Source organism: Saccharopolyspora sp. ASAGF58, assembly GCF_012277335.1.
Classification (GTDB): Bacteria; Actinomycetota; Actinomycetes; order Mycobacteriales; family Pseudonocardiaceae; genus Saccharopolyspora; species Saccharopolyspora hattusasensis.
The window spans coordinates 1,792,184-1,905,495 of sequence record NZ_CP040605.1 but is presented as its reverse complement, the minus strand read 5'-3'; the positions used below and the strand labels follow the sequence as shown (position 1 = coordinate 1,905,495).

General features: G+C 68.7%; 111 protein-coding genes and 2 pseudogenes (2 of these 113 running past the window's edge). 63 read left to right on the top strand and 50 right to left on the bottom strand.

Annotation, left to right across the window (positions count from 1 at the left end; genetic code table 11):
• The 3 genes from FDZ84_RS08765 to eccD form a co-directional block, all read right to left on the bottom strand.
• A protein-coding gene (locus FDZ84_RS08765; RefSeq protein ID WP_210435488.1) for a hypothetical protein crosses the window boundary here: on the bottom strand, nt 1-305 show its 5' portion. 22 nt of this gene lie to the left of the window's left edge; only the first 305 of its 327 coding nucleotides appear in the window; its start codon is at nt 303-305; its stop codon lies off the left edge, out of view.
• 332 nt (nt 306-637) lie between these two features.
• On the bottom strand, nt 638-2,059 hold the full coding sequence (gene mycP, locus FDZ84_RS08760; protein WP_168585482.1) for a type VII secretion-associated serine protease mycosin: 1,422 nt from the start codon (nt 2,057-2,059) through the stop codon (nt 638-640).
• 11 nt (nt 2,060-2,070) lie between these two features.
• Nucleotides 2,071-3,510, bottom strand: a complete 1,440-nt coding sequence (gene eccD / locus FDZ84_RS08755; RefSeq protein ID WP_168585481.1) for a type VII secretion integral membrane protein EccD — start codon at nt 3,508-3,510, stop codon at nt 2,071-2,073.
• Nucleotides 3,511-3,800: 290 nt separating this feature from the next.
• Between eccD and eccCa the strand changes: the two genes are divergently transcribed.
• The 15 genes from eccCa to FDZ84_RS08680 all read left to right on the top strand — a co-directional run bounded on the left by eccCa (nt 3,801) and on the right by FDZ84_RS08680 (nt 19,308).
• A complete protein-coding gene (gene eccCa / locus FDZ84_RS08750; RefSeq protein WP_210435487.1) occupies nt 3,801-7,904 on the top strand; it encodes a type VII secretion protein EccCa in 4,104 nt (1,367 codons plus the stop codon).
• A gap of 695 nt (nt 7,905-8,599) precedes the next feature.
• Nucleotides 8,600-10,447 (top strand): type VII secretion-associated protein, encoded by a 1,848-nt coding sequence (locus FDZ84_RS08745; RefSeq protein ID WP_210435486.1) that lies wholly within the window; start codon nt 8,600-8,602, stop codon nt 10,445-10,447.
• A 64-nt stretch (nt 10,448-10,511) separates the two neighbouring features.
• Entirely contained in the window at nt 10,512-10,865 is a 354-nt protein-coding gene (locus FDZ84_RS08740) for a hypothetical protein (RefSeq protein WP_168585478.1), read from the top strand.
• Between the two features lie 138 nt (nt 10,866-11,003).
• Nucleotides 11,004-11,315: a WXG100 family type VII secretion target gene (locus FDZ84_RS08735; protein WP_168585477.1), complete on the top strand. Its 312-nt coding sequence runs from the start codon at nt 11,004-11,006 to the stop codon at nt 11,313-11,315.
• A gap of 62 nt (nt 11,316-11,377) precedes the next feature.
• A complete protein-coding gene (locus FDZ84_RS08730; protein ID WP_168585476.1) occupies nt 11,378-11,668 on the top strand; it encodes a WXG100 family type VII secretion target in 291 nt (96 codons plus the stop codon).
• Between the two features lie 368 nt (nt 11,669-12,036).
• Nucleotides 12,037-12,483, top strand: a complete 447-nt coding sequence (gene rplM, locus FDZ84_RS08725) for a 50S ribosomal protein L13 (protein WP_010316190.1) — start codon at nt 12,037-12,039, stop codon at nt 12,481-12,483.
• A complete protein-coding gene (rpsI, locus tag FDZ84_RS08720) occupies nt 12,480-13,013 on the top strand; it encodes a 30S ribosomal protein S9 (RefSeq protein ID WP_371812815.1) in 534 nt (177 codons plus the stop codon). The genes rplM and rpsI overlap by 4 nt, the downstream gene beginning before the upstream one ends.
• A gap of 251 nt (nt 13,014-13,264) precedes the next feature.
• Nucleotides 13,265-14,599, top strand: a complete 1,335-nt coding sequence (gene glmM, locus FDZ84_RS08715; protein WP_168589911.1) for a phosphoglucosamine mutase — start codon at nt 13,265-13,267, stop codon at nt 14,597-14,599.
• Nucleotides 14,600-14,650: 51 nt separating this feature from the next.
• Nucleotides 14,651-14,809: a hypothetical protein gene (locus FDZ84_RS08710; protein WP_168585475.1), complete on the top strand. Its 159-nt coding sequence runs from the start codon at nt 14,651-14,653 to the stop codon at nt 14,807-14,809.
• 9 nt (nt 14,810-14,818) lie between these two features.
• The gene (locus FDZ84_RS08705) at nt 14,819-14,962 is read left to right on the top strand and encodes a hypothetical protein (protein ID WP_168585474.1); all 144 of its coding nucleotides are present in this window, start codon (nt 14,819-14,821) and stop codon (nt 14,960-14,962) included.
• Nucleotides 14,963-15,176: 214 nt separating this feature from the next.
• Complete coding sequence (locus tag FDZ84_RS08700) at nt 15,177-15,374, top strand: hypothetical protein (RefSeq protein WP_168585473.1); 198 nt, start codon at nt 15,177-15,179, stop codon at nt 15,372-15,374.
• Nucleotides 15,375-15,426: 52 nt separating this feature from the next.
• Nucleotides 15,427-15,630 (top strand): hypothetical protein, encoded by a 204-nt coding sequence (locus FDZ84_RS08695; RefSeq protein ID WP_168585472.1) that lies wholly within the window; start codon nt 15,427-15,429, stop codon nt 15,628-15,630.
• Between the two features lie 218 nt (nt 15,631-15,848).
• Nucleotides 15,849-16,154, top strand: a complete 306-nt coding sequence (locus FDZ84_RS08690; RefSeq protein WP_168585471.1) for a type VII secretion target — start codon at nt 15,849-15,851, stop codon at nt 16,152-16,154.
• Nucleotides 16,154-18,877, top strand: coding sequence for a WXG100 family type VII secretion target (locus tag FDZ84_RS08685; protein ID WP_168585470.1), 2,724 nt, complete (start codon nt 16,154-16,156; stop codon nt 18,875-18,877). Before FDZ84_RS08690 ends, FDZ84_RS08685 begins: the two co-directional genes overlap by 1 nt.
• Complete coding sequence (locus tag FDZ84_RS08680) at nt 18,874-19,308, top strand: hypothetical protein (protein WP_168584085.1); 435 nt, start codon at nt 18,874-18,876, stop codon at nt 19,306-19,308. Before FDZ84_RS08685 ends, FDZ84_RS08680 begins: the two co-directional genes overlap by 4 nt.
• A 187-nt stretch (nt 19,309-19,495) precedes the next feature.
• Here the strand turns inward: FDZ84_RS08680 and FDZ84_RS08675 are convergent, their stop codons facing one another.
• Nucleotides 19,496-20,332 carry a dienelactone hydrolase family protein gene (locus tag FDZ84_RS08675; RefSeq protein ID WP_168585469.1) on the bottom strand — a complete coding sequence of 279 codons (837 nt, stop codon included), beginning with the start codon at nt 20,330-20,332 and terminating at the stop codon, nt 19,496-19,498.
• A gap of 116 nt (nt 20,333-20,448) precedes the next feature.
• Between FDZ84_RS08675 and glmS the strand changes: the two genes are divergently transcribed.
• Complete coding sequence (gene glmS, locus FDZ84_RS08670; protein WP_168585468.1) at nt 20,449-22,311, top strand: glutamine--fructose-6-phosphate transaminase (isomerizing); 1,863 nt, start codon at nt 20,449-20,451, stop codon at nt 22,309-22,311.
• A gap of 646 nt (nt 22,312-22,957) precedes the next feature.
• On the opposite strand, the gene FDZ84_RS08665 is transcribed toward glmS, so the two are convergent.
• Nucleotides 22,958-24,241 (bottom strand): helix-turn-helix transcriptional regulator, encoded by a 1,284-nt coding sequence (locus tag FDZ84_RS08665; protein WP_168585467.1) that lies wholly within the window; start codon nt 24,239-24,241, stop codon nt 22,958-22,960.
• Nucleotides 24,242-24,513: 272 nt separating this feature from the next.
• On the opposite strand from FDZ84_RS08665, the gene hemC reads away from it, so the two are divergent.
• From hemC to FDZ84_RS08630, 7 genes are all read left to right on the top strand, one after another.
• Nucleotides 24,514-25,491 carry a hydroxymethylbilane synthase gene (hemC, locus tag FDZ84_RS08660; protein ID WP_168585466.1) on the top strand — a complete coding sequence of 326 codons (978 nt, stop codon included), beginning with the start codon at nt 24,514-24,516 and terminating at the stop codon, nt 25,489-25,491.
• Nucleotides 25,488-25,976 (top strand): NUDIX hydrolase, encoded by a 489-nt coding sequence (locus FDZ84_RS08655; RefSeq protein WP_168585465.1) that lies wholly within the window; start codon nt 25,488-25,490, stop codon nt 25,974-25,976. Before hemC ends, FDZ84_RS08655 begins: the two co-directional genes overlap by 4 nt.
• A gap of 337 nt (nt 25,977-26,313) precedes the next feature.
• On the top strand, nt 26,314-27,831 hold the full coding sequence (locus FDZ84_RS08650; protein ID WP_168585464.1) for an NAD(P)H-hydrate dehydratase: 1,518 nt from the start codon (nt 26,314-26,316) through the stop codon (nt 27,829-27,831).
• A gap of 320 nt (nt 27,832-28,151) precedes the next feature.
• Nucleotides 28,152-29,297: an alanine racemase gene (alr, locus tag FDZ84_RS08645; RefSeq protein WP_168585463.1), complete on the top strand. Its 1,146-nt coding sequence runs from the start codon at nt 28,152-28,154 to the stop codon at nt 29,295-29,297.
• Between the two features lie 106 nt (nt 29,298-29,403).
• Nucleotides 29,404-30,492: an alpha/beta fold hydrolase gene (locus tag FDZ84_RS08640; RefSeq protein ID WP_210435484.1), complete on the top strand. Its 1,089-nt coding sequence runs from the start codon at nt 29,404-29,406 to the stop codon at nt 30,490-30,492.
• Nucleotides 30,489-30,968 (top strand): tRNA (adenosine(37)-N6)-threonylcarbamoyltransferase complex ATPase subunit type 1 TsaE, encoded by a 480-nt coding sequence (gene tsaE / locus FDZ84_RS08635; RefSeq protein WP_210435483.1) that lies wholly within the window; start codon nt 30,489-30,491, stop codon nt 30,966-30,968. The genes FDZ84_RS08640 and tsaE overlap by 4 nt, the downstream gene beginning before the upstream one ends.
• Nucleotides 30,965-31,567, top strand: coding sequence for a DedA family protein (locus tag FDZ84_RS08630; protein WP_168585462.1), 603 nt, complete (start codon nt 30,965-30,967; stop codon nt 31,565-31,567). The genes tsaE and FDZ84_RS08630 overlap by 4 nt, the downstream gene beginning before the upstream one ends.
• Nucleotides 31,568-31,673: 106 nt before the next feature.
• Here FDZ84_RS08630 and FDZ84_RS08625 read toward each other — a convergent pair whose 3' ends face one another.
• The gene (locus tag FDZ84_RS08625) at nt 31,674-32,453 is read right to left on the bottom strand and encodes an IclR family transcriptional regulator (protein ID WP_168585461.1); all 780 of its coding nucleotides are present in this window, start codon (nt 32,451-32,453) and stop codon (nt 31,674-31,676) included.
• 241 nt (nt 32,454-32,694) lie between these two features.
• On the opposite strand from FDZ84_RS08625, the gene aceB reads away from it, so the two are divergent.
• Nucleotides 32,695-34,287 (top strand): malate synthase A, encoded by a 1,593-nt coding sequence (gene aceB, locus FDZ84_RS08620; RefSeq protein ID WP_168585460.1) that lies wholly within the window; start codon nt 32,695-32,697, stop codon nt 34,285-34,287.
• Nucleotides 34,288-34,454: 167 nt separating this feature from the next.
• Nucleotides 34,455-35,708 carry an aldolase/citrate lyase family protein gene (locus tag FDZ84_RS08615; RefSeq protein WP_168585459.1) on the top strand — a complete coding sequence of 418 codons (1,254 nt, stop codon included), beginning with the start codon at nt 34,455-34,457 and terminating at the stop codon, nt 35,706-35,708.
• A gap of 6 nt (nt 35,709-35,714) precedes the next feature.
• Here the strand turns inward: FDZ84_RS08615 and FDZ84_RS08610 are convergent, their stop codons facing one another.
• Nucleotides 35,715-36,005 (bottom strand): hypothetical protein, encoded by a 291-nt coding sequence (locus tag FDZ84_RS08610; protein WP_168584084.1) that lies wholly within the window; start codon nt 36,003-36,005, stop codon nt 35,715-35,717.
• Nucleotides 36,006-36,327: 322 nt separating this feature from the next.
• Between FDZ84_RS08610 and FDZ84_RS08600 the strand changes: the two genes are divergently transcribed.
• The gene (locus FDZ84_RS08600) at nt 36,328-36,660 is read left to right on the top strand and encodes a hypothetical protein (RefSeq protein ID WP_168585458.1); all 333 of its coding nucleotides are present in this window, start codon (nt 36,328-36,330) and stop codon (nt 36,658-36,660) included.
• 254 nt (nt 36,661-36,914) lie between these two features.
• Here the strand turns inward: FDZ84_RS08600 and FDZ84_RS08595 are convergent, their stop codons facing one another.
• From FDZ84_RS08595 to FDZ84_RS08570, 6 genes are all read right to left on the bottom strand, one after another.
• Nucleotides 36,915-37,826, bottom strand: coding sequence for a serine/threonine-protein kinase (locus FDZ84_RS08595; protein ID WP_168585457.1), 912 nt, complete (start codon nt 37,824-37,826; stop codon nt 36,915-36,917).
• Between the two features lie 508 nt (nt 37,827-38,334).
• Nucleotides 38,335-39,225, bottom strand: coding sequence for a factor-independent urate hydroxylase (pucL, locus tag FDZ84_RS08590; protein ID WP_168585456.1), 891 nt, complete (start codon nt 39,223-39,225; stop codon nt 38,335-38,337).
• Between the two features lie 7 nt (nt 39,226-39,232).
• Entirely contained in the window at nt 39,233-39,601 is a 369-nt protein-coding gene (gene uraH / locus FDZ84_RS08585; protein ID WP_168585455.1) for a hydroxyisourate hydrolase, read from the bottom strand.
• Nucleotides 39,598-40,107 carry a 2-oxo-4-hydroxy-4-carboxy-5-ureidoimidazoline decarboxylase gene (gene uraD, locus FDZ84_RS08580; RefSeq protein WP_168585454.1) on the bottom strand — a complete coding sequence of 170 codons (510 nt, stop codon included), beginning with the start codon at nt 40,105-40,107 and terminating at the stop codon, nt 39,598-39,600. Before uraD ends, uraH begins: the two co-directional genes overlap by 4 nt.
• Nucleotides 40,108-40,505: 398 nt before the next feature.
• Complete coding sequence (locus FDZ84_RS08575) at nt 40,506-40,904, bottom strand: helix-turn-helix domain-containing protein (protein WP_246869142.1); 399 nt, start codon at nt 40,902-40,904, stop codon at nt 40,506-40,508.
• A complete protein-coding gene (locus FDZ84_RS08570) occupies nt 40,882-41,139 on the bottom strand; it encodes a thiamine-binding protein (RefSeq protein WP_168585452.1) in 258 nt (85 codons plus the stop codon). The genes FDZ84_RS08575 and FDZ84_RS08570 overlap by 23 nt, the downstream gene beginning before the upstream one ends.
• A gap of 209 nt (nt 41,140-41,348) precedes the next feature.
• On the opposite strand from FDZ84_RS08570, the gene FDZ84_RS08565 reads away from it, so the two are divergent.
• The 8 genes from FDZ84_RS08565 to tsaD all read left to right on the top strand — a co-directional run bounded on the left by FDZ84_RS08565 (nt 41,349) and on the right by tsaD (nt 51,280).
• A complete protein-coding gene (locus tag FDZ84_RS08565) occupies nt 41,349-42,149 on the top strand; it encodes a hydroxypyruvate isomerase family protein (RefSeq protein ID WP_168585451.1) in 801 nt (266 codons plus the stop codon).
• The gene (locus tag FDZ84_RS08560) at nt 42,134-43,123 is read left to right on the top strand and encodes a 2-hydroxy-3-oxopropionate reductase (RefSeq protein WP_371812880.1); all 990 of its coding nucleotides are present in this window, start codon (nt 42,134-42,136) and stop codon (nt 43,121-43,123) included. Before FDZ84_RS08565 ends, FDZ84_RS08560 begins: the two co-directional genes overlap by 16 nt.
• 495 nt (nt 43,124-43,618) lie before the next feature.
• A complete protein-coding gene (gcl, locus tag FDZ84_RS08555) occupies nt 43,619-45,322 on the top strand; it encodes a glyoxylate carboligase (RefSeq protein ID WP_168585449.1) in 1,704 nt (567 codons plus the stop codon).
• A gap of 252 nt (nt 45,323-45,574) precedes the next feature.
• On the top strand, nt 45,575-46,723 hold the full coding sequence (locus FDZ84_RS08550) for a glycerate kinase (protein WP_168585448.1): 1,149 nt from the start codon (nt 45,575-45,577) through the stop codon (nt 46,721-46,723).
• A 457-nt stretch (nt 46,724-47,180) separates the two neighbouring features.
• Complete coding sequence (allB, locus tag FDZ84_RS08545; protein ID WP_210435482.1) at nt 47,181-48,548, top strand: allantoinase AllB; 1,368 nt, start codon at nt 47,181-47,183, stop codon at nt 48,546-48,548.
• Nucleotides 48,549-49,059: 511 nt separating this feature from the next.
• A complete protein-coding gene (gene tsaB / locus FDZ84_RS08540; protein ID WP_168585447.1) occupies nt 49,060-49,716 on the top strand; it encodes a tRNA (adenosine(37)-N6)-threonylcarbamoyltransferase complex dimerization subunit type 1 TsaB in 657 nt (218 codons plus the stop codon).
• A 20-nt stretch (nt 49,717-49,736) separates the two neighbouring features.
• Nucleotides 49,737-50,228 carry a ribosomal protein S18-alanine N-acetyltransferase gene (gene rimI / locus FDZ84_RS08535; protein WP_168589907.1) on the top strand — a complete coding sequence of 164 codons (492 nt, stop codon included), beginning with the start codon at nt 49,737-49,739 and terminating at the stop codon, nt 50,226-50,228.
• Nucleotides 50,225-51,280: a tRNA (adenosine(37)-N6)-threonylcarbamoyltransferase complex transferase subunit TsaD gene (gene tsaD / locus FDZ84_RS08530; protein ID WP_168585446.1), complete on the top strand. Its 1,056-nt coding sequence runs from the start codon at nt 50,225-50,227 to the stop codon at nt 51,278-51,280. The genes rimI and tsaD overlap by 4 nt, the downstream gene beginning before the upstream one ends.
• Nucleotides 51,281-51,405: 125 nt before the next feature.
• Here tsaD and FDZ84_RS40590 read toward each other — a convergent pair whose 3' ends face one another.
• The 6 genes and pseudogenes from FDZ84_RS40590 to FDZ84_RS08515 all read right to left on the bottom strand — a co-directional run bounded on the left by FDZ84_RS40590 (nt 51,406) and on the right by FDZ84_RS08515 (nt 53,416).
• Nucleotides 51,406-51,519 carry a hypothetical protein gene (locus FDZ84_RS40590; RefSeq protein ID WP_371812879.1) on the bottom strand — a complete coding sequence of 38 codons (114 nt, stop codon included), beginning with the start codon at nt 51,517-51,519 and terminating at the stop codon, nt 51,406-51,408.
• A gap of 25 nt (nt 51,520-51,544) precedes the next feature.
• Nucleotides 51,545-51,628 (bottom strand): hypothetical protein, encoded by an 84-nt coding sequence (locus FDZ84_RS40585; protein WP_371812878.1) that lies wholly within the window; start codon nt 51,626-51,628, stop codon nt 51,545-51,547.
• A 5-nt stretch (nt 51,629-51,633) separates the two neighbouring features.
• Entirely contained in the window at nt 51,634-51,912 is a 279-nt protein-coding gene (locus FDZ84_RS40580; protein ID WP_371812814.1) for a hypothetical protein, read from the bottom strand.
• The gene (locus tag FDZ84_RS08520; protein ID WP_246868890.1) at nt 51,860-52,396 is read right to left on the bottom strand and encodes a vancomycin high temperature exclusion protein; all 537 of its coding nucleotides are present in this window, start codon (nt 52,394-52,396) and stop codon (nt 51,860-51,862) included. Before FDZ84_RS08520 ends, FDZ84_RS40580 begins: the two co-directional genes overlap by 53 nt.
• 323 nt (nt 52,397-52,719) lie before the next feature.
• A pseudogene (locus tag FDZ84_RS40575) lies at nt 52,720-52,944 on the bottom strand (alkaline phosphatase D family protein); the annotation flags it as partial.
• Between the two features lie 10 nt (nt 52,945-52,954).
• Nucleotides 52,955-53,416 (bottom strand): MarR family winged helix-turn-helix transcriptional regulator, encoded by a 462-nt coding sequence (locus tag FDZ84_RS08515; RefSeq protein WP_168585444.1) that lies wholly within the window; start codon nt 53,414-53,416, stop codon nt 52,955-52,957.
• Nucleotides 53,417-53,519: 103 nt separating this feature from the next.
• Between FDZ84_RS08515 and FDZ84_RS08510 the strand changes: the two genes are divergently transcribed.
• From FDZ84_RS08510 to groL, 4 genes are all read left to right on the top strand, one after another.
• Nucleotides 53,520-53,924, top strand: coding sequence for a DUF5313 family protein (locus FDZ84_RS08510; protein WP_168585443.1), 405 nt, complete (start codon nt 53,520-53,522; stop codon nt 53,922-53,924).
• Nucleotides 53,925-54,240: 316 nt separating this feature from the next.
• Nucleotides 54,241-54,822 (top strand): Uma2 family endonuclease, encoded by a 582-nt coding sequence (locus FDZ84_RS08505; protein ID WP_168585442.1) that lies wholly within the window; start codon nt 54,241-54,243, stop codon nt 54,820-54,822.
• 188 nt (nt 54,823-55,010) lie between these two features.
• Nucleotides 55,011-55,301, top strand: a complete 291-nt coding sequence (gene groES / locus FDZ84_RS08500; RefSeq protein ID WP_010316109.1) for a co-chaperone GroES — start codon at nt 55,011-55,013, stop codon at nt 55,299-55,301.
• 145 nt (nt 55,302-55,446) lie between these two features.
• On the top strand, nt 55,447-57,063 hold the full coding sequence (groL, locus tag FDZ84_RS08495) for a chaperonin GroEL (RefSeq protein WP_168585441.1): 1,617 nt from the start codon (nt 55,447-55,449) through the stop codon (nt 57,061-57,063).
• Between the two features lie 178 nt (nt 57,064-57,241).
• Here groL and FDZ84_RS08490 read toward each other — a convergent pair whose 3' ends face one another.
• Nucleotides 57,242-57,547 carry a WhiB family transcriptional regulator gene (locus FDZ84_RS08490; protein WP_029536210.1) on the bottom strand — a complete coding sequence of 102 codons (306 nt, stop codon included), beginning with the start codon at nt 57,545-57,547 and terminating at the stop codon, nt 57,242-57,244.
• Between the two features lie 194 nt (nt 57,548-57,741).
• On the opposite strand from FDZ84_RS08490, the gene FDZ84_RS08485 reads away from it, so the two are divergent.
• The 4 genes from FDZ84_RS08485 (at nt 57,742) to FDZ84_RS08470 (ending at nt 61,940) form a co-directional block, all read left to right on the top strand.
• Nucleotides 57,742-58,845 carry a MerR family transcriptional regulator gene (locus tag FDZ84_RS08485; protein ID WP_246868889.1) on the top strand — a complete coding sequence of 368 codons (1,104 nt, stop codon included), beginning with the start codon at nt 57,742-57,744 and terminating at the stop codon, nt 58,843-58,845.
• A gap of 309 nt (nt 58,846-59,154) precedes the next feature.
• On the top strand, nt 59,155-59,751 hold the full coding sequence (locus FDZ84_RS08480; protein ID WP_029536209.1) for a response regulator transcription factor: 597 nt from the start codon (nt 59,155-59,157) through the stop codon (nt 59,749-59,751).
• Between the two features lie 524 nt (nt 59,752-60,275).
• Complete coding sequence (locus FDZ84_RS08475) at nt 60,276-60,848, top strand: sigma-70 family RNA polymerase sigma factor (protein ID WP_168585440.1); 573 nt, start codon at nt 60,276-60,278, stop codon at nt 60,846-60,848.
• Nucleotides 60,849-61,940 carry an anti-sigma-D factor RsdA gene (locus FDZ84_RS08470; RefSeq protein WP_168585439.1) on the top strand — a complete coding sequence of 364 codons (1,092 nt, stop codon included), beginning with the start codon at nt 60,849-60,851 and terminating at the stop codon, nt 61,938-61,940. It abuts the gene before it with no gap.
• An 85-nt stretch (nt 61,941-62,025) separates the two neighbouring features.
• Here FDZ84_RS08470 and FDZ84_RS08465 read toward each other — a convergent pair whose 3' ends face one another.
• Entirely contained in the window at nt 62,026-62,397 is a 372-nt protein-coding gene (locus FDZ84_RS08465; RefSeq protein WP_168589905.1) for a DUF5319 domain-containing protein, read from the bottom strand.
• Nucleotides 62,398-62,657: 260 nt separating this feature from the next.
• On the opposite strand from FDZ84_RS08465, the gene guaB reads away from it, so the two are divergent.
• The 5 genes and pseudogenes from guaB to guaA all read left to right on the top strand — a co-directional run bounded on the left by guaB (nt 62,658) and on the right by guaA (nt 69,318).
• Nucleotides 62,658-64,169, top strand: coding sequence for an IMP dehydrogenase (guaB, locus tag FDZ84_RS08460; protein WP_168589904.1), 1,512 nt, complete (start codon nt 62,658-62,660; stop codon nt 64,167-64,169).
• Nucleotides 64,170-64,426: 257 nt separating this feature from the next.
• Nucleotides 64,427-65,557 (top strand): GuaB3 family IMP dehydrogenase-related protein, encoded by a 1,131-nt coding sequence (locus FDZ84_RS08455; RefSeq protein WP_168585438.1) that lies wholly within the window; start codon nt 64,427-64,429, stop codon nt 65,555-65,557.
• 240 nt (nt 65,558-65,797) lie between these two features.
• Nucleotides 65,798-66,238: a WYL domain-containing protein gene (locus FDZ84_RS08450; RefSeq protein WP_168585437.1), complete on the top strand. Its 441-nt coding sequence runs from the start codon at nt 65,798-65,800 to the stop codon at nt 66,236-66,238.
• 229 nt (nt 66,239-66,467) lie between these two features.
• Nucleotides 66,468-67,296: pseudogene (locus FDZ84_RS08445) on the top strand (GMC oxidoreductase).
• A gap of 420 nt (nt 67,297-67,716) precedes the next feature.
• Nucleotides 67,717-69,318, top strand: coding sequence for a glutamine-hydrolyzing GMP synthase (gene guaA / locus FDZ84_RS08440; protein ID WP_168585436.1), 1,602 nt, complete (start codon nt 67,717-67,719; stop codon nt 69,316-69,318).
• Between the two features lie 126 nt (nt 69,319-69,444).
• Here the strand turns inward: guaA and FDZ84_RS08435 are convergent, their stop codons facing one another.
• From FDZ84_RS08435 to FDZ84_RS08420, 4 genes are all read right to left on the bottom strand, one after another.
• Nucleotides 69,445-69,687, bottom strand: coding sequence for a hypothetical protein (locus tag FDZ84_RS08435; protein ID WP_168585435.1), 243 nt, complete (start codon nt 69,685-69,687; stop codon nt 69,445-69,447).
• Nucleotides 69,688-70,023: 336 nt separating this feature from the next.
• A complete protein-coding gene (locus FDZ84_RS08430) occupies nt 70,024-70,302 on the bottom strand; it encodes a hypothetical protein (protein ID WP_168585434.1) in 279 nt (92 codons plus the stop codon).
• Complete coding sequence (locus tag FDZ84_RS08425) at nt 70,299-70,514, bottom strand: hypothetical protein (RefSeq protein WP_168585433.1); 216 nt, start codon at nt 70,512-70,514, stop codon at nt 70,299-70,301. The genes FDZ84_RS08430 and FDZ84_RS08425 overlap by 4 nt, the downstream gene beginning before the upstream one ends.
• On the bottom strand, nt 70,511-70,744 hold the full coding sequence (locus tag FDZ84_RS08420) for a zinc finger protein (RefSeq protein ID WP_168589903.1): 234 nt from the start codon (nt 70,742-70,744) through the stop codon (nt 70,511-70,513). Before FDZ84_RS08420 ends, FDZ84_RS08425 begins: the two co-directional genes overlap by 4 nt.
• A gap of 189 nt (nt 70,745-70,933) precedes the next feature.
• Here FDZ84_RS08420 and FDZ84_RS08415 point away from each other — a divergent pair, with 189 nt between their 5' ends.
• Both FDZ84_RS08415 and FDZ84_RS08410 read left to right on the top strand, forming a co-directional pair.
• A complete protein-coding gene (locus tag FDZ84_RS08415) occupies nt 70,934-71,785 on the top strand; it encodes a helix-turn-helix transcriptional regulator (RefSeq protein ID WP_168585432.1) in 852 nt (283 codons plus the stop codon).
• Nucleotides 71,782-71,976 carry a DUF397 domain-containing protein gene (locus FDZ84_RS08410; protein WP_168585431.1) on the top strand — a complete coding sequence of 65 codons (195 nt, stop codon included), beginning with the start codon at nt 71,782-71,784 and terminating at the stop codon, nt 71,974-71,976. Before FDZ84_RS08415 ends, FDZ84_RS08410 begins: the two co-directional genes overlap by 4 nt.
• Before the next feature lie 92 nt (nt 71,977-72,068).
• Here FDZ84_RS08410 and FDZ84_RS08405 read toward each other — a convergent pair whose 3' ends face one another.
• The 5 genes from FDZ84_RS08405 to FDZ84_RS08385 all read right to left on the bottom strand — a co-directional run bounded on the left by FDZ84_RS08405 (nt 72,069) and on the right by FDZ84_RS08385 (nt 76,415).
• Nucleotides 72,069-73,358, bottom strand: coding sequence for a hypothetical protein (locus FDZ84_RS08405; protein ID WP_168585430.1), 1,290 nt, complete (start codon nt 73,356-73,358; stop codon nt 72,069-72,071).
• Between the two features lie 33 nt (nt 73,359-73,391).
• Nucleotides 73,392-73,967: a DUF3558 domain-containing protein gene (locus FDZ84_RS08400; protein ID WP_168585429.1), complete on the bottom strand. Its 576-nt coding sequence runs from the start codon at nt 73,965-73,967 to the stop codon at nt 73,392-73,394.
• A 2-nt stretch (nt 73,968-73,969) separates the two neighbouring features.
• Nucleotides 73,970-74,389 carry a hypothetical protein gene (locus FDZ84_RS08395; protein WP_168585428.1) on the bottom strand — a complete coding sequence of 140 codons (420 nt, stop codon included), beginning with the start codon at nt 74,387-74,389 and terminating at the stop codon, nt 73,970-73,972.
• A 130-nt stretch (nt 74,390-74,519) separates the two neighbouring features.
• Nucleotides 74,520-75,362, bottom strand: a complete 843-nt coding sequence (locus tag FDZ84_RS08390) for an ESX secretion-associated protein EspG (RefSeq protein WP_168585427.1) — start codon at nt 75,360-75,362, stop codon at nt 74,520-74,522.
• A gap of 144 nt (nt 75,363-75,506) precedes the next feature.
• On the bottom strand, nt 75,507-76,415 hold the full coding sequence (locus FDZ84_RS08385) for a family 16 glycosylhydrolase (RefSeq protein ID WP_168585426.1): 909 nt from the start codon (nt 76,413-76,415) through the stop codon (nt 75,507-75,509).
• 341 nt (nt 76,416-76,756) lie between these two features.
• Here FDZ84_RS08385 and FDZ84_RS08380 point away from each other — a divergent pair, with 341 nt between their 5' ends.
• A complete protein-coding gene (locus tag FDZ84_RS08380) occupies nt 76,757-77,536 on the top strand; it encodes an E3 ubiquitin ligase family protein (protein WP_210435480.1) in 780 nt (259 codons plus the stop codon).
• A 101-nt stretch (nt 77,537-77,637) separates the two neighbouring features.
• Here the strand turns inward: FDZ84_RS08380 and FDZ84_RS08375 are convergent, their stop codons facing one another.
• Together FDZ84_RS08375 and FDZ84_RS08370 are read right to left on the bottom strand one after the other, a co-directional pair.
• On the bottom strand, nt 77,638-77,841 hold the full coding sequence (locus FDZ84_RS08375; protein ID WP_168585425.1) for a hypothetical protein: 204 nt from the start codon (nt 77,839-77,841) through the stop codon (nt 77,638-77,640).
• On the bottom strand, nt 77,834-79,084 hold the full coding sequence (locus FDZ84_RS08370; protein ID WP_168585424.1) for a PspC domain-containing protein: 1,251 nt from the start codon (nt 79,082-79,084) through the stop codon (nt 77,834-77,836). Before FDZ84_RS08370 ends, FDZ84_RS08375 begins: the two co-directional genes overlap by 8 nt.
• A 118-nt stretch (nt 79,085-79,202) precedes the next feature.
• Between FDZ84_RS08370 and FDZ84_RS08365 the strand changes: the two genes are divergently transcribed.
• Both FDZ84_RS08365 and FDZ84_RS08360 read left to right on the top strand, forming a co-directional pair.
• Nucleotides 79,203-80,525, top strand: coding sequence for an ATP-binding protein (locus FDZ84_RS08365; protein ID WP_168589901.1), 1,323 nt, complete (start codon nt 79,203-79,205; stop codon nt 80,523-80,525).
• Between the two features lie 37 nt (nt 80,526-80,562).
• Nucleotides 80,563-81,258 (top strand): response regulator transcription factor, encoded by a 696-nt coding sequence (locus FDZ84_RS08360; RefSeq protein ID WP_168585423.1) that lies wholly within the window; start codon nt 80,563-80,565, stop codon nt 81,256-81,258.
• Nucleotides 81,259-81,368: 110 nt separating this feature from the next.
• On the opposite strand, the gene FDZ84_RS08355 is transcribed toward FDZ84_RS08360, so the two are convergent.
• On the bottom strand, nt 81,369-82,487 hold the full coding sequence (locus FDZ84_RS08355; RefSeq protein ID WP_168585422.1) for a DMT family transporter: 1,119 nt from the start codon (nt 82,485-82,487) through the stop codon (nt 81,369-81,371).
• A gap of 173 nt (nt 82,488-82,660) precedes the next feature.
• Here FDZ84_RS08355 and FDZ84_RS08350 point away from each other — a divergent pair, with 173 nt between their 5' ends.
• Nucleotides 82,661-83,557: a LysR family transcriptional regulator gene (locus FDZ84_RS08350; RefSeq protein WP_168585421.1), complete on the top strand. Its 897-nt coding sequence runs from the start codon at nt 82,661-82,663 to the stop codon at nt 83,555-83,557.
• A gap of 120 nt (nt 83,558-83,677) precedes the next feature.
• On the opposite strand, the gene FDZ84_RS08345 is transcribed toward FDZ84_RS08350, so the two are convergent.
• Complete coding sequence (locus FDZ84_RS08345; protein ID WP_256413670.1) at nt 83,678-84,211, bottom strand: IS5 family transposase; 534 nt, start codon at nt 84,209-84,211, stop codon at nt 83,678-83,680.
• Nucleotides 84,212-84,689: 478 nt separating this feature from the next.
• Between FDZ84_RS08345 and FDZ84_RS08340 the strand changes: the two genes are divergently transcribed.
• The 5 genes from FDZ84_RS08340 to FDZ84_RS08320 all read left to right on the top strand — a co-directional run bounded on the left by FDZ84_RS08340 (nt 84,690) and on the right by FDZ84_RS08320 (nt 90,368).
• Nucleotides 84,690-85,238 (top strand): YceI family protein, encoded by a 549-nt coding sequence (locus FDZ84_RS08340; RefSeq protein ID WP_168585420.1) that lies wholly within the window; start codon nt 84,690-84,692, stop codon nt 85,236-85,238.
• Between the two features lie 3 nt (nt 85,239-85,241).
• Nucleotides 85,242-85,805, top strand: coding sequence for an NADPH-dependent FMN reductase (locus tag FDZ84_RS08335; RefSeq protein WP_168585419.1), 564 nt, complete (start codon nt 85,242-85,244; stop codon nt 85,803-85,805).
• Nucleotides 85,806-86,122: 317 nt separating this feature from the next.
• Nucleotides 86,123-87,574: an NAD(P)/FAD-dependent oxidoreductase gene (locus FDZ84_RS08330; RefSeq protein WP_168585418.1), complete on the top strand. Its 1,452-nt coding sequence runs from the start codon at nt 86,123-86,125 to the stop codon at nt 87,572-87,574.
• A gap of 5 nt (nt 87,575-87,579) precedes the next feature.
• The gene (locus FDZ84_RS08325; RefSeq protein WP_246869139.1) at nt 87,580-89,052 is read left to right on the top strand and encodes an aminotransferase class V-fold PLP-dependent enzyme; all 1,473 of its coding nucleotides are present in this window, start codon (nt 87,580-87,582) and stop codon (nt 89,050-89,052) included.
• 2 nt (nt 89,053-89,054) lie between these two features.
• Nucleotides 89,055-90,368 (top strand): cytochrome P450, encoded by a 1,314-nt coding sequence (locus FDZ84_RS08320; RefSeq protein WP_168585416.1) that lies wholly within the window; start codon nt 89,055-89,057, stop codon nt 90,366-90,368.
• Nucleotides 90,369-90,379: 11 nt separating this feature from the next.
• Here FDZ84_RS08320 and FDZ84_RS08315 read toward each other — a convergent pair whose 3' ends face one another.
• The 7 genes from FDZ84_RS08315 to FDZ84_RS08285 all read right to left on the bottom strand — a co-directional run bounded on the left by FDZ84_RS08315 (nt 90,380) and on the right by FDZ84_RS08285 (nt 99,285).
• Nucleotides 90,380-91,387 (bottom strand): glutathione S-transferase family protein, encoded by a 1,008-nt coding sequence (locus FDZ84_RS08315; protein ID WP_168585415.1) that lies wholly within the window; start codon nt 91,385-91,387, stop codon nt 90,380-90,382.
• 1,193 nt (nt 91,388-92,580) lie between these two features.
• Nucleotides 92,581-94,104: a serine/threonine-protein kinase gene (locus FDZ84_RS08310; RefSeq protein ID WP_168585414.1), complete on the bottom strand. Its 1,524-nt coding sequence runs from the start codon at nt 94,102-94,104 to the stop codon at nt 92,581-92,583.
• 202 nt (nt 94,105-94,306) lie between these two features.
• Nucleotides 94,307-95,725, bottom strand: a complete 1,419-nt coding sequence (locus FDZ84_RS08305) for a serine/threonine-protein kinase (RefSeq protein ID WP_168585413.1) — start codon at nt 95,723-95,725, stop codon at nt 94,307-94,309.
• A gap of 470 nt (nt 95,726-96,195) precedes the next feature.
• The gene (locus FDZ84_RS08300; RefSeq protein WP_168585412.1) at nt 96,196-96,954 is read right to left on the bottom strand and encodes a hypothetical protein; all 759 of its coding nucleotides are present in this window, start codon (nt 96,952-96,954) and stop codon (nt 96,196-96,198) included.
• A 136-nt stretch (nt 96,955-97,090) separates the two neighbouring features.
• On the bottom strand, nt 97,091-98,029 hold the full coding sequence (locus FDZ84_RS08295) for a hypothetical protein (RefSeq protein ID WP_168585411.1): 939 nt from the start codon (nt 98,027-98,029) through the stop codon (nt 97,091-97,093).
• Between the two features lie 34 nt (nt 98,030-98,063).
• Nucleotides 98,064-98,792 (bottom strand): PIG-L deacetylase family protein, encoded by a 729-nt coding sequence (locus FDZ84_RS08290; RefSeq protein WP_168585410.1) that lies wholly within the window; start codon nt 98,790-98,792, stop codon nt 98,064-98,066.
• A 181-nt stretch (nt 98,793-98,973) separates the two neighbouring features.
• On the bottom strand, nt 98,974-99,285 hold the full coding sequence (locus tag FDZ84_RS08285; RefSeq protein WP_168589900.1) for a hypothetical protein: 312 nt from the start codon (nt 99,283-99,285) through the stop codon (nt 98,974-98,976).
• A 232-nt stretch (nt 99,286-99,517) separates the two neighbouring features.
• On the opposite strand from FDZ84_RS08285, the gene FDZ84_RS08280 reads away from it, so the two are divergent.
• Complete coding sequence (locus FDZ84_RS08280; RefSeq protein ID WP_210435478.1) at nt 99,518-100,312, top strand: 3-hydroxybutyrate dehydrogenase; 795 nt, start codon at nt 99,518-99,520, stop codon at nt 100,310-100,312.
• A gap of 120 nt (nt 100,313-100,432) precedes the next feature.
• Here the strand turns inward: FDZ84_RS08280 and FDZ84_RS08275 are convergent, their stop codons facing one another.
• Together FDZ84_RS08275 and FDZ84_RS08270 are read right to left on the bottom strand one after the other, a co-directional pair.
• Complete coding sequence (locus FDZ84_RS08275; RefSeq protein WP_168585409.1) at nt 100,433-100,738, bottom strand: chorismate mutase; 306 nt, start codon at nt 100,736-100,738, stop codon at nt 100,433-100,435.
• A 302-nt stretch (nt 100,739-101,040) separates the two neighbouring features.
• The gene (locus FDZ84_RS08270) at nt 101,041-101,610 is read right to left on the bottom strand and encodes a DedA family protein (protein WP_246868887.1); all 570 of its coding nucleotides are present in this window, start codon (nt 101,608-101,610) and stop codon (nt 101,041-101,043) included.
• Between the two features lie 635 nt (nt 101,611-102,245).
• Here FDZ84_RS08270 and FDZ84_RS08265 point away from each other — a divergent pair.
• Nucleotides 102,246-104,729 carry a UvrD-helicase domain-containing protein gene (locus FDZ84_RS08265; RefSeq protein WP_168585408.1) on the top strand — a complete coding sequence of 828 codons (2,484 nt, stop codon included), beginning with the start codon at nt 102,246-102,248 and terminating at the stop codon, nt 104,727-104,729.
• 707 nt (nt 104,730-105,436) lie between these two features.
• On the opposite strand, the gene FDZ84_RS08260 is transcribed toward FDZ84_RS08265, so the two are convergent.
• From FDZ84_RS08260 to FDZ84_RS08245, 5 genes are all read right to left on the bottom strand, one after another.
• Complete coding sequence (locus FDZ84_RS08260; protein ID WP_168585407.1) at nt 105,437-105,787, bottom strand: VOC family protein; 351 nt, start codon at nt 105,785-105,787, stop codon at nt 105,437-105,439.
• 83 nt (nt 105,788-105,870) lie between these two features.
• Nucleotides 105,871-106,008 (bottom strand): hypothetical protein, encoded by a 138-nt coding sequence (locus FDZ84_RS08255; RefSeq protein WP_168585406.1) that lies wholly within the window; start codon nt 106,006-106,008, stop codon nt 105,871-105,873.
• 56 nt (nt 106,009-106,064) lie between these two features.
• Nucleotides 106,065-106,730 carry a hypothetical protein gene (locus FDZ84_RS38715; protein WP_246868886.1) on the bottom strand — a complete coding sequence of 222 codons (666 nt, stop codon included), beginning with the start codon at nt 106,728-106,730 and terminating at the stop codon, nt 106,065-106,067.
• Entirely contained in the window at nt 106,727-107,116 is a 390-nt protein-coding gene (locus FDZ84_RS38710) for a class I SAM-dependent methyltransferase (RefSeq protein WP_246868885.1), read from the bottom strand. The genes FDZ84_RS38715 and FDZ84_RS38710 overlap by 4 nt, the downstream gene beginning before the upstream one ends.
• Nucleotides 107,117-107,158: 42 nt before the next feature.
• The gene (locus tag FDZ84_RS08245; protein ID WP_168585405.1) at nt 107,159-107,986 is read right to left on the bottom strand and encodes a class I SAM-dependent methyltransferase; all 828 of its coding nucleotides are present in this window, start codon (nt 107,984-107,986) and stop codon (nt 107,159-107,161) included.
• A gap of 90 nt (nt 107,987-108,076) precedes the next feature.
• Here FDZ84_RS08245 and FDZ84_RS08240 point away from each other — a divergent pair, with 90 nt between their 5' ends.
• Nucleotides 108,077-108,544 (top strand): GbsR/MarR family transcriptional regulator, encoded by a 468-nt coding sequence (locus FDZ84_RS08240; protein WP_168585404.1) that lies wholly within the window; start codon nt 108,077-108,079, stop codon nt 108,542-108,544.
• Between the two features lie 68 nt (nt 108,545-108,612).
• On the opposite strand, the gene FDZ84_RS08235 is transcribed toward FDZ84_RS08240, so the two are convergent.
• Together FDZ84_RS08235 and FDZ84_RS08230 are read right to left on the bottom strand one after the other, a co-directional pair.
• Nucleotides 108,613-108,753, bottom strand: a complete 141-nt coding sequence (locus tag FDZ84_RS08235) for a hypothetical protein (RefSeq protein ID WP_168585403.1) — start codon at nt 108,751-108,753, stop codon at nt 108,613-108,615.
• 146 nt (nt 108,754-108,899) lie between these two features.
• Nucleotides 108,900-109,721: a M23 family metallopeptidase gene (locus FDZ84_RS08230; RefSeq protein WP_246868884.1), complete on the bottom strand. Its 822-nt coding sequence runs from the start codon at nt 109,719-109,721 to the stop codon at nt 108,900-108,902.
• A gap of 478 nt (nt 109,722-110,199) precedes the next feature.
• Here FDZ84_RS08230 and FDZ84_RS08225 point away from each other — a divergent pair, with 478 nt between their 5' ends.
• Entirely contained in the window at nt 110,200-111,915 is a 1,716-nt protein-coding gene (locus FDZ84_RS08225) for a hypothetical protein (protein WP_168585402.1), read from the top strand.
• A 374-nt stretch (nt 111,916-112,289) separates the two neighbouring features.
• Nucleotides 112,290-113,312, top strand: partial view of an ADP-forming succinate--CoA ligase subunit beta gene (sucC, locus tag FDZ84_RS08220; protein WP_168585401.1) — the 5' portion only. The gene runs 144 nt beyond the window's last position; the window shows 1,023 of its 1,167 coding nt (coding positions 1-1,023); its start codon is at nt 112,290-112,292; the stop codon falls past the right edge of the window.

Genomic DNA, 113,312 nt, shown 5'->3' with positions numbered 1-113,312 from the left:
GAGCGGGTAACGGGCTGGCAGGTGCGGAAGTTGTGCCAGATCGCGGCGGCCAGTGCAAGTACGCGCTGGGCGACGCGCACGGCGACGCCCTCGACGCTGTGTGCGCTGTGTTGTTCCAGGTCAAGCTGACCTTTGAGGGTGTCGTTGACGGACTCGATGAGCTGGCGGACCTTCTTGAGCATCGGCTCGCCCGCCTGCATGACCTCCTTCTTACGGGACGGTCGGAGCAAGGAGGCGAAATTCTTGTCACTGATCAGCAGCAACCCGACCCGGTCTTTGATCATTTCCGCGTCGACCTCCAGCACGTTTCGGTAAGCAGAGAACACCCGTGAGTGTTTTTGGGTGCCATGGCACCCAAAAACGCTCACGGGTGTTCTTCCGCCAGCTCACCCTGGAGCACCCAGGCACCGCAGGGACAATCGGTAACGGATCATGGACGCCGTCGCCTCATGCCCGCAGGAATTTGGACTTACTCGTCTAGGGCAGCCAGCGGGATCTCCAGGCAGTCTCGCAAAGCGATGACACAGATAGATGCTGAAGAAGTTCGTTCGGCAGGTAGATCGAGCGAGGAGCCTGGTGGGTTTAACGAGACGGCCCGGCGTCCGCATGGGACACCGGGCCGTCTCGTCGAACGTCTTCAGCCGCCGCTGTTTTCGCGGGCTCGGGCTCGGACGTTGCGGACCGCGTTGACCAGGAACGCCGTGAAGATGATCGCCGCGATTCCCGCTCCTGCACCGCCCAGGGCGATGATCAGGGCCGGGAAGTCCTTCTGCGGGATGACATCCACGTCCAGCTTCGTCGGCTTCGGCGGCGGCGCCGCCTTGTCGTACTCGGATGGGAGGACGTCGCTCAGCGCCGCCATTGGGTCGACCATGCCGTAGCCGACGATGTCGTTGCGTCCGTTGATGCCACCCGGGTGCAGGGCCGTCTGCTTGATCCGGTCCATCACCTGCTTTGCGGACTCGGCCGTGTTCATCGGCTTGCCTTCGCGCGCGAACTTCTCCTTGATCAGTGCCGCCAGGCCGGACACGTACGGCGCGGCGAAGCTGGTGCCCTGGATCGGGCCCATCTGGCCGTCCTTGCCCCCGGCGATTTGGCTGGCCAGGCCCTTGCCTTGGGCGCCCGGGTCAAGGGTGATCAGGTTCTCGCCCGGCGCGGCCACGTCCACCCACGGACCCGGCACGGTGAACTCCGACGGCGCACCCGCCTGGTTCACCGAGGCGACGGTGAGCACGTAGTCGTCGAACCAGGCGGGCAGCACCGCGGTCGTCGGGCTGCCGGCCGGGTTCTTCTGGCAGGCTTCGCCGACGTTTCCGGCTGCGGCGACCACAACGACCCCCGCTTCGTAGGCCTGCTTGACCGCGTTGTGCAGTTCCTGGTTACCAACGTCGAGGGGGTTGCTGCCCTGCGCGATCGGCTGGCACGACGACTGCGAGATGTTGATGATCGCTGCGCCCTGATCGACCGCGCCGTTGATGGCCTGCGCCATCGTCTTGGTGTTGCCGATCGTCGAGTTGTCCGACTGACGTATCCACACCTGGGAGGACTGCCGGATCGACAGGATCGTGGCTTCTGGTGCGATCCCGACATACCCTGTCTGGCCGGTCTCGTCCGGGGCCGCCCCGATGATGCCCGCCACTATCGTGCCATGCCCGTCGCAGTCGAAGGTGGCGCCGCCGCCCGGGACGGTGTTGTCACCGCCCTGCAGGTGGTGCAGTCGCGGATGTGGGTTCACCCCGGTGTCGATGACGGCCACCTTCTGGCCTTCACCCTTCAAGCCCTGCTCGTGGGCTCGTTCGTAGCCGAGCACCAGCTGGCTCCACGGCTTCTCCTCGATCATGGAGTTGCCGGTGTTGCCGCGCATGCAGCCCTGCTTTTGTTCGTAGCCGGGCGAGGCGTCCATTTTGGACCCGGTCTGCCACGCCTCGTTCAGCTGTGGCGGACCGACGGTCTGCGCGACCGCGGGTGCCGTGGGGCCGCCCAGCGCGAACGTGCCCACCGCGGCGAGCAGCGCGAATCCGCGCAGCCCGCCCCGGGAGCGGGAGATCCTAGAGCGCATCACGCCGCCCCTCAGAAGAAGTTCAGGTTGAGGTCGCGGATGTACATGTAGAGGTTCATGGCGGCCAGCGCCAGCGGCAGCACCAGCGCGATCAGGACCGCTTCCAGGATGTCCACCGTGCGGCGCTGCACCGGCGAGAACCGCCGGTTCGGGAACACCACGCCGAAGATGATCGCCAGGATGCCGAGCAGCAGCAGCGGCGGGAACACCCAGGCCACCGCCAGCGACCACTGCGCGACCTGCACCAGCAGGCCGATGGTGACGCCCAGGGACGACAGCAGACCGCTCAGCAGCAGCGCGATCGCCTGGCTGCCGTTGGCGTAGTTGCGGCCGCGCAGCAGCAGGACCGCCGAGACGACGATCGCGAACACCGCGCCCCAGATGCTGGCCGCTGCCGCGAGGATCGAGCCGAGCGCCGCGACCACGCCGCAGCCGATGATCAGGCCCGTCATGTACTGGTGCGCCAGACCAGTCTGCCGCTCGATCATGCGGTAGTCCGGGAAGCCGGTGTCTTCCTTGAGGTCCTCGGCGCTGCCCGGCACGTGCGGCAGCGGCAGCTTCGCGAGCTGGATGGTGATGCGCGGCAGCAGCGAGATGCCGGCCAGGCCGACGGCCGCGGCGCCCGCGGCGATGCCCGCGATGCTGGCGGTTGGCACCAGCGTCGCGACGAGGAAGGCGATGGTGCCGAACGCCGCCGCCGTGGCGGCCGCGATGAACGTCACGATGCCCGCGCCGATCACCATGATCGATACCGAGGCGAAGATCAGCGTCAACGCGCAGGCCAGCAACAGCCTGGGTTCGAGGGCGTTGCCCGGCACGATGTTGAAGCCCGCGACGAACGCCATCGGCAGCCCGCCCGCGGCGGCGATAACCGTGCCGGTGGTGGGCGCCGCGTAGGCGCGGGTCACGATCGAGCCGACACCGGTCGCGAAGATCGCCACCACGACCGCCGTTACGGCGGCCACGATCTGGTAGACGATCGGCGCCGTGCCCTCCAGTTCGGGGTGCAGCAGCCCGGCCGGGCCCGCCAACCCCAATGCGACGGCCGCACCGATGAGCGCCAGCGCGCCGGCCGCGTGCCCGATCTTGGCCGCGGTTTCCTTCGTCCACGGCCGATAGCTGCCCGGTTCCGCTTCCGCGAGCGCGTCGACGACGTCGTCGTACAGCGGCGGCGGCGGGTCGTCCGACCGGCGCCGCAGCTGCAACATGTCGCCGTCGACGATTCCCTGCGAGGACAGCGTCTGGCTCGGGTCGAGGGGCTGGCTCTCCCCGAGCTTGGCCAGGCACCAGCCGCCGTGCCGCGAACCGCCGTCCGAGGTGATCCCGCGGGCCATGTCCAGCACCATCGGCAAAAGGTCTGCCACCGCCACGTCTGCGGGAAGCGCCAGGTCGATACGAGTTGTAGGCGCCACCACCGTCACGCGGCTGAACACCGTGGTCCCGGTCGCCACTTGGGCCCCCTACTCCCTGAGGTTGATTGCCTTGCATTCATTTGTGTCGTTGGGCTCGATCCAACCAAGGCCGGTTTTTCTCGTGAAACCGGCCCGCCCGGTCGAAGAGCGCCCCTAGTATGGCCACACCGACCGTCGGCGGGGGCAGGTTTGGTGCAACTCGTGCCAACTACTCCATATCTAGTTGGTCACGCCCGAGTCCCACCCCGCCGCAGGCGGTGCCGCACCGGTACAGAATGCTGGCTGCGACATTCGAGAGCACGTTTGACACGGAAAGGTTGTTGCGTCCGGTGAGCACGCTGCAGTTCAAGCGAACGCCACGCCTGGCCGCTCCCAGGCCACCGGGCGGGGAGGTGCACCTCGAACCACCGCCGGAGATTCCGCGGACCATACCGGGCAACATCGTCCAGAAGGTCCTGCCGGGCATCATGATCGTCGCATCGCTGGGAATGATGGTCTTCATGCTCCAGCGGGCCAAGGACAACCCGATGATGATGATGATGCCGATGATGATGCTCATCTCAACTTTCGGGATGATGGCCGGCGGCGGCAAGGAAGGCAGCCAGAAGAAGGCTGAGATGAACGAGGACCGCAAGGACTATCTGCGGTACCTCGGGCAAATGCGCGACCGCGCGCGGGAGGCCGCCGACGAGCAGCGGCTAGCCCGGGAGTGGGTGCACCCCGACCCGCAGACCCTGTGGTCCCTGGCCGCCGGCAGCCGGCGCATGTGGGAGCGACGTCCCAACGACAACGATTTCTGCCAGGTCCGGGTAGGTCGCGGTTCGCAGCGGCTGGAAACCCGCCTGGTGCCACCGCAAACCGGCCCGGTCGACGAGCTTGAGCCGATCACCACGCTGGCGCTCCGCCGCTTCGTGCGCGCGCACTCGCTGGTGCCGGACCTGCCGATCGCCACCTCGCTGCGCGGTTTCGCCGCGGTCGGCCTGCAGGGCGACCGGGACGTGGTGCGCGGCTTGACCCGCGCGATCGTGTGCCAGCTGGCCACCTTCCACACCCCCGACGACGTGATGATCGCGGTCGCCAGCAGCGGCCGCGCGCGCACGGAGTGGGACTGGGTGAAGTGGCTTCCGCACGCCCAGCACCCGACCGAGACCGACGGCATCGGCCAGATGCGGCTGATGGCCGGTTCGCTCGGGGCCCTGGAGCAGATGCTCGCCGAGCAGCTGGCGGAGCGGCCGCGGTTCCAGCGCAACACGGCGCCGCCGGACGGCCAGCCGCACATCGTGATCATCCTCGATGACGCCGAGATCACCCGCGAAGAGGCGCTCTACGTCGAAGGCGGGCTGGCCGGGGTCACCTTGATCGACCTGTCCGACCTGCTCGGGCAGCTCACCGCGCGCCGCGGCATGCGGATGGTCGTGGAGGAGGACCGCATCGGTGCCCGCGGCGGGTCCGGTGTGGAGTGGTTCGGCAAGCCGGACACGCTGAGCACGGAGGAGGCCACCTCGCTGGCTCGCCAGCTGGCGCCGTACCGGGTGGCCGGCGGCGTTTCGGCGTCCGACGCCGACAGCGGCGGCTACGAGCCGTTGACCACGCCGCTGAACTACATCGAGCAGCTGGGGTTGGCCGGTGACGTGGTCACCTTCGACCTCAACGAAGCCTGGCGGCCGCGGTCCCGCGACGACCTGTACCGCGTCGCGATCGGCCCCGGTGAGCAGGGCGAGATCGTCCACCTGGACATCAAGGAAACCGCCTCCGGCGGCATGGGCCCGCACGGGCTGTGCATCGGTTCGACCGGTTCCGGTAAATCCGAGTTCCTGCGCACCATCGTGCTGGGCCTGATGGCCACTCACTCGTCGTCGATGCTCAACTTCGTGGTCGTCGACTTCAAGGGTGGTGCGACGTTCAACGGGTTCGAGCCGGCGCCGCACGTTTCGGCGAGCATCTCGAACCTGGAGGGCGACGGCTCGCTGATCGACCGCATGCAGGACGCGCTGGCCGGTGAGATGAACCGCCGCCAGGAGGTCCTGAACAAGGCGGGCGCGAAGAACGTCTGGGACTACCGGAAGATGAGCGAGGCTGGCGACGAACGTTGCCAGGAGCCGCTGCCCGCGTTGTTCGTGGTCATCGACGAGTTCTCCGAGCTGCTGTCGCAGCAGCCGGACTTCGCCGAGCTTTTCGTGATGATCGGCCGACTGGGTCGTTCGCTGCAGGTCCACCTGCTGCTGGCTTCCCAGCGGTTGGAAGAGGGCAAGCTGCGCGGTCTGGACACGCACTTGTCCTACCGGATCGGTTTGAAGACCTTCAACGCGGCGGACTCCCGTGCGGCGATCGGTGTTCCGGACGCCGCCGACCTGCCCGCCACCGGTGGTCACGGATACCTGAAGCACCCCAACGGCATGGAGCGGTTCCGCGCCGCGTTCGTGTCCGGCCACATGCACCAGACCAGTGGCCGCCGCCCGACGCTGAAGGGCGGCGCGTCGCCGGTCACCGGCGACAAGATGCCGCGGGAGTTCATCCCGGACTACATCGAGAAGCCGCCGGAACCGGAGAAGCCGGTCGTCGAGGAGGTCAAGGAGCAGAAGAGTGACCTCGACCCGACGGACTTCCAGATCATCATCGACAAGATTCGCGGGCAGGGCCCGCCGGCGCACGCGGTGTGGCTGCCGCCGCTGGACACACCGCCCACTTTGGACGCCCTGCTGCCGCCGCTGCAGCAGACCGACGACCGCGGCTACACGGCGGCGGGCTTCGCGGGCAGCGGCCGGCTGCAGTTCCCGGTGGGGCTGATCGACGTGCCGTACCACCAGCGACAGGACCCGCTGACGCTGGACCTGAGCGGTCAGGGGGGGCACGGCGCGATCGTCGGCGGTGTCGGTGCGGGCAAGTCGAACACCGTCCGCGCGATGGTCGCTTCGATGGCGCTGACCCACACGCCGCGGGAGGTGCAGTTCTACTGCGTCGACCTCGGTGGTGGTTCGATCTCCGCGCTGCGGGGCCTGCCGCACATGGGCGGTTACGGCACCCGGCGTGACCAGGACACGGTTCGGCGGACGATCGCGGAGCTCAAGACGATGCTGGCCGAGCGGGAAGCGCGGTTCCAGCAGCACGGCGTCGAGGGCATGAACGACTACCGCAACCGCAAGCGGCGCGGTGAGTTCGAGGACGACCCGTTCGGCGACGCGTTCCTGATCATCGACGGCTGGCGGACATTCCGCGAGGAGTTCGAGTCGCTGGAGCAGGACGTGCTGAACCTGGCGGCCAACGGCCTGGCCTACGGCGTGCACTTGTTCGTCACCGCCGCGCGTTGGGCGGAGATCCGCCCGGCGATGAAGGACCTGATGCAGACCCGCATCGAGCTGCGGCTCGGTGACCCGAGCGAGTCGGAGATCGACCGCAAGTTCGCGGTGAAGGTCCCGCAGGGCCGCCCGGGGCGCGGTATGCACGGCAGCAAGCTGCACTTCCTGACCGCCCTGCCCCGCGTGGACAGCGAGACCATCGGTGACCGCGTCGAGGCTGAGCACGAGCAGGTCAAGCGGGAGATCGACGAGGGCAAGCCGGTCCGCGCGCCCCGCCTGGGCTGGGAGCTCTACAACGACGACGTCTCCGACGGTGTCGCCGACTTCGTCAACCGGGTCAAGAGTTCTTGGAAGGGGCGTCCGGCGCCGCAGGTCCGCCTGCTGCCGGAGCTGCTGCCGTACCAGCAGTTGCCGCGTCCGGAACAGCAGCCGAAGCCGAAGCTGGTGCCGATCGGCATCAACGAGGACGGCCTGCACCCGGTGTACCTGGACTTCAACGCCGAGCCGAACTTCTACGCGTTCGGCGAGCGGGAGTCGGGCAAGACGGCGCTGCTGCGCACGATCGTCCGCGGCATCACCGAGCGGTACACGCCGAAGGAAGCGCTGGTCCTGCTGGTCGACTACCGGCGCACGATGCTCGGGTTCCTCAACACCGGGCACCTGCTGGAGTACGCGGTCGGTGCGGACCAGTTGAAGGGCAACGTCAAGGACATCGCGGCATCGTTGAAGAAGCGGCTGCCCGGCCCGGATGTGACGCAGGAGCAGTTGAAGGACCGCTCCTGGTGGAAGGGCCCAGAGCTGTTCGTCATCGTCGACGACTACGAGCTGGTCGCGCCGCAGGGCAACAACCCGCTGGCGCCGCTGGCGGAGTTCGTGCCGGTGTCCAACGACGTGGGTCTGCACATCGTGCTGGCGCGCAACTCCGGTGGTGGCAGCAAGTCCTTGTACGAGCCGATCATCGGCAAGATGCGCGAGACGTCGGCGCCTGGTCTGGCGATGAGCGCGAACAAGGACGACGGTCAGCTGGTCGCCAACATCAAGTCGCGGCCGCTGCCGCCTGGTCGAGGCACGCTGGTCAGCCGCAGCCTGCGCGGCGGGCCGCAGATGATCCAGACGGCGTTCATCCAGCCGGAGTGATCCGACGGGCCGACGCGAAAAGCCTCCCCTGCTTCGGCGGGGGAGGCTTTTTGCACCGACCCAATCCGGGTGATTTTTCGAGGTGAGGGGCGCCCTTGAGCGGCCGAGACTGAAGAAGCGGCTGTACCACCCAAGGGTGCCCCTCACCTCTCACCTGGTGGTGTGGTTTGGGTGAACGCGCAGAGCTGAATCCAGAACATCGCTACTGCTTCCTTTCGTCGGGTGGCGTTCGCCGATTTCGCGCGAAATCGGCGAACGCCACGCCTGGCGGGTGGCGATTTCGCGCGAAATCGCCACCACCTCTGGCGGGGATCGGCGGGTGGCGCGAATGTGTCGGCGGCGCGTGCGGGAGCCGTCGCAGAGCTGGTCCACTTCGGACGGCCGGGCGGCGTTTCTGAGGCCGGTCGGTGGGTGGGGGATGGCCGATCGGCTCGCCGAGCAGGGCTTCACCGCTGGGTCGCGTCGTGGGGGATCGGGCGTGGTGAGGGGCACTCGCACCCCGGTCAATTGGGCGCGGGTGCCCCTCAACCCGTTTGGATGGCAACAATCCGTGACAGGTGGTCGCGTTGATCACCCGGTCAGGGGCAGACTGTTGGTGCGCTCGCACCCTTAACCTCTAGGGTGCTCGGGGGGAGTCGGCGCGCCGAGAAGTCGGCGGTCGGACGACAGACGTCGCCGGAAAAGGCGCTTCGGCGATGGTGAAGGAGTTCTGGGTGTCCCTGCACGTCTCGATCGACTTCGGCACGTCGAGCACATGCACGGTGGTGTCTGTCGGCGGTGCCGAACCACAGGTGGTGGTGATAGACGGGCAGCCGCTGGTCCCGTCCGCGGTCTTCGCGGCGGCGGACGGCACGCTGTTCGTCGGGCACGAGGCCGAACGCCAGGCCGCAGTCGACCCCGCTCGTTTCGAGCCACACCCGAAGCGCCGCATCGACGAAGGCGAGCTGCTGCTCGGCAGCAGCGTGCTGAAGGTCGTCGACGTGATCCGCGCCGTATTGCAGCGCGCGGTCGGCGAGGCCCGCCGCTTCGCCGGCGGCGCCGCCGTGGACCTGCTGGTGCTGACCCACCCCGCGGACTGGGGCGCGATGCGCACCGCCGAGCTGCGCAAGGCCGCCACCGGGCTGGGCAAGGAATTGGTCATGGTGCCGGAACCCGTTGCGGCGGCGGTGTTCCACTCCGCCGGTCACGGCCTCCCCGACGGCGGCGCGCTGGCGGTAATCGACCTCGGCGGCGGCACGGTGGACGCCAGCGTGGTGCGCAAGCAGGGCTCCTCGTTCCAGGTGCTGGCCACCCGCGGTGAACCGAACTTCGGCGGCGCGGACATCGACCAGGCTCTTCTGGACCACATCGGCCGGCTCGTCTCCGCCACCGATCCCGAGGCGTGGCGCAGGCTCGTCGAGGGCCGCGACATGGCCGATCGCCGACGCCGCCGGGTGCTGCGGCAGGACGTCCGCGGCGCCAAGGAGACCCTGTCCCGGCACACCTACACCGACGTGCCGATGCCGCCGCCGTTCTCGGACGCGCACGTCACCCGCGTCGACCTGGAGGCGCTGATCGCCGGGCCGCTGGGCAAGTCCGCCGACCTGGTGCTGGCCACCCTGCGCGAGGGCAAGGTGCAGCGGCAGCAGCTGGCCGGGGTGTTCCTGGTCGGCGGTTCGAGCCGGATCCCGATGGTGGCGCGGCTGATCCACGAGCGCACCGGCGTGGTGCCTACCACTTTGGACCAGCCCGAAACCGTGGTGGCGCGCGGCGCGCTCCGCGCGGTGCGGCTGGATCCGGACCGCAGCGGTGGGCTGGCACCTGCTGGTGCCTGGGCGGGCGCGTCGACGGTGCGCGCCTACCCGGTGCCCGGCCCGCCCCCGGTCGGCTCCGCGGGCGGCTCGCCGGTCGGCCCCGGCGTGACCGCGGGCGACTCGCTCAGCGGTGCCCGGACCGTCGTCATCGGCGGCAGCGACCAGACGATGCCGGTCGCGCACCGGCCCAGCCGCAAGAAGCGCAAACTGCCGTGGCTGATCGGCGCCGGCGTGGCCGTCGTGGTGGCCGTCGGCGTGGTCCTGACCCTGGTCATCACCAGTAGCGGCCAGCCGCAGGCTGAACCCGGCGGCCCGACCCGACGGGCCGCGCAGTACGACTACGAGTTCTCCTACCCCGGCGACTGGAAGCAGATCGGCGGGGATCCGAACAACTGGCAGACGCTGATCGCGCCGGAGGACGACGCGCAGGACTCGGTGATCGCGGTCAACGAGGGGAAGCTCGACTTCGACACCGACACCGACCGGAACCGGGCGGTTCAACAGCTGCTCAGCGACTACCAGCAAAAGGTCGCGGCCGGCGAACCGTTCTCGTTGTTCAACCCTTCCACCAGTTTCGCCGGTCGGGACGTGGTGTACTACCGGCAACAAATGCCGGACGCGACGGTCGAGTGGTATGTGCTGCACCGACGACAATTCCGGGTCCTCGTCGGCTGCAAGTACGGCTCGGTGGGCAAGGACGACGTGGTCCGCGCTTGCGAACAGGTCGTCGGTTCCATCAAGGTCCGTTGAACCGGCGGTGAATTCGCCGCGGCGGAATGGATTTCGCGCGGCCGTCGGACAGGGAGACATTGCCATGGCAGATCCAGCGGATTCCGTCCGCAGATTCCGCGCCGAACTCGCCGACGCGGTGGGCCGCAGTCGGCGGGCCCGCGACGAGGCGCACCACCGCGCCGAGGTTTTCCAAAGGCACACAACGGAACTCGCGAAGAACGCGGCGACGGGCAGCAGCGCCGCCGAATCCGTGCAGCGGGCGGTGGCGATCGACTACCGCACCCGGGTGGGTCTGGAAGTTCCCGAGTACTCGGCAATCGAGTCGAATGTGCGCCCGGACACCGCCGCGAACGAGTCGGCGGCCGGGAAATCGCAAGAGCAAACGCCTTCCGACGGCAGCGATCTCGACTTTTCGCAAGCGCAAATCATGCGATGACCTGCGGGTTCCGTGCCCGGCGTTTACATCAGCAACGGGTTGCGCAGAAATCCAGGACAACGTGGAACCGAACATGGCAATGTCTGCGTCGCAGGTTCATCCGAACTTGATGACGAGTTTGAAGGGGGTCATCCAGAGATGGCTGGAATTGGTGCAGATGTCGAGGCGATCGAGAAGGCGTCGCAGGACATCGACGAGGCTCGCAACGCCGTCGAGCAGGCGCTCCAGCAGCTGAGCGGCCAGCTGGAGGGGCCGGTCGCGAACTGGAAGGGCGCGGCCGCGGACGTGTTCCGCAAGCTGATGGGCTCCTACGAGGATAGCGGCAAGAAGATTCTGCAGAAGCTCGACGAGCTGGGCCAGAATGTGCAGAGCTCCGGTGCGGACTACGCCCAGGTCCAGGAGGACCAGGCCCAGGAGATCTCCAAGATCTCGGCGATGCTCGACGGCTGAGCCGCACTCTGAACCGTCGCACGTTCCGAATTCTTGACCATAGGTATTTGAGGGGATAAGCAATGAGCGAGATTGCAGTCAACTTCGCCGAGCTGCAGCAGGCCTCGGACGACCTGCAGGCTGCGGCCCAGAAGATCCAGAGTGAGCTGGACGACCTGGAGGGCAAGATCCAGAAACTCGTCTCCACCTGGGAGGGCGAGGCCGTGGCCGCGTACCAGGACGCCCAGAAGTCCTGGGACGAGGAAGCGGCTCGCATGCAGGAGACCGCCGCGAAGATGGGCATGGCCGTTGCCGCCGCCAACGAGTCCTTCCAGGCCGGTGAGAAGAAGAACGCCGGTCGCTTCGGTGGCTGATCCCACCCGCTGAAGAGCGATCTGCGGCCCCGGCGAGCGCCGGGGCCGCAACGCTGTCCGGGGCCGCGCGGGTACCGCCCCCGGCATTCGCTATCCTGTTTCCGGCGATCTGCCAGGTCAGAAACCTCCAAGCAAGTACCGAGGACCCGTTTTGACCGGGCCAGAAGCCACCAAGTACCCTCATTCTTTGTTGTGCGGTGCGCGGCTGCAGTTCGCGCCAGTGGATCGGGTCTCTCACGGATCGCGGTCCAGGCGGCGGTTCTGGCGGACGTGCCGGTTCCCGGGAGAATTCCCGCGGGAACCGACCGGCGTGATCGAGACGGGCTCCGCACTGACGATTCCGACGCGAACGACGACGAGGTAGATCCGTGCGCACGTACAGCCCGAAGCCCGGCGAGGTGACCCGCGCCTGGCATGTGATCGACGCCGAGGATGTGGTGCTCGGCCGGTTGGCAACTCAGGCCGCGACGCTGCTGCGCGGCAAGCACAAGCCGACCTACGCGCCGCATATGGACACCGGCGACTTCGTCGTCGTCGTCAATGCCGAGAAGGTGGCCCTCACCGGTAACAAGCGCACCCAGGCGTTCCAGTACCGGCACAGCGGCTACCCCGGTGGTCTGCGCAAGCAGTCCTTCGGAGAGGTGCTCGAGAAGCACCCCGAGCGGCTGCTCGAAAAGGCGATCAAGGGCATGCTGCCGAAGAACAAGCTCGGCCGCGCCATGGGCAAGAAGCTCAAGGTCTACGCCGGCCCGGAGCACCCGCACCAGGCCCAGAACCCGCAGCCGTTCGAGATCAACGCGAAGGTCGAGAAGTGACTGACGAACTTCAGCAGGAAGAGAACGTGACCCCGGAGGAGACCGCGGAGGTCGCGTCCGAGGAGACTGTCGAGGTCGACGAGACCGCCGGGGTCGAGGAGACCGCTGAGGCGGTTGCCCCGGCTCCGATCCCGGTGCCGACCGGCCGTCCGGTGCAGACCGTGGGTCGCCGCAAGGAAGCCGTCGTCCGAGTCCGGCTGGTGCCGGGCAACGGTGGCTTCAAGCTCAACGGCAAGAGCCTCGAGCAGTACTTCCCGAACAAGGTGCACCAGCAGCTGATCAAGGAGCCGCTGGTCACCGTCGAGCGCGTGGAGAGCTTCGACGTGCTGGCCACCCTGCACGGTGGCGGCCCGTCCGGCCAGGCCGGTGCGCTGCGCATGGCGATCGCCCGGGCGCTGGTGGCCTACGAGGCCGAAGACCGCCCGGCGCTGAAGAAGGCCGGCATGCTCACCCGTGACGCGCGGGAGAAGGAGCGCAAGAAGTACGGCCTCAAGAAGGCCCGCAAGGCGCCGCAGTACAGCAAGCGCTGACGCGAATTTCATCCGATCTGCGGGAGCAGTCATCAGTCCACTGCGGACGAGACTGCTCCCGCAGTCGTATGCGCCGGAGGCCTTCTACCGACTCGCTCCGCCGTGGTGTCAAAATCGCCACGCCCGCGGGCGGTCGCCACGCCCGCGTGGGATAAACGGCTTCGCCGCTGCAAAGACAAGAACCCGACGTGGCGCGTCCGGTCTCGCGCCCCGCGGAGTTTTCCGTGTCACACGAGGAGGACGTGCTGCTGATGGCTCGGTTGTTCGGCACCGACGGGGTGCGCGGGTTGGCCAACGCGGATCTGACGCCGGAGCTGGTGATGTCGGTGGCCGCGGCGGCCGCGCGGGTGCTCTACGACCGGGACGATTCGCAGCGCCGGGTGGCGTTGGTCGGCCGCGATCCACGGGCCAGCGGCGAGATGCTGGAGGCCGCGGTCACGGCGGGCCTGACCTCGGCCGGTGCCCACGTGCTGCGGGTCGGCGTGCTGCCCACCCCGGCGGTGGCGCACCTGGTCGCGGAGCTGGGCGCGCACCTCGGCGTGATGATCTCCGCCTCGCACAACCCGATGCCGGACAACGGGGTCAAGCTCTTCGGGGCCGGCGGGCACAAGCTGCCGGACGCAGTCGAGGACGAGATCGAGGCTCGCCTGACCGAGCAGGTCGACCGGCCCACCGCGGCCCACGTCGGCCGCGTCCGCGACGTCCCCGACGCGGTGCGGCGTTACGTCGATCACCTGCTGACCGCGGCTCCGCAGTCGCTCGAGGGGCTGAAGGTCGTGGTGGACTGCGCCAACGGCGCGGCCTCGGTCGCTGCCCCGGAGGCCTACCGCCGGGCGGGCGCCGAGGTGATCGCGATCAACGCCGAGCCGGACGGCATCAACATCAACGACGGCGTCGGCTCGACCCACCTCGGCGTGCTGCAGGCAGCGGTGCTCGAACACGGCGCGGACCTGGGCATCGCGCACGACGGCGACGCCGACCGCTGCCTCGCGGTGGACGCCAGCGGGGCAGCGGTGGACGGCGACCAGATCATGGCGATCCTCGCGGTGGCCATGCACGAGTCCGGCGAGCTCACGGATAACACGCTGGTCGCGACCGTGATGAGCAACCTCGGCCTGCACCTGGCGATGCGCGAGCAGGGTGTCGAGCTGCGCACCACCGCCGTCGGCGACCGGTACGTGCTGAAGGAGCTGCGGGCCGGCGGTTTCGCGCTCGGCGGCGAGCAGTCCGGCCACGTCGTGCTGCCCGGCCACGCGACCACCGGCGACGGCCTGCTCACCGCACTGCGGCTGATGGGCCGGATGTCGGCCACCGGCACGCCGCTGGCGTCGTTGGCCAAGGTCATGCGGCGGTTGCCGCAGGTGCTGATCAACGTGCGCGTGGCGGACAAGGCCGCGGCGGTCGCGGCGGCCGAGGTGGCGTCCGCGGTGGCGGCGGCCGAGGGGGAGCTCGGCGACACCGGCCGGATCCTGCTGCGCCCGTCCGGCACCGAGCAGTTGGTGCGCGTGATGGTCGAGGCGCCGAGCGAGGAGACCGCCCAGGCCGTGGCCGAGCGTTTGGCGGAAATCGTTGCCGCAATCCGGTGATCTTGTGATTTTGATCTCTCATTTTGACGCGATCTGTGAGACCCTGCTCACATGGGTGCCATCGTTGTCGCCATGGTCGTGGGGCTCGTCGCTGTCGGGCTCGTCGTCGCTATCGTGATCTTCTCCGCGCTCGCGCTGGCCGGCATGAAAGCCGTCAACGCCGCGCACGAGAGCAGGTCCTGGTTCGTCAACCGTCGAGGTCGAAGCTGAGCGTGCGTAATGCGCGGACGAGTGTTCGGTGACCTGCTGATCGTTCTCGTGGTGCCCTTGGTGCTCATGGTCCTGGGCGCGTTCGTGCTCGCCGTCGTGCTGGCGCAGGGCTGGGGCCTGCACCTGATCTTCGAGGGCGGCGGCCTTTACTGATCATCGGCTGAGCCCGTGATCCGGCATTATGCGCTGCCGTGCTCTGCATCGTTTGAGGTTCGCCGTTCCGCTGCTGGGCCTCGCGGCGGCCATCTGCCTCGTTGTGCCCGTGCTGGTGCTGCTCCGGCGGCGTTGAACGATTCTGGCCATCCGCTGCCTCCGGCGCGGTGCCCTCCGATAAGTTCGGTTCCTGGTCGAACGATTGGAGGTTCCGGTGATCTTCCAGATCCTGATCGTGATCGTCGTAAGCGCACTCGCCGGTGCCGGTGGTGGCGCGCTCGTCGCGATGATCGCGAAGAACAAGGCTCCGGCGCAGCCGCCGTTGCAGCAGTTCCCGCCGCCGCAGCAGGGCTTCTCGCCGCCGCCGCAGCAGGGTTTCGGGCCGCCGCCGCAGGGCCCCTACCAGCAGTGACGACTACGAACAGATCCGTTCAGGACTTGCAGCGGACTAGCAGGGGGAAACGTTGTATCTGGTGATCACGCTGGTGCTCAGCCTGCTCTTCGGCGGCGGGGCCGGTGCGTTGACCGCGCTTCTGATCGTCAAGAACAGCAACAACGCCCGGCGGCCCGCGCAGTTCCCGCCACAGGGCTTCGCCCCGCAGCCGCCCCAGCAGCAGTACCCGCCCCAGCAGCAGTACCCGCCGCAGCAGCAGTACCCGCCGCAGTAGCAGTACCCGCCCCAGCAGTTTCCGCGGCAGCAGGGCTACGGCCAGCCGTTGCAGGATCCGCAGCCGCCCCAGTGATCGACTTCTCCCTTCGCGGATGCAAGCACCTCGGTGGATTAGCCGTTCAGCCCTGGGGAACCTGCCAAGATTAGGAACCAGCGAATCATCCGCGCCGTCACACCCGCTGAGACGTGCGCGACAGGTCGGGTGAAGGGGGCGCGATGAGCGGGGCGCAGACTTCGGGAAGTGATGTCGGGAAGGCGGCCAATGCGTTTTCCGACGGTTCTGGGGCGATCAAGGAGCAAGCCAAGGCGGCCACCGATACGAAATTGACCGCTGAGAAGTTCGGGAAGAAGTTCCACGAGGCGGGCAAGGCCTACAAGGACGCGCTGGACAAGCTGGGGAAGAACATCGAGTCGTTCGCCGAGCATGGATCGAAGCTCTCCGAGAGCTTCTCCGAATCCGCGAAGGAATACCAGGCCCGCGACGAATCCGGTGCCCAAGAGGTCGGGAAGGTTCAGGCCTGATGGCGGACGAGAACAAACAGGAAGAGGAAAGCAGCTTCGGCGAGGACGTCGGTTCGGTCGTCGGCGGGATCCAGGGCGGGGTCACCGGTCTGGTGCTCGGGCCGGCCGGTGCCGCGGCGGGCGCGAAGATCGGCTCGGAAATCGGTGGCGCGATCGGCGGGGCCGCGCAGGACGCCGGCGAGTGGCTCGGCGAGACGGCCTCCGACGCGGGCACCTGGTTGGTCGACAACGCGGGCAGCATCGCCGACACCGCGATGTCCGTCGTCAACCCGATCGGCGGCAAGCTCTTCGAGTCCCTCACCGACGGCGGTTTCTCGGCGCTGCAGGAGAAGGCCAAGGCCGCCGAGGAGCGCAAGGGCAAGTTCGAGGACGCAAAGGGGAAGTTGGAGGGCGGCGGCGCCGTCAACACCTCCGACGAACTCCTCGACGAAGGCAAGATGGGGCTGGACTTCTTCGAGAAGTTCCTGCCGCTGTACCAGGATTGGGCAGGCAAGGGGCCGGACTTCAAGGGCGAGGTCGTCCAGGAGTACGACCAGCTCCGCGAGATCGACTTCGGCGCGTTCCGGGCCGACGCCGAGCGGTTGGGCGGCGTGCAGAAGGCGCTGCTGGACCAGAACGACTCGATGGGCCAGGCGTTCCGGGGCGCCAAGCAGACCTGGAAGGGTTCGGCAGCGGACGCCGCCGAATCCAAGGTCGGCAGCTACAGCATGGCGGGCACGACGGTCACCAACGAGACCGAGAACATGGCCGGCGCCATCACCCCGGCCGCCGACGGCATCCAGCAGACCGTGCGGGAATACGCCAAGTTCGTGCTGGAGCTGGGCAAGGAGATCAAGTGCGCCGGCAAGGATCCGGACGACACCAAGGACGAGATCCGCAAGGCGCGCGGCGACATCAACCTCGAAGACCTCAAGGACATCGGGATCGATGACATCTTCTCGGGTGCCTGGTCGATCATCAAGGACCAGGCGATCGGCCTGATCCTCGGCGGCCCCATCGGCGGGCTGATCGGTCAGTTCTTCGGGGCCAAGGACGCCTGCGACCAGATCCGCCAGGGCCTGATCGACGACGCCAAGAAGTGGCTCGACGAGTCGTTCAAGCCCGAGATGGAGCAGAAGTACCAGAGCTTCAAGGACCAGAGCAAGGCCACCCAGGACGCCGTCCAGGCCGCGTACGACCAGATGCTGCAGGCCGCCAAGGTCAGCGATGACCCGTTCAAGGGCCTCGAAGACGGCAAGGGCGGCGGGGGTGACGACCAGGGCGGCGGCAACAACACCGGCGGCGGCGGCAACAACACCGGTGGCGGAGGTTCCGGTACCGGTGGCGGAGGTTCCGGTACCGGCGGCGGTGGTTCCGGTACCGGCGGTGGCGGCGGTGAGCCGGAGATGCCGAAGACGCCCGAGATGCCGAAGACGCCGGAGATGCCGGAGATGCCGGAAGCCCCCGGAGCAGGTGGCGGCCTCGGTGAGCAGGGCGAACAGGAGAAGGTGACCCTCGGCGAGGGCGACGATGCGGTCACCGTCCAGAAGCCTGGCCCGGACGGCAAGACGCAGGTCGAGCTGATCGGCCCGGACGGCAAGCCGAAGACCTACGAGGTCGACTTCGGCCCGGCTGGTGGCGCCGGTGCGCCCGGGACGGAGGGCATCCAGACGATGCCCGCGCCGGGGCAGGCGTCCGGCGGCGTCGGCGGGCCGCCCGGTGGCCAAGGTCCGATCCCGGTGCAGGCGGGCGAGGACGGCAAGGCCGTGATCCGCGAGGGCGACCGCACCATCACGCTGGAGCGCACGCCGGACGGCCAGGTCAAGGTCAGCGTGGACAACGGTGGCGGGCAGCCGCCGCTGAACCAGACCATCGACTTCGGCAGCGACCAGGCGAAGCCGATCGACGGGGCGGACCGCATCACGACGATGCCCGCCGAAGCTCAGCCCGGCGAGGTGCCCCGACCGTCGGACGCCACCACGATGCCCGCGCCCGCCCCGGGCTTCGCCGTGCCCGACGTGGGCACCATGCCAGCCCCGGACCCCGTGGCGCCGATGCCAGCCCCGGATCCCGGCTTCGCTGCGCCGGACGTGGGCACCATGCCAGCCCCGGACCCCGGCTTCGCTGCGCCGGACTACGGCAGCGGGGTGGGCACGATGCCCGCGGCGGACCCCGGCTTCGGTTCGCCCGCCTACGGCGTGGGCTCGACCATGCCTTCCTACGACACCAGCGGCGAAGTTCCTGCGGGCAGCGAGCCGGCGGCGGCGGGCACGCCTGCCTCCACCGCTCCGCAGTCCGCGGGTATGAGCGTCTTCAGCAGCATGAGCGACGGGGTGCAGAACTCGTTCGGCAGCGCCTCCGGTCAGCTGTTCGGCGGCCCGGACCAGCCGGGCGTGCCCGGCGGTTCCGACCAGCACGGATCGACCGGCCTGGCCTCCCTTGGCGACTCCGCGGGCGGCAGTCCGCAGGGCGCCACCGGACTGTCGTCGCTGGGTGGCGACCAGAGCAGTGGTTCGGCGCAGGGAGCTCACGCCGGCCAGTCCGCCAACCAGAGCTCCGCGATGGGCGGCGCGATGATGGGCGGCATGGGCGCGATGGGCGGCGGCCACGGCGGTCAGCAGGGTGGCGAGCAGGAGCGCAGCAACAGCAGTCCGTGGCGAACCCAGGGCCAGCTCTTCGATGACGGCGTCGATTCGTCGAACATGCGGTTCCGGTCGGTGCTGGGCGAGGACCGGGAGAGGTGAGCGCGGTGGTTCTGATCAACCAGAAGGTCGCGGACGAGATCGCGACCTTGGTCGCGCGGCACCGCTACGGCGTCGAGGACAGCATGGACGCGGTCCGCGCCGCGGAGGCCGCGTCGGCGAAGAAGAACGAAGAGATCAAGGCGGCGGCGGACGAGCGCAAGCAGGAGCTCGTCGAGAAGGCCGCCAACGCCCAGCCTCCGGAGGACAAGCCCCGCAACGACTGGGCCGGCAAGCGGAACGAGGACAGCAACGAGATCAGCCTCGGAGCCGACGACGAGGAAGAACGACCGCAGCAGCCAGCCCGGCCCACGCCGCCGCCACCACCGCCACCACCGCCACCGCCGCCACCGGCGGCCCCCAAGCCGGCACCGCGCCGGCGGGTGGCGTTCGACGATGACGACGACTACGAGAACCAGAGCTGGCTGAGGTGACATCCACGGCGGGGCGCGGAGATTTCCGCGCTCCGCTTGGTTTTCCGCCTGCGGTTGCGAAAAGGTGCGCCAGATGTCGATTCCGGGCAAACGCGCCGCAACTTCAGCATCGGTAACTTCGACGAAGACGTCCAGGGAGGACTGCTTCTGGGCGCCGACGAAGGGCCAGGACCGGCACAGCTGTGAGTCACGCCGCGGTGAGGTCGCCGCGGCTGTGCTCGTTGTCGATGTGACTGCCGCCGATGTCGGCGCTCAGCAGCGCTTCACCGCGCCGATCGCCGCCCAGCGTGCAGAGAAAGAAAGCGGTGAGCAGGGCCTTGGTGACGCGTTGCGTCGCGTACTCGGGCTTGCCGTGCAGCACCAGCTGCGTCCAGTGCCGGCCCTCGGTGAAGCCAAGGTGGCTGGCCTTCTTCACCGTCCGCAGCTGCACCGGACCGCCCCAGGCACGGGCGATCGGCTCGGCGTTGGCCACGGGCGGGGTCAGCAGGTCCCGGCCGGCGGCGATGTGCAGGCCCGGCACCTCGACGCGGCTCGCCGTCTCGAACGCCGACGGCATGGTCTCGGCGGCGGCCAGCGTCGCGACCGAGCGGATCCGCTGGTCTTCGGCTGCCGCGAGCACCGCGCAGCCGCCGCCCATGGCGTGCCCGGCCACCCCGAGCCGCTTCTCGTCGACGCTGATCCCGCCCTCGCCGAGCCGGACGCCGACGCAGACGTCCAGCGCGGTCCGCAGATCGGCGGCGTACAGCCGGTGCGACGCGAACACGCCGCGCTGGGTGCCGGGCGCGGCGACCACGATGCCCCACGAGGCGAGGTGCCGGAGCAGGCCGAGGTAGCGGCGGGGCGGCTGCAGCCAGCCGTGCCCGAACGCGACCGCCGGCAGCCCGAGGCCACTGCGGGGGGTGCAGACGATGCCGGGCAGCCCGACGAGGGCCAGATCACCGTGCAGCACGTCGTGCGGTCCGCGGCGGGACAGCTCTTCGAACGCGTTCTTCGCGGAAGGGGCCTTCTTGGCAGTGCGCGCCATGGTCAGCAACGGTAGCGGACCTGCTCGTGCACGTGCGGTAGCCGCCACGGGAGGGGGTTCCCGAACCGGCTGACTCGAACAGGTTCAGACCATGTGGAGTAGCTACTCTGGGCCGAGTGTGCGGCATCGTTGGTTACGTAGGACATCGTCAGGCGCTCGAAGTCGTCCTCGGCGGACTCCGGCGACTGGAGTACCGGGGTTACGACTCGGCGGGAGTCGCCCTGCTCGACGGTGAGGGCGGCCTCGCGGTGGAGCGCGCCGCCGGCGCGCTATCGAACCTGGAGAAGCGCCTCGCCGAGGTCGATGGCGGCAAGTTCGCAGGTCACAGCGGCATGGGACACACCAGGTGGGCGACCCACGGGGCGCCGACCGACCGCAACGCCCACCCGCACCGCGACGCCAGCGGGCAGGTCGCGGTGGTGCACAACGGCATCATCGAGAACTTCGCCGTGCTGCGCGCCGAGCTTGAAGCCGCGGGCATCGAGATGGCCAGCGACACCGACACCGAGACGACGGCGCATCTGGTCGCCGCCGCCTACGTCGACGGGCCGACCGCCGGCGACCTCACCGCCAGCGTGTGCGCGGTCGCCCGGCGCCTGGAGGGCGCCTTCACGCTGGTCGTCACGCACGCCGCCGAGCCCGGCAAGATCGTGGCCGCTCGCCGGTCGTCCCCGCTGGTCGTCGGGGTCGGCGAGGGCGAGCACTTCCTGGCCTCGGACGTCGCCGCGTTCATCGAGCACACCCGCGATGCGGTGGAGCTCGGCCAGGACCAGGTGGTGACCATCACCCGCGACGGCTACCGGGTGACCGACTTCTTCGCCGAGGACGTCGAGGCCAAGCCGTTCAGCGTCGACTGGGACCTGTCGGCCGCCGAGAAGGGCGGTCACGACTACTTCATGCTCAAGGAGATCGAGGAGCAGCCCGAGGCGCTGGAGAACACGCTGCGCGGCCACTTCGCCGGCGGCGGCATCATCCTCGACGAGCTGCGGCTCACCGAGCAGGACCTGCGCGACATCGACAAGGTCTTCGTGGTCGCCTGCGGCACCGCCTACCACTCCGGGCTGCTCGCCAAGTACGCCATCGAGCACTGGTGCCGGGTGCCGGTCGAGGTCGAGCTGGCCAGCGAGTTCCGCTACCGCGACCCGGTGCTCGGTCGGGACACGCTGGTGGTGGCGATCTCCCAGTCCGGTGAGACCGCCGACACCCTGGAGGCGGTGCGGCACGCGCGCACCCAGCGGGCGCGGGTGCTGGCGATCTGCAACACCAACGGCGCGCAGATCCCGCGCGAGTCGGACGCGGTGCTCTACACCCACGCCGGTCCGGAGATCGGGGTCGCGGCGACGAAGACGTTCCTGGCCCAGGTCGCGGCGAACTACCTGGTCGGGCTGGCCTTGGCGCAGGCGCGCGGCACGAAGTACTCCGACGAGGTGGCGAGGGAGTTCGCGGAGCTGTCCGCGATGCCCGAAGCGGTGCGCAGCACGTTGTCCACAGTGGACCAGGTGCGGCAGCTGGGCCAGGAGCTCGCCGACGCCAAGGCGGTGCTGTTCCTGGGGCGGCACGTCGGGTACCCGGTGGCGCTGGAGGGCGCGCTCAAGCTCAAGGAGCTCGCCTACATGCACGCCGAGGGCTTCGCCGCGGGTGAGCTCAAGCACGGGCCGATCGCGCTGATCGAGGAAGGCCTGCCGGTCGTCGTGGTCATGCCCTCCCCGAAGGGGCGGGCGCTGCTGCACTCCAAGTTGGTGTCCAACATCCGCGAGATCCAGGCGCGCGGCGCCCGGACCATCGTGATCGCGGAGGAGGGCGACGACGAGGTCCGTCCGTTCGCCGACGAGCTGATCACGATCCCGGCGGTGCCGACCCTGCTGCAGCCGCTGGTGTCGACGGTGCCGTTGCAGGTGCTGGCGGCGGAGATCGCCCGGGCTCGCGGCTACGACGTCGACAAGCCCCGGAACCTCGCGAAGTCTGTCACCGTCGAGTGACCACCACCTTTTTGGGCGTGCGTGGTGATCTGACGCGCCAGAGACCCGGAGAGCGGCACTGTGCGGGTCTTACCGCCTTTGGGGAGCCGGAACACCAACCGGCCGTCGACGGGGCGCACTTGGCGTTGTACGTGCACCAGGGCACCGTCGGGGAGAACCCGAAAATCTCGCCCTGACGCAGCCCCACACCGCTACCGAGGGATACGGAGAACGTTCCACACGCCACCGTTTTACCCGGTGTGGGTTGCGGACGCCGACGGATGCTGCCCGTACGGCAGGGTTTGTCGTGGATGCGTTTATCGGCGACCGCGCCGGAGAGGATCGGGGAGAGCAGGTCGTAGAGCTGCGCCTGGTAGTTCACGCCGACACGGGGTCGGTGCGTAACCATTCGAGCCAGTCACGTACCGCGCCGGGTTGCGCGACCTTGGCTAGCGGCATCTCGCCGAAGTGCCGCAGAATCCGGGTGCGTACCCGTTGCTCGATGGCGGCACGGCTGGACGGGTCGGAGGCTTGCCCTTTTCACCACGCGCAGCGCGACCACTACTATGGCCTACTTCGAGAGGCAGCGTGGCAGAATGACTCCCTGACGTGATCGGCGGTGTCTTCGCCCGAGGCAGTCAACGCAGGGTTTGCCGCACAGCGCCAGTTACCCGCGTGGCAGCGCTTCGTACGCTTCCCGCAGATCGCGCGCCTCCGGGAGTTGGCGTGATTCCACGGCTTTAACAACTTCGAGTGCTCGCCAATGGTTCGACGGGACAACCCGACCTGACGCAATTGCGCGCATGGCAGTAGCACATGCCTCGTCAAGCCTATCGGAAGCCAGGAGCGCCAAGGCGAGATCCAGGTTTGCTGCCGCAACACGTCGTGGCCACTTGCTTGAATCGGATGTCGGACCGAGTCGCTTGATCACTTCTCGCGCGTATTCCTCAGCGGCGGAATCTCCAAGCCATGCCAGTGTCGTAGCGGTATAGGCAAGCGATTTATCAGGATCGTACCGATAATGATGTTCGGGCCTTTCCGGCCTCTGCATCGGCGACACCATTTGATGTACCGACTTTATGGACTCGTACGTTTCCTCGGCCTGTCCGAGCCGAGCATTCGCTCGGCCGATCTGAGCGGTTGCTTGAATAGCGACCGAACTTCCACCGGGCGCGAGTTGTACAGCTGACCGCGCTAGGTCTGACGCACGCGCAAAATCTCCTTGCGTCAGAACTCGCCACGCCTCTGTCTCGTAGCACCAAGCACGGATCTCCGCGTGGTTAACCTCACGCGCAAGGCTGGCTGCGGTCCGTAGGCGTGCTGTAGCCGCCGCATCCTGCTGGAGGTCGACATGCACTGTCGCACCCAGCAACGACAACCACCCGCCAATGACTAGAAGCCGCCGATGATCAGCCAAGCTCATACGACCATCGAGCAACTTATGCACGTAGCGAAGGTGCTGGCGAACCCTTTGAATTAGAACGTTCGGCGGAGTCGTCGTATAGGAGCTAGCCAAATCATCAAAAGCCGCTTCCAACATATCTAGGGTCTCGCTGGTGACGTCGCTGGCAGAAGCTCGCCGAACAAGTTCCACAGCCTCTATTTGATCGCCATCGTCTGATGACACATTTGAAAACCATGACTGCTCGCAAATGGAAGCGGAATTCTGTTGCGAAAAAAGATCTGCAACCTTATTTGAAGCCTCTTCCGCAACAGCGGCATCATATTCTGCGAGCAGCACCCCGTTGCACTTGCAGATCTCATCCGCTTTCTTCCAGAAATCACGTGCCGGAAACTGCCGTCCGGCTTCAATATGTGAAATTGACGTCCGCGAGTAATGAGTTTTTCTAGCTAGTTCACTCTGGCGAATTCGGGCGGATTCCCGCTGTTTCGCGAGCATTGCGCCAAGCGCACGACGCAAATCCACGACGGTCTCTGACTGACGTGCCATCACGCCTCCCTAGCGTCTCATGCTCGCGACCGCTGTACCTCAGGCAAGCGTAGTCACCTGTCGACAGCGAGTCATCGTCACGAGGTGGGAGTTCTCCCCACATCCTTTCCCACCTCAACTTCACACGGTTACATTCCAGACACGCAAGGTGATTTCCATTCTGTGAGCTGCACAAGGTCGACGGAGGTGTTGGTTGTCCGCGCAGGTGGCCGTCGTCCTAAACCCCTTGACTGATCGGAGCACTGCCGAATATGACCGCCCTATCCGAAGTCATGACTGATGACCTCCGCGAACGGTTCGCCGATGAGCCCCTCCGCATCGGCACTCGCACCACTCCGTTGGCCAAGGCCCAGACACAGCGCGTGGTGCGGAGCATCGGGGACTGCGTTCCGGGCCTGGCGATCGAAACGGTCGGCATCGAGACCTCGGCCGATCTGTGGACCGGTGACCTGTCCCTGCTGGGCGGCAAGGGAAACTTCACCAAAGAGATCGATCGTTCGCTGATCTCCGGCAAGATCGACATCGCGGTGCACTCCATGAAGGACGTACCGGGAGACGTCCCGCTGCCCAAGGGGACCGAGTTCGGTGCCTACCTGCCGCGCGGTGATGTCCACGACGTAGTGATCGCCCGCGAGGGCCGCCAGCTCGCCGACCTCCCTGCCGGGGCCAAGGTCGGAACCTCCGCCGTCCGGCGACGCGCGCAGCTAACTCTGTACCGCTCGGACCTGATCATCGAACGCGTCCGGGGCAGCGTGAACAGCCGGATCAAGAAGATGGATGACGGCGAGTACGACGCAATCCTGTTGGCCCGCACCGGGCTCGAACGCGTCGGACTCGACCACCGGATCACCGAGATCCTGCCAACCACATGGGTCGATGGAAAGACCCCGGCAATGGTGCCCGCAGTCGGAGCAGCGGTGATCGGCGTCCAAGCCCGCACCGGTGACGAGCCGGTCATGCGACTGTTGGAAGAACTCAACGACCCGGAAACCGCCCGCCATATCGCAACGGAACGGACGATGCTGCACATGCTCCGGGGCCACTGCAACAGCCCCATTGCCGGACACGCCCACACCACGGCTGACGAGCAGCTCAGCCTATTCGGCATGGTGTTTAACCGCGACGGTTCCCAATGGGTCCGCTCCCATGGTTGGGGCCCCATCGACGACCCGGCCAGCCTCGGCGCATGGGTCGCTGGTGACCTCCTTCGACAGGGTGCGCGGAGGCTGATCACCGCAACCCGGAAATGAGCCGCACACCACCGGCGCATCCCGGCACGGCACGCGGTCTGATCCGCGACCACGACGGCCGATGGCTGATCGTCCGCCCGGTCAACGACCTGAGATGGCACCTACCGGGTGGACTGATCGAACAAAACGAGCCACCTACCGCCGCGTGCAGGCGAGAAGTCCGCGAAGAACTCGGGCTCGACCTCACACCCGGCCCGCTATACGCGGTCGGGTGGAACGCGCCAAGACGTGCCGGCAGTCGTGCCCGGTACACCTTCATCTTCAACATGGGCACTCACTCGGAAGACGAGCTCGCGCAGCAAATCCGTCTGCAACAAAGCGAAATCGAAGACTGGCAATGGTCCCGCCCCGACTACGCCGCGATCCTTCTACACCCCGACATGGCCGAACGCCTCAACCACGCCCGCGCGACGTACCCCAGCGGCTACCACGAAACCGCCGCAATTCGGCTCCCAAAGCCAACGACCGGCACAAGCCATCTCTGAGTCTCGCCGTAGGAGCTAACGGAACCTTCCCGGAGTCCTGAAAGGACGGACCGGGTTTCAGACGCGGACCGGTGTCGTAGTCAAGCCCCCTGACCGGCATGAGTCCGCCTGCGGCCGGTTGGTGCCAGCTTCCACACGGCACCAACCGGCCTTTCCACTCACAAACGAGTAGGCGAGGGAGGTAACTCATCTTGCGCTGGACTTGCGCCCAGGGATATTCGTGGGGAGAGGAAGTAGGAAGAAGCCGGAGGAGGGGGACGAGCGGGGGAGGACGGGTTGCGTCGTCGTAGTTGGCAGACTGTTGCGGCATCGTCGATCGGTAACGAGGGAGGACGCTATGCACGGAGTGTGGACCCCGGATCAGATCCGCGCCGCTGAGCAGCGGCTCTTCGCCCGGACACCGGAACCGGCGGTGATGCGCCGCGCCGCGTACGCCGTCTCCGTCCACACCGCGCGGGTCCTCGCCGAAGTCACCGGTGGCGTCGCCGGTCGCCACGTCACGCTGCTCGTCGGCGCGGGGAACAACGGCGGCGACGCGCTATGGGCCGGGGCGTTCCTCCGGCGCCGCGGGGTCGGCGTCACGGCCGTGCTGCTCGCCCCGGAGAAGGCGCATGCTGCGGGTCTCGCGGCGCTGCGCCGAGCCGGCGGCCGGGCGGTGCCCGCCGAGGGGTCGAGCCCGGACACCGCGGGGATCGGGGCCGAGGCGGCGGACGCGGTCGAGCGCGCCGACGTGGTGATCGACGGGATCGTCGGCCTGTCCGCGCGGGGATCGCTGCGGCCTACGGCGGCGGAGTTGGTGCGCCGGGTGGACGTGCCGATCGTCGCGGTCGACCTGCCCAGCGGCGTCGATCCGGTCACCGGCGCGGTCAACGGCCCCGCGGTGCTGGCGGACGTCACGGTGACCTTCGGCGGGCGCAAGCCCTGCCACGTGCTGGGGGCCGGTGCGGCCCACTCCGGCGACGTCGAGGTGATCGACATCGGGGTGGCCGACGAGCTGCCCGAGCCCGAGCTCTACCTGCTGCAAGCCGCGGAGATCGGCGCGGGCTGGCCGGTCCCGGGGCCGGCCGACGACAAGTACAGCCAGGGCGTGGTCGGTGTCGCCGCCGGGTCGGCGACCTATCCGGGTGCCGCGGCGCTGGCCAGTGGCGCAGCGGTGCAGGCGACCGCGGGCATGGTGCGCTACGCGGGGCCCGCCGCGGACGTGGTGCGGATGCGCTGGCCGGAGGTCGTGGCGACCGGTTCGGTCACCGATGCCGGGCGGGTGCAGGCGTGGGCCGTGGGACCGGGGATCGGCACCGGGGCCAGCGGCCGCGATGTGTTGCGGCACGTGCTGGAATCGGGACTCCCGGTGTGCGCGGACGCCGACTCGATAACGCTGTTCGCCGACGACGACACGTTGTGGGACGCGCGCGACCCCGATGCGCCGCTGGTGCTGACGCCCCATGCGGGCGAGTTCGCGCGGCTGTCCGGTGCGGAGCTGGGCGAGGACCGGGTCTCCGCGGCGCGGGAGGTCGCCGAACGCTTCGATGCGGTGGTGCTGCTCAAGGGCAACACCACCGTCGTCGCCGCACCGGACGGCCGGGTGCTCGTCAACGACTCGCGGCACGCCTGGCCCGCCACAGCGGGGTCCGGCGACGTGCTCACCGGCCTGATCGGCGCGCTCCTCGCCAGCGGCGTGGAACCGTGGCTGGCCTGCGGATACGCCGCGCACGTCCATGCCCGCGCGGCCGACCTCGCCGCCCACGGCGCACCCACCCGGACCCCGTCCGAGGTCGGCGCTCCGATCGGAGCCTCTGCGCTGCTCGCGGCCGTCCCGACGGCGATCCGGGCAATTCGCGAAGCGGCGCTGCCGTGAGGCTCTGAGCCGCATCTCCGCATCTCCGCATCCCCGCAGCTCAACGCACTCGCGGGCCTTGAACTGCGGAAACATCGTGCTGATGCGAGGTTCGCAGCCTGGATCGCACACCCGGCATGGCCAGCCGGGGTGGCGTGCGGCGTGGGGGAGATTTCGCCGGAAGTTCACGTTCAGCCGGGTGGTGGGCCGCTTCCCGCGACGGTGTGCTGTGGCCGGTCAGCGACGAGGCGTCGAGTCCGGGCGGTCCGATACCGCGGTCCGATATCGCGGTCCGATACCTCGAGAGGACTGGTGGAGTGGTGTGCGACCATGTGCCTGCCATGAGTGACCAGCCCGCGTACCGCGCCGACCTGCGCATCGACGTCGGCGCGATCCGCCACAACGTGAAGGTGCTCTCGGCGCGCGCCCGCAGTTCGGGCGCCCGCACGATGGCCATCGTGAAGTCCGACGGCTACGGTCACGGCGCGGTGACGGTTGCCGCCGCCGCGCTCGAATCGGGCGCGGACGGGATCGGGGTCGCATCGATCGGCGAGGCCCTGCAGTTGCGGGCCGCCGGCATCACCGCCCCGGTGTTGTGCTGGCTCTACGTCGAGGACGACGACTTCGCCCCGGCGGTCGCCGCGGACATCGAGCTCTCCGCCTCCTCGCAGACCAGCCTGGGCCGGATCGCCGCCGCGGCCGAGCAGCAGGGCCGGGTCGCGCGCGTGCACCTCAAGATCGACACCGGGCTGTGCCGCAACGGCTGCCCGGCCGAGCTTTGGCCCGCGCTGGTGGAAGCCGCGGCGAAGGCAGAGGCCGACGGGCACGTCGAGGTCATGGCGGTGTGGTCGCACCTGGCGTGCGCCGACGAGCTCGACCACCCCTCCATCGACCGGCAGGCCGAACGCTTTCAGCGGGCCTACGAGCAGGCGCGGGAGGCCGGGCTCAACCCGATCCGGCACCTGGCGAACTCGGCGGCCGTGCTGACCCGCCCCGACCTGCACTTCGAGCTGGTCCGGCCGGGCATCGCCGTCTACGGCCTGGATCCCGTCCCGCAGCACGGCGATCATGACCTGCGCCCGGCTATGACGTTCCGCTCCTCGGTGGCGCTGACCAAGCGCATCGCGGCGGGCGAAGCCGTCTCCTACGGGCAGAGCTGGACGGCCGAGCGGCCGACGAACCTCGCGTTGGTGCCGGTCGGCTACGCCGACGGCGTGCCGCGCACTCTGTCGGGCCGGATTTCCGTGTGGCTGGCCGGGAAGCGGCGCCCGGTGGTCGGCCGGGTGTGCATGGACCAGCTGGTCGTGGACTGCGGCGACGACGAGGTCCGGGAAGGCGACGAGGTGCTGCTGTTCGGGCCGGGCGACCGGGGCGAGCCGACGGCCGCGGAGTGGGCCGACGAGATCGGCACGATCCACTACGAGATCGTCACCGGCATGTACCGGCCGCGGGTCACGCGCACCGTCGTCGACGCGGAGGCGTCATGAGCGTGGTCCGTGGCACGCGCGAGCCGACCGCGAAGCGCCGGAAAGCCGTGAGCGGCATGCCTATGCTGGAAAGCGGAGCAGGACGTTCGGCCACCGTGGAGTCGCTGTGAAGCCGGTGTGGCAGGCGTTGGCCTGGACGAGCGGGGCGCTCGGTGCCGCTATCACCGGCGCCGCCGTCGGCGTTGCCGCGCGCAGCTCGCGGGTCGCCGCGCAGCGCAAGGTCGAGGACTCCTACGCTGACGAGCCGCTCGGCAGGCTCCGCCCGGACCGGCAGTCCACTGTGGCCGCTGATGACGGGGTTCCGCTGTCGGTGCAGGAGATCGAGCCCGCCGATGGCGGCGAAGCGGAGCTGACCGTGGCGCTCGTGCACGGCTTCGCGCTCGACTCCCGCTGCTGGCACTTCCAGCGCCGGGACCTGCCGGAGCTCACCGGGCCGCGGGTTCGACTGGTGCTCTTCGACCAGCGCAGCCACGGCCGATCCGGCCACTCCGGCAAGAAGAACAGCACCATCGACCAGCTCGGCAGGGACCTCGACGCGGTGCTGCGCTCCGCGGCGCGCCGGGGCCCGATCGTGCTCGTGGGGCATTCGATGGGCGGGATGTCGATCATGGCGCTCGCCGAGCAGCGCCCCGAGCTGTTCCGCGACCGGGTACGTGCGGTCGCGATGATCGGCACCGCCGCCGGCGGGGTCGGCGCGTCCGGGCTCGCCCGGCCGTGGCTGCACCGCGCCAACCCGGTGCCGCGCGGGCTCGCGCTGCTCGCGGACTTCCAGCCGGGCCTGGTGGAACGCACCCGCCGGCTCGGCGACAAGCTGGCCTGGAGCCTGGTGCGCAACCTGTCGTTCGGGGATCGCGACGTCTCGCCCAAGATCGTGGACCTGATGGCCGAGATGATCGGCGCCACCACCGTCGAGGTGGTCACCGACTTCCTGGAGACGATCAGTCTGCACGACCGTAGGACGGCGCTGGCCGCGCTGCGGACCTGCGAGGCGCTGGTGCTCAGCGGCGATGCCGACCGGGTCACCCCGTTCTCGCCGCATGCCGAGGTGCTCGCCGCGGAACTGCCGGACGCGAAGCTGGTGCGGGTCGAGGGTGCCGGGCACCCGGTGATGCTGGAGCGTCCGGAGCTGGTGACCGAGGAGTTGATCGAGCTGATCCGCCGGGCCGCGGGGGATGGGGAGGTGACCGGAAGTTGAGCCCTGCCCTGCAGATCGTGGAGTTGCCGGAGGAGTCCGACACGCTGGAGTTCGGCCGGCGGCTGGGGGCCGCGCTGCGCGCGGGTGATCTGGTGCTGCTCGACGGGCCGCTCGGTGCCGGCAAGACCGTGCTCGCGCGGGGGATAGCCGCGGGCATGGGGGTCACCGGCGCGGTGACCTCGCCGACGTTCGTGATCGCGAGGGTGCACCGACCGGAATCCGGTGACGGCCCGGAGCTGGTGCACGTCGACGCCTACCGGCTGGCCGGGTTGGACGAGATCGACGACCTGGACCTGGACACGGATCTGACGGATGCCGCGGTGGTCGTCGAGTGGGGCGAGGGCCTCGCCGAGCGGCTCGCGGATTCCTACCTGCTGCTGCGGATCCGCCGCCGGGACGACGACGTCCGCGAAATTAGCCTGGAGCCGCACGGCGAAACCTGGTCTCCGCGTCTCGCTGAACTGCTCACTCGGTGACGGACTTATTGGCCGGGATACCCGGCCCGCTCGCGCTCGCCGTTGCCGTGGCGCTGCTGTTCGCCGAATCCGGCCTGCTGATCGGGGTTTTCCTACCGGGCTCGGCCACCGTGCTGGCGCTGGGGTGGTTGGCCGGGCACGGTGTCGTGGAGGTGTGGGTGGCCGCGATCAGCGCATTCGGCGCGACGGCTTCCGGTTGCCAGCACGGCTACTACCGCGGTCGCCGGGACGGTTTGCTGCGGCGGCAACTGGTCAAGCGGTTCGGCGAGCAGCGGTTCGCGCGGGCGGAGTCCGCATTGGACGGACGCGCGAAGTCGACGGTGGCGGCGTCGCAGTGCTTCGCCGTGGTGCGGACGCTGGTGCCCCGGATTGCGGGTCGAACCAGCATGACTCACCTGAGGTTCACGATCTGCAACGTCCCGGTCGCAGCAGCGTGGGCGACGACGTTGGTGCTGCTCGGTGCCTGGTCGGGTGCGGCGTACGAGCAGGTGGAAGCGGCAGCGGGATTGCTGGGGCTGCCGCTGCTCGGCATCGCGGCGCTGATCGTGCTGGCGGTGTGGTGGCTCCGCCGCCGCAAGCAGCTCCACCAAGCCCGGTGATTGCTTTTCGGTGCTGCAAGGCCTGTTTCAGGGTTGCCTCGCGCATCGTGCGTCGGCGGGAACCTCACGGGGGCGCCGTACGCGCCGGCCTTGGATGTGAGCCCGGTCAGGCCGTGTTGCTGACGCTGAGTTCGGCCGACAGGTCGTTGGCCAGGCGCTTCATCAGGGGGATGACCTCGTCGGTCGAGATTCGGGTCATCCGGCCCTCCGGCCCGCTGATGGAGATGGCCGCGCCCGCCGGCGCGCCCGGCACGGCGACCGCGTAGCAGCGCACTCCGACCTCCTGCTCGCCGTCGTCCAGCGCGTAGCCCTGCTGGCGGATGCGGCCGAGCTCCTCCTGCATTGCCTCGACCGTCGTGATGGTGCGCTCGGTCTGCGGCTGCATCGTCGTGCGGGAGAGCAGCTGCGTCACCGTCTCCGGCGGCATGGTGGCCATGACGGCCTTGCCGACGGCCGTGGCGTGCGCGTCGACCCGGCGGCCAACCTCGGTGAACATCCGCATGGAGTGCTGCGAAGGGACCTGCGCGACGTAGACGATCTTCTCGCCGTCGAGCACCGCCATGTTGGAGGTCTCGCCGGTGGCCTCGGTGAGCTCGGCCAGGTACGGGCGGGCCCAGGAGCCGAGCGCGCGGCTGGCGGTCTCGCCGAGCCGGATCAGCCGGGGGCCGAGCGCGTAGCGGCGGGAGGGCTGTTGCCGGGCGTAGCCGTTGCTCACCAGGGTGCGGATGATGCGGTGGATCGTCGGTAGCGGCAAGCCGGACTTATCGGCGAGCTCGGACAGGGCGACTTCGCCGCCGGCATCAGCCATCAGTTCCAGGAGTTCGAAGGTGCGTTCGACCGACTGCACCCCTCCGCCCTGAGTTGCCCGCTGCGGGCCAGTGGTCATCGCAGAACTCCCTTTCCACTGTGGCTGGCTGAGCAGCAGTCTAGTCGGTGGCGGGTGCGCCAGCTCATGTTGCTTCAAACGCTATATGGAAACTAACATCCACGATGCAGAAAACATAACGGGCGTACCGCTAGCGGAACGGCCGCCGCGCGCCCGTCGGGTGCGCGACAGTCCGCCACGCGGCAAGGTGAGCCATCAAGCCACCGTCTGGAACCCGGCAGCAGAAAGAGGTGGACTTCTCATGTCCGAAACGCCAGCAGGAGTGCAGGTGCTCGGCGGTGCCGTCGAGCGCGGGGACGAGATCCTCACCGCGGAAGCGCTCGCGTTCGTCGCCGGCCTGCAGCGCGCCTTCGGCGCCCGCCGCGACGAGTTGCTCGCCCGCCGTAAGGAGCGCCGCGCCGAGGCCAGCGCGAAGGGGCGGCTGGATTTCCTGGAAGAGACCCGGCACATCCGCGAAGGCGACTGGCAGGTGGCCGCGCCGCCCGCCGACATCGCCGACCGGCGCGTCGAGATCACCGGCCCGACCGAGCGCAAGATGGCGATCAACGCGCTGAACTCTGGCGCCCGCATCTGGCTCGCCGACCTCGAAGACGCCAACACCCCGCACTGGCGCAACGTCGTCTCCGGCCAGGTCAACCTCTACGACCTGGTGCGCAAGCAGATCGAGCTGACCACGCCCGAGGGTAAGCGCTACAAGCTGCGCGACGACGTCAAGCACGCCGTGCCGCTGGTGCGCCCCCGCGGCTGGCACTTCGACGAGAAGCACATCCTGGTCGACGGCAAGCCCGTGGTCGCCGCGTTCGTCGACTTCGGCCTGCACTTCTTCCACAACGCCAAGGAACTGATCGGCCGCGGCAGCGGGCCGTACTTCTACCTGCCCAAGATGGAGAGCCACCTCGAGGCGCGGCTGTGGAACGACGTGTTCACCCGCGCCCAGCAGGAGCTCGGCATCCCGCACGGCACGGTGCGCGCGACAGTGCTGATCGAGACCTACCCGGCCGCGTTCGAGATGGAGGAGATCCTCTACGAGCTGCGTGACCACTCCGCCGGCCTCAACGCCGGGCGCTGGGACTACCTGTTCAGCGTGATCAAGACCTTCCGCGACTCCGACAAGTACGTCCTGCCGGACCGCAACTCGGTCACCATGACCGCGCCGTTCATGCGCGCCTACACCGAACTGCTGGTGCGCACCTGCCACAAGCGCGGTGCGTTCGCGATCGGCGGCATGGCCGCGTTCATTCCGACCAAGGATCCGGTCACCAACGAGGCCGCGATGGCCAAGGTGCACGACGACAAGAAGCGCGAGGCCGGCGACGGCTTCGACGGCTCCTGGGTCGCCCACCCCGGCCTGGTGCCGATCTGCTTCGAGGAGTTCAACGCGGTGCTGGGCGACAAGCCCAACCAGATCGACCACACCCGCGACGAGGTCTCGGTGACCGCCGACCAGCTGCTGTCGGTGGCAGACACCCCCGGCGAGAAGACCATCGATGGCCTGCGCGCCGCGGTCGACGTCGGCGTCCGCTACATCGTGTCGTGGCTGGGCGGCAACGGCGCGGCGGCGATCCACAACCTCATGGAGGACGCCGCGACCGCCGAGATCTCGCGTTCGCAGATCTGGCAGTGGCTGCACAACAGCGTGGTGCTGGCCGGTGGCGAGCAGGTCACCGCGGACCTGGTCCGCGAGGTGCTGGCCGACACCGAGAAGCAGCTGCGGGCCGAAGACGGCTTCCCGGTCGACAACCTAGGCCGGGCGATCGAGCTGTTCGAGCAGGTGGCGGTGGCCGACGAGTTCGTCGACTTCCTGACGCTGCCCGCCTACGAGCAGATCGACTGAGTGATGAGGCTGCGGTGAGCCCGGGGCCGTGCGTCCTCCGCGATTTCAATGGAAATCAGACCCGCAATTTCCATTGAAATCGCACTGCCGTGGACGCGCGGCCCATCGCTGCGGCCGAGCTGGTCAGCCGGGGACGCCTCCCGGCTGTCGGACCGAAGGGAGCGCAAGTGGCCAGAACCTCGCTGGAATCCGCCGAAATCGCGAAGCGGCTCGCCCGGCTGTCCGCCGTGGACGAGCACATCGCCCGCACCTACCCGGGGGCGAGCGCGGCCCGGCAGCCGGTGCACACCTGCTACGTGCCGGCGAACAAGGTCGACGCCGAGACGGTGCGGCAGTGGGGCCGGGAGGCGCTGGCCGCGTTCGACCGGGACGCGCCCCGACCCGAGGACTTCGTCGAGATCCTCGGCCTGCGCGACCAGATCGCCCGGGCCGTGCACCCGCGGGTGCGGGCGAAGCTGCATAACTCCCCGGTGGAGGACCTGCGCATCGACTTCGAGGACGGCTACGGGCGGCCCGGCGACGACGTCGAGGACGCCGACGCCGAGCGCACCGCCGGGGTGGTCGCCGAGTGGCTGCGCGACGGCGTCGAGCCGGCGAACTTCGGTCTGCGGGTGAAGTCCTTCGACACCCCCGAGCTGCGCGCCCGCTCGGTGCGCACGCTGGACGTCTTTCTCACCGCGCTGTTGCAGCAGTGGGGCAGCCTGCCCGCCGGGTTCGTGCTCACCTTCCCGAAGGTCGTCGACGCCGCGCAGGTGGAGGTGTTCGTCGAGCTGCTGGAGCTCTTCGAGCAGCAGCTCGGCATGCCGGAGAAGTCGCTGCGCTTCGAGATCCAGGTAGAGACCACCCAGTCCATCGTGGACTCCCACGGGCGCTTCGCGCTGCCGCTGTTCCTACGCGCGGGCGGCGGCCGGGTCACCGGGCTGCACTTCGGCACCTACGACTACACCGCGAGCTGCGGGCTGACTGCCGCGCACCAGCACCTCGCGCACCGCGCCTGCGACTTCGCGCGACACGCGATGCAGGTGTCGGCGGCAGGCACCGGGGTGTTCCTGTCCGACGGCTCGACCAACGTGCTGCCGGTTGGCGACCAGGTGCACCACGGCTGGCGCACCCACTACGAGCTCACCCGCCGGTCGCTGGAGCACGGCTTCTACCAGGGTTGGGATCTGCACCCGGCGCAGTTGGTGACCCGCTACGCGGCGGTTTTCGCGGCCTTCCGCGACTCGGCTCCCGCCGAGGCGGCGCGGCTGTCGGCGTACGTGTCGGCCAGCGGTAGCGCGGTGCTGGACGAGCCGGCGACGGCGCGAGCGCTGGCGGCGTCCTTCGTGCGGGCGCTGGACAACGGCGCCACCGACGCGGACGAGGTCAAGGATATGACGGGCCTGGCGGAACCGGAGATCCGCAAGCTCGGTCGCCTCTGATCCCGATCAGGTGCTGGGTGGAGGACGCCGTTCGCCGGTCACCTCCTCTCCGCAGTTTCCATTGAAACTGCGGTCCACCGGTGTGTCGGCCCCCGACACACCGGAGGTTGTGGACAACTCCTTCGATTTCAATGGAAATCGGACCTTCGATTTCAATGGAAATTGCGGGACCCGGCTGTCGTCGCCGCCCGGCGCAGGGGCTTGAAAGTCGGCGTTCAGGATCACTGCGTGCGGCCCCTCGACGAGGATGTGGCCGATGTTCGCCGCGCGCCCCTCCTGGACGAAACCGCCAAGCATCGTGCGGAAGAACCCGGCGACGTCCGCGCGGGTCGTGCAGCCGGATCCACGGCACCGCAGGCGATCCGGCGATCTTCCAGGCGACTGCCTCCACGAACAGCGCGGCGATGGCGTCCGGGTCGCCGCCGGCCAGGGCCTGCAGGAAGTTGTCGACGGTTTTCCTGAAGGTCATGGTGTTTTCCTCTCGGTCGGAACTGCTACGGGTCTCGCTGCCTTCCCGAGTCGCGTCGATTACCCCGCAGGTAATGGGAAAACTGTGCGGCGCGGTGTCGGCGTACCGGCTAGCGTCGGGTAAGTACCACGGCATCGTGAGGAGAAGGTCATGGAAGAGCAGGGCGTCCGACGCGAAATCCTGGAGACGTTGGCCGAGCGGCTGGGCAAGCGCCAGGTCTTCGGGGAACCCGTGCAGCAGGGCGACACCACTTTGCTGCCGGTGGCCAGTGTTCGATCCGGCGGCGGGCGCCACCGGCCCCACGACGACGGCGCCTTCGGCATCGGCATGGAAGCCCGCCCGGTCGGCGCGTTTTCGATCTCCGCCGACGGCAAGGTCGCCTGGCACGCGGCCGTCAACGTGAACAAGATCGTTTGGGGTGGCCAGCTGGCGCTCGCCACTGCCCTGGTCGCCATCGCGATCGCCTTCCGCCGCAAGCGCTGATCCCGCCGAGGCCAGTCCCGCGGGACTCCTGCGAATGCCGGTTCTAGCTGCTCGAAGGCTCGGTCGATCGACCTCATGCGGTCCGCGTCCTCACCTCGAAGCCACTCCCGGGACGCGCGGTGTCGAGGGCTGCCGTCGCCGAGTTGGTCAGCAGCTGGCGTCCTCGGGGACGGCGACGAGGTAACCGGCGGCGGCGGGGATGGTGCCCGGGGGCCTGTTGGCCTTCGCCTTGCCGCGCAAGGAGATCCGGTAGGTCAGGCGTCGATGGTTTCCGGATTCATGCCGGACCAGGCGATCAGCTGGTCCGCGACCTCGGCGACCGCGGGGCGGGACTTCGGGTCCGGGCTGAGGCACGCGTCGACCGTTCGGGACAGCGCCGCGGGCAGGCGGCGGTGGGTGCGCAGCGGCGCGGCGGTGGTGTCCCGCTGCGGGTAGTAGCGGGTGCCGTTGCTGTTGCGCTGCCGGTGCGAGACCTCCGCCCACGGCGTGGTGCCGGAAAGGGCCTCGTACAGCGTGGTGCCCAAGCCCCAGGTGTCGGCCGCCGGGGTCATCTCGCAGCCGCCGGCCTGCTCCGGGGAGAGGTAGTCGAACGTCCCGGCCGAGCTACGCTCGCCGATCCGGCAGGCCAGGCTCAGGTCGAGCAGCACCGCCCGCCCGCCGACCTCGACCACATTGGACGGTTTCACGTCGAGGTGCACCCAGCCGCGGCGGTGCAGGTAACCGAGGACCGAGCACAGCTGGATGCCCAGCACCGCGGTGTCGATCGGCCGCAGCCGACCGAATTCCTCGATCAGGAAACCCAGCGTGTGGCCGGGGAGCGTCTCGGTGATCACCACCGGGCGCAGCGGCCGCTCCGCCTGCACGATCTCGTAGCCGCGAACCAGGTGCGGATGCGCGAACTGGGTAAGCAGCACGCCTTCGTTGCGCAACCAACCCACGGCGCGCTCGTCCGCGGCGCGCTCCGCCCGGACGGTCTTGGCGACGCAGCGGCAGGAACGCTCCTCGCTCCAAACGTCGTAGACGTCGAGCCGGCTGCCGCGGCGCAAGTGGCCCACGACCCGGTAACCGGGCGCGAGTGCTTCGCCCGGCGCGAGCGGCGCTTCGGACGGTCCCCAGCCCTGGTCCGGTTCGCCGTAGTAGTAGGAGCTCAACGAATCGATCAGCACCGAAGGAAGCCGATTGTGCGGCGTCAGCTGTGGCTGCGACGGCGGTAGTGGCCGTGGCTGCTGCTGCGCGAGCGGTGCCGGCGGTGGCCGTGCCCGCTGCTGCTGTCGTAGCGACGGCGGTGCCCACCGCTGCTGGAATGCCGGCGGCGGTTTCCGCCGCTGCTGGAGTGCCCGTGCGAATGGTGCTTCGCAGGGGACACCATCTTGAAAAGCTTCGAAAGGTCCATCGGCCCGAGCTCCCGGATCGGTCGGTGCCCGCGCGGCTGCGCGTGCATTGATCATTGTTCCTGGATTCGGGCGCGCGGTCGAGAATTTTGTGCCATTCGCGAATTCGGCCCAGCAGCGGACTCGTCAGCGGTAGCGGTCGTTGGTCGGACCACTACCGATGACGGCCTGGTCACAGCGGTTGCTCGACGGCGGCCCCAACTGCTGGATCAGCGATGATCCTCGATTTCCGGCTCTCCTCGTGCGTCGGGGAGGTCCGGCGCTCGAAAACTGCTGTGAAAGATCAGAACTGCGGCAGGCTGTACCAGGCCTGCGGTGCTTCCTCGACGTCGTCGCGGGTGACGACGCCCTCGATCAGGCCGTACGGCCGGTCCGCGGCGAAGTACACCTCGTTGTCGTTCTCCAGCCCGCAGTACTCGAGGTCGACCAGGAAGTGGTGCTTGTTCGGCAGCGACAGCCGCACTTCGCCCACCTCCGGGTGCTTCTCCAGCACGGACTTGCCCATCTCGTACAGGCTTTGCTGCAGCGCCAGGCTGTGCGTGGTGGCGAAGGCCTCCAGCATCGTCGAGCGGATCGACCCGAAGCTCTTGCCCCAGTCCACGTCGGTGTGCAGGTAGCGCCAGCGGGCGGTGACCGCGGTGGCCAGGATCCGGTCGTTGGTCTCGGCCAGCGTCGTGTACTTGTCCTTGAGATAGCCCCAGAACTCCGAACCGGTGGACTTCAGCACCACCAGGTCCTTCAGCCCGGACACGATGTGCGCCCGGTCGCCGTCGATGGTGACCGCGGTGGTGCGCTTCTCGTCGCCTGCGCGGGCGAAGGAGTGGTTGTGGCCGGTGCCGCCGACCGGGATCCGCTCCCAGCTGTACTCGTCAATGAGGATGCGCGCGCCGGTGATGCCATCCGCGGTGCCGACGAAGTGCCGGCCAAGCCGCAGCGCGAAGTCCTCGATCTCGCCGATCGGCGCTTCCTTCGCGAAGGCGTAGACCGTGTTCTTCTGCGTGTCGGTCGGCAGCACGTTGCCGTTGTCGCCGGTGAGGTGGGCGGCATCGAAGTCGCCGCGCAGCGAGGAGCTGACGTTGAGGTCCTTGATGGTGTGGCGCGCGTTGTCCCGGTTCACCGAAACGATGCGGACCTCCGCCTTGCCGTACTGGTTGGGGCCCATGACGATGCCCATGCGGTGATCAGCTCCCTCGGTAAGTGGAAAAGGCGAACGGGCTCAGCAGCAGCGGAACGTGGTAGTGCTGCTCGGGGTCGGCGATCCGGAAGGTGATCTGCACCTGCGGGTAGAAGGTCGCGACGCCTTGGCGCTCGAAGTACTCGCCGGTCTCGAAGGTGAGCCGGTAGTCCCCGGCGTCCAGCCGGTTCGGGCCCAGATCTTTGATCCGGCCGTCGTCGTCGGTGCGGCCGGAGGCGATCGAGCTCCAGGCAGTGTCGATGCTCGACCCCGTAAGCGGGGCTTCGTGGCCCTTGGCGGCCTCCAGCCGGATCGCGACCCCGGCGGCGGGGGCGCCCTGCGCGGCGTCCAGCACGTGGGTTGTGACGGCACTCATCCTTCGATCACCTTTGCCAATCTCAGACGTGCGATCTTGCGGAGTTCGTCGGTGACGATCCGCAGCTCTGCTGCCGGCTCGTTGTCTAGTCGGGAGTGCAGGATCGCCAGCAGCTCCGCACCGCTGCGGCCGCTGGCGCAGACCAGGTACACGTGCCCGAACCGCTGTTCGTAGGCCTCGTTGCCCTCGCGCAGCGCGCGGGCCAGCCCGGCGTCGCCGCCGCCGACCCCGGACTGCTCGTTGCGCGAGAACGTGGCCGAGGTGCCCTCGCCGGTGACGCGCTCGCCGATTCGGGGGTGTGCCGCAAGCGCGCCGTTGATCTCCTCGGGGGTCAGCTCCGGCGCGGCGGCGTCGGAGGCCTGGTAGACGGCGGTGACGTCGGCGAATGGACGCCGGTCGGCGATGTCGGCGGCCCAGCGGGGGATGTCCAGGCAGGCGAGCAGCTGCTGAACGAGTTCCGCGCGGGGGAGGCCGTTCAGCCGGTCCGTTTCGGTGGTTGTTGGCATCGCAAACTCTCACAGGATGTGCGTCCCGAAGAGGTTTCCGGGATTGGCGGAGGCGGCGGACGAGAGTCCGAGCATGCCTGGGCTGTGCTGCGGTTGCCGGTCACGAGCTCCGGTGCGGCAAAAGCTACGACCGCAGTCCGCCGAGTGTCAACACTTTGTTGAAAAATCCTGGTGAAGCCTGGTGCGGTTGGCACAACTCCGGCAGCTCGCCGGGTGTCGGCCGCCGCGTGCCGGGTGCTGGACGCACTCGCCGCGGGGTTGGTCCTGCCCGAATCCGGCCGCTCGGCGTTGTCCTGTTCGTCCGGTCGGTTTCCGGCGGAACCGGCGGCTTGGCCGGGGCTGCGGTTCCCGGCGAGGCCGACCGGCCGGCCGGGCGGGGTCGAACCGGTCCGCCAGGGTCAGGTCCGGTCGGCCTGCTCGCGGTTGAGGTAGTTGTAGACCGTGAAGCGGCTGACGCCGAGCGCCTTGGCCACCGTCTCGACGGACTTGCGCATGGAGAAGGCGCCGCGCTCTTCGAGCAGCCGGACGGCGCGCTGCTTGTCCGCGCGCGGCAGGTCCGGCAGGCGTCCGCCGAGTTCGCCCTCGACGGCCCGGATGATCCGGTCGAGGGCGCTGGTCAGCTCTTCGCCGGGCAGTCGGACGGCGACCGCCGGGGCGCCGTCCCAGTACAGGACGATGTCGCCGGGCTCGCGCTTGTCGGCAGGCACGGCGGTACCGCCGACGTGCTCCAGCAGCGGGGCGATCGCGTTGGCGAGCGGATGCACGTTGACCAGCCTAAACCTGGTCCTCGTCGGTATCGCCGACGGTCACCTGCAGGGTGATCCGGTTCGCTCCGGTGTCCAGCACGGTCTCCAGCACGGCGACCAGCGCGGGCAGCAGCGCCTCGCGCTCGCCGCTGATCGAGGTGCCCAGCGGGCCGAATTCGGGCTCCAGCCCGGCGGCGCGGAGGCAGTCGCGGGCAGCCACGGCGTGCGCCGGCGGCTCGCCTTCCCCCTCGAAGGGCTCGGTGGTGAACTCGGCTCGCAAGATCATTGGCGTGACCTCCCGGTTGAACCGTATCGGCCGAGGCGGGCTCGCCGCCGGAGGACCGGGACCGGGTGCTTCTGCGCTGGTCGGGCCCGCCACCGGTGACCGGTGGGTAACCGGGGGTGGGGCGTTGACCGTCGGCGGCCTTCTCGCTAAACTACCGTTGTACGAAATAAAATTTCCATATAACGAAATTTCTCCCGAGGGGGGTGCCGATGAATCCGAACCGCTACGACGTCAACCTCTCGATCCTGTTCACCGAACTGGACGTGCTGGACCGTCCCGCCGCGGCGAAGGCCGCCGGGTTCGACAAGGTGGAGTTCTGGTGGCCGTTCGCGGTCGCGGTGCCCACCGACCGCGAGGTGGACCGGTTCGTGCAGGCGATCTCCGACGCCGGGGTGTCGCTGGTGGGCCTGAACTTCTTCGCCGGTGACATGCCCGCGGGGGAGCGCGGCGTGCTGTCGAACCCGGACCGGGCCGGCGAGTTCGCCGACAACGTCGACATCGCCGTCGGCATCGGCGAGCGGCTGGGCTGCCGTGCGTTCAACGCGCTGTACGGCAACCGGATCGACGGTGTCGACGCGCAGGCGCAGGACGACGTGGCCGCCGAGAGTCTGGTCCGCGCCGCGAAGGGCACTGCCCGGATCGGCGGTACGGTGCTCATCGAGCCGGTCAGTGGTACGCCCGCGTACCCGCTGAAGACCGCCGCCGACGCGCTCGCGGTGATCGACCGCGGGCACAACCAGGGCGGCGTGGACAACCTGCGGTTGCTGTTCGACCTGTACCACCTGACGGTCAACGGCGACGACCCCGACGCGGTGATCGACCGGCACGCCCGGAGCATCGGGCACGTGCAGATCGCCGACGCGCCGGGCCGCAACGAGCCGGGCACGGGCAAGATCGACTTCGGGCACTACTTCGACAAGCTCGACTCAGCGGGCTACACCGGCCACATCGGACTGGAGTACAAGCCGAGCGGGGCCAGCGCCGATAGCTTCGGCTGGATCAAGCGCTGACCGCTGGTGAGTGGCTTTTTCCGGTTCTTACCGGTCTTGAGTTCTTACCGGGAGAGGCACTCACGAACGGCACCAACCACGGAGGTACCACAACCATGAGCAAGGTCGGATTCATCGGGCTGGGCATCATGGGCGGCCCGATGGCGGCCAACCTGGTCAAGGCCGGCCACGAGGTCACCGGCTACAACCGCAGCCAGGCCAAGGTCGACCAGCTGGTCGCCGACGGCGGCAAGGCGGCGGGCAGCGTGGCCGAGGCCGTCCGCGACGCCGAAATCATCTTCACCATGCTGCCGGACTCGCCGGACGTCGAGAACGTCGTGCTGGGCGACGACGGGGTGCTGGCCAACGCCAAGCGAGGCGCGCTGCTCATCGACTGCAGCACGATCCGCCCCGACGTCTCGCGCCGCGTCGCCGAGGCTGCCGCCGAGAAGGGCGTGCGGGCGATCGACGCGCCGGTCAGCGGCGGTGAGCCGAAAGCGATCGACGGCACGCTGTCGATCATGGTCGGCGGCGGGACCGACGCCTTCGCGGCAGCCGAAGCGGTGCTGGGCGCCGTCGGCACCACGATCGTCCACGTTGGACCCGCCGGGGCCGGGCAGACAGTCAAGGCGGCCAACCAGCTGATCGTCGCGGGCAACATCGGGCTGGTAGCCGAGGCCCTGGTGTTCCTGGAGGCGCACGGCGTCGACACCGAGGCGGGCCTGAAGGTGCTCGGCGGCGGACTCGCCGGCAGCACCGTGCTCGACGCCAAGGGCGCGAAGATGCGCAACCGCGAGTTCGCGCCGGGCTTCCGGCTCGAACTGCACCACAAGGACATGGGCATCGTGCAGGCCGCCGCGCGCGACGCAGGCCTGTCGATCCCGCTCGGTTCGCTGGTCAGCCAGCTCGTCGCCGCCGCGGTTGCGCAGGGCGACGGGAAGCTCGACCACTCCGGGCTGCTCAAGCAGATCACGCGGCTCAACGGTCGCGACTGAGACCGCGGTGTCGCGCGGGGAGTTCCTCGTCTCCTGCGGTCACGGCCCCGCGCGACACCGCCCCCCACCCCGTGGGTGTGCAATTTCAATGGAAATCGGACCTCTGATTTCCATTGAAATTGCGGAAGATCGCGCCAAAACTCGCCCGACCGGGCGACCTCGAAGCAGCAAGACGGTCACGGGTCTGCGGTCCAGCGCCGCCAAGCAACCAGAACCGCCGACACGTTCCCAACCAGGTGCACTGAGAGCCTGTCGGCGAATGCCGTCCGCGCCTTTGCAAGCGGCGTAGCCGCTTGCATTCACCTTGCCAAGACGACCATCGGCGGGTTCTGAGGGGTTTTCTGGCGAGGACGGCCCCTCCGCCGCGTATTGGACATACATCAGGAGGGGCACCCGCAGTCCAGGAAACCTCTCAGGTTCCGCTAAGCGACCACCCACCCAGACCATTCACCAACAGACTCTGAAGGCGCCGCACCCGAGAGGAAGTCTTACACCATGCCCAAAGTTCCTGTCATGCAGGCCGTCGTCGACGTGCTCAAGTCCGAGGGTGTCGACATCACCTTCGGTTGCCCCGGTGCGGCCATCCTCCCGCTGTACGCGGCGATGGAGGACAGCGGCATCAAGCACCTGATCGTGCGCCACGAAGAGGGCGCGACCCACATGGCCGACGGTTGGGCCCGTACCAACGGCAACGTCGGAGTGGCCATCGGCACCTCGGGTCCGGCGGGAACGAACATGATCACCGGGCTCTACACCGCGCAGGCCGACTCTATCCCGATCCTGTGCATCACCGGCCAGGCGGTGTCCACCAAGCTGCACCAGGAGGCGTTCCAAGCGGTCGACATCGTCGACATCGCCAAGCCGGTCACGAAGTGGGCGGTGCAGGTCAAGGAGGCCGCGCAGGCGCCGTGGATCTTCCGCGAGGCGTTCCGCATCGCGCGCTCCGGCCGCCCCGGCCCGGTGCTGATCGACCTGCCGCTGGACGTGCAGAAGCAGGAGATCGAGTGGGATCCCGAGCTGGACGTTCCGTTGCCGATCCCGCGTGTCGAGCCGCACCAGCCGCGGGTGGAGCGCGCGCTGGACATGCTGCTGGAGGCCGAGCGGCCGCTGATCCTGGCCGGTGGCGGCGTGATCCTCGGCGAGGCCTACGAGCAGGTGCGGGAGCTGGCGGAACTGCTGGGCGTCCCGGTGCAGATCACGTTGATGGGCAAGGGTTCCTTCCCCGAGGGCCACGATCTGTTCGCCGGCATGACCGGCGTCCAGACCAGCCAGCGCTACGGCAACCAGTCGTTCCTGGAGTCCGACCTGGTGCTGGCGTTGGGCGCCCGCTTCGGCGACCGGCACACCGGCGCGCTGGACGTCTATCGCGGTGAGCGCAAGTTCATCCACGTCGACATCGAGCCGACCCAGATCGGCAGGGTCTTCGGCCCCGACCTGGGCATCGTCTCCGACACCCGGCTGTTCCTGGACGCCCTGCTGGAAGCCGCCCGCAAGCGCGGGGCGATCAAGGACTACTCGGCGTGGGTCGAGCGGGTCGGCGTCCTCAAGCAGACGCTGACCAGGCCCGACGACTACGACACCGTGCCGATCAAGGCGCCGCGGGTGTACCGGGAGATCAACGAGATCTTCCCGCCGGAGGCGTACTTCGTCACCGCGATCGGGCTCTACCAGATCTGGGGCGGGCAGTTCCAGACCGCGCACCGCCCGCGGCACTACCAGGTGTGCGGCCAGGCCGGCCCGCTCGGCTGGGAGATCCCGGCCGCGATCGGCGTGAAGTCGGCCGAGCCGGACGCGGAAGTCGTCGCGGTCGTCGGCGACTACTCCTTCCAGTTCCTGGTCGAGGAGCTGGCGGTGGCCGCCCAGTACGACCTGCCGTTCGTGATCATCATGCTGAACAACGAGTACCTGGGCCTGATCCGCCAGGCCGAGGGCGACGCGTTCGGGATGAAGACCGAGGTGGACATCCACTACGACGAGTACGGGACCGACAACGTCAAGATCATGGAGGCCTACGGCTGCTCGGGCCGCCGGGTGTTCGAGCCCGGCGACATCGCCGAGACCATCGAGTGGGCCCGCAAGGAGGCTGTCGCCACCAGCCGCCCGGTCCTGGTCGAGGTGATGATCGAGCGGGAGGCCAACACGGCCCGCGGCATCCGCATCGACGCCATGATCGAACCCGAACCCGTTCCCAACGCGTAACCGCTTCTTGGGGTGCGGAGGCCGACCGACGCGTACGGGAACCGCGGCGGTCGGTCCTGTCACACACTCACTCCCGCACCCCCGGGCGGGGCTTCAGGGCAGCCCTGCGCGAGGTGTGTTCTCGCCGTGAACGCGCGGTGGCGTGGACGGCGAGCGCGCCCCGCATTTCCCATGGACGGGGTCCTCGGGTGGAATACCCGAATGGCCCCTTGGTGTCCTCCGCCGAGCACGTGCCGGGCGTCTCGGCGGAGGATGCCGCCCTATCGATCGGAGTTGGTTGTGCCTGGTCCCGTCCTCATCGCGCCGGACAAGTTCAAGGGCTCGCTGACCGCGCCGGAAGTAGCCGAGGCGGTGGCCGCCGGTCTGCGCAGGGTCCGCCCCGACGTGCAGGTGCGGTTGGCGCCGGTAGCCGACGGCGGGGACGGTACCGTGCAAGCGGCGCTGGCCAGCGGCTACGTGTCGGTGCCGGTGCGGGTCGCGGGCCCGGTCGGCGAGCCGGTGGACACCGAGATCGCGATCGACGGCGACACCGCCGTGGTGGAGCTGGCATCGGCATCCGGGCTGGCGCTGCTCGACCCGGACGAGCTCGCCCCGCTGGCGGCCTCCAGCGAGGGGACCGGCGAGGCCATCCTGGCGGCGCTCGACGCGGGCGCGCGGAACGTGGTGCTGGGCGTCGGTGGCAGTGCGTGCACCGACGGCGGCGCCGGAATGCTCACCGTCCTGGGGGCGCGGGTCTTGGACGCTGCGGATAACCCGTTGCCCCCAGGCGGTGGACCACTTTCCCGAGTGGCCGCGGTGGACCTGTCCGGCCTGGATCCCCGGCTGGCCGAAACGAACTTCGTCCTTGCGTCCGATGTGGACAACCCGCTGCTCGGCGAGCGCGGTGCGGCGCACGTGTACGGGCCGCAGAAGGGTGCGGACCCGGACCAGGTCCGCTTCCTGGACGAGGCGCTGGGGCGCTGGGCGCGCGCGGTGCTGGCCGCCGGCGGTCGCGATGTCGCCGAGCAGCCGGGCGCCGGGGCGGCCGGTGGCGTCGGCTACGGGGCGCTCGCGGTGCTGGGCGCGCGGATGCGGCCCGGCGTCGACGTGATCCTGGAGCTGATCGACTTCGACCGCCAACTGGACGGAGCCCGCCTGGTAATCATCGGCGAGGGCGCCATCGACGAGCAGACCCTGCACGGCAAGGGCCCGGCCGGAGTCGCCGCCCGCGCCGTCGAAGCGGGAGTCCCCGTGGTCGCCATCGCGGGCCACTGCCAGCTCACCCCGGAACGCCTGCGCGAAGCGGGCATCGAAGCGGCCTACGCCCTCACCGACATCGAATCCGACCCGCAGCGTTGCATCCGCGAAGCGGCCACCCTCCTGGTCGACCTCGGCGAACGCCTCGCCCAAGACCGCCTGTAGGTGCTCGTTTGTTACGGCGTCGCCGTTGCGGCCGCGCGCCCGCCAGGCGTCGGCGAGCCAGCCGCCGATCAGCTTGCCGACGAACCCGGCGCCGACGGCTACCCCGGCGGTGCTGCGCTGAATCGATGCCCCGCCGCTGCCCCTTGACGGGCGCGCGCCGCTCCAGGAAACTTTCCGGGTAACGATAAGTATACTTCTCGATACGGAAAACTTGCCCGAAAGTCCACGCGGCGAGCGCTTGTGCGCCGTGGCCCTGGCCGGGGGTCGGCGTGTGCGTCCCGATGGGCGCCGGCGAAATCGCGAACCGAGGGCTGCGCGCGTTTTCGGGTGCCGTAGCCGCGGAAGCGCGCACAGGTCACCGGCTCGGGGGAATGGAAGTCGAGAGCACTGGCCCTTGACCCGATCCGCACCTAGGTTCAACACTTTGTTGAATACCTGTGATGAGGAGGTAACCGCGTTGCCCGAACCAACCACCGGGGCGTTCGACGTCGTGTTCCGCGCGCGACGGCTCATCGGCCCGAACGGGGAGACGTCCGGCAGCGTCGGCGTCCGCGACGGCCGCATCGCCGCCGTCGAGCCGCTGGGCTCCCAGCTCGACGCCGCCCGCACCATCGAGCTCGCCGAGGACGAGGTCCTGCTGCCGGGGTTGGTCGACAGCCACGTGCACGTCAACGACCCGGGCCGCACGGAGTGGGAGGGCTTCGACACCGCCACCCGCGCTGCGGCGGCCGGCGGCGTCACGACCATCCTCGACATGCCGCTGAACAGCCTGCCGCCGACGATCGACACCGGCGCGCTGGAGGTCAAGCGCAAGACGGCGCGCGAGAAGGCGCACGTCGACGTCGGCTTCTGGGGCGGCGCGGTGCACGGCAACCTCGCCGAGCTGCGCGGGCTGCACGAGGCCGGCGTGTTCGGCTTCAAGTGCTTCCTGCTGCACTCCGGGGTCGACGAGTTCCCGCCGCTGAATCCGACCGAGCTGGACGAGGCGCTGCGCGAACTGGCCCGCTACGACGCGCTGATGATCGTGCATGCCGAGGACTCCGACGCCATCGAGCACGCCCCGACGGCGCACGGCGAGACCTACGGCGATTTCCTGAACTCCCGGCCGCGCGGCGCCGAGAACGTGGCGATCGCGCAGGTCATCGAGCTGGCGCGGCGCATCGGGGCGCGGGTGCACATCCTGCACCTGTCGTCTTCGGATGCCTTGCCGATGATCGCCTCCGCGCGCGCCGACGGCGTCCGGGTCACCGTCGAGACCTGCCCGCACTACCTGAGCTTCAGCGCCGAGGAGGTCCCCGACGGCGCCACCCAGTTCAAGTGCTGCCCGCCGATCCGCGAGGCCCGCAACCGCGAACTGCTGTGGCGGGGCCTGGCCGACGGGATCATCGACTGCGTGGTCAGCGACCACTCGCCGTGCACCCCGGAGCTCAAGCGCTTCGACATCGGTGACTTCGGCGTGGCCTGGGGCGGGGTTTCCAGCCTCCAACTGGGCCTTTCGGCGGTGTGGACGCAGGCGCGGGTGCGCGGCCACGGCCTCGCGGACGTCGTGCAGTGGATGTCCCGCAAGCCCGCCGACCTCGCCGGGCTGCAGCGCAAGGGCTCCATCGCGGTCGGCAACGACGCGGACTTCTGCGTGTTCGCGCCGGACGACGCGTTCGTCGTCGACGTCGCCAAGCTGTACCACCGCAACCCGGTCTCGCCGTACCACGGGCGCCCGCTGTCCGGCGTGGTGCGCGAAACCTGGCTGCGCGGCAAGCAGATCGTCGGCCCGGAGGTGGAAACGACCGCGCCGCAAGGTAATTTGCTCACCCGTCAGGGCGGCTAGTGCTCAGCGCCTGAGAAGCGGCGGACCGCGCCGCCGTGGTGGACGCGCTGATCGCCGTGGCCAGCGGGGAAGAGCTGCGCGGCGCGGACGTCGCACATGCGGCGGTGGAGCTCGTCGGGCGCGACTAGGTGTTGCTGGGGTGGGTGGTGCAGGAGTTGCGCGATGCGGCGCGAGCCGGACTGGTGCAGCTGTCGTGGGAGCTGGTCGCGGTGGCCGTGAGTCTTTTGGGCAGCGGTAGAGGCTGTTTCCAGGCTCGTCCTGCGTGGCGGTGCGGAAGCGGAACCTCGGACGTCGTCTCCACTGCGGGACCCACGAGTCATGGATGCCGCACCACGCCGCCGCTGTGCTCGCCAGACGTCTCTATGGCGACCCGAAAGGTTCACGCCCCGGACCTGCGGAAACGCGGTATCGCAGTCCGGGACCGGCCACTGTCCTGGCCGGGGCACGCGAGAGGGGGCGTGGTGGTCCCCATGTAACCCCGGTGACCAGGGCTGACGTACGCTGAGTAATCGTGCTCGTCATTGCGCTGGACACCTCGACCCCCGCGGTCACGGCCGGGCTGGTCGCCCTGGACGACGGTTCGCCGCGCGTCCTTACCGAGCGCGTCACGGTCAACACGCGTGCGCACGGCGAACTCCTCATGCCGCAGCTGGTGGACGTCATGACCGAGGCTGGGCGCGAACTCGCCGATGCCGATGCGATCGTCGTCGGCGCCGGCCCCGGCCCGTTCACTGGCCTCCGCGTCGGCATGGCCACCGCAGCGGCGCTCGGCCAGGCCTGCGGCCGCCCCGTGCACCCCGTGTGCAGCCTCGACGCGATCGCCGCGCAGGCCGCCGCCGAAGGCCCCCTGCTGGTCGCCACCGATGCGCGCCGCAAGGAGGTCTACTGGGCCGCCTACGACGCCGCGCGGACCCGGATCGACGGCCCGCACGTGCAGCGTCCGACAGCGGTCCCGACCGGCGATTTCGGCGTGGCCGCAGGGGAAATGGCCGAGGCGCTGGGCATCGAGGTCGTCGGGCCGCGCTACCCCACTCCGGTGGGGCTGGTCGCGGCGGCGCGTGCGGTGCTGCAGTCCGAGCCTGCCCCGCTGGTGCCGCTCTACCTGCGGCGGCCGGACGCCGAAGCGCCGGGCAAGCGGAAATCCGTGCTGACTAGGGGTGGGAGATGACCGACCGCGCGACGACCGCGCTGCGGGTGCTGAAGCTGCGCCGCAGCGACCTGAAGCGCTGCGCGGAGCTGGAGCAGGTGCTCTTCCCCGGTGACGACCCGTGGTCGTGGGCCGCGTTCGCCGCGGAGCTCGACCAGGGCCACTTCTACGTCGGCGCCTACGTCGACGAGCACCTGATCGGATACGCCGGGCTCGCCGTCGTCGGCCGCGCGCCGCACGCCGAAGCCGAGGTGCACAGCATCGGCGTCGACCCGGCGCACCAGGGCAGCGGCGTGGGCAAGGCGCTGCTGCGCGCGCTGCTGGCCAGGGCCGACGAACAGCGGGCGACGACGTTCCTGGAAGTGCGCACCGATAACGAAGCCGCGATCGGGATGTACCGGAAGCACGGCTTCGAAATCGTCGGGCTGCGCAAGCGCTACTACCAGCCGTCCGGGGCGGATGCGCACACCATGCGGCGTCCCGCATCCCCGGCGGAAACTGCGGAGACGGTCACTGCGGAGGGCGCGTCATGACTGCGGACCGAGTGGTGCTCGGCATCGAGAGCTCGTGCGACGAGACCGGCGTTGGCCTGGTCCGGCTGGCCGCCGACGGCACGGTCGAGCTGCTGGCCGACGCGGTGGCATCCAGCGTCGACGAGCACGCCCGCTTCGGCGGCGTCGTGCCGGAGATCGCCAGCCGCGCGCACCTGGCGGCGATGGCCCCGACGATGCGCCGTGCGCTGGACGAAGCCGGCCTCGAACTGTCCGATGTGGACGCCATTGCGGTCACCGCGGGGCCGGGCTTGGCCGGGGCGCTGATGGTTGGCGTCGCGGCGGCCAAGGCCTACTCGGCCGCGCTGGGCGTGCCGCTGTTCGGCGTCAACCACCTCGGCGGACACGTCGCGGTCGACACCCTCGAACACGGGCCGCTGCCGGAGCGCTGCCTGGCGCTGCTCGTCTCCGGCGGGCACACGCAGCTGCTGCTGGTGGAGGGCATCGGGGAGCAGATCACCGAGATCGGCTCCACGATCGACGACGCCGCCGGCGAGGCCTACGACAAGGTGGCCCGCATCCTCGACCTGCCGTACCCGGGCGGCCCGCCCATCGACAAGCAGGCGAAGCTGGGCAACCCGAAGGCCGTCGCGTTCCCGCGCGGGCTCACCGGGCCCCGCGACTCCAGGTACGACTTCTCCTTCTCGGGGCTGAAGACGGCGGTCGCGCGCTGGGTCGAGACCGAGCAGCGCGCGGGCCGGGAGATTCCGGTGGCGGACGTGTGCGCGTCGTTCCAGGAGGCCGTGGCCGATGTGCTGACGGCGAAGGCGGTGCGCGCGGCGCGGGATCTGGACGTGGACACGCTGGTGATCTCCGGCGGTGTCGCGGCGAACTCCCGCCTGTCGGAGCTGGCGGCCCAGCGCTGCGCGGAAGCGGGCATCACGCTCCGCGTGCCGCGCCCCCGCCTGTGCACCGACAATGGCGCGATGATCGCGGCGCTCGGCGCCCACGTCCTCGCCGCGGGCGCCAAGCCGTCGCCTCTGGACATGCCCGCCAACCCGGGCCTCCCGGTCGGCACCATCGTCGTCCAGTAGCCCGATGGGGTAGATCTTTCCGCAATTTCAATGGAAATCAGAGATCCGATTTCCATTGAAATTGCGGACCCGACAACCCGGTGCCGGGTGTTGCCCGATTCTGGTGCGGGTGGTGATCGGGTTTACTACTCCCCGTCCGTCGTCGTGCCGTTCGCGGCGGACCACTGGATGTAGCCGTACTGGAAGTGGTTGCGGCGACCGCCCGGGACCGCGAACTCGCCGGTCTTCGGGTAGCCCAGGTACGAACGTTCCCACGAGCGCGGATCAGCGTTCGCGGATCGGCCCGTACACGTCGTGCGATCCGGTTTCCGGGCTCCAGTAGGTCGATGCCGGGAAGCCGGCGGTCACCCGAATCACCCGACGAAGTGGTTGTACCGGCCGGCACCGTCCGGTGTGGACAGTTCTTCGGTGGTCGGCGGGCCGAACTTGCCGTGCGCGCCGAGTTGCAGGTACTTCGCGAGGTTTCCGCCGCCGATGTCGCTGCCGAACGGCGGGCTTTCCGGTGCCCGCACCAGATTCCCCGACGCGTCGAAGCGCAGCGTCCAGATCTTCTTCGTGGTGTAGTCGCCGAAGAGGTGATCAACGGCGCCACCAGAAGGCCTTGGTGGTGGCGAGGAACTCGCGCCGGGCACCGCGGGCGGACACCCGGCGCAGGCCGTCGGCAGCCGCGTCGTGGCCGACGCCGTGGGCATCGATGCCTGCGCGCCGGCACAGCGCCACGGCGCGGCGGAGGTGGAACCGCGTGGTCACAACGGTGATCTTGCGCAGCCCGAAGTCCTCGGAGGCACGCCGGCACGAGGACCAAGTGTCCACACCGGACTCGTCCAGGACCACCGAGGACGCGGGAATCCCGTGGGACACCAAGTAATGCCGCATCACGGCGGGCTCGCTGTGCCCGCGGGATTCCGGGCTGCCGCTGACGATGATCCGCCGGACCTTGCCCGCCTCGAACAACGCGCGCGCCACGTCCAACCGGCCCTGCAGGATCCGGCTCGGCAGGCCGTCCCAGCGCACCCCCGCGCCGAGCACGAGCGCGAACTCGGTTGCGCGCACGTCGCGAACGGCCTTGATGCGCCCGGCGCTGCGCACCCACGACCAACCGGATGGCAGCCCCACGGCCGCTCCGAGCCCGACCAGCCCCACCCACAGTCCGCGCACCGGCCAAGTGTGCCATCCCCGGTGACCGGCTTCGGCCGGTTATCGCATCCCGACCGGCTGACAGGGGCACCCCGGCTCCGAGGAACCGGGTGCCCCCGCACCGGAGACCGGTGCTGCGGGCGGAATGCGCGGCGCGGCAACGAGAACCCGCAGGACGTCCGGCCGGCGGCGCCTCCGGCCGGGTTGAACACCGTGTTGCGGTCTTCGACGACGAACGACTTCGCCGTCTCCGCCGGAGCGTCCTCCTTGGACACGTACGGCAGCACCCGGTAGTCGGCGCGCAGTCCGGTCCCGCTGAACTTGGTGCGCACGTAGACCCGCCGGTCGGCGTAGAACTTCACGTGCGGGTTCTCCTTGAGCACGTCGTCGTTGCCGGTGTCGTTGCCGTCCCCGCCGCTGGTGACGGAGGTGGTGACGGACTCGGTGCCGACGGCCCGCGACTCGGGATCGTCGTACGTCCGCTCGATCTCGGCCGCCCAGCGGAGCCTCCGGCGCGGTTCGCCCACCGGTGGCGTGCTACTCGGCGTCGAGGACGCGGCGGGTCGCCGCGATCACCTTGGTCAGCGTCTCGTTCAGTTGCTCCAGTTCGGAGACCTGCATGTCGAGGAGTTCGACGACGCGGTACGGGATCTTCTCGGCCTCGGCGCGCAGCTCCCGGCCCTTGTCCGTCAGCCCGACGGCGAGCAGCCGCTCGTCCTCGGTGCTGCGGCGCCGTTCAAGGTAGCCGATCGATTCGAGGCGCTTGAGCAGCGGCGACAAGGTGGCCGGATCGGCCTGGAGGGTGCCGCAGAGGTCCTTCGCCGATCGCGGCGACTGCTCCCAGAGCGCGAGCATCACGAGGTACTGCGGGTGCGTCAGGTTGAGCGGCGTCAGCAGCGGCCGGTAGACGGAGATGACGTTGCGCGAGGCGACGGAGAGCGCGAAGCACACCTGGCGATCGAGGGCGAGCGGGTCCTCGCCGAGGTCGATCTGGTTCATCGCGGGAGTTCCTTCCGGCCGGGTGCCGACGGTCATACTAATCATTAGCGTACTAATGATTAGTATATCGGTGTTCTCGGACGCCTTCGGCGAAGGAGGGGACGTGGTCGCTGACCGACGAATCCGGCCCAACCCGGTGCAGTGGATCTGGTACGCCTTCGGCGGGCGGTTGCCGGAGCGCTGCCGCGAATGGGTGCTGCACGACATCACCTGCCGCACCTGGGTGCTGCGACACCTCGCACGCAGCCTGGTCCAGATCTCCCCGGGGCTGCTCTTCCTGCTGCTGCCGGGGCCGTTCTGGATCCGGGCGATGTCTGTGCTGGGCGGGGTGATCCTGGCGGTCTGGTACTCGATGTCGTACCTGGAGCACACCAGCGAGTACCGGCTCGTCAAGCACGGCTACCCGTTGGGTACGGGCAAGGAGGTGCGCGAGCAGGCGAGGGCCGCCGTTCGCGCCCAGCGGGCGCAGCGGTACGCCGAGCTCTACCGCCATCAGCCGGAGCAGTGACCTCGGCGCGGCGCTACTTCGGGCGCCAACCGGCTCGGGTCGGCGGGCCGGGCGGGCCGGGCGGGCGCGCGGGTCGGGGGCGGCGCTCCCAGGGGCGGTTCGCGGGCTTCGAGAGGGCGGGCATGCCAGGCAACCTAGGGCACCGAGCGGGGCGGATGTGAACCACTTCGTGGCATTGGTGACATTTCCCGCATGCCGATCTACCAGCGAAGATCACGCAGCGCAGATCATCGGTGACAACTTCCCAGGTGACAGCGCCCACAAGCCGCTCCGCTACGATCTGTAATCGCCGCAATCGGCATCGTGAGGAGTCATCATGACTGCTGTGCCCAAGACGCCCCACCACTTGCTGACGGTCGCGGAGTACGCCGAGCTTGGCGAGGACGATCGCCACCGCTACGAACTCCAAGAGGGAAGCCTGGTCGTGTCACCGAGCCCGTCGCCCGATCATGGTGCCGCGTTGTTGGCGCTCGCCACGCAGATCGCTCCGCAGTTGCCGCGTCATCTGGAGCAGCTCCTGGAACTCGACGTCGATCTGGCGCTCGTGCCGGCCGATCGGCCTGGCTTCGTGCGGCGTCCAGATCTGATCGTTGTTGATCGGAAGGCCCGGCAGCGGGTTCGACAGGACGGTGGGTTGCTGCGGGCGAGCGAGGTGGTGGTCGTCGTCGAGGTCGTCTCGCCTGGTTCGCGCCGGATTGACCACGTGATCAAGCGCGACGAGTACGCCGACGCGGGAATTCCGCACTACTGGATCGTCGACCTCGATGAGCCGGTGTCGTTGCTCGCCTGCCACCTCGCCGAACCGTTCGGCTACCAAGATCCGGGGGACGTTGCGGGCGAGTTCGTCACAGAGGTGCCGTTCCCGGTCCGGCTTCGGCTGGACGAGCTGGTGGAATGAGCGGGAGCATGCGCTCGCCGGTGCTCCGACATCCCGTGGTGCGGGTAGTTGTTGAGCGTTGGCACTCTCATCGGTAGAGTGCTAGCAGAACGGCACCGCAGCGCCCCGGCACCCGCGACGACGGGGAGCCACGGAGCCGTCTTAACCCAGACAACGCTTCGAAGGCCCCAGAAGGTGGAGGTCACACCGTGGCGAGCATTAAGCCGCTTGAGGACAAGATCGTGGTCCAGGCGAGCGAGGCCGAGACGACGACTGCGTCCGGCATCGTGATCCCGGACACCGCCAAGGAAAAGCCCCAGGAGGGCAAGGTTCTGGCTGTCGGCCCGGGTCGCGTCGACGACAAGGGAAACCGTATCCCGGTAGATGTCAAGGAAGGCGACGTCGTCATCTACTCGAAGTACGGCGGCACCGAGGTCAAGTACAACGGCGAGGAGTACCTGATCCTCTCCGCCCGCGACGTGCTGGCTGTCGTCAACTGACGCTTCCGCACCAAGCGAGCAATGCCGCCCCGGCGGTCCCGGCCGCGGGACCGCCGGGGCGGTCGCACGTCCGGGGCAGCGGGACTTGTCGATGGAACAAGTACGGCCTCAATAGATCAGGTACCCATGAAGGGCTGTTGGAACCATGGCTAAGCAGATCACCTTCGACGAGCAGGCGCGCCGCGCGCTGGAGCGCGGTGTCAACCAGCTCGCCGACGCGGTGAAGGTCACCCTCGGGCCGCGCGGTCGGCACGTCGTGCTGGACAAGCAGTTCGGCGGGCCGCAGATCACCAACGACGGCGTGACCATTGCCCGCGAGATCGAGCTGAGCGACCCGTTCGAGAACCTGGGCGCCCAGCTCGCCAAGAACGTCGCGACGAAGACCAACGACGTCGCCGGCGACGGCACCACCACCGCCACCGTGCTCGCCCAGGCGCTGGTCCGCGAGGGCCTGCGCAACCTGGCCGCGGGCGCCAACCCGGCGGCGCTGAACAAGGGCGTCCAGGCGGCCACCGACGCCGTCGTCGAGGCGCTCAAGGCCAAGGCCACCCCGGTCAAGGGCCGCGACAACATCGCCCAGATTGCCACCGTCTCCTCCCGCGACGAGACCATCGGCGCGCTGATCGGCGAGGCGATGGAGAAGGTCGGCGAGGACGGCGTGATCAGCATCGAGGAGTCCTCGACGCTGGCCACCGAGCTGGAGATCACCGAGGGCGTCCAGTTCGACAAGGGCTTCATCTCCCCGCACTTCGTCACCGACGCGGAGCGGCAGGAGGCGGTGCTGGAGGACGCGCAGATCCTGGTGCACCGGGAGAAGATCTCCAGCCTGCAGGACCTGCTGCCGCTGCTGGAGAAGATCGCGCAGGGCGGCAAGCCGCTGCTGATCATCGCCGAGGACGTCGAGGGCGAGGCGCTGTCCACCCTGGCCGTCAACGCGCTCCGCAAGACGCTGAAGGTCGTCGCGGTCAAGGCACCGTTCTTCGGCGACCGCCGCAAGGCGTTCCTGGACGACCTCGCGGTCGCCACCGGCGCCCAGGTCATCGCGCCGGAGGTCGGGCTCAAGCTGTCTGAGGCCGGCCCCGAGGTCCTCGGTTCGGCCCGCCGGGTCACCGTGACCAAGGACACCACGACCATTGTGGACGGCCGTGGCAAGGCCGAGGACGTCAAGGAGCGGGCCGACCAGATCCGCAAGGAGATCGAGGCCACCGACTCCGACTGGGACCGCGAGAAGCTGCAGGAGCGGCTGGCCAAGCTGGCCGGCGGCGTCGCGGTGATCAAGGTCGGTGCGGCCACCGAGACGGAGCTCAAGGAGCGCAAGTCGCGCATCGAGGACGCCGTCGCCGCAGCCAAGGCAGCGGCGGAGGAGGGCAGCGTCCCCGGCGGTGGGTCCAGCCTGATCCACGCCGCCAAGGTGCTGGCCGACGACCTCGGGCTCACCGGTGACGAGGCCACCGGCGTGCAGCTGGTGCGCCGCGCGCTCGACGCCCCGCTGTTCTGGATCGCCCACAACGCGGGCCAGGAAGGCGCCGTCGTGGTCTCCAAGGTCCGCGACCTCGACTGGGGCGCCGGCTACAACGCGGCGACCGATGAGTACGGCGACCTGGTCCAGTCCGGCATCGTCGACCCGCTGAAGGTGACCCGCTCCGCAGTCGCCAACGCGGCCTCCATCGCCCGCATGGTGATCACCACCGAGAGCGCGGTCGTGGAGAAGCCGGAGGAGAAGCCGGAAGCCGCCGGGCACGGACACGGGCACGGACACTGAGCCCGGGCTCGTGACCGCGTAGCCGGACCGGCACGCGCGAAAGATCGGGGCGGCACCCACATCCTGGGTGCCGCCCCGATCTCTTTCTCACCCTGCCCGGAGTCGAATGACGCCCCTCGTGGTCATTCGACTCCGGTGGCCGTTCGCGGTCCTCGCCGCGGCGGCCGGCACAAGCGCATCAGCTGGCTGCGACCGCCAGCTGCTGGCGCTTGCGTGCCTTGATGATCACTTCTCGCTCCGATTCCGACAGTCCGCCCCAGATGCCGTACGGCTCCTGCACGGCAAGTGCATGGGTCCGGCACTGCGCGATCACCGGGCAGTGTTGGCACACCTCTTTCGCCTTCGCCTCGCGCCGGGCTCGCGCCGGGCCACGCTCGCCGTCCGGATGAAAGAAGTACGCGCTGTCCATGCCTCGACAGGAGCCCCGTATCTGCCAATCCCAGATATCGGCGTTCGGTCCTGGAAGACGTCGAGTGTCTGCCATTGCGCAAACCACCTCCTAGCGGTGGGTCCCCTCCCCGCTGCGGCGGCGCCGCAGCCTCGCATGATCCGACCGTAGAACCGCGCCAAAACTTGTTCAACCCTTATCGCGCCAAAAGCTGTTCATCATTGGAGTGATCTTTGGGTGACGAAGATCGACGCCCAGCAGGCTTGCCCTCCACGAGCCAGAACCGGAACATGTCCCGCGTGACGACGCGGCCGGAACCTGTGCAGGGACAGGACACCTCCAATCCGAGCGACGATCCGGGGCCGGTCGAGGGTCCCGACGACGCTGCGTCGGACGACCAGCCGCGCCTCAGCGTCGCTGCGGTGGCCCGCCGGCTTGGTGTGGCTCCCGCCACGCTGCGCACCTGGGATCGCCGGTACGGGCTCGGCCCCAGCGATCACACCAGTGGTCGGCACCGTCGGTACGGCCCGGACGACATCGCGCGCCTGGAGCAGATGCAACGAGCTCTGCTGCGAGGCGCCTCGCCCATGGAGGCGGCCCGCTACGCGCGCACCGTCGCCGCACCGCTGCCGCAGCGATACCCCGATGCGGCCGAGCAGCAAACGCAGTCCGGCGAATCCGGCGACGGACCGATGATGTTGTCCGGTGTGCTCGACGGCGCGGGCGACATCAAGTTGGCCGGCGGATCCAACACTGGCGGGCGCGGGCTGAAGCTCACCGGAGCCGGGTCGCGCACCCGCGGCCTGGGGCGCGCGGCGCTCGCGCTGGACTCCTGGTCCGTGCAGCGGTTACTGATCGAGTCGATGGACAGTGACGGGGTCGTGGAGACCTGGCAGGGCATGCTGCAGCCGGTGCTGCGCGCGGTCAGCGAACGTCGGCAGCGGTCCGGCTCCGGCATCGAGGTCCTGCAGCTGCTGGTCGACTGCGCGTCAACCGCGCTGCGGTCGGTGATCGCGAACGCGCCGGCGCCGGTCAACCCGCGCCCGGTGGTGCTCGCGCCGGTGCCCGGCGAAGCGCAGGAGCTCGAACTCGTGGCGCTCGCCGCGGCGCTCGCGGCCAACCGCGTCGGCCACCGGCTGTTCGGTGCCGCGCTGCCGAGGGAGGGGCTGGCCGCGGCGGTGCGCCGCTCCGCGCCGGCTGCCGTGGTGCTCTGGGCGGACCAGTCGTACTACGCCTCGCCGCGCGTCCTGGACGACATCCCGATCACCCGGCAGCGCGCCCGCGCCTTCGTGGCCGGCGGCGGTTGGGCGCAGCAGGCGCTGCCCGCGCACGTGGAGCTCCTCGATTCGCTCGATGCCGCTGTGGCGCGTGTTTCGGAGACCGTTCTGAGCTGAATCGGGCACGATTGTGTCATAAGTCACACTGCGCTATACGAGTGGGGCGACACTGTTCGTGCGGACGGGCGAAACGGCGGTCACGACTGGGTGCAATCGGGTGAATACTGCAGGTACAGGGCGTGGCTGGCGGCCTCCCGGGCGGTGAACCACCCGGTCTTGGCGGCTTGCTCCGTTCCGGTGAAACCGCCTCCGACGTGGGGGACGCAAAATTTCTTGACGGATTAAGCACCGGATCGTGTCAAGGTTTTGGCCCCTGCGTCCGATAGGGGAGGTGGAACGTCACTCGCCTGCAGGAAAGGAGTTCCCGTGACGACGGTCCTGATCTGCGATGACCGACGTAGCGTCCGGGAAGGGCTCACTCGTGTGATGTCTGCTGTCCCCGGAGTGAGTCGAATCGATTGCGTTGCGCATGGTGACGAGCTGTTGGCCCGCTTCTCGCGGCAGGCCGTCGACGTCGTGCTGGTGGGCACCCAGCGTGCGGTGCCCAACGGCGTCGAGGCCACCCGTCGGCTCGTCTCTGCGCATCCGCAAGCGAACGTGATCGTGTTCGGTGCGCCGGACGACGCGGCGAGCATCGCCGCCGCGATCGCCGGTGGAGCCCGTGGCTACCTCCGCTGGGATGCTTCCCGGCCGGAGCTGGTCGCGGCGCTGGCGCACACGTTGGCGAGCACTTCGGTGCCCGCACCCCGACAGCCGTCCGACCCCGGTGTGCAGCTGACGGAGCGCGAGCTCCAAGTGCTGCGGGGCATGAGCCAGGGCAAGAGCAACGGCCAGATCGGCCGGGAGCTCTACCTCTCGGAAGACACGGTCAAGACCCACGCGCGCCGGCTGTTCCGGAAGCTCGGCGTGCGAGACCGTGCGCAAGCGGTGGCGCACGGTTTCCGCCGCGGCCTCGTCGCGTGATCGCCGCGCGCGGTGATCACCGCGCGGCTGCCGATCGGAGCGCACCGGCAGGACGATCCCGAGCTGCCGGTGCTCGGCGAGGGCGTTGGCTTGGAGCGAGCTGACGTTACGAGTGCGGCTGTAGTTCGCGTCACTTCGGCGCGGCCCGGATTCCGGGCCGAGGTCGCCGGCGCGGCGCGAACCACAGTCCGCCCGATCGGACATGGCGGGATGAAACCGGCGTTTGCGGCAAATGGCGAAGATGCCCCGAAATCGTCGTAGTCGCCCGGTCGTACTACCCCTGTGAAGATCGTCTCAGATCTTCGCTTGTGGTCCACCTCGATCCCGGTGGCCTGGTCAAACGCCGCCGGGCACGGCGTCTGGTATCTCTGAATGTGTGACGACGACGGCCCCCTCCCCCCACTCCCTGTTCAACGATCGTTCCTTGCCCGGTACGGTGAGCTCGGCGCGGCGTGCGAGGCACGCGATTTCCGCCGGACGAATCCGAATCGCTTGAACGCGTAACACCAGGGCTGCTGTCTGCGATGACCAACGTGGGGGACGGGCTGGACGCTCTAGTAGGCGCCGCCGTCGACGGCGATCGTCAGTCGATCGAGCGCTTGCTGGCCGAAATCCGTCCTTTGGTGGTGCGGTACTGCCGCGCCAGAGTCGGACGAAACGAGAGGTCGTTCGCTTCGGCGGATGACGTGGCCCAGGAAGTGTGCCTCGCGGTGCTGACCGCGCTGCCCACCTACAAGGACCAGGGTCGTCCATTCTTGGCGTTCGTGTACGGCATCGCCGCACACAAGGTGGCTGATGCCCATCGTGCGTCGGCACGCAACCGCTCCGAACCGGTCGCAGACGTTCCGGACACTCCGGAATCCCAGGCCGGACCGGAGCAGCGGGCCATGCAGGGTGAGCTTTCGGGCAGGATGGCGCAACTGCTTCGCGTCCTCCCGGCCAAGCAGCGGGAGATTCTGTTGCTCCGGGTGGTCGTCGGGTTGTCGGCGGAGGAAACCGCCGAGGCGGTCGGTTCTACGCCGGGCGCGGTACGCGTGGCTCAACACCGCGCGTTGGCCCGGCTGCGAAAGACGCTGTCCGCGGAGGAGGTGGTCTGAATGGCTGAGCGGAAGGGGCCCGAGGGGGAGCAGGCGGGACGCGACCCTGTCGAGTCCGGTCGGCACGAGGACCGTTCGCGCGGTGCAGACGAGCGGGACCTGACGCCCGCTGAGGGGTGCGCAGACGAGGGAACGGAACTGATCGACAACCATCGGGATTCCGACTCGGCCGAGTCCGAAACCACCGAATGCGACACCGCGTCCGCCGAGACGGGCGGTGCTGACGTGCTCGACTTCCGGCCGCGACCGGCCGACGGGAGCGACGAGCTTGTCGACTTCGACGACTTCGGCGAAGAACCGATCGACCTGAGCGCGCTGCAAGCCGACGACGCGCTGCTGGACGTGCTCGGCGGAACCAACCCCGACGTGGCCGCGCAGGCCGACGAGCGCCCCAGCCTGGAGGCGCTGCTGGTCGCGTGGCGGCAGGACATCGACGCCGCGCCGATCGGCGATCTCGTCAACGTGGAGACCGCAGCCTCGGCGATCGCGGCGGGCAACCGCCCGCGCCGCTGGCTCAAGCGCCGGCACCTGGTGCCGGTCGCCACCGCCGCCGCGGTCCTGATGATCACGTTCACCGGTGTTGGCGTGGCCGCTCGCGACGCGCAGCCCGGCGACATGCTGTGGGGCGTCGCCCAGGTCCTCTACACCGACCACACCCGCGCGGTCGTGGCCGCGAGCTCGGCTCGCGAGGAGCTGAACACCGCGGAGGGTGCGATCGAGCAGGGCAACCGCATCGCTGCCGAGGCCGCGCTGCGGTCCGCGCAGGAGCAGATGCGGGGCGTCGACGACGAGCACGGCCTGTCCGACCTGCGCGCCGCGCACGCTTCGTTGACCGCGCGGATGGACCACGAGCACGAGCAGACCTCGCAGCAGCCGACGTCCGAGACGCCGCCGACGCCGAGCACTTCGCCGTCGCCGTCGCAGCCGCTGCCCCCGCCGGTGCCTCCGACGGACAGCTCGTCGCAACCGCCGTCGTCGTCCACGCCGCCGGTGTCGAGCACATCGCCGAGCGCGACCAGCGGCAGCTCGGAACAGCCGTCCAGCGGCTGGGGCTCCGATCTCTTCCCCCAGAAGAGCAGCAGCAATCCGTGACGGAATGATTGCCCAGTACTCCTGAAACAGAAGAGGGGCTCCCGGTGGGGAGCCTCTCTTCTTCGTTCGTGTGCGGTGGAAATCTTCAGTGGGTGGTTTCGCTTTCCGTCACGCCGTCCGCGTAGCCGCGGCAGTACTCCCAGGTGACGTAGGCGCTGGGGTTCGGGTCGAACGCCGGCTCGTGCGGGCGCATCTGGCCGTCGTGCAGTAGCTGCTCCAGGCTGGCGCGCAGCAACTCCCAGTCGTGGTAATGGCATTCGCCGCAGTCCGCGCAGTCCACCACGATGCCGCGGAGCCCGCGGGGCTCCAGCAGTGCCTGGTAGACGGCGAGATCGGTCAGGTCGGCGAGCAATTCGGCCCGCTCCTCGTCGCCGAGCGGCGGTCCGTCGTCGGCGTCGTGATCGCCGAGTGCCATGCTCGGATCTTCCGGGTCACCCGCGAACGGGTCTGGTGGCATCGGATCGTGCGGCACGGCCCGCACGCTACCGGCTGCGTCGACCGCGTGGGGTTGTCGGGGCGGTTTTCGGTGCCCGCCGTGGCGTGGCCCACGTCTGCGCAGACGGGCAAACGGGCCCTGACCTGTCGTCTCTATCTCGTCTCTATCATTGAGGGAATCCCCGCCGCCGATGCCACGTTGCACGACGTAATCGCCGAGGACATCCAATCCGCATCCGCAGGTTTGTGGACCACAGCGTGAAGGAAGGCACATCCCTCGCCATGACCAGCGAACTCTCCGCACCCGGCCTCCCCTCGAAGTTCGCAACACTGGGTCTGACCTTCGATGACGTCCTGCTGCTGCCCGACGAATCCGACGTGATCCCCAGCGGCGTCGACACGTCCACCCAACTGTCCCGCAACATCCGGCTGCGGGTGCCGCTGCTGTCGGCCGCGATGGACACGGTCACCGAGGCCCGGATGGCGATCGCCATGGCCCGGCAGGGCGGGGTCGGCATCCTGCAGCGCAACCTGTCCGTCGAGGAGCAAGCCGCCCAGGTCGAGGTGGTCAAGCGCTCCGAGGCCGGCATGGTCACAGACCCCGTCACGTGCTCGCCGGACGACACCCTCGCCGAGGTGGATGCGCTGTGCGCCCGCTTCCGCATCTCCGGTGTCCCGGTGACCGACCCGGACGGCACTCTCGTCGGCATCATCACCAACCGCGACATGCGGTTCGAGGTGGACTACACCCGCCGGGTGCGCGAGGTGATGACCGCCACACCGCTGATCACCGCGCAGGTCGGCGTCACTGCGGAGGCCGCGCTCGGGCTGCTGCGGCGGAACAAGATCGAGAAGCTGCCGATCGTCGACAACGCCGGCAAGCTGCGCGGGCTGATTACCGTCAAGGACTTCGTCAAGACCGAGCAGTACCCCAGCGCCACCAAGGACCCGGACGGCCGGCTGCTGTGCGGTGCCGCGGTCGGCGTCGGCGCGGACTCGCACGAGCGCGCGATGGCGCTGGTGGACGCGGGTATCGACGTGCTGATCGTGGACACCGCGCACGGGCACTCGCGCGCCGTGCTGGACACCGTCGCGACGCTGAAGAAGGAACTCGGCAACTCCGTCGACGTCATCGGCGGCAACGTGGCGACCCGGGCGGGCGCGCAGGCGCTGGTCGACGCCGGGGCGGACGCGGTGAAGGTCGGAGTCGGGCCGGGCTCGATCTGCACCACTCGCGTCGTCGCCGGGGTCGGCGTGCCGCAGATCAGCGCCATCTACGAGGCGAGCATGGCGTGCCGCCCGGCGGGCGTGCCGCTGATCGGCGACGGCGGCATCCAGTACTCCGGCGACATCCCGAAGGCCATCGCGGCCGGTGCGAGCAGCGTCATGCTGGGCAGCCTGCTGGCCGGTACCGCCGAGTCGCCGGGCCAGCTGGTGCTGGTCAACGGCAAGCAGTTCAAGGTGTACCGGGGCATGGGTTCGCTGGGCGCCATGCAGTCGCGGGGCCAGGCGAAGTCGTACTCCAAGGACCGGTACTTCCAGGACGACGTGCTGTCCGAGGACAAGCTGGTGCCGGAGGGCATCGAGGGACGGGTGCCGTTCCGCGGGCCGCTGGCGCAGGTCGTGGACCAGCTGATCGGCGGTCTGCGCTCAGGCATGGGCTACACGGGTTCCAGCACCATCCCGGAGCTACAGGACGCGAAGCTGGTGCGGATCACGGCGGCCGGGCTCAAGGAGAGCCACCCGCACGACATCACGATGACCGTCGAGGCACCGAACTACACCACCCGCTGAGCACCACCGACCCGGCCGCCGTCTCCCCGCGAGGCGGCGGCCGGGTCGTCTTCGGCGCGGGATGGCGGGGTGAACGGACCGTTTGCCTCGTTTGTGAGGGGGCGAACAGGCCGTTCGCTCCACCTCACCGGCGGCAGCGCGAGACGGCGGCAGCGCGAGACGGCGGCAGCGCGAGCTTAGGTGCCCCAGTTGTACGTCGCCCGGATGCCGCAGCGAGAATGTTCCGTTGGACAGCGGTGCTGCGAGGAGGGACTGACGTGCGGGATCAGGTTGAGATCGGCATGGGCCGGACGGCCATGCGCGGCTACGACTTGGACGACGTGGAGATCGTGCCGTCCCGGCGGACCCGGTCGTCGAAGGACGTTTCGTTGTCCTGGCAGATCGACGCCTACCGCTTCGACATCCCGCTGGTCACGCACCCGACGGATGCGATCGTCTCGCCGGCCACCGCGGTGCGCATCGGCGAGCTCGGCGGTCTGGGCGTGCTGAACGCCGAGGGGCTGTGGGCGCGGCACGAGAACGTCGAGGAGAAGCTGTTCGAGGTGGTCCGCGCCGCCGAGGAGAACAGCGACCCGGAGGCCGCGATCCGGCTGCTGCAGCAGCTGCACGCCGCGCCGATCCGGGCGGACCTGCTGGCCACCGCGCTGAAGCAGATCAAGGACTCCGGTGTCACCGTGGCGGCGCGGGTCAGCCCGCAGCACGCCGAGGAGCTGACCCCGGACCTGCTCGCGGCCGGCGTCGAGCTGCTGGTCGTGCAGGGCACCATCATCTCCGCCGAGCACGTGGCCCGGGACGGCGAGCCGCTGAACCTCAAACGGTTCATCGCCGAGCTTGACGTGCCGGTGATCGCCGGTGGGGTCGGCGACTACCGCACCGCGATGCACCTGATGCGCACCGGCGCGGCCGGGGTGATCGTCGGCTTCGGGCAGTCCCGCGCGGCTACCACCACGCAGGTGCTGGGCATCGGGGTGCCGATGGCGACCGCGATCGCCGATGCCGCCGCGGCCCGCCGCGACTACCTGGACGAGACCGGCGGGCGCTACGTGCACGTGATCGCCGACGGTGCCCTCTCGTACTCGGGGGACATCGCGAAGGCGATCGCCTGCGGTGCCGACGCCGTGATGCTCGGTGAGGCGTTGACCGAGTCGGCCGAGACGCCGGCGCAGGGCTACTACTGGACGTCCGCCGCCGCGCACCCGAGCCTGCCGCGCAGCGAGATCGTCGGCTTCGCCGGTTCCGGGGCGGACCTGGAGCAGCTGCTGTTCGGCCCGAGCAGCGACCCGTACGGCACGCTGAACCTCTTCGGCGGCCTGCGCCGCGCGATGGCCAAGACGGGTTACCGGGACCTCAAGGAGTTCCAGAAGGTCGGCATGATGCTCCGCGGTTGACCCGGTATTCGGGCGCGTAGCGCGGGTCCGGTGCTGAGCGGTTGGAGCGAACGGACCGTTCGTGTCGTCTATCGAGGCGTTCAGGCCGTTCGCTGCACTCCGGTTTGCGGGCGTCGGCGCAGGTTTTCGGGGCGTCAGCGGAGCTGGCGGTATAAGGCGCGGAGGTCTTCGGTCAGGTGGTCGGGGGCTTGGAGGGCCGGGAAGTGGCCGCCTTCGTCGAACTCCGACCAGTGCACGACGTTGTTCTCCCGCTGCGCGAACCGGCGCTGGTACCTGCTGGCCTGGGACGTCGAGCGCGCCGACTGGCGGACGTTCCGGGCCGACCGGATCGAGCCCAAGATCCCGGCCGGCCGGCGCTTCGCGCCGCGCGAGTTGCCCGGCGGTGACGTCGTCGCCTACCTCGGCGAACGGCTGCAGGTCGCGCTCTGGCAGTACCAGGCGACACTGCTGATGCCGCGGTCCGCGACGCGCCTCGCCGAGCTGATCACGCCGAGCTGGGCGCTGATCGAGCCGGTGGACGAGCACTCCTGCACGCTGACCATGGGCGCCGACTCGATGCACCTGCTGGCGGTCTTCGCCGGGATGCTCGACGTGGACTTCGAGGTCGTCGGCCCGCCCGAACTCCGCGACCGCCTGGGCAAGCTCGGCGAGCGGGACCTGCGCGCCGCCGATCGGGCGTGACACCGCCCGTTCGGAGTGCCCGGCTGGCGATTTCGCGCGAAATCGCCGATTTCGGAGCGCCCGGCTGGCGATTTCGCGCGAAATCGCCGATCTCCGGTGAGGTGCCCACTCCGCGTGAGCCCGGCTCCGGCGGCGGGCACCGGCAGGGTTCCGCCTTCTGTGCAAAACGGGTTCGGAAAGGGTCTCGGGCACTAACTACTGGCGAGTAGTTACGTCTAACCGGTCGCGCATGGCTGGACGTGACGAGAGCGATACCGATTTCGACGTGGTTGTCATCGATTCCGGGTTCGGCGGCAGCGTCGCCGCGCTGCGCCTGACCGAGAAGCGCTACCGCGTCGCGGTGCTCGAAGCAGGACGCCGGTTCACCGACGACGAGCTGCCCAGGACCTCCCAGGACCTCCTGGGACCTTCGGAAGTTCCTCTGGGCGCCGCAACTCGGCTGCTATGGCATCCAGCGCATCCACCTGCTACGCAACGTGCAGATCCTGGCCGGCGCGGGCGTCGGCGGCGGGTCGCTGAACTACGCCAACACGCTCTACCGACCGCTCAAGCCGTTCTACAACGACCCAGCGGCGCTTCGGCAAGTGCCTGCTGACCTCGGAGCAGGGGCACGGCGCGTCCACCCCGACGTTCATCCCGGCCGGCGAGCAGGCCAACGAGCTGGTCGCCGAGCAGATCGGCGGAATCGCGGGCGGCACCTGGGGCGGCACCGGAGGGCTTCGACCCTGTTCGACATCCCGATGACCGCGCACTTCCTCGGCGGCTGCGCGATCGGCGAGGACGCCGAGCACGGCGTGATCGACCCGTACCACCGGGTGCACGGGTACCCAACGATTTCCATAGTGGACGGTTCGGCGGTCAGTGCGAACCTCGGCGTGAACCCGTCGCTGACGATCACCGCGCAGGCGGAGCGGGCGTTCTCGATGTGGCCGAACAAGGGCGAGCAGGATTCTCGGCCCGCTCAGGAATCCGGCTACCGCCAGACGGATCCGGTCGCCCCGAAGTCCCCGGCGGTCCCGGCCACCGCGCCCGCGGCGCTCCGCCTGCCCGTCGTGTGACGCAGCCGAAGCACGTAGAGGAATCTGGCCATCGCCAGCCAGTCCGGCCACGCCCTCAGGCCCGCAGTGAGCGGGCTCGGCGGCTGGTCGGCTGCGGCGAAAGACCCACGGCAGCGCAGCCGCGGCGGTGCCGGCGAAGGTGTGCGCGACGACGGCGGGCACCACCGAGGCGGACCGCAACCGGAGCCAGGTGAAGACGGGCACGACCAGCACACAGGTGACCAGGAAGGACCCGATCGAGACCGGCCACGACGCGCCGGGGTACTGCCCGCCCAGCAGCTCAGCTGACCGCGCACCCCGCCCGTTGCGGCCGTGACCCCGGGCCGCGAGGCCTCGCGGGAGGGGCGGGGTCGGTGCCGCTGTGGCCTCGGTTACCTGGGACAATGGGCGCCACCGCTCTCGCCAGGAGGTTTCGACGACGTGTCCGGTACCGCAAGCAGCAACGGCCCCGACCGCAAGGGGCAGGGGCCTGTTCTCGTTGTCGATTACGGCGCCCAGTACGCGCAGCTGATCGCGCGACGGGTGCGGGAGGCGCAGGTCTACTCCGAGGTCGTGCCGCACGACATCCCGGTCGAGGACATCGCGCGCCGCGACCCGGCCGCCATCGTGCTTTCCGGCGGCCCCGCCAGCGTCTACGCCGACGGCGCGCCGCAGATCGACCCGGAGCTGTTCAACGCGGGCATCCCGGTGTTCGGCATCTGCTATGGCTTCCAGGCGATGACCTCCGCGCTCGGCGGCACGGTCGAGCACACCGGCACCCGCGAGTACGGCCGCACCGAGCTAGACATCAGCGGCGACGGCGGCACGCTGCACGCGGAGCTGCCCGGGCACCACCCGGTGTGGATGAGCCACGGCGACTCGGTGAGCAAGGCCCCGGCGGGCTTCGCCGTCACCGCCGCCACCAAGGACACCCCGGTGGCCGCCTTCGAGAACGTCGAGCGCCAGCTGGCCGGCGTGCAGTACCACCCCGAGGTGGTGCACTCGCCGCACGGCCAGGAGGTGCTGCGCCGGTTCCTGCACGAGATCGCCGGCGTCCGCCCGCAGTGGACCACCGCGTCCATCGTGGACGAGACGGTGGCGGCGATCCGCGAGCAGATCGGCGACCGGCGGGCGATCTGTGCGCTGTCCGGCGGCGTCGACTCCGCGGTGGCCGCCGCGCTCGTGCACCGCGCCATCGGCGACCAGCTGACCTGCGTGTTCGTCGACCACGGCCTGCTGCGCTCCGGCGAGCGCGCCCAGGTGGAGCGCGACTTCGTCGCCGCCACCGGCGTCCGGTTGGTGACCATCGACGCGGTGGACCGGTTCCTCGGCGCACTGGCCGACGTAACCGACCCCGAGGAGAAGCGCAAGATCATCGGTCGCGAGTTCATCCGCGTCTTCGAGCAGGCCGCCCGCGACCTGCAGGCCGAGGCGGGCGCGGCCGGCGAGCAGATCGACTTCCTGGTCCAGGGCACGTTGTACCCGGACGTGGTGGAGTCCGGTGGCGGCACCGGCGCAGCGAACATCAAGAGCCACCACAACGTCGGCGGCCTGCCCGACGACCTGCAGTTCGAGCTCGTCGAGCCGCTGCGCGCGCTGTTCAAGGACGAGGTGCGCCGGGTCGGGCTGGAGCTGGGCCTGCCGGAGACGATCGTGCACCGGCAGCCGTTCCCCGGGCCGGGCCTGGGCATCCGGATCATCGGCGAGGTGACCGCGGAGCGGCTCGCGACGCTGCGTGCGGCGGACTCGATCGCCCGCGAGGAGCTGACCGCCGCGGGCCTGGACCGCGATATCTGGCAGTGTCCGGTGGTGCTGCTGGCCGACGTCCGGTCGGTGGGTGTCCAGGGCGACGGCCGCACCTACGGGCACCCGGTCGTGTTGCGCCCGGTGTCCAGCGAGGACGCGATGACCGCGGACTGGACCCGGCTGCCCTACGACGTGCTGGAGCGGATCTCCACCCGGATCACCAACGAGGTCGCCGACGTCAACCGGGTAACCCTCGACGTCACCTCCAAACCCCCAGGCACCATCGAGTGGGAGTGACCGAAGAGGTCCGACGAGGTGAAGGGCGCCTTCGACAACTGGTCGAAGGCGCCCTTCGCGCTTCATCGGAACGGGTCAGGACCTCGGTGACCCTTTCCCAGGGATTCGGCGGTCGGCGCCCTTTTGTCAGGCCGTGTCCGGTGGTAGCTCGACGCCCACTTGCCCGGTTTGGACCTGCTCTGCGCACCATGCGCACACCGGACGATCGTCCTTTTCAGACACCTCGGCAGGTGGGGTGAGTACGCCGCACAGGGCGGTCAGCTTGCCGTCGTCACGCGGCACGAACCTGTTGAGCAGGATGTGGTTCTGGTAGCCGAACGCGGCCCAATACCCGGTAGGAGGGTCCTCGATGGATTGATCATCGGACATGGCTGCTCTTTTCCACGAAGGGAAGTCTCAGGTAGGCGGGACTGGGGCTGGCGGGACTGAGGCTGGACTGGGGTTGGACCGGTGGATGCCCCGAAGGGTGGCGCGCCAGGGTTAACACCAAACGCACGGCGCACATGGCTGTAGTTCTGCGACAAGGGCATCTTTTGCCGAGTTTGCCGGCCGAGTCGGCCGGCGGAAGGTGTCCTTCACGCCTCTCGCTGTCGGGTAGTGGGGTGGCCGGTCGGTGCGTGGGGTGGTGAGTCGCACCGACCGGCCCGCAAGGCCCGGTGCCGTAGGTCGGGGGCGCGTCGGCGTCCGGGCCCGAGATTCGGGGGGTTAGAGGCGGTGGAGGGCGTCGAGGATTCGGCGTTGGATTTCCAGCGGTGGTGGCTGGGGCGCGTTGATGTCCTTTGTGGAGTGTGGTGGGGGTTGTGGTTCGCGCAGGTGGTGCCGACCGCCGGACGCGGCTTCGGCGGCGGCCTGGGCTAGCAGGTGCCGAACCGTCAGCGCGCCGTCGCCGCCGCCGGAGTGTTTGCCGTACTCGGAGAAGTGGCGAGTCGCGAACCACGCGACGACAACGAAAACAGCTGCACTGAGTATGAGCGTGGGGATCATGAGTCGGCCCTCGTTGCGTCGATGACTACCAGTTCGCGGCCGGGAACGGTCGCGGTGTTGCCGCGCAGTGCGACGACCAGGCAGTCGAGGCCTCTCGCGGCCTTTTCGAGATCGTCAACGTTCCACAGGCCGCGCTCGATGTCGTCGACCGCAAAGCCGAGCATCACGATCGCGGACCGCATGAGTTTCGCGAGCCGGGCGTAGTCGGTCATCGCGTACCGCCCTTCGGCATCGGAATCCCGGCGAGCTCATGAGCTTTGACGTTGCACTCGGGACAGGTTTCCCACAGCCACGCCACGTCGGAGTTGTCTGCGGGCAGTTGATGCCTGCACAACGTGGCCACCACGAAGCCATTCGGGTAGCCGCCAAGGGGTTTCGTGTCGGCGCTGGCATGTCGCTTTCCGCAGGCGGGAATCCAGCTGAACGGGTGCGGCCGGTACATCACGACGCCGCCTGCGATTGACTTCTGAACTTCGTCACGGAGCGACATGCCTTGCCCTTTCGAAAAGTTGGCGTTGCGACGACTACTGTCGCGAATATCGACATCGTATGTGCGACGATATATGTCGCGCGCGACAACTCCAACTATCCGATTGGGTGAGCAGACATGGGCCGAAGCTATGCTCGTCGCATGGTCAGCACCAAGGGCGGTTCGCCGCGACTGCGTGCGCTTGGCGCGGAGCTGCGGGAATACCGCGAACAAGCCGGGCTCACCGTCCGTGCTGTGGCGCAAAGGTTGGGCGGCCATCATTCGAAATACGCCCGCATCGAGACTGGCGAGCGCGCACCTTCACCTGAAGAGGTGGCCGCGATTCTGGCGACCTACGGTGCGTCGGAAGATGAACGTGATCGGCTCGCTGAGATGGCCCGCGACGCGGACCGCCCCGACTGGCTCTCGACGAGTACGTCGGGTGTGCGCAAGGAACTAACGACGCTGATCGAGTTCGAACGCACCGCGACTCGCATCACTGACGTGGCTACTGGCGTTATCCCCGGTCTGTTGCAGACCTCCGACTACGCCCGCGCAATCATGCAAGGGTTGCCGCCAGGCGAGGTCGAGAAGATGGTTCTGATGCGGGTAGGGCGCCGCGAGATCCTGACGTCGAAGAACGCGCCCGACTTCGTCGGAATCCTCGCCGAGGCCGCGCTCAACGAGCTGATCGGTGGGCGTGACGTGATGGTCGAGCAGCTTCGACACCTGGTGAAGATGTCCGAATGGCCAAACGTGGACATCCTCGTGCTGCGTAGTGGTGCGACCCGGTGGCATCCCGCGCACATGGGGTCTTTCATCGTGTTCGAGTTTCCGAAGGCTTCGCCGATCGTGCACATGGAGCACTACCGCTCGTCGGTTTCCCTGCACAACTCGGGTATCGCCAACGCGTACAAAGATGCGGTTATTAGCCTGCACGAGTTGGCGATGACTCCTGAGGCATCGGTGGAGTTCATCGCCAGGCGCGCAGACGAATTGGAGGCAGCTGCATGACGTTAGAGCCCACGAGTTGGCGGAAGTCGTCCCGTTCTGGTCAGCAGACAAGTTGTGTCGAGGTTGGTCGTGTCGGTGGTGGCGCTGCGGTGCGGGACACCAAGGATCGTGCCGCCGGGTACTTCACCGCCACCGGCTCTCAGTGGCGGGCGTTCATTGGAGCGGTGAAGGCCGGCCGGTTCGGCGACTGACCTGGGTGCCTGAATGGCCGTTCCTGTTGCCGGTGGTGACGGGAACGGCCATTCGCATATGGCCAGCACCGGAGCAGGGTGACCGCGGGTTGTTATCGCTTCTCCGGAGGGCGAGGGGGTTTGCCCTCCATGTTCTGTGCGGACCAGTCACCGAACACGGGCGGTGCGGTCTTGGGCAGGCCGAGGTCGTCCCACGGGTCGGTGGTGGGCTCGGCGTATTTGTTGGTGTGTTCCTTGTCCTCGTCGCCGGAACGTTGACCCCGCCCCGGTGCACCGGTCGCGCCCGCAGCACCCGCGCCACCACGCGCCGCGCCACTCGCGCCTGCGCCTGCGCCGCTGCCGGGTGTGAGGCCGCCGACACCGGCTCGACCACCCCCGCCCAAGTTGCCCGCACCGCCGCGAACACCCGCACCGGTTCCGGGGCCGACACCGCGGCCCGAACCCGTACCTCCGCCGACTCGGCCGCCTGTTCCCGGCACGGGAGCTCCACCGGTGGGCGGGATCACCGCGTCACCGACGAACCCGCCGCCACCGGGCCCTGGCGTCGGTGTCGCCGTAACCGGCAGTGGAGTCGCGCCGGCCGCGGGTGGATTCGACCATGCCGAACCCGACGCGCTCGGAGCTTGCGGCGACGGACTCACTGATGAATGCGCCGGTGGCGTCGATGTTGAAGGGGGCGGACCGGAGGTGTGTGGGGTCGACGGTCGGCCCGCGTTCGTGTCGCTCGTGTCGCTGGTGGAGGTGGTGGCGGTGTAGTTCGTGCTCGGTTCGACCTTGTTCACCGGCGTGGACGGGGCCGAAGTCACATCCGCGGCGAAGGTGGGCGGCGGCGGGAACTGCTGGATGCCGTTGACCCGCTCGTTGGTGGCCCCGGTGTAGGACTCGTACTGCTCCCGCGCCTGCGCCTCGACCTGGTCATGGCGCTCCTCGTGCGCTGCACGAACACCGGACTTGATCCCGTAGGAGATCGGGTTGACGTAGTCACCCCAGCCGATGTTGTCCGGCGGCACCTGGTACGGCGGGGGGAACGCGTTCTTGAAGTCCGCCGAGCCCTGCGCCTGCTGCTGCACCGCCGCCCCAGACTGCGCGGCAACCTCGATCGCTCCTCGGGTCGCCTGCGACAGCGGCGTCACGGCATCCCGAGCCTGATCACCCGCGCCGCCCTGCATCATGATCTCGGCGTCCTTGAGCACCCGAGCCAGCGCGGCGTCCGCGTCGGCAAAGGCTGAGCTCACCTGCTCCCGCCAGTTCGCGGCGGCCTGCGATGCCGCGGCGACACCCGGCCCGGCCTCCACCTCGCCGTAGATCTTCGGGTGATCAAACGCCGCAACGGCTCGCCCTGGTATCGCCTGCTTACCGAACAACCAATCAAACGCCCCCATAGCCCCTCCCGTAGCTCCCTACCGAATCCGACCTCACGCAGGAGGAAGATTCTTGATTACCATCTCTGCGATCTTGTCCGCGGCTGCACACGGATCGGAAAACCCTGATGCTTTGAAATCCTCAGTACCCATCTGGAAGTCGACCAGGAACAGTTCTGTATCCGATGTGCTCACGTAGGTTCCACACGAACCGCTAGTGGCCCCAACGTGAGTTGCTGGATACCCCGCGACCTCAGCTGTCGGCTTACCATCTGCCACGATCTTCGTGGTGTACCGCAAGCCCTGGCCTTGGACTGTGTCTGGTGAAACCTGCAAGGCCAACTTGGCGCCATCCCAGGCGCAGTTGGCTTGACCCCATTGGGACTTGTCCTGTCGCCCAGTGGTCGTCGCGCCGACTTCTTGCAGCTGCTGTGGGTTAAGCAGCTGGCAGGGGTCGCTAATTGCCTTGAGGTTCTTGGGCTGGTCGATCCGGAAAGGGTCGTTCACTGCTGACGTGGTCTCGCCCCCGGTGGTGGGCTCGGGCTGCCCTGGTGTCGGGCTGGAGCAGCCGGCCAAACCGAGACCGAAAAGGCTTGCCGCAGCAGCGAGGGTGGTACGTGTGGTGTTCACAGTCAGGCCATCCGGTTGTCGTCATCGATGCGCTGGTGGTCCTCGATCGCCTTCTGAACAGCGGCCTTGAAACCCTCAATCCAATCGATCATGCCTTGCGCTGTGTCGAACAGACAGCCCTCGCCCCCTTGGGCCCGTTCGCTGATTTTCTTGAACGCTTCGACCGTGACGTCGTCGGCGAATGGAGGCGTGACGTTTGAGAGCTGCCTCGCCAATCGTTGCGCCTCAATGTATTTGGCGCGGACTTCGTCGAGTCCTGCAAGAACGCGAGGCAACTGGTCGGGCTGGATCTCGAAGGTCTGGTGACCGTTCACGGTGCCCGCCGCGATCATCGCGGCGCCGGTGACCGAGTTGAACGGGGTCATTGCCATCCCGACGGCCTGCACTGCTGCGGCTTGCTGCGGTGACATCGGCTCGCTCACGCCTGGTGTCCTCCTGCATTCGATCGTCGTCCGGCCGTGATCCTGGCACAGCCGTCCCTCTTCGTGGACAAAGTCAAGTAGGACCAGCCACATCGCGCAGCCCCGAACCGCTGCTCACCGGGGCAAGCGTCTATCTCTGCTGGTCGCGGACCTTTCGTCGGAGGTCGTCGCGGTAGGAACGCAGCGCGCCGATAAGCACCTTGGTGTCGGCTGGGGTGACCAGCGTGTTCTCGCCCCGTGGCGGCTGGGTGATCCGCGCGACCCTGCCGGTGGGGCTGTGGTGGGTCGTGATCGCCCACGGCCAGAGGTGGCTGTGGCCGTCGGGCTCGCGGATGCCGACGTTGAACTGCCCGATCATCCGGTCCGCCATGTTCGCGAGTTTGCCGACCGCCTTGGCGTCGCCGGCGCGGATTCCGGCCTGGCCGAGTTCGTAGGCGATCCAGTCACCCTGGTCGGCCTGGTGGTTCTCGGCCTCTGTGCCGGCGGCGGCCAGGATCTTCGTCGGTACCGTGACACCCTGGCCCGCCGCGGGGATAACTTCGGGCAGGCACGCAACGAGCGCCTGTTCGGCGGCGTTCGGGGCGACCTCATCGATCCATACTCGGTCGCGGCTGAGGACGAAACGGAACGCCAGGTGATTCACGGTCACCATCGCCCGCGTTTCGGGCTTGTCCGGCTCGGTGAGGTAGAGGTAAGCGAACGACTGACCATAGGCCAGTGCGGAGACGATCTCGTACCACTGGTCGTTCAGCCTGCCGCTGCGGTCGATCCAGCCCTTGGCCCGCGCACTGCCCTGTGCGGCCTCCAGCGTCGCTCGCGGATCGTTGGGCTGATCAAGCCCGCTGCGAGCTGAGGTCACGAATACCGGCACATCGAACTTCCGCCGTGCTTCCGCCGCCGAGACCAGCCCGGCATCGTGCCGGGCCTTCTCCTGCCGCACGATCGCACCGAACTCCCAGAAACTGCACTCCACCCCAGGCCCCGGATATTTTTGTCGTGTTCTCTCGTTTGGGAAGCCTATCGCGCAAGCTTTTCGGGCGAGGCCAGTCGGCCGTATTCCGGGGACACGTCACCCATCTAGCCGTGTCGCACGACATATTCCGAACATTCCGGCCGATCACGAAAGAGCACCGGCAACGGGAACGACGCGGACCCAGTCGATGAGGTACCGGACGTTGCCCGCGGCAATTTTGTCTACTGTGGACTGCGGTAGGCCGAAGTACGGTTCCGTCACGCCGTTGACGCCGTTCGGGTACCCGCCGCCGAGCGCGAAGTTCAGGATCAGGAACTGCGGGTCGTCGTACGCCCATGTCCAGCCCTTGGACTCGATCTCCTGCTTGGTGACCCGGTACGTCTCGGTGTCGTCCACGAAGAAGGTCAACCCGTTGTGGGCCCAGTCCACTTCGTACACATGCCAGTCCGCCGGGTCCTTGCCCTCGAAGTTCTGGCGCCTGGTGAACGGGGTGTCGCCGTGGTACTCCGGGCCGTGCAGCGCCGAGCTCGTCCACGGCTCGCCGACGTGTTCCATCACGTCGATCTCGCCGCACTCCGGCCACGGCTTGCCCGCGTCGATGTTCGCGCCCAGCGACCACCACGCGGGCCACAGCCCGGATGCGGTGGCTTTCTCGGGGAGCTTGAGCCGTGCCGAGTACCTGCCGTAGGTGAACTCGACCTTGTCCTGGGTCTTGATTCGGCCGGAGATGAAGTCGTAGGTCTGGCCGTCCGGCGCCTGGTGGCCGGGCTCGAACCGGGGGTGCAGCGCCAGCGCACCGTTGCTCGCCCCGGTCGACGGGTCCTGGTCGAGGTAGATGGTGTCGGGCGAATCGACGTACGCCTGCTGTTCCTGGTTGACGGTGCCGAAGTTCTCGCCGGTGACCTCGACCGTCCACTTGGAACGGTCGAGCTCCGACCCGGAGAAGTCGTCGAAGAACACCTTGGCGCGGGGCGTCGCACCGGCTTCGGACAGCGGCGCGGAGGCCAGCAGGGCGTGTGCGGCACCGGCCGCGAGCAGTCGTCTCGGGGCCATGTCGGCTCCTTCCGAGTAGTTGGGAGCGCCCCACTCCCGCGCACCCAGCGGTCCGAGTGGATCGATCGAGTATGCCCACCAGTTCCGCATCAGGTCCCGCGCGTGGCGTGTTTTGGAAACGCGTTCAGATCCCGCGCACCGGTCGGGGAGAACGAGCGGCGATTTCGCGCGAAATCGCCGCTCCCCACGCGTGCCGGATGGCGATTTCGCGCGAAATCGCCGCAGCCCGCGGATCGCGGTCCCGGGCACCAGTTGTGGCGAGCGTTGCTGTTCTGCCGAAATCGATGCCCGAGCCGGGCGTGCGGAACTAGGGTCGGGCGGGACCGATCTGGGGAGGGCCGATGGCCGTGGTCATCGTCGGGGTCGTGCTGCTGGTCGCGGTCGCCGTCGGGTTCTACTTCATGCGTCGCGCCCGCGACGAGCTGCACGCGATGATCGGCGCGGAAACCCTGCCGGTCAACGAGTTGGAGCTGCTGCGCAAGGCTTCCGACGAAGTCGGCGCGCGGGGCGGATTCCGCAAGGAGTGCGAGGTCGTCGGCGCGGCGCGCCCGCGCCCGGAAGGCGTGCTCATCTCTGAGCTCAGCAAGACCGAATGCGTTTGGTTCCGCTACGTCGTCAAGCGGCGCTACGAGCGGGTGCGCTACCGGGATGGTCGTCGGCACGTCGACCGGGGCAGCGAAACCGTCGCCGAGCACACGTCGTGGGAGGGCTACGCGCTGCGCGATGGCCACGGCATGCTGATCGGCGTCGATCCCAACGGCACCAAACCGGATCGGCCGGAGCAGGTCGTCGACCGGTTCGAGCCGCACAACCCGCAGGGGCCGACCGTGTTCGGCTTCCAGCTGCCGAACATCCTCGACAACAGCGGCACGGTCGGCTACGAGTACAAGGAGTGGGTGATCCGGCCTGGTCGGTGGCTGTACATCCTTGGCGAGGCGCACGACAAGATCGGTCCGCTGGTGATCGGCAAGCCCGAGCAGAAGGGCTTCTTCATCATCTCCACCCGCAGCGAGCAGGAGGTGCGCGACAGCCTCCGGACCCAACACCGGTTGCTGGCGTTCGGGATTCCGGCGGCCGCGCTGGCCGGGATCGTCTGCGTCGTCCTCGGCATCGTGCTCTGACGCGCCGTTCCCAGACCCATCCCGGGGTGCTGCTCCGCAATTTCAATGGAAATCGGCCCTTCGATTTCCATTGAAATCGAAGGGCCTGGGACGGGACGACCTCAGGTGTCGCGGCGGGTGCGGAACGAGGCGATCAGCATGACGACGCCGATCACGACGGCGGCGACCGCCAGCAGCCATTGGATGTGACCGCCGAAGCCGAACAGCAGGCCGCCCGCGACAGCGACCGAGAGCAAGCCGGCGACCAGCGTCACCACGTCCGGACCGTCCCGGTCGGGACGACGGTTGATCTCGTTGTCAGCCACGGGTGACCTCCACGCTTCCAGTGCCCACCACGAGGTCGAGCACGATGTGCCCACCGCCGGGGCCGTCTTCGCCCTGGTCGGTGACCGAGATGTCCGCCCCCCGGCCGTCCGCCGTGTCGTTGAAGCACCGCACGTCGCCCAGTTCCGAAGCGCACCGCGCCGTCACGTCCACGTTCGGGGGCAGCTGGACGGTGATGTCGCCCAACCCGACCTTGGCTCCGGTGCGCAGCTCCTGGCCGTCGGTGATCTGCAGGTCCCGCAGGTCGAACAGGACGGAACCGGCCGACCGCTGGTAGTGCGGGAGCACGTTCTCGATCGAGGTGGGCCGGACCTCGTCGCTGCCCATGTTCCCGGTGAAGTCGCCCATCGGCAGCACCGCCATCGCCATGGCCAACGCGCCGACCGGGATCGCGGCCCCGATCAGACCGCGACCGCCCCGCAGGAACGCGCCGCCGATCATGCCGAGCCCCAGCACGGCGAGCGCGATCGCCAGCGCCGACTCCGGCGGCGCGCCGATCGCCGCGGCCAGGACGGATGCGAACGCCGCCAGCGCCAGGGTCGCGATGGTGATCCAGCGCCGTTTGGGCCGCGGCGGCGGTTGGGGTTCCCCGGGTTCGCTCGGTTCGGGCAACTCCCAGGCGAACGGTGCGGCCCCCAGCGGGTCCCAGGCCGGCGGCTGCTGTGGCGGCTGTTCGGCCTGCGCTGCGTTCGTCGTGGTCGATGCGACGCCGGGGTAGACCCAGGTGTTCTCGGCCACCGGAACCGCCGGCTGTGGACCGGCGACGGGAGCCGCTGTGGCCGGTGCTGTCGCCGTCGGCGTGACGCCGCGGTCGCCGTAGTTGCGGTGCAGCAGGTAGAGCGCGCCGAGACCGAGGGCCACGCCGATGATCGCCGGCGAGCTCGTCAGCCAGAACACGCCGGGGATCAGCAGCAGCACGAGGACCACGGCCAGCCCGGTGGACGTCGGCTCCCGGGTCGGCTCGGTCGAGCCCGGCAGCGGATCGCCTTCCTTCGGGAACACCAACCAGCCCAGGAGGTAGAGCACCACCCCGGCGCCGCCGTAGATCGTGGCTAGCGCGAAGGCGACGCGAACCAGGATCGGATCGATGCCGTACCGCGTGCCGATCGCGGCGGACACGCCACCCAGCTTGCCGCCCGTGCGAGGCCGCATCGGGCGGGTAGCCCAGAAGCCCCGCAAGGTTTCCTCGAAACCGGCGGCGCCGGATAGCTTCGTGCTGCTCATGGCTACCACTATCCGAGAGCGGTGCCCCCGGAAGCATCAGGGACGCCCCTGAGACTGCCCGGAAAGTCAGGGGCGTCCCCGATGCCCGCGCGCGTGCGGGCGTGTGACGATCGTTGTCGTGAAGGCCCGGTTCAAGCGGAAACGGACTCATCAGGCGGAAGCGGCCGATGCAACGCCGCTGGCGGAGCGGCCGACGGTGCCGCTGTCGACGCAGTCCACGTTGTCCGGGCAGTTGCGGCGCCGGCGCACCGGACGGCTGGTGGCCGGGGTCGCCAGCGGTGTCGCAGAGCACCTGAACCTCCCGGTGCTGTGGGTGCGCGGTGCCTTCGCGGCGCTAGCCGTGTGCGGCGGGGCGGGGATCCTCGCGTACGCGCTGCTCTGGGTGTTCGTGCCGCAGAGCAGCGGCGCGGAACAGCCCATCTCGGTCAAGGAACGCCAGCAGGGCGTCGGGATGATCCTGCTCTGCATCGGGGCGATGGTGGCGGCCGTGTCGTTCATCGCGGCGCCGACGTGGATCGTCGCCCCGCTGGTGGTGGTGCTGGTCGGGGCCGCCGTGGTCTGGCGGGAAGCCGACGAGTCGCAGCGCCGCCGGTGGCGGCAGGGCGCCCGGTCCGGGGTGGCGGGCGCGCTGCTCGGAGGCGGCGGGCGGGCGGCGCTGGTGCGCATCTCGGCCGGGGCGGCGCTGGTGGTCCTGGGCCTCGTGATCTTCCTGGTCGGCACCTCCTCCATCGACGACGTCCGCTTCGGATTGCTTTCGGTGCTCGCCACGCTGATCGGCGTAGCGGTGCTGACCGTGCCGTGGTGGGTGCGGCTGGTGCGCGACCTCAACGTCGAGCGGGCCAGCCGCATCCGCTCCCAGGAGCGCGCCGAGATCGCCGCGCACCTGCACGACTCGGTGCTGCAGACCCTCGCGCTGATCCAGAAGCAGGCCGACTCCGAGCGCGAGGTGCGCCGCCTGGCGCGGGGCCAGGAACGCGAGCTGCGGAACTGGCTGTACGGCCCCGACGGCTACGGTTCCGAGCGGGAGGCGGCGATCGACGACGCGCCCGCCGCCCGGTTCGCGGCCGCGCTGGGCCGGGTCTGCGGCGAGGTCGAGGACGTCTTCGCGATCAAGGTCCAGCAGGTCGTCGTCGGCGACTGCGACCTCGACGAGCGGCTGACCGCGCAGCTCGCCGCGGCCCGGGAAGCGGTCGTCAACGCCGCCAAGCACGCGGGCGTCGCGGAGGTCAGCGTCTACGCGGAGGTGGAGTCCGAGCAGGTCTCGGTGTACGTGCGGGACCGTGGCGCGGGGTTCGACCCGGACCGCGTGCCCGACGACCGGCACGGCCTCGCCGACTCGATCCACGGCCGCATGCAGCGGCACGGCGGCCGGGTCAAGGTGCGCACCTCGCCCGGCTCGGGCACCGAGGTCCAGATGGAAATGCCCAGGGCCGCGGCGTGAACTCGCGTACCCTGCGGGACGAACCCAGCGATGGAGGATGTTGATCGTGACCGGTGAAGCGACACCCGAGGTCAGCGAATCCCGGCCGGTCCGGGTGTTCCTGGTCGACGACCACGCGTTGTTCCGCGCCGGGGTACGCGCCGAGCTCGGCGCGTCCGCCGACCGGGTCGAGGTGGTCGGCGAGGCGGGATCGGTGGCCGAGGCCGTCACCGGGATCGATCACTACCGCCCCGAGGTGGTGCTGCTCGACGTGCACATGCCCGACGGCGGCGGAGCCGAGGTGCTCCGGCAGGTGCGCAGCAAGTACACCGAAGTGGTGTTCCTGGCGCTGTCGGTGTCGGACGCGGCGGAGGACGTCATCGCGGTGATCCGCAGCGGGGCGCGCGGTTACGTCACCAAGACGATCTCCGGGCGGGAGCTCGCGGACGCGGTCGAGCGCGTGCGGGCGGGCGACGCGGTGTTCTCGCCACGGCTGGCGGGCTTCGTGCTGGACGCCTTCTCGGAGGGCCCGAACTCGGCCCCGGTCGGCGACCCGGAGCTCGACCTGCTGACGCCGCGGGAGCGTGAGGTGCTGCGGCTGCTGGCGCGCGGCTACGCGTACAAGGAGATCGCGTCCGAGCTGTTCATCTCGGTGAAGACGGTGGAGACGCACGTGTCCAGCGTGCTGCGCAAGACCCAGCTGTCGAACCGCTACGAGCTGTCCCGCTGGGCCTCAGACCGCCGCCTGGTGTGACTCGGTCTTTATCGGCAGCGGTAGCTGTTCCGGCGCCCCGGACCCGCGACGACCAGCTGACCCGACCTCCGGGGATTTCCCGGTTCTGGACCGGAAAATCCCGGACCAAGTCATTTCAGCGGGTGGTTGTTGGCCAGGTCGGCGTAGAGCTGGGAGCCGCGCATCAGCGCGAGGCGGATCCTGGTCCAGGCGCCAGGCGGCTCGATCGGCGGGTGCTCGTCGGTGCGGGTGATGAGGGTGGTGCTAATGGTGCCGATGGTGCAGGTGGTGCAGGTGGTGCAGGTGGTGCGAGTGGCCTTGGTGCGGAGCTGGTTCGACATCTCGTCCTCTTCGGGAGCGGGTGCGGCAACGGGTTTCGGGGCGGGGGAGCGGCGGGTCAGGGCTACGCCCAGCAGCACGATCGACATGCCCAGCAGGACCCGCAGGCCCAGTTCTTCGCCGAGCAGCAACCAACCGAGCAGCACCGATACGATCGGCATCAGATAGGCCACCGTGGACGCCGTCGTCGCGCCTTCGTCGCCGATGATCCGGTAGTTGATCGCGAACGCGAGTCCGGTGCCGAAGATGCCCAGGGCCGCGACCGCGAGCAGCGCGAGGGGCTCCCAGCGCACCGGCTGCAGGCCGTCGAGCGGGAGCGCCAGCAGCGCGTATCCGGTGGCGGCGACCATCTGCATGGCGGCCAGCGCCAGCGGTGGCAGGCCGTGGTTCCCGGTGAGGTTCCGTCCGATGTAGACGTAGCCGATCCCGTAGCTGACCGCCGCGCTCAGGCAGGCGAGCACGCCCCAGCTGAGCAGGCTGCCACCCTGCCACGGGGCGAAGATCAGCAGCACCCCGAGGAACCCCAGCAGCAGTCCGCCGAGCCGGGTCGGCGGCATCGCCTCGCGACCGGCGAACAGCCCGAACAGCACCGTCCACAGTGGCGTCGTCGCGTTCAGCACGCCGGTCAGGCCGGAGTCGACGGTCTGCTCGCCGAGGCCGAACAGCACCCACGGCAGCGCGCTGCCGAACAGCGCGGCGACGGCGACGTGCCGCCACAGCTTGCGATCGCGGCTCGGTCGCATGCCGCGCAGCGCGCACAGCGCGAGGAGGACCGCAGCGCCGAGCACGATGCGGGTCAGTGCGATCTGGGTCGGGGAGAGCGCCCCCAGCGCGAGCTTGATCAGCAGAAAGCTGGAGCCCCACAGCAGCGCCAGCACGCCCAGTCGGACGTAGTTGGTCGGGTTATTCATGTCCTGTCCGGTCTCGCGGGGTATCGCGTGGTCGAGGTGTCGCCGTGAAGGTAGGTCGTCGGTGTTTCGGCGCCCGCCGAACCGATTTCCGCCTACTACGTTGCGCCAACCCAGACATAAGAACAAGTGAAATAAAATCTATTGATGTTTTAGTTTTGCTGTATCGTGGAGTCGTGTTGGACGTACGCCGGATGCAAGTGCTGCGCGCCGTGGTCACCAGCGGCTCGGTTAGCGCGGCCGCGACGAACCTCGGGTACACCCCGTCCGCGATCAGCCAGCAGCTGTCCACGCTCGAGAAGGAGGCGGGCACGCCGCTGCTGGAGAAGGTCGGGCGCGGGCTCCGGCCGACCCCGGCGGGCACCCTGCTGGCCGAGCGCGCCGGGCAGATCGCCGAGCTGCTCAGCAGCACCGAGGCGGAGCTGGCCGACATCCGCGCCGGGCGCACCGGCCTGCTGCGGGTGCGGTTCTTCCACACCGCCAGCGTCGGGCTGATTCCGCCCGCGGTCGCCAAGTTCCGGGCCGAGCACCCCGAGGTCCAGCTCGACCTGCGGATGCAGGAGGTCGGGCTGCTCGACGAGGTGGCCCGCGGCGAGGCCGACCTGGCGATCATCGTGGTGGGGCGTGCGGTGCCCGAACGACGCGGGGTGCGGTTCGTGCACCTCGGCGACGACCCGTACCGGCTGGTGCTGCCGAAATCGCACCCGATGGCCGCCCAGGACTGCGTGGACCTAGTCCAGCTGGCCCGCGAATCCTGGATCAACAGCGCCGTGACCAGCGATGACGTCTGCTCGACGCTGCTCAGGGACGCCTACGCCAGTGCCGGGTTCACGCCCAAGGTGGCGCTGGAGACCGACGGCAGCTACTCAGCGCAGGGTTTCGTGGCCGCGGGGCTGGGCGTTGCGCTGGTCCCGCGCCTGGGCCTGGACGTCGTGCACCCCGGAGTGGTGGTGAGGCCGGTGCGCAACCCGGAGCCCGCCCGCCGCCTGTACGTCGCGGTGCGGGAAACGGTGGCCGACCGCCCGGCCACCCAGTCCGTGCTCAACACCCTCCTGGAGATCGCCCAAGCCTGAAAACCTATCCCGGGCTGGTGCTTGACTGTGCGGGTAGCGAACCTCAGACGCCTTCTCGGCGGAGCCACGCCGGGTGGGGAATTTCAATGAGCACGTCTGGGGAGATTCACATGAGCGCCGTCAGCGCCGCAGGATCTCGCGCCCGCCGCGCTCCGCGCGGTCCTGCACCGATGCGGATGTGACCATGATGACCAGCAGCAGGCCGAGGGTGTCCACGATGAGGTGCCGTTTGCGGCCTGTCGTTTTCTTGCCCATATCGAACCCGCGTTCCTGCCCTCCCTCGCTGCTTTTGATGGACTGGGCGTCGAGCACGGCCGCCGACGGGTCCGCCGTGCGTCCGGCCTGGCACCGAACCTGATCGCGCAGCGCGTCGTGGACACGGTCGATCGTGCCGTCGGCACTCCAGTCCCGAAACCAGCGATAGGCCGCGTCCCAGGGCAGCAGATCGTGGGGAATCATCCGCCACTGACAACCCGAACGCAGCACGTAGAAGATCCCGTCCAGTACCAGGCGATCGTCGTATTTCCTTGCCATACCGCCTTTTCGGCGGTCTCGTACTGGCATCAACGGTTCCAGGACGGCCCACACCTCATCGGTCAGACTGGACGGATAACATGGGCGGCGATCATCCTCGCCGGTATCGCAGTTGCACACACAACAAGATCACGGCGGGGATGATCTCTTTGTCATCTCGACACGCTGGCCGAGATCAACATCACGCCACGCTCAGTGTCGCCCCAGTTACCCAACAGTCTCCTAAGAAAACGATGATCATATCATGGAGAGCGATCAAGGCTCAGGGTGGGGTGTGGTCGCGTAGGCCTGACCAAAGATGGTGGTCCAGGGGCAACGGCTGCGCTGGTGGCGAGCTGATCAACTCATGAACCCGATGACTGTTGCATGCCTTGGCCCAAGGGCAGAGTCGCTGGGCCAGATTGGTGAGAATGTTCCCCGCTGTGGGTGATCGGCAAAAAGGAAAAAAAATCTGCCCAAATCTACCTTGCAGTGGACACGCGTCACTTCTGGTAGTTAGATGACTACGGTTTCCTTTGTCGGAAGCAGAATTATGAATCGTCAAGGGTAATATCCAAATGGGCATTACCAAAATCCTTGTTGCCTGTGGAGGCCTTTCGTGAGTCACGTTGAGCAGAAGTTCACTGGCACCTTCGTGGCAGATCCGGCGCATTCTAGCGTCCAGTTCTCCGTCCGTCACATGAAGGTCGCTATCTTTCGTACCACTTTCGAGGAGATCGCCGCTTCGATCATTTCCGACGAAAACGGCATCCGGGTCGAGGGTGCGGTGCCGGTGGAGTCTATCTCGATCCGAAAGCCCGCCGAGTTCCGCGAGCATGTCGTCTACAGTCCAGAGTTCTTCGATGCCAAGAACCACAAGGACATCACATTCACCTCAGCCGACATCGTTCTCAATGACGACGGCACGTGCTCGGCTCACACCGAACTCACGATCAAGGGCATCAGCAGGCCGGTGTCGGCTACTGGCACCTACTCGCTGCCCATCGACGATCCGTTCGGCTTCACACGTGCGGGCGTCGAGCTGGTCGCCAGAGTGGACCGCCGCGACTGGGACCTGAACTGGCAGGCGCCGCTGCCGGGCGGTGGTGATGCGCTGGGCTACGAGGTGGACATCGACATCTACCTCGACGTGGTGAAGGAGTCCTAGGCCGTGCAAATCCTCGGACTGTGCGGCAGCCTTCGCAAAGGCTCGTACAACCGGATGTTGCTCATGGCCGCTGCCGAGCTGTGCGGCGACGTCGAGATGGTGGTCTTCGAGGGCTTGGGTGACATCCCTGCCTACAATGCTGATGTTCCGGTGCCTGAATCCGTCCGGCATCTCGACCAGCTCATCCGGGACACCGATGGGCTGCTCATCGCCACCCCGGAGTACAACTCCTCTATTCCCGGTGTGCTCAAGAACGCCCTCGATTGGATCTCAGTACCATTTGCGAACAACCCGGTGATGGGCAAACCCGCTGCCGTTGTCGGCTCGTCCACCGGGATGTTCGGCGCGGTGTGGGCGCAGCACGAGGCTCGCAAGGTGCTCACAGCGCTGGGTGGTGCTGTGGTGGACACGGACTTGCCCATCGCCCGTGCTGATGAGGTGCTGACTGCCGACGGCCTCGTTGACCCGGACCTGCGGGTCGCGCTCGGTGACATCGTAGGAACGTTGGTGGCCCGGATGCATGAGTCGGTCGGCGCCGATATGGGGGATGACGCGAAACTCCGGTGATTGTTTGGGGTGCTGCATCTGCGCTGTGCGCCTTGAATTGTGGAGTCCCCAGGCCATCAGGTTATCGAACGTGTCGCATTCAGGCAGCTGATCCCCGTGCGGGGATGGAATTGGGTTCAAGGTGAACTGCCTGACCGTGTGATCCGCAGTTCTGGGTTGAGAGCTCGCAGGCGATGGGTATCGCCTGCGAGCGTCTAAATGTGTCGAGATAGTCGTCCGACTGGCGATGGCGGGTGACAGCCGTTCGCCGACGACGGTTGCAGGATTGCTCTAACGGTTGCCGTCGCATGATGTCGTCGTAGCAAGGGAGAGAGCACGTGAAGGTGATCATCGTTGGTGGGGGACCTGTGTCGTGCCTGGTCGCGCTCAGACTCAGGGGTTGCGGCTTCGATGTAAGAATCTACGAACGAGAAGCCGATCCACGATTAGCACAGGTTGCGCGCGGTCACTCCTTCAACCTGACGCTTACGCTCCGTGGTCTGCGCGCACTCACTCCTAGCTTGCGCGAGGCCATTTACTCCAATGGTGTCGTGCTGCCGCAGCGGATCATCCATCACCGGGACGGCTCGCTGACCTGCCAACCCTACGCCGCCGACCCGAAACACCACCTGCTCTCCATCCCGCGCAGACTGCTCCACCATGTCCTGCTCACCGAAGCCGAGAAGGCCGGGGCCGAGATCTTCTTCAACCACGAATGCTTCGGTTCGGACCCGCTGACCGCGACAGCTCACATGGTGTCTGATGGCCGGGTCATCGTGGAAACTGCGGACCTGTTGATCGGCTGCGATGGAGCCAACAGTACGGTCCGGCACGACATGTCCCGCAAGGGCGCGCGTCTGGACGTCCGCCAGACGTTCATCCAAAGCGGCTACGTCGAGATGAAGATGCCTTCCGACGACCTCGGCAGGCACTCGCTGCTCCATGCCCTGCGCGATCCGGCGGTGCCAGAGAGCAGTCAGCACGGCCTGCACGTGTGGCCGCGAGACGACTTCATGCTCCTGGCCCAGCCCAACCGAGACCAGACCTACACGGCGACGCTGTTCATGCCGCTGCGCCGGGAAACGAAGGAGCAGCCGTCGATCGAGCGGCTGCGCACCCCGTCCGACGTGCTGACCCTGTTCCAGGAGTACTTCCCGGACTCGTTGCCCTTTCTGCCTGCACTCACTGCGGAGTTCTTCTCCGCCCAAGCGTCTTCGTTGCGCACCATCACCTGCGATCCGTTCCACTTCGGCCGCGCTGTTCTGCTCGGAGACGCAGCTCATACCGTCGTGCCGTTCTACGGTCAGGGCATCAACTGTTCGTTCGAGGACGTCGGCGTCCTCATCTCCTTGCTGGACGCGGCTACCGACCGCAGCGGCGTCGTCAATGACATCCCGTCTGTGCTGGCCAAGTTCACCCACGAGCGTCGGCGGCCGGTCGACTCGATAACCGAGCTCTCCATGGCCAACCTGCGCGAGCTGTCCGCACACACTGGTGAGGGCGGTTTCCACGACCGCAACCGCCTCGAACTCGAGCTGCACGCCCGCTACCCCGAGCACTTCGCACCGCTCTACTACCTGGTTGCCTTCTCTGACTTGCCCTACCACCTGGCTGTCGCTCACTACGAGCGGGACCGCCAGATGCTGGATGAGCTGTGTCGGCGGCACGACCAGGTGATGGAGAAGGACACGATCATCCGTCGGTTCGTTGAGTACGCAAGGCGCTGCTCAGATCGGTCGGTCTTCGAGTCAGGGCTGGTCGCCAGCGGGCACGAAGGACCGATTCGGTGACGATAATGGAAGACTTTGTCGTCAACAGCCCGCTTGAGTTGGACGCCGACCAGGTTCGCGCCCTGCTTGACGCGACCACCGCGCACCTGATCGCCTTCCGCGCCAAGTTGGACGCGCGTGAGCTGCCGGCCTCGTACGTAGCCGACTCACTCAACGTCGATCGGTATGAGCAGGGAAGGCTGGCCGCCTCCGGTCTGCGTGAGGATGAGCTCCCGCAGACTGGCACGGAATTCCAGGTCTTACTGGACCAGCTTTTCGGCGAGGCCATGACCAACGGCACCTTGCACCCGCACCCCGGGTTCATGGCGCATGTGCCTTCCGGCGGCCTCATCCAGGGCGCGGTCGGAGACTTCGTGGCTCGCGCTGTGAACCGGTTCGCGGGCGTGTGGATCGCCGCACCCGGCTTTCAACGCATCGAAACCAACGTCATCCGCTGGTTCTGCACCATGCTTGGCTACGGTGAGGGATCCTTCGGCTACCTCACCACCGGCGGCTCGCTCGCCAACTTCATGGCTGTCCGCTGCGCGCTCACCGCGCACGACGACAAGCAACCCGGCCCCGCCGCGGTGTATGTGTCCACTCAGGCGCATTTCTCCATGCTGAAGGCATCCACCATGGCGGGGTTGCCCGCCGAGCACGTGCGCACGATCGGCGTTGACGACCAGTACCGGATGGATTTGGCCGAACTGTCCGCCCGCATTGCCGACGACCGCGCGGCAGGCTTCCGGCCGGTCTGCGTTGTCGGTACGGCGGGCACCACCAACTCCGGTGCAGTCGACGACCTCGCCGCCATCGCCCGGATTGCCCATGAAGAGGGCGCTTGGTTCCACGCAGATGCGTGCTTCGGCGGCTTCTTCCGGTTGACCGAGCGCGGCAGGGCTGCTCTGCGCGGCATCGAGGACGCCGACTCCATCTCGGTCGACGCGCACAAGTCGCTATTCCTGCCACACGGCAGCTCTGCTCTGCTGGTGAAGGATCGGGTCCGGCTAGGCGACGCGTTCGAGATCCCAGGTGCCGCCTACCTGCCAGGGTTTGTCGACGAACCTGAGCTGGCCGACTTCGCGTCATATGGCCCGGAGTTGTCTCGCGAGATCCGGGGTCTGACCGCCTGGCTGCCGCTGAAGATGCACGGTGTGGCGGCGTTCGAGACCACTCTGGACGAGAAGATCGACCTCGCGCACTACCTCGCCGACCGGCTGGCGACCCTGGACGGTCTGGAGGTGGTGCGCCAGCACCCCATCCACTTGCCTGTGGTCATCTTCAAGCTCAGTGGGGCTCGTGACTCCGTCCTCAACGCCGAACTCTGTGAGCTGGTCTGCTCACGGGGCAACGTCTACCTCACGACGACCGAACTGCCGGAGCACGGTCTGGTCGTGCGGGCCTGCATCCTGCACCACCAGACCGACCGTACCGTCGTCGACCGGATGGTCGACGACGTCGAGTGGTCGGTGCGCGTCCTGCGCGACAAGGAGAACTGACCGTGCTCGATATCGCCAAGTCCTCGATTCCCGGCCCGAATGGTGAGCCGTGGGACGTGCTCGCCCGTTTCAACGAAGACACCTACGGCTACCTGGACGAACTGTTCGCCGTGTACGGCACCCTCTTCAGCCTCCCGCTGGGCAATGTCGGTGGGCTGTTCCTGCCGCATATCAACGACAACGGCAATTGGGTGTTCCTCACCCGCCCACACCAGATCAAGGTCATGTACGAGTCGCCGGACGATGTCATCTCCGGTGCGGAGGCCAACAAGATCTTCTTCGGCACGGATGAGGCCTCGGTCGCCTACATCGAGGGCAAAGCCCATCGCAAACGTCGCCAGCAACTCCATCCCACTTTCGGTGGCAGCCGCGACTACGCCGAGCTGGTGCTGGCCGAACTCGCTCGCCAGGTCGAGACCTGGCCCAAGGGCACGCCGTTCCGGCTGTTCGAGAAACTTCAGATCATGACGTCCGCCATCATCACTGAGGTGGTGTGCGGCAACATGGCGGAAGAAGACCGCGAATTCATCCGCACAACGCTGCTGCACACCGAGAACGCCAAAAACACTGGTGAGGAGGTACTGGCCGCCGATGCCGGCATCCGCTCCCTGGTGGCACGTCGCATCCCGGACTACCGCGTCTGGTCAGCGCCGGAGTCTCCGGATACTCTGTCGCTTCTGCTGAGACTGGCAGAAGAGGGGGATGTGGAGCTGACCGACGAGGTTATCCGCGACGAGGTGTTCAGTCTCCTGTACACCGGCTTTTCCACCACCGCCAACACCCTGGCGTGGACGTTCGTCCGCCTGCTACGTGACGAGCGCGTGCTCGGCTCGGTGCGAAAGGAGATCGCGGACAACATCGGTGACGGCACCATTACCCGCGACAGCGTCAACACGCTGCCGTACCTGGATGCGGTGCTCAAGGAGGTCCTGCGCTTGCATCCGGTGACCGCGCTCAACGGCGTGCGGCTGCTCAAGCAGGACATCGAGTTGGACGGCTACCAGGTTCCGGCCGGGTCGATCCTGGTGCACTGCGCCTACCTGCTCCAGCGTTCGTCGGAGGTTTTCGATGCGGCGACCGAGTTCCAGCCGGAGCGGTTCCTCGCCTGCTCGGTGGATCGGTACCGCTGGGGCGCGTTCGGCGGCGGCAGCCGGACGTGCCTCGGCAGGGGCTTCTCGATGAACGAGATGAAGCTGGTGGTCACCAAGCTGCTGACCGACCACGAGCTACGGGCCGTCGGCGTCGGCGTCCCCAAGGCGCAGTTGCAGGGCTTCTTCATGGCGCCCATCGACGGCGCACTCGTGGAAATGGCTTGATTCCTTTCCTCTCAACCGATCTGGGGGACCCTGTCCTTCTCCAGTGGCGGACCGGGTGGCCTGCCGTCGCCGAACGGCCTGCCGCCGAGTTGTTCTCGGCGGTGCGCGGTCAGCCACGCCACTGGCTTAGGTCCGACTGCGACGATCCGCGTCGGATTGATTCCCGAGTGGACGTAGTAGTAATGCTTGCGGATGTGGTCGAAGTCGATGGTGTCCCCGAAGCCAGGCGTCTGGAACAGGTCCCGCGCGTAGCTCCACAGGGCGGGGTACTCGATCAGCTTGCGCAGGTTGCACTTGAAGTGCCCGTGGTACACCGCATCGAAGCGCACCAGCGTCGGCCACAGCCGGATGTCGGCCTCGGTGATGCTGTCGCCCACCAGGTACCGGCGGGTGGTGAGCCGCGCCTCCAGTTGATCCAACTCGGCGAACACTCGGCGCACCGCGCCTTCGTACGCCTGTTGGTTCGGGGCGAAACCAGCCATGTAGACGCCGTTGTTGAGGTTGGCGTAAACCGACTCGTTCACCGCATTGATCTCGTCGCGCAGCGCGTCGGGGTACAGGTCCGGGGCACCGTCGCGTTGCAGCGCAACCCATTCCTTGCCCATGTCGATGGTCAGCGACTCGAAGTCGTTTGACACCAGATGCCCGGAGGGTATGTCCACCAGCACGGGCACACTAACGCCACCGTCGTAGCCTGGGCGACGAGCCAGGTACGAGTCGCGCAATGCGTGCACGCCTAGCACTGGATCAACACCACCTACGTCGTCGGAGAACACCCAGTGCGCGTCGCCGGCGATGGTCTCCAGGATCGGACTGGCGACTGCCTGCGAGATCGCATCGTCTAGACCCATCAACCGCCGCACGATCGCAGTTCGGTTGGCCCACGGGCATGCCCGGCTGATCACCAACCGGTACCGCCTTGCCTCAATCGGCCACTTGGTCGAGCTAGCGGTGACCCGATCGGTAAAAGCCATGGGATCACGCGTCATCTCTTCTGTGGGAAGCTCACCGGCCTTCATGCAGTAAGTTCTACCGCCTGCGGTACCCGAGCGTCACGTCGACCACTCTGTCACCGGCGCCGCGGGCAACGCGGCCAAACGCGCACGCAGTGTCCTCGGTGCCTGGCATGAGTACGCGCTGTACGCGCATTGCCCCTCCCGCTTCCGTGATGAACAGCGGAAGGTAATCCCATCCACGACGTGATCCCGGGGATTTCGATGCTCGTCGTGTACGTGGTGGGCCTTCTTCAGCGGCTCAAGATAACGAAGCCGAGCTTGTTGCTGAGGTTTCGGAGCGCCGGGATGAACCGGCATGGAGAAGGAGATGAGAGAGCTCTAGGAAGCGCCGGGGTAAACCGGCATGAGGAAAGGGATGAAAGCGCTCGACATCGAAGGAGTAGCGATCCACGGTGGCCCCGAGCCATGCGTCGACGACCCGTGAGGGCGTGGCGAAGCGTTGGACAGGGGTACGTGCAGGCCGGGCTATGGAGCCGCGAAATCCCCACTTCGGGGTGCCGACGTTGTTGGAGCGGCGGAAGGCAACACTGCTGGCGGCGTTATCGCGAGTCGCCAGTGGGCCCCGCGCGGTCGGAGAACCTGTGCATGTACGGAGTCCTCATGTGCGAGAACCGGGAGATCCAAGCCTGGGATGAACGAGTGTGGGAAGTCGGACGGCCCCGTAGGAGCGCCGGGATAAACCGGTATGGAGGAGGAGATGGAAGAGCTCTGCACCGAAAGGTTAGCGACCCACGGTGACCCCGAGTCATGCGTCGTCGCTCGTGAGGGCGTCGGCGAAGCGTTGACAGGGGCACGTGCAGGCCGGGCTATTGAGCCGCGTAATCATGGAGTTCGGGGCGCCGACGCTGTCTACGGAAGCGGAAGGCAACACCGTCAGTGGCGCTATCGCGAGCCGCTGGTGGGTCCCGCGCGGTCAGAGACCCTGTGCATGTACGGAACCTCCATGCGCAGCGAGGAAGCACCTCATCCGCCGCATAACTGCGAAGCCTCAGTTGTTGTGATCGTGCCGCTTGGCCTCCACCAGGCCCCGGTCCACGTCGTCGAGGAAGACCGCTCCAGCTCTGCCCGCGACAACGACTCGGGCAACCGGCTGTAGGCCTGCTCATCGGACTGATCCCGGAGACCAGACGGTGTCTGATGTTCCGGGCTCGCTCTGCCACGCAGAACGAGTCTGGAAACAGTCTCTGGCGGGGCGGTCAGTTGCGGCGGTCGGTATTGATCAGCGCCTTGCCGTCGGGCGTGGCGACCATGCCGAGCATGTGCGACTCGGTGATCTTGCTGTGGCCCTTGGTGAACTGCAGTGTCACGATCACGTTGGCCCCGGACTGCACCGGCTCGCCGATGATCTTCACGTCCTCGATCGTCTTCCAGAACCCCTCGTAGCGGTCCTTGCCCTGCGACTGCAGGTTCGGCCCCAGCAGATTCCAGGCCTGGTCGAGCTTGCCCGGCACCAGCGAGTAGTACCTGCGCACCACGTCCACGATCTCGTCCTGAGACGGCTGCTGCATCGCGCTGGTCGACGGCGGGGAGCTGCTGGTGGTCGCGGGCGCGGAAGTCGCCGTCGCCGTGGTCGTGGTTGCCGTGGCCGACGAGGCGCTGGACTCCGGGGGCGTCTGCGGCGGGGCGGACGGAGCGAACTGCCCCTGCGGTGTCCCGTCTCCGAAGGCGTTCGCGGCGAGCACCCCGACCAGCACCGCGACCACGATCGCCACCACCCACAAGGCGATCTGGCGGTAGTTGCGCCGCGGTGCCTCCTGCTGCGCGGGCACCGCGCCACCGACCATGGTGGGCGGATTGGCCGCCGGGGGCGGACCCATCCGGTTGCCCGCGGGCGGCGTACGCGGCGATGCGGCCTGCGGCCGCTGCCAGCCGCCGCTGGGCGAAGCGTTCGGGATCGGCCGCCCGTCGAGCACAGCCTGCAGCAGCTCGCGGGCCTGTGCCATGGTCGGCCGGTCGACCGGGTCCGGGCGCAGCAGCTGTATCAGCGCCGGGGTCATCGGCCCGGCCTGCTGCGGCGGCTCGATCTGCCCGCGCGCCACCCGGTGCAGCAGGCTGATCGCGTTTTCGTCCACCCCGAACGGCGGCCCGCCCTCGATCGCCGCGTACAGCGTCGAGCCCAGAGAGAAAACGTCGGAGGCAGGCGCCGGATCCCGTCCCAGCGCCACCTCCGGCGCCAGGTACGCCGGGGTGCCGGCGAGGATGCCGCTCTTGGTGACCGCGACATCGCCGATGGCCCGGGAGATGCCGAAGTCGGTGATCTTGGCGATGTCGTTGTCGCCCAGCAGGATGTTGCCGGGCTTGAGGTCGCGGTGCACGATGCCGGCCATGTGCGCCGCGGCCAGCGCCCCGGCCACCTGCACGCCGATCCGCGCCACCTGCAGCGGCGGCAGCACGCCCTGCTCGTCGATGACCGACGAGAGGCTTTGCGACGGCAGGTATTCCATGACCAGGACCGGCTGGCCCTCGTCCTCCGCGACGTCGAACACGACGATCGCGTTCTGGTGCTGCAATCGGGCGGCGATGCGGCCTTCGCGCATCGCCCGCTGACGGGCTTCTTCGGTTTCTTCGGGGGTGTAACCGGGCTGCAGCAGCAGCTGCTTGACTGCGACCGTGCGGTGCAGGCGCTCGTCAACGGCCTGCCACACCACGCCCATGGCGCCGCTGCCGATCTGCTGCTGCAAGCGGTACCGGCCCGCGATCAAACGACCTTCGGCGCTCACCGGTGTCTCCTGGTACTGGCTGTGCCTACTTGGACAGTACTGACCGGACCCCCGTGGCCAGCTTTCACCCGACGGTGCGCAACGTTACTGGGCGTCTCGCACCCGATCGCACACCGGGGCCACCCGTGCCCGAACAGACTTTGTCGCCGGGGAGCTCACCGCGTGGTGAACGCCCCGGCCAGCCCGTGTTCGCGAGCGGATCCTATTCCCCGGACCCGCTGCTGTTCGGCTCGCTCGTAGGCGTGTCGTCGGGTTCCGTGGTGGGCGTCGTCGTCTTCGACGTGGACGGCGGCGGCTGCGAAGTCGACGGCGTCGTCGTCTTCGGTGTCGTCGGCGGCGTCGTGCTCGGTGTCGTCGGCGGCGTCGTGCTCGGGACGTTGGTCTTCGTGGCGATCGGCTCTTCCTCGCTGGTGGTCTCCGGCGGCGGCGGAGGCACCGGGTTTACCTGCGAGGTCGTCGTGTTCCCGGTGTTCTCCGGCGGCTTCTGGCTGTTCATCAGCGCAGATGTCACCAGCACCGCGATCACCGCGACGGCCACCAGCGCGATGCCCGAGATCACCACGGGCCGCTTGCTCCTGCGTGGCTTCTCGTAGATCGCCGCGTCGCCACGGGTGTCGGAACCCATGTACGAGGTGGCGTCCGCGTAGGCCTGCTCGGAGTACGGCTCGTCCTCGTAGTAGGACGCGACGGTGGTGCCGTTCGAGCCGGCGACGCTGGTCGGGGCCAGATCGGGCCGACTGGGCTCCGGGGTCAGCGCGGGCGGGATCGGCGCCACCATGGCCGGGACCGAGGTCACCGAACCGCCGTCGGCCACCGCCTGCAGCATGTCCCGGACCTGTGCCATGTCCGGCCGGTCCTCGACGCGGGCGGCCATCATCGCCATCAGCGGCGGCACCATCGGGCCCGCCTGCTGCGGCGGCTCGATCTTCCCGGCGGCCACCGCGTGCAGCAGCGCGAGGGTGTTCTCGTTCAGCCCGAACGGCGGGTGGCCCTCGATCGCCGCGTACAGCGTCGCGCCGAGCGAGAACACGTCGGAGGCGGGCGTCGGCTCCTGGCCCATCGCCACGTCGGGGGACAGGTAGGCGGGCGTGCCCGCGAGCATCCCGGTCTTGGTGACCTGGACGTCGCCCTGCGCCCGCGAGATCCCGAAGTCGGTGATCTTCACCTGGCCGTTGTCGCCGAGCAGGATGTTGCCGGGCTTGATGTCGCGGTGTACGACACCGGCGGCGTGCGCCGCACCCAGTGCCGAGGCGACCTGCGTACCGATCCGCGCCACCTCGCGCGGCGGGAGCGGCCCGTGATCGGACATCATCCCGGCGAGGCTGGTGGACGGCAGGTACTCCATGACCAGGACCGGCTGACCCTCGTCCTCGGCCACGTCGTACACCGAGATCGCGTTCGGGTGCTGTAGGCGGGCCGCGATGCGGCCTTCCCGCATTGCCCGCTGCCGCGCTTCCTCGGCCTCACCCGGATCCAATCCGGGCTGCAGCAACAACTGCTTGACCGCGACCGTGCGGTGCAGGCGTTCGTCGACACACTCCCACACCACGCCCATCGCGCCACTGCCGATGCGTCGCTGCACTCGGTAGCGTCCGGCGACCAGGCGACCTTCGTCGCTCACCGACGTCTCCCCGTACTGCTATCGATGCTCAACGGGCACCGCATGAACCCGGGAGGATCGTCCCGGGAACGGCCCCACCGAACATCGGCGGATTAGGCGGACCGGCTCCGGCCCCCCGATATGTACACGTTCTCGACGCGGTCCGGTTTGGCCGGATGGCTCGATCCGAACCGCGATAAGGGAGCCTAGCCCACGCCGTGTTGGCGTAGGCCCGAAGTCGAAAAGATCGGTGCAACCCAATTCGACGTTACGCTGCCGACCTAGCGCGGTCGGCCGAACCGGATCCGCCTCACAGCCGTTTCCGCTGGTGATGTTGGGCGTCTCGGGTCCTCCGAGGCGTCCGCGCGGGGACGTGCGCCGGTGGCGCGGAGAAGCGATATCGCCGCTGTCCGGTTCATCCCGGTACCGGGGCGGGCGTTTCCGCGGGCTCGGTCGTTGTCGCATTGTTGTGAGAAGCCGTTCCCGCGCCGCTACCGGGGAGAGACGTGCCGGGCGCCGAGCAGTTCGGCCTTGACGATCTTCGGATGGGCATCCGATTCGACTGTGAGCAGCTGGCGGAGCACCACCCGGTGCCCGTCCGGATAGCGGGCCTCGACCTCGGTCAGCACCACGCCGACCGACCTCGTATGCGCCCGCAGCTGCAGCGATTCGACGGCTTCCCACCCCCGGACCAGCGCCGCCCGCTGCCCGGCGAGCAGTCTCGGGTCCACCAGCGCAACGGCCGAGCTCGGGTCGTGCTGCAAGCGGCGGTAGAACTCGTTGACCAGGCTGAGCGCCGATCCTTGGCTGCCTGCCGTGGGGTTGGCGGTGCTCTGTTCCGCAGGTTCCGGCGCGTCGCTGGTGCCGCCCGAACCGGCCACTGCGGCGAAGCCGCCGTTGTCGGCGAACGGCCAGCCGGCGTTGCGCACCAGGTCTGGTCGAAGCGCCGACACGCCGTCGATCGGGGCGGCGGAGGAAGCGGGGTGCGGCGCGGCGGCAGGTTCCGCGATGATCGTCGCGCCTACCGAAGCGGCCCCGAGGATCAGCAGAGCACCCAGCGAGCCGAGGACGATCCGGCAGCGCAGCGACAGCGCATCATCCGCCGGATCAGGCGTCTTGAGCAGTTGGTCGGCGAGGCGCTCGTGCTCCGGGGACAGCGGGATCCGCTTCATCAACTCGGCCACGGTGATCGCGCCCGTACCCGAGTCGGCGTGGTCGTGGCGGCTGCCGGTCGAAGGGTGATGCTGCACTCGCTGGCCCGTCCTCGTGAGTTGGCTCCGCCGGACTCGTACCGCGACGATGCCCTGATCGAGAAGCCTTGCAGTCGAGTTCACCGGAAGGGAACGTTGCGGAGGCTCGAACGGAGCAGTGGATCAGGATTCGTGATCAGAAGATTCGCTTGTCGGAGGTGATCAGCGGTTCGTCCTCCAGTGTGTACCGCAGCTCCCGGCGCTGGGTCTGCACGGTGCCGTCCGCCATGGTCAACCGGAGGGTGTGCACCGTGCTGTTCGGTGTCGCGTAGCCGTCGACGAACTCGACCGACTCGGCACCCGAGTACCGGGCGGCGAACGCCTCGTAGCCCTCGGCCCGCAACGATCCGGTGGTCATAGAGTAGGCGTCCCGCAGGTCGCCGCGGCTGATCGCGGCGTGGTACGCCCGGCTGCGCTGCTTGATCGCCTCGGTGTCGCCGAACAGCAGCTGCGGGACCGCGGGCACCCGCGTCCCGCTGGTCGAGGCCGGCGCGGCGCTGGAGGTCGACCAGCCGAGTATGCCTGGAGCCGGAACCGTGCCGCTGGCGGAGCTCGACGGGCTCGGGACGCCTTCGGACACGGCCATCGGCGGCAGCGCCTGCACCGAGCCGGTCGTCCGCACCGCCTCCGGCCGGGTCGGATTGCCGGTCAGGTAGTACGGGTCCGAAGGCGGCAGCGGCGGGTAGTCGCGGCCGCGCGGCATGCTCGGCAGCTCCAGACCCTCGATCGTCGTCGTGCTGTCGGCCAGCAAGGTCGTGACGAACATCAGCCCGCCCAGCGCGGCGGCCGACGAGGCGATCGCGAACCAGGCCGCCTGCCGCCAGGTCCGCGGCGGGGTGACCGAGGCCGGGACCATGCCCAGGTCGAACTTGTGCAACCCGCCCACCGGCATGGTGTCGACCAGCGGGTCGGTCACCAGCCCCGCGGCGAGCGCGTGCGACGCCTGGCACTTGCGGGGCACCGGTGTCCACGAGACCGCTGCTCCGGTCTTGCGGTGCCGACCGTGCGCGGGCGGTTCCGGCGTCGGCGGCCTGTCGAGCTGGCCGCTCCAGCCGGGGGTTCTGCCGCTGTGCATCGGAGGTCTCGACTTTCTGCGACTCGCGGGGAGTTCACGACGTGTCGACTACGTGGAATGCCTCGGCGAGTCGACCGGCCATGCCGTGCCGCTCGGCCGTCCGTGCCAGGTGCCGCCGGATCATGCCCTGGAGGTCGTCGAGATGGGCGGTTTGCGACCGGTGTGCGGACAGCGCCGCGAGTTTCGCGTCGAAGAAATCGGTGATGTCGACCGCCCGGTTGACCCGCTCTTCGGGTGATTCCGACATCCACAGCTCGCTCACTGTCCACGGCTGCAGCCCTTCCTGCAGCAACGCGGGGTGGGCGAAGCCGTTGCGCGCGTCCGGGTAGATCGCGGCGAGGGTGGCCTCGCCGACGGCGCGGTGGTCCGGGTGCGAGGTCGGGAGGTGGGCCCAGTTGATCTCCGGGGAGTGGCTGATGACCCGGTGCGGGCGGACCTGGCGGATCACCCTGGTGATGTCCCGCCGCAGCTGTAGGTTCGCGGTGACCTGCCCGTCCTGGTAGCCGAGGAACTGCACGTCGGTGACGCCGACGGCGGCTGCGGCGGCCCGCTGCTCGTCCTGCCGGATGCGCGGCATGTCCTCCCGCGGCGTGTGGTCGAAGCCCCCGGCATCGCCCGCGGTGCACACGCAGTAGGTGACCTGCATACCGTCGGCGACCCAGGAGGCGATAGTGCCCGCGGACCCGAAGTCGACGTCGTCGGGGTGCGCGGTGACCACCAAAGCACGCCGGGCTGCGGTGGACGCTTCCGGCGAAGTGGTCATGGTCACAGCTTAAAGGGGCAGACGCGACGACTCCGGTGCGGGGTCAAACGACTACTCATTGTGATCAAAAAGGCCTTTCGGTGCGTTGTGCTGCATCGAAAGGCCCAATATTGATCGCGCGGATAGGCGCGCAGCGGGCTTGATCGCTCCCGCCGTCAGCCGTCGCCGCGTGACGCGTCGATCAGAACTGCCCCTTGCGGAACTTGCTCTGCGTGGACTGCAGCGCCTTGAGCGAGGCGACGCCGCCGCCTCCGCCGAGCAGTATCGCGAAGATCTCCGCGCCGGTGCCGCCCGTGCTGATCAGCATGGCCAGCAGGGTCACGCCCAGGCCGACTCCGGCGATCGGGAATCGCTTCCGGGCGAAGTCGACGGCCGGCTGGCCGCCTGCGCGCTTCTTCGCGGCCGAAGTCAGCATCGCGAGGTAGCCAGCGTATCCGGCGGCGACGAGCACGCCAGCCAGCGTCACGAGAAAGGCCACTAGACCGAGAACCATGACCACAGTCTGCCTCGTTTTCCCCGCGCCCGGTATGGGTGATATCCCGGATATGCCTCGCGGGCTGCTGCAGGTAGCCGAATGCCGGGGGGTTCCGGGGTGGCGTCGGAAGTTCCGCCGAACGCACTACCGCGGAAAACGCCCGGTCAGCAGCGTCGCCGCGGTGGCAGGCGGAGAAGGTTGTGGTTTGGCCCTGGATTGAGACCGGACTCACGCCTTAGGTTCTCAGGCTATGAGCGATCGGTTGGCCGGGTCGGTTGGTGCGAGCTCTGCGCGATCCAGCGGCCTGGACCTGGGGGACAAACGAGCAGTGGTCACGGGCGCGGCGAGCGGGATCGGCGCGGCGGTCGCGCGCCGATTGGCCGAGGCCGGGGCCGAAGTGATCGCGGTGGACCGGACTAAGGGGGTCGAGGCGGTCGCGGCCGAGATCGGCGCCGAGGCCAGGGTCGTCGACCTCGCCGACCTCGACGCCGCCGCGGAGCTGGGCGCCCGGGCGGACATCGTGGTCAACAACGCGGGTTTCCAGCACGTCGCGCCGATCCACCGGTTCCCGGAGGACACCTTCAGCGCGATGCTGCGGGTGATGGTGGAGGCGCCGTTCCGGATCGTGCGTGCCGCGCTGCCGGGCATGTACGACCGGGGCTGGGGGCGGATCGTCAACATCTCATCCGTGCACGGTCAGCGCGCCTCGCCGTTCAAGAGCGCCTACGTGACCGCGAAGCACGCGATCGAAGGGCTATCCAAGACGACCGCGTTGGAGGGCGCGCCCCACGGGGTGACGTCGAACTGCGTCTGCCCGGGTTTCGCGCGGACCCCGTTGGTGGAGCGCCAAGTCGCCGAGCAGGCGGAGCTGCTCCGGGTGCCGGAGGACCAGGTCGTCGAGGACGTGCTGTTGGCCCGCACGCCGATCAAGCGCCTGGTGGAACCGGTCGAGGTCGCCGAGCTAGCGGTGTGGTTGTGCGGACCGGGCACGACGTCGATCACCGGCGCCTCGTTCCCGATCGACGGCGGCTGGACCGCGCACTGAGCTCCCCGCTGTGGCACCGGTGGGATCCGCCGGTGCCGCAGCGGGCAGGTGGGTCTTGTCCGGTCGTGGGCGCGTTGGGGGTGCGCACGACCGACGCCTGCTCCTGCGTCGCGGGGTTCGTCAGTGGCCGAGACGGCCGCGGCCCAGGCGCAGCAGGATCATCGCGAGTTCGCGGCCTTCCGGCCCGAGCTCCCGGTAGCGCGCGAGCACGTCCATCTCGCGGTTGTAGACGATGCGGGGTCCGCCGGCCGCCATCCGGGCCTGGCCGACCTGTCGGGAGACCTCGGCGCGGCGCTTGACCAGGCGTAGGATCTCGGTGTCCAGGTAGTCGATTTCCTCGCGGAAGTTGCTGATGGCCTCCGCGGCGGCCTGCTTGGCCGAGGCGAGCTCGGACTGTGGCTGGTCACCGTCCACAGTGGCGTTCATCGGGCGTTGTCCTCCGGCTTCGGCCCCTGCCCCCGGCCCCGGAACGCGCGAACGCCCCGAGTCCGAAAACCCCGGGGCGTCGTAGTGGTTTTTGAGCTCACGCAGCTACGGGCGCCGGAGTCCCGGGCCCGTAGAAAAACTCGTAGGTCTGCGTTCGCACGCGGTCAGTCTGCCACAGCCTGCATCGCGTTTGTTGTGACGTGGATCACTAATCCCAACGAGTGGACTTCGAATCATTCGATCACCAGTTCGAGTTATTCCCCTGGATTGCGCCGGGGCCGGCGTGGATCTTGGAGCCATGACTACCGAACTTCCTGCCCACCGGCACACCGAACGGCGCCCCGACCGGGCTCGACGTCGACTCGCTCGGCGGCTCGTCGAGCGGACTGCCGACGCGCGCCGCGGATCACGACGAAGCCCGCCGGCATGCCGCCCGCACATGTCAACGCCAGCACCGTCCAGCCGTAGCCGACCGCCCGGGCGGCCGCGCCGAGCGCCACCGCGACGGCGGTCTGCACCCCTGCCCACAGCACGGCGCCGATTGCCGAGAGCCCCAGGAAGCGGCCGAACGGCAACCGCAAGGTGCCCACCACGGCCGGAACCACGGCGTGCACCACGGCGACGAAGCGCGTCGTGATCAGCGCGCGCCCGCCGGTGTCCTGCACGATCGCCTCGGCGGCCTGCCAGCGGTGTGCGCCGATCTTGCGCCCGGCCCACGTGTTGCGGAGCCCGGGGCCGATCAGGCGGCCCAGCCAGTAGCCCCCGCTCTGCCCGATGACGTTGCCCACCACCGCCGCGGCGAACAGCGCCGGTGCCCACCTGCCGCCGAGGACGGCGATGGTGAGCAGCAGCGTCGCTTCGCCCGGGACCACAACAAGCCGATGAAGATGGAGGTTTCCAATAACAGCAGGACCAGGGCCAGCAGCACGCACAGCCACGGGTTCAGCGTCGCGGCCCACGCGATGAAGTCCCGGATCGCGGCATCGATCTGGTTGACCCACTCCATGGGCGGCTCATTCCGTTTCGTGGCGGATACGGCGGTCGGAATTCACCTTCCAGGCCTGTTGCGCGCGGCGGATCCGGGCATCCCCTGGCTGCCCCCTGACAATTCGGGGGCCAAGGGGGCGGTCCGGGCACGTCGGCAGGGCCCACCGGTGGGCCGATGCGGTGACTGCGGTGACTGCGGAAACTGCGGTGACTGCGGAAACTGCGGAAACTGCGGTGACTGCGGTGACTGCGGTGACTGCGGGGCCTGCGGAAACTGCGGTGACTGCGGGGCCTGCGGAAACTGCGTTGGACACGGCGGAGCTGCTTTCTCTTTCGCTCCAAGGGCAACAGTCGCCGCTGTCGTGCTCGACGCATCATCCGCCCAGGCAGCCGCAGCCGGTGCGGCGGCTTGGAGTCCGCGCGGATCGGCTCGTGCGGCGGTGCGATCTGCGGTGCGATCTGGAGCCCCGGGCACCGGGATTCGGGTTTTGTCCGGGCTCGCCGGTAACGTGGAGCAACGATGAGCACCCCACTCGACCTCCAGTGGCAGAGCGATCTACCGCAGCACGGATCGCTGCAATCGGACGAATCCGGGCCCGCCTCTCGGTCCGGTCCGGATCCGGACGCCCTGCTTGCTGGTCTGAACCCGCAGCAGCGCGACGCCGTGGTGCACACCGGCTCGCCGCTGCTGGTGGTGGCGGGTGCCGGGTCGGGCAAGACGCGGGTGCTGACCAACCGGATCGCGTACCTGCTGGCGGGGGGCGCGCATCCGGGCCAGATCATGGCGATCACCTTCACCAACAAGGCCGCGGCCGAGATGAAGGGACGCGTCGTCGAGTTGGTGGGTCGGCGGGCCAACGTGATGTGGGTGTCGACGTTCCACTCGATGTGCGTCCGGGTGTTGCGCCGCGAGGCCAAGACGCTGGGCATGTCGTCCAACTTCTCGATCTACGACGCGGACGACTCCCGGCGGCTGATCACCATGATCGCGCGAGAGCAGGACCTGGATTCCAAGCGCTACCCGGCGCGCACGCTCGCGGTGCACATCTCGAACTTGAAGAACGAACTGTTGTCCCCGGAGGCCGCCGCCGAGCAGGCGGGCAACGACATGGAGCGCAAGGTCGCCCAGGTCTACGCCGCCTACCAGCGCCGGCTCGTCGACTCCAACGCGATGGACTTCGACGACCTGATCATGCGCACGGTCGGACTGCTGCAGGAGCACCCCGCGGTCGCGGAGTACTACCGGCGGCGCTTCCGGCACGTACTCGTCGACGAGTACCAGGACACCAACCACGCGCAGTACGTGCTGGTGCGTGAGCTGGTCGGCACCGAGGCGGCCGACAGCGGCATCGAGCCCGCCGAGCTGTGCGTGGTCGGTGACGCGGACCAGTCGATCTACGCCTTCCGGGGCGCGACGATCCGCAACATCGAGGAGTTCGAGCGCGACTACCCGCAGGCCCGGACGATCCTGCTGGAGCAGAACTACCGTTCCACGCAGACGATCCTGTCCGCGGCGAACGCGGTGATCCGGCGCAACCCGAACCGGCGCGACAAGCGGTTGTGGAGCGACGCCGGGGACGGCGAGCAGATCGTCGGCTACGTCTCGGACAACGAGCACGACGAGGCGGCGTTCGTGGCCGGCGAGATCGACCGGCTGGTGGACGACGGCGACGCGACGTTCAACGACATCGCGGTGTTCTACCGGACGAACAACCAGTCCCGGGTGTTCGAGGAGGTGTTCATCCGGCTGGGCCTGCCGTACCGGGTCGTCGGCGGGGTGCGCTTCTACGAGCGTCGCGAGGTGCGGGACGCGCTGGCCTACCTGCGGGTGCTGGACAACCCGGACGACACGGTGAGCCTGCGCCGCATCCTCAACGTGCCGAAGCGCAGCATCGGGGACCGGGCGGAGGCCGTGGTCGCAGTGCACGCCGAGCAGGAGCGGATCTCGTTCGCCGCTGCGCTGCGGAAGGCGGCGGCCGGGCAGGTCCCGCTGCTCAACACCCGGGCGCGCAACGCCATCGCGGGTTTCGTGGCGCTGCTGGACGAGCTCCAGGCGGTCGCGGCGGAGTCCGATGTCGCCGAGATCCTGGAGCAGGTACTGGAGCGCACCGGCTACCGCGCCGAGCTGGAGGCCAGCGACGACCCGCAGGACGCCACGCGGGTGGAGAACCTGACCGAGCTCGTGACGGTCGCGCGGGAGTTCACCGAGATCCAAGCGGGAGCTCCGGTCGGCGAGCCCCTGGCCGAGGTCGACCCGTCGGCCGAGGCCGTGGTCGCGGCCGCGGTGCCGGCCGCGGAGGACGCGGAGGAGGCGGCGCTGGGGCTGCCCGCCGACGACTCGCTGTCGGCGTTCCTGGAGCGCGTCTCGCTGGTGGCGGACGCGGACTCGCTGCCCGAATCCGGCGACGGGGTCGTCACCCTGATGACCCTGCACACCGCGAAAGGCCTGGAGTTCCCGGTGGTGTTCTGCACCGGCTGGGAGGACGGGGTGTTCCCGCACTCGCGGGCGCTCGGCGACCCGGCCGAACTGGCCGAGGAGCGGCGGCTGGCGTACGTGGGCATCACCCGCGCCCGGCAGCGGCTGTACCTGTCGCGGGCGCTCATGCGTTCCGCGTGGGGCCAGCCGATGACCAACCCGGCTTCCCGGTTCCTCACCGAGATCCCGGACGAGCTGATGCACTGGCGCCGGATCGAACCGGAGCGCGCCGCCCCGCAGGTGCGCAGCACCTGGGGCAGCCGTGGTGGTTTCGACCGCACCGGCTCGGATTCGGCCCAGGCCGGGCTGGCGGCGCGCGGCATGCGCAGCACCGGCATGAAGGGCTGGAAGGACACCGTCGCCATCAAACTGGCCGCCGGTGACCGGGTCACCCACGACAAGTACGGGCTGGGCACGGTGCTGTCCACCGAGGGTGAGGGACCGCGGGCCACCGCGACGATCGACTTCGGTAGCTCCGGCACGGTCCGCTTGATGCTGATCGGCAGCGTGCCGATCAGCAAGCTATGACCCGACGGCGGGAAGTTCATTGTCCCAAGTAGACGATGTTCGAGTTCGCGTGGAACAACCGGCGCCCGACCGAGGTTCGGCCCTGCGGTAGCAGCAGAACGACCTCGCGAGAAACATCGTGAGCGAAACCCGGGCAGTCGTTGACGAGTTCCAACACAGACTGGGCAATGTGCGATCGGTGCGTTGACCGATCTCTTCGCGGACCGCATCGAGTGGAACATCCACGGTGTGGAGGGAGTGCCGTGGACGGGGCGCCGAACCACGGGCGGAAGCAGGGGCGTTCGCCGCATCGCTTCCTACGCATCATCTCCAGCCCGAGGAGTTCGCTGTCGATCGTCTCCTCGTCGACGGGACGGACTCCGCCGCATCCGGCAGATCCTGAGAGCCACCGGCAAGCCGTTCGTCTGGTACCGGGGAGCTGCTCATCGGCGAGTCCGCCGGCGGCGACTCGTCCTTCGGCGGACAGGCGCCCGGTCGGCTGCTGAGCTACACACCTGGCACCTATGAACCGCTCGGCAGCGTCGAGGTAGGCAGCTTCCCGCTCACCATCGCGTCCTCGACCGACGGCACGCGCGCCTAGGTTTCCGCCGTCACGTCCTCAACGGTCTCCGCCATAGACCTCGAAACCCATAGACCTCGAAACCCATCGCACGGTGGCCACGTTGCCGATCGATCGGCGCGGCGAGCCCGGCGCCCACGGGTCTCGCTTACATCCCGGCAGGCCGGGGGTGCTTGGGCTCGTAGATCCCGATCTCGGCGCCGCTGGGCAGGCGGAGGGCGGTGAGCAGTCCCCAGCCCTCGTTGCTGACCGGGCGGGTGATCTCGACGCCGCTCTCCTGCAGTTCACCGATGGTGACCGCGATGTCGTCGCACATCAGGTAGAGCTGGCAGGTGGGCTCCCCGTGGGTGGGGTGGGTGGCGAGTTCGGCGGGCGGCAGCCCGAAGATCAGCCACCCGTCCCCGGCGTCGACGGACTCGAAACCGAGCACGTCGCGGAGGAACGCCCGATCCCGCTCGGCGTCCCGGCTGAACAACAACAAGTGCGCCCCGTTGATCATCGCCACCACCTCCTGACGAAACCGTGCCACGCCGGAGGGCAGGCCGCCGCTTCACGAGCTGCGAGCGCGTCGAGCGGGCATCTTCAGAGGCGTGCGGGCAGCGCGCTCCACAGCGCGATCAGCGCCTCGGTGCGCTCGGACCGCACCGGGTCATCGTCGCAGGCCAGGACCACGCGGTGGATCTGCGCATCGATTCCTGGCACGAGCAGCGCAGCGGTCAACTCGTGGTCCGGCCCGCCGACGGAGCACCGGCGGAGTTGGTTCGCTCTCTCCGGGGTCAGCCTGTCGAACGCGCGCAACAAACCCGGCCAGATCGCCTTCGGGCTGCTGGAGGTGCTGCTCGCTGAGCGAGTGCGGGATGGCGCGCTTGGCGCACCCCGTCGAGGACGCCTGGACACCGGTGGAGTTGAGCCGGCCGTTCTTCGACCGGCTTGCGGGGCCGAAGAAACTGGCCATGCTGCCGGGCGCCGGGCACCTCCCGATCGAGTCGCCCGGCGTGCACCGGCTCTTGGACTTGGCGACGTCCCGCTGAGTCAGAAGCGGTAGCGGAGCATCCGGCCATGCGGCGGACGGCGGTGATGCGTCCGGACGCGCGGATGGCGGCCCGAACGGGCTGCGCGTAGCGGTCCAGCTCGGGCGCATCGGTGAACGGCCACTCCGTAACCAGCCGCAGCCCGGGCACGCTGGATTCCAGCGACTGCGGGTCGTCGATGCCCCAGCGCAGGTGCACCCCGGCGTGCACCACCGCCGGGTTGAGCCGTTGGACACCCGGCCCCCAGGCTGCTGAAGGCGTCGAAGAGCAGCTCCCCACCGCGAAGTGCACGGTTATGCGGCGCAGCAGCGCGATACCGTCCACTTCGGACAGATACATCGTGAGTCCTTCGGCGACCGCCAGCACCGGCCGGTCGCCGGGGATGTCGTCGAGCAGGTCGGGCGCGGTCACCGACGACCGATGGTGTGGTGGTGCGGGCGTTCCGGGAAGAGGCGCCGGCGCAGCTCGATGACGTCGGGCTGGTCGATGTCGTACCACTCGACCCCCTCCGGCGGGTCTGTCCGCTCGAACCGGCTGTCCAGCCCGCAACCCAGGTGCAGGACGGTCATGCCGGGGCTGGAGTCGCGGCTCGCACAGTTCCCGCCACGCAGCGCCTCCTCGACCCAGCGGTCCAGCGCATTGGCGCGCATCGCCACCGGAACCGCGTTGCGCGCACCCATCTTGGACTTGCCGAAGTCGAAGTCGATGCGCTGCACGGCCTCGTCGGCGTACCGGTCGCCGAGCATAGGCTCGGCCGATCGGTTGTCCAGCGCGCGCAGGTAGAGCGTCGCGAGCATGGTCGCCTGCGCCCCGGTCAGCTCGACCTTCTCCTGCTGCTTCTACTCGAAGCTGTAGCGCAGCAGCCGCATGGCCTTGCGCAGCGGCGGAAAGGCGTTCATGAACTTCGCGATCGCCCGGTCGGTCGCGTCCATCTTCGCCAGACCCGGCAGATCCATCATCGGCAGTTCCTGCCGCAGCCGGAGACCGGGTACGCGCAGTTCGAGGGCGTGCGGATCGCCGATCCCCCAGTGGAACTCGGCACCGGTCCGTTGGAGGAACCGGGAGTAGCGGGCGGCACGGACGGTCCACGGCAGCACCGCGTCGAACATCATCTCGCCGACCTCGAAGCGCTCGACCAATCGCCGCAGCAGGTCGATGCCGTCCGCTTCGGTCAGGTACATCGTCAGTCCCTCGGCGATGACCAGCGTGGGCCGCCCCGTCGGGATCTCGTCGAGCCAGTCCCGATCGGTCACCGACGCCGCGATCGTGCGGTAGTTCGCCTGGGCCTGCGGGTAGAGCCGGTTCCGCAGTTCGATCACGTCGGGCAGGTCGATGTCGTACCAGTGCGCGTCAGCGGGGATGGCGATCCGGAACGCCCGGCTGTCCAGGCCGCACGCCAGGTGCAGCACGACCACGTCGGGGTGTTGCGCGAGGTAGTGCGCCGCCCAGTCGTCGAGCTGCTTGGCCCGCAGGACCACCGTCATCCGGTCCCCGGAGCCGAGGTGCAGGCTGCGGAAGTCGAAGTCGATGCGGTCGAGCAGTCGATCCGCGGTCTCGTCGCCGAGCACCGGGTCGGGCCTGCGGTTGTCCAGGGCCCGGGCGTGGAGAGGGCCGAGGAGCGTCTGCTGCGCGCCGGTCAACCGGATCTGTTCGGTTCGTTCGGTCACCTTCTCAAGCTACAGTGATTTCACAAATTCATGAAATAAAGAAACGTTAAAATCTTTCAGGTGATCGATGCGGCTGGTGAGGATCGGAACATGACGGAAGGCTCCGGCGACGAGGTGCCGCGGTTCGTCGAACGGTTCGCCCTGGACCTGACCGGCGCCGGCTTCCCGCGCATGGCGGCGCGCGTGCTCGCGAGTCTGCTGGTCGCCGACGAAGGGCGGCGGACGGCGAGCGAGCTGGCCGAGGTCCTGGACGTGAGCCCAGCCGCGGTGTCCGGAGCGGTCCGCTACCTGGTGCAGGTCAAGCTGGTGGTGCGGGAGCGCGACCCCGGCGAGCGGCGCGACCACTACCGGGTGCTGGACGACGTCTGGTACGCCAGCATCATGCAGCGCGATGCGGAACTGATCGGCTGGGAACGCACCCTCGCCGAAGGCGTGGCCGCAGTGGGCGCGAGCACGCGGGCGGGGCTGCGCCTCGACGAGACGCGGCAGTTCTTCGAGTTCCTCCGCGCCGAGATCCCGGAGCTCATGCAGAAATGGCACCGGCAGCGACGGCCCTAGCCGCGCCACCGGCGCCATTCCGCGAGTTCCGGGAACTCAGGTTTGGTCTTTCAAGCGGCGCCAGCCGCTTAGTCCACCCCCGCGATGAGCACCCCCGCGATGAGCACCCCCGCGATGAGCACCCCCGCGATGAGCACCCCCGCGACGAGCACCCCCGCGATGAGCACCCCCGCGATGAGCACCGCTGCGGGTTCTAAGACTGTGCCCACCGCGTCGGGGTTCTTGGCGAGGCCAGTCCCCGGCAGGTGAATTGGCATTCATGAGTCGGGGATCCCGGAGTCCATACGGCGACCGTAACTTCCCGCAGGGGGCCGCTACCGGCATCGCTGCGCAAGCCGAGCCGCGCGTGCAAGGTTTACGCGGGCGAGATACCTCGGGCCTGCATCCAGGGCAGCGGGTTGATCTTCTTGCCGCTGGTGTTCCACACCTCGAAGTGCAGGTGCGGGCCAGTGGAGAAGCCGCGGTTGCCCATGGTGGCGATCTGGTCGCCGGCCTTGACCTTGGTGCCCTGCTTGGCCGTGATGGTGTTGACGTGGCCGTAGACGGTGATCGTGCCGTCCTCGTGCTGAACCCGCACCCACAGGCCGAAACCGCTGGCCGGGCCCGCCTCGATCACGACGCCGTCAGCGACGGAATAGATTGGGGTGCCCTTGGCGTTGGCGATGTCGATGCCGTAGTGCGTGGTGCCCCAGCGGCCACCGAAACCTGAGGTGAATGTGCCGGCGGCGGGGATGACGTACCTGGGTGCACGTGCCGCTTCCTCGGCGGCGATGCGGGCCGCGTCGCGCTCCTGGGTGATCCGCTCGCTCTTCGCGAGCTTCTCCATCTCGGAGCTGACGTCCGTGGTCTTCGCCACCGGGAGCATCGCCGGGGCCGGGGCGCTGCCGCCGACTCCGGTGTAGGTCTGCTCGGCCATCGCGGTGTTGAACGAGGCCGAAGCGTCAGAGGGGTTGAAGTCGTCGTGGTCCGGGGCGGCGTGCCCTTCACCTGCGGCCATCGATTGCCCGGCGGCTGCGAAGGCGCCAGCGGCGACGGCGGCGACGACCACGCGGCCGCGCCACACCGATACGGGTGAGGAGTCCCGGGTCTTCGCTGGGCTACTGGAGGGGTCGTCGGGGGACGCCTCCACGTAGCCCGGGGAGTGTTCTTCGCCGCCGGGGGAGCGGTGTCGAGCCAATGCTTGCCCTTCCGTCTCGGGGAGCCGGATCACGTTCCCGGGCGGGGATCCCGGGGGCCGGTCGGGGAACCGGCCGAAGGTTGTCCTTCGTGATCAGACCGTGACAACGGACCGGGGGACAGTAACCAAGCTGATCCCCTAGGGGCAAATCCCCGTCCGTGGTGTCTTGGACACGGAGCGTGTTCGAAAGGCGTTCCGCGGGCCTCATTGTCAGGCGTGCGCGGATACTGGGCGTGGTCGTCGCGTAGCGAAGCTGCCTGCGGCTTCGTGATCGATACGGGGCTGTTCGATCGGGCCATGGCGGGCTCCGGGATGCTTCGATCCAGGCAGCTCGCGGTAGCGAGGCGTGATATGAGTCACACTCGAAGAGCCGCTTGATGGGCAAGCGCGAGTGCTCCGTTCGGTGGGCCCTAGGGGATGTCCCGGAGGCGGCGACCGGCGGGTGGCGTTCGCTCCCGGGGTTGCTAGCGTCTGCGCGGTGACTGCGCGGCCCGACCTCCCGTCCGGCGGTTCCTCGGCTCCCGCCACGAATCCGCAGCCCGACCCCGATCCCCCGATGCGGCTGAGAGCGGCGATCGTCGTCGCCGCCGTAAGCGCCGTGCTCGTCGGCCTGGGGCCGCTGCTCGGACTCGTCGTTCCCAGCGCTCCCGCCGCATTCCTGGCATGGCCGCTCCTGCTGGTGCTCGCACTGCTCGCCCCCGCGACGGCGTTCGTCTTCGCCCGGCGCGGGCGGCTCGGGGCGGCGGCCGCCATGCTCGTCGGCCCAGCGGCGCTCGCTCCCGGCCGATTGGTGCTGGACCTGCAGTTCGTCGTCGATGCGGGGCTGGCCACCCGCCCCGAGCTGCTCCGGGTGGAAAGCCTCGACTCCTTCGCCCCGTCGACCGGGGTCTGGCTGCTGATCGCCGGGCACGTCGCGGCGATCGTTGCCGGTTTTCTAGCGGTCTGGGGTGCCGAGCACGGCGATGAGGGCACCGGCTCGCACCGGCAGGGCCTGCTCACGCTCGTACTGTGCGCCGGCGTGATCGCTGCCGTCGGCGTCCTGATGGCACCGTTCGTCTCCGACGATCCATATCTACTGCCGAACCCGGCCCTCGACGGACCTCTGGCGGTGCTGATCGGCAGCTTCCTGCTCGCCGTCGCGGTGCCGAGCGCCGCCGGATTCGTGGCGAGCTCCACCGACCCGGAGTTCGCCCGCGGCGGGCTGCTCGGCGTGGCCGCCGCGGTGGCGTGCGTGGTCGTGCCGCCACTGGTCGCGGCGGCGATGCTCGACGACATCCAGTTCGCCTGGGGGCCCGTGTTCGGCCTGGTCGCGGCGATTGCGTTGGTGGTCCTGGCAGTGCCAGCGGGACGAGCCGACTCCGCCGAGCCGGCCGACGACCTGCGCCTGCCCGCGCTGACCCGGTTGATCACCGTCTCGGCCCTGCTCGCGCTGGTGGCCGGCGCGTTGGCGCTGCTGGCGGCGGCGGTGCCGCAGGTGGAGATGCCCTACGGTCTGCGCGACCCGTCGCCGTACCCGGCGCGGATGTTGTGGCCGGCCGGGTTCCTGCTGGTGGTGCTGGGGGTCGGGCTGCTGCTGCCGCGCGCCTCCAGGTGGCTTCGCCCGGTGCTGCCGGTGGTATGGGTGGTGATTCCGTTCGCGGCGGCCGGGGTGCTCGACGCGGTGTTCACCGCGTTGCAGGCCGCGGACGCGCAGGCCGGATTCGGTGCCTGGGTGGCCGGGATCGCGGTGCTGTTCGCCGCGCTCGCGGGGGTCGTCGCCGGTATCGCCGGTGCGGTGGAGCGCGACGAGGTGGATCTCACAGAGATCGCGATGCACCGGTTGGTGCTGTTCCCGTCGCTCGTCGCGCTGCTGCTCGCGGCCGGTGCGTTCAGCTTCCCGGTGGTCACAGCCCCGGACTACACGGCGCCGGGGGTGTTCACCGACTTCGGGACGACGTCCTGGGGCCTGGTGGTCGCGCTGGCCGCGGTGGTCGGTGCTGCGGTGTTGGCGCCGATGTGCCGGGCCGCCCGTGCTGCGGCGCTGCTCATCGGAGCTGTGCTCGTCGTAGCGGTCCGGGTGCTGGAGTTTCCGCTGACCGCCGAGCGGTTCCCCGGCGCGGCGCCGGGCCTGGGGCTGTGGTTCGGCGCGGCCTGCGCGGTCGTGTTGCTCGTCACCGCCCTCGCCGCGGCCCGCGTGCCGCGGGACCGGCACTGACGAGGGTCTCGACTGCTCAGGGCCCGTGAGTGCTTTTCGGTGCGGTCGCACCCCAAAGTGCTCACGTGTCCTGACCAGCGGAAACGTCCGTCCGGTCCGCGAGCGTGAGCCTGCGCCGAATTCCCCGAGCTGCCGTCTTGCCGACGCCGGAAGAGCGGTCGAGAATGCGTGGCACACCGTCGCGATGCGCTGTTCCGTTCGTCACCACGGACGTCGATATCGAGCCTGCGGAGCAGGCGAATCCCCGTGCTCGACGGTTCGACCAGGGCTAATGCCCAACCTCAGGTGAGGCAGTTCACCAGGTGCGCCGCCCCATGCGTCGTCGCAGGTCGATATCGTCACCGAGTCCGACACCGACGTCGCAGGAGAGTCGAGTGGACCTGTACGAGTACCAGGCGAAGGAGCTCTTCGCCTCCCACGGCGTGCCGACGCTGCCCGGCGCCGTGGTAACCGAGCCGCAAGGGGCCAAGGCAGCCGCCGCAGAACTGGGCGGGCCCGTCGTGATCAAGGCCCAGGTGAAGACCGGGGGCCGCGGTAAGGCCGGCGGTGTGAAGCTGGCCGAAAACCCGGATGAGGCCCAGACCAAGGCCGAGGCGATCCTCGGTCTGGACATCAAGGGCCACATCACCCGCAAGGTGCTGGTCACCACCGCCTCCGACATCGCCGACGAGTACTACTTCTCGTTCCTCCTCGACCGCGCCAACCGCAACTTCCTCGCGATGGCCTCCGTCGAAGGCGGCATGGAGATTGAAGAGGTCGCGGTTACCAAGCCCGAGGCGCTGGCCAAGATCGCGATCGACCCGATCGAGGGCGTCGACCAGGACAAGGCGCGGGAGATCGTCACCGCTGCCAAGTTCCCGGCCGACGTCGCCGACCAGGTCGCCGACGTGATCGTCCAGCTGTGGGAGACGTTCGTCGCCGAGGACGCCACGCTGGTCGAGGTCAACCCGCTGGTCAAGGACCCGCAGGGCAAGATCATCGCGCTGGACGGCAAGGTCACCCTCGACGAGAACGCCGCGTTCCGCCAGGCCAAGCAGGCCGAGTTGGTGGACAAGGAAGCGGAGAACCCGCTCGAGGCCAAGGCCAAGGAGAAGGGCCTCAACTACGTCAAGCTGGACGGCGAGGTCGGCATCATCGGCAACGGTGCCGGGCTGGTCATGTCCACCCTCGACGTGGTCGCCTACGCCGGCGAGAAGCACAACGGTGTGAAGCCGGCGAACTTCCTGGACATCGGCGGTGGCGCCTCTGCCGAGGTCATGGCCGCGGGTCTGGACGTCATCCTCGGCGACCCGGCCGTGAAGTCGGTGTTCGTAAACGTCTTCGGCGGCATCACCGCCTGCGACGCGGTTGCCAACGGCATCGTGCAGGCGCTGAAGATCCTGGGCGACGAGGCCACC

What these genes read in the sequence shown, in the direction of transcription:
- FDZ84_RS08685 (WP_168585470.1), top strand. Translation starts at nt 16,154, where the DNA reads ATGGCGGACGAGAACAAACAGGAAGAGGAAAGCAGCTTCGGCGAGGAC.
- FDZ84_RS08665 (WP_168585467.1), bottom strand. Translation starts at nt 24,241, where the DNA reads ATGGCACGTCAGTCAGAGACCGTCGTGGATTTGCGTCGTGCGCTTGGC.
- FDZ84_RS08315 (WP_168585415.1), bottom strand. Translation starts at nt 91,387, where the DNA reads ATGAAGGCCGGTGAGCTTCCCACAGAAGAGATGACGCGTGATCCCATG.
- gcl (WP_168585449.1), top strand. Translation starts at nt 43,619, where the DNA reads ATGCCCAAAGTTCCTGTCATGCAGGCCGTCGTCGACGTGCTCAAGTCC.
- mycP (WP_168585482.1), bottom strand. Translation starts at nt 2,059, where the DNA reads ATGCGCTCTAGGATCTCCCGCTCCCGGGGCGGGCTGCGCGGATTCGCG.
- FDZ84_RS08690 (WP_168585471.1), top strand. Translation starts at nt 15,849, where the DNA reads ATGAGCGGGGCGCAGACTTCGGGAAGTGATGTCGGGAAGGCGGCCAAT.
- FDZ84_RS08570 (WP_168585452.1), bottom strand. Translation starts at nt 41,139, where the DNA reads ATGATCTTGCGAGCCGAGTTCACCACCGAGCCCTTCGAGGGGGAAGGC.
- FDZ84_RS08420 (WP_168589903.1), bottom strand. Translation starts at nt 70,744, where the DNA reads ATGTACCGGCCGCACCCGTTCAGCTGGATTCCCGCCTGCGGAAAGCGA.
- FDZ84_RS08565 (WP_168585451.1), top strand. Translation starts at nt 41,349, where the DNA reads ATGAATCCGAACCGCTACGACGTCAACCTCTCGATCCTGTTCACCGAA.
- FDZ84_RS08290 (WP_168585410.1), bottom strand. Translation starts at nt 98,792, where the DNA reads ATGACCACTTCGCCGGAAGCGTCCACCGCAGCCCGGCGTGCTTTGGTG.
- FDZ84_RS08610 (WP_168584084.1), bottom strand. Translation starts at nt 36,005, where the DNA reads ATGCTTGGCGGTTTCGTCCAGGAGGGGCGCGCGGCGAACATCGGCCAC.
- FDZ84_RS08675 (WP_168585469.1), bottom strand. Translation starts at nt 20,332, where the DNA reads ATGGCGCGCACTGCCAAGAAGGCCCCTTCCGCGAAGAACGCGTTCGAA.
- FDZ84_RS08425 (WP_168585433.1), bottom strand. Translation starts at nt 70,514, where the DNA reads ATGACCGACTACGCCCGGCTCGCGAAACTCATGCGGTCCGCGATCGTG.
- FDZ84_RS08435 (WP_168585435.1), bottom strand. Translation starts at nt 69,687, where the DNA reads ATGTCCGATGATCAATCCATCGAGGACCCTCCTACCGGGTATTGGGCC.
- FDZ84_RS08275 (WP_168585409.1), bottom strand. Translation starts at nt 100,738, where the DNA reads ATGAACGCCACTGTGGACGGTGACCAGCCACAGTCCGAGCTCGCCTCG.
- FDZ84_RS08740 (WP_168585478.1), top strand. Translation starts at nt 10,512, where the DNA reads ATGGCAGATCCAGCGGATTCCGTCCGCAGATTCCGCGCCGAACTCGCC.
- FDZ84_RS08285 (WP_168589900.1), bottom strand. Translation starts at nt 99,285, where the DNA reads ATGGTTCTCGGTCTAGTGGCCTTTCTCGTGACGCTGGCTGGCGTGCTC.
- FDZ84_RS08260 (WP_168585407.1), bottom strand. Translation starts at nt 105,787, where the DNA reads ATGATCAACGGGGCGCACTTGTTGTTGTTCAGCCGGGACGCCGAGCGG.
- FDZ84_RS08625 (WP_168585461.1), bottom strand. Translation starts at nt 32,453, where the DNA reads ATGACCACTGGCCCGCAGCGGGCAACTCAGGGCGGAGGGGTGCAGTCG.
- glmM (WP_168589911.1), top strand. Translation starts at nt 13,265, where the DNA reads ATGGCTCGGTTGTTCGGCACCGACGGGGTGCGCGGGTTGGCCAACGCG.
- FDZ84_RS08490 (WP_029536210.1), bottom strand. Translation starts at nt 57,547, where the DNA reads ATGGCAGACACTCGACGTCTTCCAGGACCGAACGCCGATATCTGGGAT.
- tsaD (WP_168585446.1), top strand. Translation starts at nt 50,225, where the DNA reads ATGACTGCGGACCGAGTGGTGCTCGGCATCGAGAGCTCGTGCGACGAG.
- FDZ84_RS38710 (WP_246868885.1), bottom strand. Translation starts at nt 107,116, where the DNA reads ATGCTCGCGACGCTCTACCTGCGCGCGCTGGACAACCGATCGGCCGAG.
- FDZ84_RS08240 (WP_168585404.1), top strand. Translation starts at nt 108,077, where the DNA reads ATGACGGAAGGCTCCGGCGACGAGGTGCCGCGGTTCGTCGAACGGTTC.
- FDZ84_RS08385 (WP_168585426.1), bottom strand. Translation starts at nt 76,415, where the DNA reads ATGGCCCCGAGACGACTGCTCGCGGCCGGTGCCGCACACGCCCTGCTG.
- FDZ84_RS08465 (WP_168589905.1), bottom strand. Translation starts at nt 62,397, where the DNA reads ATGCCACCAGACCCGTTCGCGGGTGACCCGGAAGATCCGAGCATGGCA.
- FDZ84_RS08475 (WP_168585440.1), top strand. Translation starts at nt 60,276, where the DNA reads ATGACCAACGTGGGGGACGGGCTGGACGCTCTAGTAGGCGCCGCCGTC.
- FDZ84_RS08485 (WP_246868889.1), top strand. Translation starts at nt 57,742, where the DNA reads ATGTCCCGCGTGACGACGCGGCCGGAACCTGTGCAGGGACAGGACACC.
- aceB (WP_168585460.1), top strand. Translation starts at nt 32,695, where the DNA reads ATGTCCGAAACGCCAGCAGGAGTGCAGGTGCTCGGCGGTGCCGTCGAG.
- FDZ84_RS08600 (WP_168585458.1), top strand. Translation starts at nt 36,328, where the DNA reads ATGGAAGAGCAGGGCGTCCGACGCGAAATCCTGGAGACGTTGGCCGAG.
- FDZ84_RS08745 (WP_210435486.1), top strand. Translation starts at nt 8,600, where the DNA reads ATGGTGAAGGAGTTCTGGGTGTCCCTGCACGTCTCGATCGACTTCGGC.
- FDZ84_RS08515 (WP_168585444.1), bottom strand. Translation starts at nt 53,416, where the DNA reads ATGAACCAGATCGACCTCGGCGAGGACCCGCTCGCCCTCGATCGCCAG.
- FDZ84_RS08730 (WP_168585476.1), top strand. Translation starts at nt 11,378, where the DNA reads ATGAGCGAGATTGCAGTCAACTTCGCCGAGCTGCAGCAGGCCTCGGAC.
- FDZ84_RS08415 (WP_168585432.1), top strand. Translation starts at nt 70,934, where the DNA reads ATGGTCAGCACCAAGGGCGGTTCGCCGCGACTGCGTGCGCTTGGCGCG.
- groL (WP_168585441.1), top strand. Translation starts at nt 55,447, where the DNA reads ATGGCTAAGCAGATCACCTTCGACGAGCAGGCGCGCCGCGCGCTGGAG.
- uraH (WP_168585455.1), bottom strand. Translation starts at nt 39,601, where the DNA reads ATGAGTGCCGTCACAACCCACGTGCTGGACGCCGCGCAGGGCGCCCCC.
- FDZ84_RS08430 (WP_168585434.1), bottom strand. Translation starts at nt 70,302, where the DNA reads ATGATCCCCACGCTCATACTCAGTGCAGCTGTTTTCGTTGTCGTCGCG.
- FDZ84_RS08355 (WP_168585422.1), bottom strand. Translation starts at nt 82,487, where the DNA reads ATGAATAACCCGACCAACTACGTCCGACTGGGCGTGCTGGCGCTGCTG.
- hemC (WP_168585466.1), top strand. Translation starts at nt 24,514, where the DNA reads ATGACTGATGACCTCCGCGAACGGTTCGCCGATGAGCCCCTCCGCATC.
- FDZ84_RS08650 (WP_168585464.1), top strand. Translation starts at nt 26,314, where the DNA reads ATGCACGGAGTGTGGACCCCGGATCAGATCCGCGCCGCTGAGCAGCGG.
- FDZ84_RS08380 (WP_210435480.1), top strand. Translation starts at nt 76,757, where the DNA reads ATGGCCGTGGTCATCGTCGGGGTCGTGCTGCTGGTCGCGGTCGCCGTC.
- FDZ84_RS08265 (WP_168585408.1), top strand. Translation starts at nt 102,246, where the DNA reads ATGAGCACCCCACTCGACCTCCAGTGGCAGAGCGATCTACCGCAGCAC.
- FDZ84_RS08735 (WP_168585477.1), top strand. Translation starts at nt 11,004, where the DNA reads ATGGCTGGAATTGGTGCAGATGTCGAGGCGATCGAGAAGGCGTCGCAG.
- FDZ84_RS08325 (WP_246869139.1), top strand. Translation starts at nt 87,580, where the DNA reads ATGGAAGACTTTGTCGTCAACAGCCCGCTTGAGTTGGACGCCGACCAG.
- FDZ84_RS08410 (WP_168585431.1), top strand. Translation starts at nt 71,782, where the DNA reads ATGACGTTAGAGCCCACGAGTTGGCGGAAGTCGTCCCGTTCTGGTCAG.
- FDZ84_RS08280 (WP_210435478.1), top strand. Translation starts at nt 99,518, where the DNA reads ATGAGCGATCGGTTGGCCGGGTCGGTTGGTGCGAGCTCTGCGCGATCC.
- FDZ84_RS08360 (WP_168585423.1), top strand. Translation starts at nt 80,563, where the DNA reads ATGTTGATCGTGACCGGTGAAGCGACACCCGAGGTCAGCGAATCCCGG.
- FDZ84_RS08705 (WP_168585474.1), top strand. Translation starts at nt 14,819, where the DNA reads ATGCGCGGACGAGTGTTCGGTGACCTGCTGATCGTTCTCGTGGTGCCC.
- guaB (WP_168589904.1), top strand. Translation starts at nt 62,658, where the DNA reads ATGACCAGCGAACTCTCCGCACCCGGCCTCCCCTCGAAGTTCGCAACA.
- alr (WP_168585463.1), top strand. Translation starts at nt 28,152, where the DNA reads ATGAGTGACCAGCCCGCGTACCGCGCCGACCTGCGCATCGACGTCGGC.
- FDZ84_RS08405 (WP_168585430.1), bottom strand. Translation starts at nt 73,358, where the DNA reads ATGGGGGCGTTTGATTGGTTGTTCGGTAAGCAGGCGATACCAGGGCGA.
- FDZ84_RS08550 (WP_168585448.1), top strand. Translation starts at nt 45,575, where the DNA reads ATGCCGCCCTATCGATCGGAGTTGGTTGTGCCTGGTCCCGTCCTCATC.
- FDZ84_RS08505 (WP_168585442.1), top strand. Translation starts at nt 54,241, where the DNA reads ATGACTGCTGTGCCCAAGACGCCCCACCACTTGCTGACGGTCGCGGAG.
- pucL (WP_168585456.1), bottom strand. Translation starts at nt 39,225, where the DNA reads ATGGGCATCGTCATGGGCCCCAACCAGTACGGCAAGGCGGAGGTCCGC.
- FDZ84_RS08470 (WP_168585439.1), top strand. Translation starts at nt 60,849, where the DNA reads ATGGCTGAGCGGAAGGGGCCCGAGGGGGAGCAGGCGGGACGCGACCCT.
- FDZ84_RS08655 (WP_168585465.1), top strand. Translation starts at nt 25,488, where the DNA reads ATGAGCCGCACACCACCGGCGCATCCCGGCACGGCACGCGGTCTGATC.
- FDZ84_RS08295 (WP_168585411.1), bottom strand. Translation starts at nt 98,029, where the DNA reads ATGCACAGCGGCAGAACCCCCGGCTGGAGCGGCCAGCTCGACAGGCCG.
- FDZ84_RS08710 (WP_168585475.1), top strand. Translation starts at nt 14,651, where the DNA reads ATGGGTGCCATCGTTGTCGCCATGGTCGTGGGGCTCGTCGCTGTCGGG.
- FDZ84_RS08370 (WP_168585424.1), bottom strand. Translation starts at nt 79,084, where the DNA reads ATGAGCAGCACGAAGCTATCCGGCGCCGCCGGTTTCGAGGAAACCTTG.
- uraD (WP_168585454.1), bottom strand. Translation starts at nt 40,107, where the DNA reads ATGCCAACAACCACCGAAACGGACCGGCTGAACGGCCTCCCCCGCGCG.